Origin of the sequence: Algoriphagus vanfongensis DSM 17529, from assembly GCF_000429465.1 — a bacterium.
In the GTDB taxonomy this organism is placed as follows: Bacteria; Bacteroidota; Bacteroidia; order Cytophagales; family Cyclobacteriaceae; genus Algoriphagus; species Algoriphagus vanfongensis.
The window spans coordinates 288,356-403,212 of the sequence record NZ_AUBX01000009.1; the positions used below are offsets into that span (position 1 = coordinate 288,356).

Genomic DNA, 114,857 nt, shown 5'->3' on the forward strand with positions numbered 1-114,857 from the left:
ATCCCTACAAGCAGTTTTCTGTAGTTCAAGGTGGCGATGGAGGCATGGAGTATGCGATGTCTACTTTGATCACCGGAGGTAGAAGTTTGCCTAGTTTGGTAGGAGTGATGGTACATGAGCTGGCGCATAGCTGGTATCATGGAGTATTGGCTACTAATGAATCTTTGTATCCTTGGATGGATGAAGGATTCACGAGCTATGCATCCAGCCTGACGATGTCAAGTATTTTTCCTAGAGAAAATCAAAGCTCCAATGTACACATGGGCAGCTATAGAGGCTATTTCAGCTTGGCAAAATCAGGATTGGAAGAGCCGATGTCCACGCATTCGGATCATTACCATACCAATAGAGCTTATAGTTCTGCGGCATATTCCAAAGGAGCTGTTTTCATGGCTCAAATGGGCTATATCATAGGTGAAGACGTTCGTGATCGTGGATTGCTTCGCTACTTTGATACATGGAAGTTTAAGCATCCCAATGTGAATGATGTGGTCCGCATCATGGAAAAAGAAAGCGGGATCGAATTGGATTGGTACAAAGAGTATTGGGTGTACTCGACCAAGACGATAGATTATGCAATTGGAGAAGTCCATCCTCAGGGAGACAAAACGGCAATTTCTCTTAAGAGAATCGGTCTGATGCCGATGCCTGTAGACTTGGTGATCACTTACAATGATGGCTCTCAAGAGTCTGTATACCTTCCTCTTGTGATTATGAGAGGTGAAAAAGCTGAGGAAGCTGGAATGCCAAAAAGGATTCTGACAGAAGATTGGCCATGGGTCAATCTGGAAAAGACAATTTTGATAGATCGCAAGATGGATGATATCAAATCAATTGAAATAGATCCAAGCAAGCGTCTGGCGGATGTCAATGAGGAAAATAACATAGTGGAGTTTTAAAACTCCACTTTTCTGACTAGGCAAAAAAAAAGGTGGCTGAAAAGCCACCTTTTTTAGTTTCGTAAGATCAACCTTCGTTTTTCTTATCTTGCACTTCCTTACGGATGTCTTGTGCGAGGTTTTTAAGGTCTTGCATTCCTTTTCTTACTCTGGTTCCTGCAGCCTGATTTCCTTTATCGTAGAATTTTTCGAAATCAGCCTCTAGGCCTAAAATAAGATCTTTGACTTCACTAAATCTGCTCATAGTAAAAGTGTGTTTTTTAGGTTGATGATAAGTTTATTTTGATCCAATATAGCCCTAATACTTGCTAATTCAATCCTGAGGGCGTTTTTTTTGGAATTTTTTTTATTCTCCGAAAGCGACAGCCAGCTCAGAATTTCTGTATTGTCCGGTGGTCAACTTTTCTTTCACAGCAGCGAAAGCAGTGATGGTTTCTTTCACATCTTCCAAAGTGTGAACAGCCGTCGGGATTAATCTCAAGATAATCATGCCTTTAGGTACCACTGGGTAAATCACTACTGAACAGAAGATGTTGTAATTTTCTCTCAAGTCGTGAGAAAGTGCCGCTGCTTCACCTACAGTACCATTCAAGACTACTGGGGTCACAGGAGAATTTGCGTGACCTGTGCTGAAACCGTTTTCATGAAGTCCATTTCTCAAAGCATTGACGATTTTCCAGAGGTTATCTTTCAGTTCAGGCTGAGTTTTCAATAGCTCCAAACGCTTCAAAGCACCTTCAACCAATAGCATCGGAAGAGATTTGGCGAAGATCTGAGAACGCATGTTGAATCTTAGGTAATGAACCACTTTCTCATCACCAGCGATAAATGCACCAATAGAGGCCATTGATTTGGCAAAAGTGGAGAAGTAAAGATCCACTTCATCGATCACGCCCTGCTCTTCATGAGTACCTGCACCGGTTTGGCCCAAAGTACCGAAGCCATGCGCATCATCTACTAAAAGTCTGAATTCGAATTTCTTTTTGAGATCACAGATTTCTTTGAGTTTACCTTGATCACCTGTCATGCCAAAAACACCTTCAGTGATCACCAAAATACCGCCACCGGTTTCATTGGCTAGCTTGGTAGCTCTTTCGAGTTGCTTTTCGCAATTGTCAATATCATTGTGCGGGAAGACGTATCGCTTGCCCATGTGCATGCGTAGCGCATCGATGATACAGGCGTGACACTCGGAGTCATAGACCACTACATCTTTTCTATCCAATAGCGCATCGATCACAGACATGATGCCTTGATAGCCGTAATTCAATAGGTAAGCTTTTTCTTTGCCCACAAAATCGGCAAGATTATCTTCCAGCTTCTCATGGAGTGAGGTTTGCCCGGTCATCATTCTGGCTCCCATAGGATAAGCTGCTCCCCATTTTGCTGCTGCATCGGCATCAGTTTTTCTTACTTCTGGGTGATTGGCTAGGCCTAGGTAGTTATTTAATGACCATGTCAAAACTTCTCTTCCCTGAAACTGCATACGAGGAGAGATTTCTCCTTCCAGTTTGGGGAACATATAATATCCATCAGAATACTGGGAGTGTTTGCCCAATGGGCCTAGGTTCGTGTGGAGTTTTGCAAATAGATCCAAAGCAAAATATGTTTAAGTGATAAGATTTCCGAGGAAATTCCCCTTGGAAAATCCGCCAAAAATAAAACTAAAATGCCTACCAAGCAAAAAACAGGTCTTATGATCAGGTTCTTTAACAAAGCTCAGATTATTTTCCTTACTTAGCTGAGACTTGAAAATAATACCCAAATCAAACCTGAAGAGACATTGGAAATCAAGAAACTTTTGGTCGCCAACCGTGGCGAAATAGCCCTGCGGATCATGCGTTCTGCCAAAGAAATGGGCATAAAAACAGTGGCTATCTACTCAGAAGCAGATAGATTGTCACCGCATGTTTTATACGCAGATCAGGCTGTCTGCCTGGGGCCTCCTCCATCTAGTCAATCGTATTTATTGGCGGATAAAATCATTCAGGTCTGTCTCGAGATGGAAGTGGATGCGATTCATCCAGGCTATGGGTTTTTGTCCGAAAATGCTTCTTTCTCCAAAAAAGTAACAGAGGCAGGATTGATCTTCATAGGTCCATCTCCAGAATCCATAGAGGTGATGGGAAGCAAGCTAGCCGCCAAGCAGGCCGTTGCCCAGTACGATATTCCCTTGGTTCCTGGCACAGAAGAGGCCATTTCAGATATTGCGGCTGCAAAAACCAAAGCTGCTGAGATAGGCTATCCTATCCTGATCAAGGCCAGCGCAGGAGGAGGAGGCAAAGGAATGCGGATTGTGGAGCAGGAGGGTGACTTTGAAGAGCAGATGCAGCGAGCCGTGTCTGAAGCCCAATCTGCCTTTGGAGATGGAGCGGTTTTTATTGAAAAATACATCACTTCTCCGCGCCATATTGAGATTCAGATATTGGGGGATCAACATGGCTCTATCTTGCACCTTTTTGAGCGAGAGTGCTCGATCCAGAGACGGCATCAAAAGGTCATAGAAGAAGCCCCTTCTGCCGTAGTGAGCCCTGAGATGAGAAAAGCAATGGGGGAGGCCGCTGTGGGTGTTGCAAAAGCTTGTGACTATTATGGCGCTGGTACGGTAGAGTTTATTGTGGACGAAAAATTGAATTTTTACTTTTTAGAGATGAATACCCGGCTTCAGGTAGAGCATCCAGTGACCGAAATGATCACTGGAAAAGATCTGGTGAAGGAGCAGATTCGAATTGCTCAGGGAGAAAAATTGAGCTTTACACAGGAAGATCTTCAGATTCAAGGGCACGCCATTGAGGTCAGAGTCTATGCAGAAGATCCCAAAAACAACTTTTTGCCGGACATAGGTAAGCTGCAAACTTACCGACGGCCTCAAGGCCCCGGAGTGCGGGTAGATGATGGGTTTGAAGAAGGAATGGATATTCCGATCTATTATGACCCGATGATTGCCAAATTGATCACTTATGCGGAATCACGACAGCAGGCAATTGACCGGATGATCAGGGCCATCGATGAGTATCAGATCACAGGAATCGAGACTACTTTGGGTTTTTGTCGATTTGCACTGCAGCATGAGGCTTTTGTCAGTGGAAACTTTGATACCAAATTTGTCGACAACTACTTTAGTCCTGCTGTGCTCAGTCCTACGCTGACTGATGAAGAAGAGGAATTGCTAGCGGCTCTCGCTGTGGAGTTTTTTGATAAAAATAAGAAAGCAACACATTCTTTGGCTTCGACAGCGGCAAGTAAGAACCAAGCAGGAAACTGGAAAAATCGTCTTCGCTGATATGGCTCAATTATTACCTCTGAGAGCTTGGCGCTATGCGGATAGGTTTACAGAAAATATGGAGGACTTGATTGCTCCCTTGTTTGATGTGGTGTCTATAAATCAACGGGAAAAGCTTTATGAAAATCCACTGAATAGCATTCACCTCGCAGTTCCAAAGGGAATGGACGCTTCATTAGAAGCCAGTAAAACGGTGATGGAATGGAAATCCAAGGGAATAATTCAACAGGATGCTGTTGCTGGAATATACGTGTACTACCAATATTTCAGGCTTCCCGGAGAAAAAGAAGAGCGCTGTAGGAAAGGCTTTATCGCCCATGTTAAAGCTTATGATTGGGAAGAAAAACAAATCCTCCGGCATGAAAACACCATCGTGTCAGCTGTCAAGGATAGGGTAGATCTCCTTCGTGCTACTCAAATTCAGGCCAGCCCGACGCATGGCTTGTATGAAGATGAAAATTTTGAGTTGGAAGAATATTTGGATAAGGCCATCTCCCAGCCCATTTATGAAATAGAAGACTATCAGGGCGTGCGCGAAGTACTTGCTGTAATCCAAGATGGTCCTGTGATACGTAAAATATTGGATTTTTTGTCCCAAAAGCAGATCATTCTGGCAGATGGACATCATAGACTGGAAGGTGCGATCTCATACAAGCATGAAAAAGAAGGTAGCTCTTCGGATAAAAAGTGGAAAGGCCATGAATTCCATCTGATGTATCTGACGAATGCCTTTGCAAAGGATCTAAAAATTTTGCCGACTCATCGCTTGTTTTATGGTTTGGAGATGGGGCAGGAGACTTTTCTGGCAAAACTCGAAGAGTGGTTTGATGTAAGCCGCTTTTTGGATGCAGAGGAGCTGGGAACTTATGCTTTTCATAGTCCATTTACATTTGGATTATTGATCGGAGGGGAAGCCTATTTTCTGAAGTTGAAGGTGGAAAAGTATTGGAATCTCTTGCCAGACTTGGTTCCTGAGCTCAAAGAGCTAGACTTGGTAGCGCTTCATGAGTTGGTTTTTCATCAAATCTTGGGAATGGATCAGGAAAAACAGCGCAGTTCTGATCAGTTGGTTTATGAAAGAAATTTTTCGCGTTGTTTGCAGGAAGTGCGAAGTGGAAAGGCGACCTTTGCAGTCATCACGCGAGAGCTTCGGATGGAGGAGGTACTGAAAGTCTGCAAATCAGGCAATGTGATGCCTCAAAAATCAACATACTTTTATCCTAAAGCTGTAGGAGGACTTCTATTCGGAAGTATCGCTCAAGATGAATTTGACTATGACTACGATGCCTTTTTTGGAAAAACTGAAGAATAAGAAACTCATTTTAGCATCCAATTCGCCAAGAAGGCAGGAGTTGCTCAAAGGGTTGGAAGTAGAATTTGAAGTGCGAGTCAATCCAATCGACGAGACAGTTCCGGCAGAAATTCCAGCTGAATACGTGGCAGCATTTCTTTCCAAATTAAAAGCTGAGTCTTTCCCTGATGAGCTGTTGGAAAATGAAATTCTGATCACTTCAGATACGGTAGTGATAGAAAATGGTCATGTTTTGGGTAAGCCCAAGTCAGAGCAGGAGGCGTTTGATATGATCAAAAGTCTATCTGGGACTACCCATTCGGTGATGACTGCCGTCACGATCATGGATCGGCTCAAAAGGATCACCTTGGAAGACGAGACATTGGTGACTTTTAGATTTTTGGAAGAGGAAGAGATCTGGCACTATATCCGCAACTACAAGCCTTTTGATAAGGCTGGAGCTTATGGGATTCAAGAGTGGGTAGGATTTGTCGGAGTTTCTAAGATCGAAGGGTCTTATTACAATGTGATGGGTTTTCCTCTTCACCTTGTCTATGAACAGCTGAAAAAGTGGTAGATGCTACTTCAGCAATTGCTCTAGACTGACTCGTAATATCTGTCCCATATTTTGGCAAGACATAAATCTCTGATTTTTGTAATGTCTTGCCAGTTCTTTACGAAGCGAGTCGACGTTTTCCAGAGGCGAGATGATGTCTCCTTCCATTGCTTTCAGTATTCCTTCTATTTCATCCGGTGATGATTTGAGCCGAGTAGCGATGAGTGCCCTTTCTTCACGTTGATATTGCCGCATAGACTCTGGGGTTATGTGTTTCATTCCCAGTTGGATGAGTACATTGTTCTCTTTGAAGAATTGAGGTAAATAAATGGACCGTTTGCCTTCGTAACTCTGCTGATCAAAATCGATGGCTCGTATGCGATAATGTGTTTCTTCAAAGTCCGGAGTGACATCGATGACAAAGTTGGATGAGTGCATGTCGCCCAATAATCTGACGTAACATCTTTCGTTGAATTTGACGAATTCTTTCGCCAATCGGATGGGGTTGAGGTGAGGATCTGCCATATGCAGCCTCATAAATTTATCCCCAGGAATGCCAGCTATATGCTCTTCAATAAGGGTGTTTTGATGTACTAGGTAGCCGATCCGATTGGGGGAAAGTAAATGCTCCAACTCCAGACCATAGACACGCGAGGCATCCGCATTTTTGATGTAAAAGTAGTCAAAGTTGTCATTGATGCGATTGACTATCCGAACTCTGAAAGGCTGAGTATTTCCGTAGATACAAAGGTCAATTCGATCCACATAGAGGTGATCCATGACACTCATATCTCCGCCCGCTTTCAGAATCGCATAGATTCTCTTCACATTCAGATGGATCTCCTCCCGATCAGCTTCATCATAGAATACGGTCTCCCACAGCGTGTCCTGTTCTTTGGAATCATACAGCGCGATCGAGTTGCTATAGCGAAGTAGCTCGTGGTAATGGATGGGAATATCCACTTCACGTGAATTTTCGACCAGATAGTTTCTCAGACCTGGACTGATGGGGTAGACTTTTTTCTTTTTGCTGATCAAGGCCATGTTATAGCTCTACATGTTGGCTTTTTCTCAGATTTCTATCAAAAATAAATGGACCAAAAGGGAGAATGGATGCGATTAATGCAAAGAAAGTTCTGGAGAATTTCCATTTCAACTTGCTTGCTGTAGGAAACACCGTGTAGATGTATAGAATGAAGAGTAAGCCGTGGGCCCATCCGACGATTTTGACAGCCATAGGCATGTCCATCATGTACTTGAGAGGCATAGCTACGAATAAAAGAACCAGAAAGGAAATGCCTTCGAGCAGACTGATCCATTTGAATCGTTTTGCCCAAGTGGTTTGTTCGGGAGTCATAGAGATACTTATGCTAAATTGAATAGGCTTTTGAGAGAAGCCCAAAGTTTCCTTTTGAGATTGCCGTCTTCTGCGATCATACTTAGTGAATCGGCAAATAGATATTCTGTTTCATCCTCGGTATGAGGCTGGTATTCATGGATGGGTAGGGCATTGATGGGGTGCTTGATCCTGCCAAACTTCAGAATGACATGTGCATTGATGGCTTGAAATTCTTCTAAAGTTCTTCCTTCTAATTCTTCGGAACTCAAGAGTCCTACTTCGCTCATTGAATGATTGACGGCTGTGATCATTTTTACGAGCATGTCCATGACGGGATCTGCCAAGGAGCTTTCCTCATGAAGGATCAGAATTCCCTTTTCAAATTTCCCACGAACTTTGATTGGTTCTTGGACTTCTTCCTCTTGTGCCGGGTTCTCTGCCACAGGGCTCGGAAGAGGGCTGGAGATCGCGGTAGTCTGGGTAGGTTTGACTTGAATCTCTTGCGAGTCATTTTTAGTCAAAGATTCGAGATCCTCATCCAACAAAAAAATATCCTCCGTCAAGAATAGTTTCAATTCACCAAGACTGCTTTTTTCCATGCCTGAAAATTGCTCAAAAAATCCCCTTAAGCCAAAAAAAGGGAAGACTTTATGTCTTCCCTTTCGATTATTTGGTGATTTCTAGATTGAAAATCGATTTTAGTTCTACCGCATCCTCCGGCTTCATCCGCTTTGCCAAAACAAGTCGTAATTGTCTTCTTCGCAAAGCGCCGTCATACAGTTCTTTTTCCTCTTCTGTCTCAGGAACAGCCTCAGGGATTTCAATGGGTTTTCCGTTTTGGTCTACCGCCACAAAGGTAAAAAAGGCCCTATGTGTGATCGTTTTTTTGCTGGCAGGAATATCCTCGGAAGTTACTTCTATAAACACTTCCATAGATGAGTTGAATGCTCTGGTCACCTTGGCTTGAAGGGTAACGACATTTCCCAAGGCAATAGGCTGCTTGAAAGAAATGCTGTCAGCTGATGCAGTCACTACGATTCTGTTGGAATGTTTTTGCGCTGCGATGGCCGCTACCACATCCATCCAGTGCATCAATCGCCCTCCCATAAGGTTGTTGAGCGTGTTGGTGTCATTGGGTAGTACCATCTCAGTCATGATGGTAGCTGATTCCTTTACAAATTTCTTTTTGGCCATGATGAAGTGTTTTGACAAAAATAGAAATTAAATTTGTTTAATTGCTAATTTGATGATTTTTGTCAAAATATAATTTTGACATTTGTGAGAAAGTGACTTTTTCTATCTCCAGCCATCCTTGCCTAGAAGAGGCACAAAGGCAAAATTGTCATATTCCTCCCGGCTCAAGGTACCATCATTCTTCTTGGTGATTTTGATCATAGCTTGTTTTTTTCGGTCTCCTACAGGGATTACCAAGATTCCTCCAGGCTTGAGTTGGCTGATCAGCGCTTCAGGTATGATGGGGGCTCCTGCAGTGACCAAAATCTTGTCAAAGGGAGCATAAGCCGGTAATCCTCCTGTACCATCTCCGTAGAAGAGATTCATTTCTATCCCCAATCTTTTCAAAAATTTGGAAGTCCCTTCAAATAGTTTCCTTTGATACTCGATCGTGTATACTTCGGCTCCCAAGAGATGCAAGATACTTCCTTGATAGCCAGACCCAGTACCGATCTCCAAGACTTTGTCTCCATGATGGATATTTAATAATTCTGTTTGGAATGCAACTGTGTAAGGCTGGGAAATAGTCTGACCTTCACCTATCGGAAAAGCCTTGTCTTCATAGGCATGTGAGATCAATGCTGAGTCAAAAAAGAAATGCCGGGGGAGGGTATTGATGGCATTCAGGACTTCCTGACTTTGGATACCTTTGGATTTGAGTTCGGCTACCAAAGCCCTTCTTTTTCCTTTGTGTAGATAGGTGTCTTCGAGTTTGAGAAGTGGCATTAGAAATTCAATTTCGATCGAAGATAAATGATATTTTGGCTTAATTTGAAACTCAAACGGGCAATTTTTGCTTAACCTTTGAAAGCCAGTACAAAGCAAATTCTATGTTTACAGGAATAATTGAATCTTTTGGAACCATTCAGAAAATCACTCAGGATGGAAGTAATTTTCATTTTGATTTAGAGTCAAATCTCGCTTCTGAATTAAAAATAGACCAGTCCCTCGCTCATGACGGGGTATGTCTGACGGTGGTCGAAACCAAGCCTGATAGCTATCGGGTGACAGCGATAGATGAGACTATCCAGAAAACCAATCTTTCCGGCTGGCAAGTAGGCAAAAAAGTAAACCTAGAGCGCTGTATGGCTGCAAATGGGAGATTTGATGGGCATATAGTGCAGGGCCATGTGGATCAGGTGGGAAAAGTGAGTGCGATTAAAGACCAAGATGGTTCTTGGGTTTTTGATTTGGAATATGATCCTGCCATCGGAAATGTCACTGTGGAAAAAGGCTCAATCACAATTAACGGTACAAGTCTGACATGCTTCAATTCGAGAGCAGGAGCTTTTTCAGTGGCAATCATTCCATACACGTATGAGCATACCAACTTCCATCAGCTTAAAGTCGGAGACCAGGTCAATTTGGAATTTGATATTGTAGGGAAATATATACAGCGGATCACCAAGGGATATACTCCCTAATTCATAAAAAAAGCAGCAAGTGTCAATTGCTGCTTTTTTATATTTATTTCATTCCTAGAGTTGGATTGTCAGGATCTTTGACGAGTCTGAAGCCGACATTGGAAGTGCCCGAGTCGAAGGCTTGACCCTGTCTCGCCGAAGGTCGGTAATTGACGCAATAGTTCGTGGCACAGAGATAGGAGCCACCTTTGATCACACGCTCTTGGGCAAAAGGATTGTCAGGATTGTAGCAAGGATTCATATTTGCATCCAGCTTGGGAGCTTGTCCTGCAAGTCTGGCATATTTCAAGGCATCATACCAGTCACTGGTGAGTTCCCATACATTGCCTATCATATCATAGAGTCCAAATGTATTGGGAGCATAATTTTTCACAGGGCTAGTGCCTACAAAACCATCTTCTCCTAAGTTTTCATTTGGAAATGTTCCCTGAAAAGTATTGGCTAGATATTGTCCATTGGGAGTGAGTTCATCTCCCCAGGCAAATCGCTTTCCGTCCATTCCTCCTCTTGCGGCAAATTCCCACTCGATTTCGGTTGGGAGCCTTTTTCCTACCCAGTCTGCATAGGCGAGGGCATCTTCATAAGAGATATGCACTACAGGATGGTTTTCTCTTCCGTCCAGATTACTGTCTGGACCTTCTGGATGTCTCCAAGAGGCGCCATTTACCCAAGTCCACCAGAGAGAGATGTCCTGAAGAGGAACTTGATAGGGAGGAGGGTTGAAAACCATAGATCCTGGTACTAAAACAGAATCATCTGGCTTTGGAGTGCCTGGAGGAAGTTGTTTTTTTAGTTCTTCCCAATCTATGGGTCTTTCTGCTACAGTCACATAGTCGGTAGCTTCAACAAATTTCGCAAATTCGGCATTGGTCACTTCATGCGTATCCATCCAAAAAGCCTGGACTTGCAGATCTACCGCAGGTTTCTCTGCCTCATAAGCATCAGCTTCATTCGTCCCCATGGTGAATTCACCGCCTGGGATCCACGCCATTCCTTCTGGCTGTTTGTCAGGCTTTGGAGTAGCCGCCAAGGTCATCTTTTCTTCGTCCTTGACTTCTTCTTTGGGCTTTTCTCCGCAGGAAGCTACTAATCCTAAAAGAGCGATGCCACAACTATATGTTAGATAATTCAGATTTTTCATTGGTATTGTTTTCTGAGTTGAAATTAAAAATAAATGGTTAAAAACTCAGCTTTTATGGAATAGTCCGGAAGAATACTGGCAAAAACTAGTTGAAATGAGCGGATGACATTCTTTCAAGTTTTCACAGTTGAACTGATTTGTAAGGGGAAAATTGAGAATAGAGGAAATAAAAAAAAGCGGTTGTGGAAACCGCTTTTTTTATTGAATAACAAGGTCAAGATCAGGCTCCTGCGGAATTGGCATCCGCATGAGCTGCTGCATGTAGCTTGCCAAGCTCTTGATCGATAGTCCATAGACCGACGCCTTCTTCTCCGATGATATCAAAGAGTTCGACTGCCCTACGGGACATGGTTTCCTCTTCACGCTGCTCTGTCACATACCATTGCATAAAGCTAAATGTGGCAAAATCTTTCACATTAAAAGCATGGTCTACGATATTATTGATAGACTTGGTTACTAGGATTTCATGTTCCAAGATCAACTCAAAGACTTCTCTCAGAGAGTTGAAATGATGTCTGATTCCTGTGATCTCAGGCTGAATGGCGTGTCCGCCTGCCTCATTCACATATTGGAAAATCTTCATCATGTGCATTCTTTCCTCATCTGCATGAGTGTAGAGGTATTTGGCAGCATTTTCATAACCCATCATATGACACCATGAAGCCATGGAAAGATAATAGGCAGAAGACTTTCCTTCCATTTCGATTTGCTTGTTGAGTTGCTCCTCTGTATCGTGCAAAAGTGAACGCTGTAGTGTTACTATTTCCTTTTGTTTCATTGTTTCAATTGTTTAGTACAAAATTAACTAATAATGGCTGTGAAAGTTCCTTAAAGGCTTGATGGATAAAAATTTAGAATAGGTTTAATTAAATAGCGATAACTTATCTAGTTAGGGGTGAAGGAAATACTGCCAGACTTTCGGAGCCATTTTCTGAAACAGACTGTACGGCAAAGAAGTAGTTGTCCTTGGAGTAGGGGATCGTCAAATTAGTCTCCGTGGTATAAAATTTCTTTTCCCAAACGGGTGATGAAGTCTCACGCATCAGCACATAATAGCCTTTGACTTTGCCGACTTTTGGTGCTTCCCAGAGGAGAATAGAGTGATTGCTCAGGCCTCTGACATCGATCTGAACCTGCTGCGGCTGATCTGCAGAAGAAGCCAGAGTAGCCAAAGAAGCCAGGTTGACTGCAGCTACTTTCCTCAAATATTCGAAGTCCATAAACTCGGGTAAATCTCCATATTGAATGCCATCTTCCACTCTTACGTTTTCATGCTGATGGATAAAATGCTCGTTCATCTCAGACATACGCACAGCTGTAAAACCATTTCTGGCAAAGGAAGTCTGGTCGCCTCCTCGCAAGAATCGGTCAGGTCTATAGATCAGTTTGACCTCAAACTGATCCACATATCGCTCGCCTACTTCTTTGATGTAGCGAGCTAGTTGTCTGGATTTGCTATCATTGTCGGATCCTGAGTAGCGTCGAATGGCGGCTTCTCGCTCAGATTCAGATGCAGGGATGGTCTCTGAAAATACCCGCATTTTCAGATTATCTTTGATCAGGGTACCTGAAGACTCACTATTTCCCACTATATCATTGTTGAGGACTGCAGCAATATTCCAACCTTCCTCTTGAGCCTTGTCTGACATGTAGGTGGCTCCCTTGAGTCCTTGCTCTTCTCCTGTGAATGCTACGAATTTGATGGTAGCCGGGAAAGAATGAGAGGCCATGACTCTTGCCAGCTCTATGACTGCTGCTGTTCCGCTACCATCATCATTGGCTCCGGGTGCTGGGTTTTCTGCATCCATCACATTCTTATTTCTGGAATCCATATGTGCCGAAATGATAAATATCCTAGTATCATTTGGATCAGTTCCTTTCAGTGTGGCGACTACATTTGCTCCTGGTGAGTCTTGCTCGATCCTGCGTCCATCTCCTGGTATGGTAAACCTCTCTATTTCCGCAGTCATTCTGCCATTGGCATCAGTGGCATAGGTTTGAAATTTTGACAAAACCCAGTCCTGTGCGGCTGGCATACCATTTTGAGAATCCGTGCTAAGTGTATGTCGGGTGTTAAAGGAAGCCAATCTACGAACATGAGCCTCCAATGAGTCAGAGGATATCTCAGAGACCATCTGAGCGATCTCAGGATTTCTATGAATTATGGTTTGACTATATCCCCAATTTGCCATTGCGGCCAGGGAAAAGGTGAATAAAATTTTGCGCATAGTAGGGTTGATTAAAAGCATAAGACTAAATTTATCCTAGTCAATCTAACAAACATTCAATTTTTACATGAATACCTTTAAAATACCGAACAAAGGCGATTATCCCGCATTTTATCATACCTATCTGAAGCTGGTGGAAGACACCGACTATTGCAACTTGATTCAGGATCAGGTGAATGCGGTCAAGAAGCTCTTTGCCGAAAAGCCGGCAGATTGGGAAAATCAACCCTATGCTGAAGGTAAATGGTCACCTAAGGAAGTGCTAGGTCATGTGATTGATACCGAGAGAATTATGACTTTCAGGGCTTTGTGTTTTGCCAGGGGTGAAAAATCATCTCTTCCTGGTTTTGATCAGGATCCTTATGTGCTCAATGCCCGATTCGGTGCGGTGGATATTGAATTGCTGTTGGAAGACTTCGCAGCTCAAAGGAGAGCCTTAGTCACGTTGATTCAGACATTGCAGCAAGATGTACTTGACAATCAAGGTACTGCCAATGGCTCTACTATTACTCCTAGGGCTTTGTTTTGGATTATTCCGGGACATTTTATTCACCATCTTTCTATCCTTCAAGAACGGTATCCATGAAACTAGGAATTGGAATAATTGATGCATTTACGGATAGGGCATTTGGTGGCAATCCTGCCGCAGTATGCCTGCTGGAGCAGCCTCTATCAGAGGAGATGATGCAGCTCATCGCCATGGAAATGAATCTCAGTGAAACAGCTTTTGTTCAGAAAACTGATGAAAAGGGCAATTTTAGTTTGAGGTGGTTTACGCCGACAGTTGAGATTAGCCTATGTGGTCATGCTACGTTGGCTTCGGCTTTTTGGATGATGAGAAATGGATGGGCATTGCCGGGAGATGAAATCCGATTTCAGACTCTTAGTGGAGAGCTCAAGGTGAAAAGTGATGGAGATTGGCTGGAAATGAATTTTCCATTGATCCCGACATTCCATGATACGCATCCATACTTTGGCAGTGATTTCTTCGGGAAAAAAATCCTCGCTTCTTCTCAATTGTCTAAGAATTGGATTTTTGAACTAGAGTCAGAGCAAGCTGTCAAATCTGTTGCTCCAGATTTTCAGACTGTTTCTCAGCATAGTGAGGAAGGGATCATCGTGACTGCCGCCGGAGATGGGGAATTTGATATTATATCTAGGTTTTTTGGTCCCAATGTGGGGATCAATGAAGATCCGGTCACAGGATTTGCGCATTGTGCATTGATGGATTATTGGTTTCAGAAATCCGGAAAGTTGAGTTTGAAAGCTTTTCAGGCGAGTAAGAGGGGAGGAAAGATTGATTTGGAAAAGCACGATGATCGGGTGATATTGAGAGGTCAGGCTGTGGCAGTTTTTGCTGGAGCCATGGAAATCTAAATCAACGTGAAAGAATTTGCCAAAAGAATCAGGTTTAAAAGACTCGCCAATGACTTTACAGATTATTGGCTGACTGACGCCAGTTTTGGATTGCTGCTACTAATCCTACTCTTTACGGTTTTTGTACTTCCTATTTTGATTGACTATGGCCATATCGATATGGTTTTTGTCAATTTGGTGTTTCTGTTTTTGTTTTTCACAGGGATCTGGTCCTCCAGAAAACGACTCCTGATTTTCCTGACATCGGCACTGTTTATTTCGCAGTTGACTCTGAGGGTGCTGCGATTTTCTGATTTACCAGTGCAGTTTTATCTGACCGAAAGAATCGTCGGGATTGCGAATATGATGGTGTTTATTTTTCTGAATATCAGATTGTTGTTTCGGGATCGTGAGGTCAATTTGTATCGGGTGGTCGGTGCAATCAATGTATACCTTTGCATGGCCATTTTGGGAGCATTTGTGTTTGAGATTATCAATTTGACTGTGGGAAGTAGTATCTCAGGAGCCTTGAATCTTCAAGGTTTGGATGAGGATTTTTCGGAGTATATTTATTTTAGTTTGGTGAGTTTGACGACTGTTGGGTTTGGAGACTACTATCCCGTCAATGTCATGTCCAAGATGCTCTCAGTGTTTATGAGTACTGTCGGGATTTTATATCCGGCAGTTGTCATCGCTAAATTGGTCTCAGAAAGCAAGTCTTAATTCCATTGGTGTAAAAGCCCCTGTATTTTAGCCTCTTTCCGTTTAGTTTACCTTCAAATCACTAAACGTATGAGAAAAATCTACCTTTCAGCCATGTTTTTGCTCGGTTTTACCGTAGCCATGGCTCAGGAAACACGACAGATTCCTGTCGAGTCAAAAATCGAAAAGACTCACCAAACCACCATCAAAGGCAAATCTATTCCCTACAAATCTATCACGGGAACTCAGCCGGTTTGGAATGACAAAGGAGAGCCAATTGCTTCTTTGTTTTACACCTATTACGAACGTACGGATATCTCCGACAAGGATACAAGGCCTTTGGTGATCTCTTTCAATGGAGGTCCCGGGTCTGCGTCTATTTGGATGCACCTGGCCTATACCGGTCCGGTGATCTTGAATATCGATGATGAAGGCTACCCAGTCCAGCCTTATGGAACCAAGTCCAATCCTCACTCTATTCTGGATGTGGCTGATATAGTCTATGTAGATCCTGTCAATACTGGATATTCTAGAATTGTAGATGAAGAGACGCCTCGATCTACATTTTTTGGAATCAACTCAGATATTAAATACCTCGCGGATTGGGTGAATACTTTTGTGACAAGACAAAATAGATGGGCATCTCCCAAGTATCTGATCGGTGAAAGCTATGGTACCACCCGTGTGGCAGGCTTAGTTGCTCAGCTTCAAAATGCTCACTGGATGTATTTCAACGGAGTGATTTTGGTATCACCTACCGAATTGGGAATAGAACGGGGCGGACCTGTTCAGATGGCGAATTACCTTCCTTATTATGCGGCTACAGCTTGGTATCATGGACAACTGCCTGCGGATCTACAAAGCAAAGATCTAGATGAGATCCTTCCGGAAGTGGAAGCATATACCTTGGATAAGGTTTTGCCAGCTATGGTCAAAGGAGGTATGCTACCTGCTGCTGAACGCGATGCAGTTGCGACTCAGATGGCCCGATATTCCGGTATCAGTAAAGAAGCCATCCTTGGCCACAATTTGATGGTGCCTACCAGTTTCTTTTGGAAGGAATTGTTGAGAGAGGAAGGAATGACAGTAGGACGATTGGACAGTAGATATAAAGGATTTGATAGAATGGAAGCGGGACAACGATATGATTTCGATCCTGCGTTGACTAGCTGGAACCATGCTTTTGCGCCAGCTTTTAATATCTATGCCAAGAAAGTGTTGGGTTTTGAAACTGACTTGACCTATAATCTCTTCGGTCCTGTTCATCCTTGGGATCGCTCCAATGAGCATACTGGCGAGGATTTGGGACAGGCAATGCGCCAAAATCCATTCTTGCACGTGATGGTACAGTCGGGCTACTTTGATGGAGGTACAGACTTTTTCAATGCCAAGTACAGCATGTGGCACATCGATCCAAATGGAAAGATGAAAGATCGTCTGACTTTCAAAGGCTATCGATCTGGACACATGATGTATCTCAGAGCGGAAGATCTAGAAACTTCCAATGATGACATCCGGGATTTTATACAAAAATCAATGGTGGCACCCGATACCCCTGCCAAATACAATTAATCTTGGAAAGCCCGGCCGAAAAGTCGGGCTTTTTTATGGTATCAGTGATGTGAAATCTTCAAACGAATGAATCGGTTGACCGCACATTTCTCCGATCATCTGGTAAATCTCCGGCAATTTTTTTCCACTTTTTCTGAGATACTGAAGCGATGTAGCTCCTTCTGATTTTGAAAGCTTCTGCTTGCCTGAGCCTTTGAGGATGGGGTGGTGGAAAAAGCGAATAGACTCGAAATCATCCTCCTGGAGACTATCTGCCAAAAAGGACTGCGCAATGCTAGAGCTATAGAGGTCCTGCCCGCGAACGATCAAATCTACGCCGAAATGCAGATCATCAATCAATGAAGTTAATTGGTAAGCGGGCAAACCATCCTTTTTCCTAACTATGAAAAATGAAACGTCTTCGGGAATCACTTCCCATTTTTTTTGTCCAGAATAAGTTGAAAGAGGTATTAATTCAGCATCGAGGGTATTGATTCTCCAAGTCGCTTCTGGTCGGTCCAGTTTGATTTTTCGGTCAAGGCAGTGACCCAAGTAATACCCCGAAGAATTCATCTGTGAGATTTTTTTTCGAGAGCAGGTGCAGGCAAATAACTTCTGCTGATTTTTAAGTTGGTCCAAGGCCGCTTGGTACTGGTCCATGCGATGGACTTGGGACCATTCTGCTTCGAATTCTTTGAGATTTTGAGGTCCTTGATCGATGGGGATTTCCAAAAAATCAAGAGTTTCAAATATATCCTCGACATATTCTGAGCGGTATCGCTCTCTATCAAGGTCATCTATTCTAAGAAGTATTTTTGCCCCGGTTTTTTGAGCTATTGCTTTGGTCAGCAAAAATGAAAAAGCATTTCCCAGATGTAAATATCCGCTGGGTGTCGGGGCGATTCTTGTCAAAGTTGAATTCATTGAGACAAAAATAAGTAGATTGGAAAAAAAACTTCATGAGAAAACTTGGACTTTCTGCTTTGCTACTCGCTTTTTTTTCATGTCAATCTTCGGATAAAGCCTCTCAAACAGGACCTGAACTGATTGCGAAATCAATTGAATTTCATGATCCGCAAAATGAATGGAGCGACTTCAGAGGCACTTTGGTTTTTCAGGATAGTTTGCCGGACGGAAGGAATTCAAGATTTTACAAGGTCAGTTTAGATAATGCTAGTTCCAGCATGTCTTATTGGATCGAAGGGTTGGAGTACCGTGTACACCATGATTCGGTGGTGGTTTCCGAAGGAGCAATCGAGGATGAGCGGGCGCTTCGGATGAGAAATTATTATAGCTATTTATGGGGTTTGCCTATGAAGCTACTGGATGCCGGTACGAGCATAGATAGGGATGTGCAAGATGAAATGCTGAATGGGAAAATGTACAAGGTTGTTCGCGTGCCTTACGAGGCTGATACATGGTACTTTTATTTAGAACCGGACAGCTATGAGATGAAAGCTTATAAGTTCTATAAGGATGAGGAAAAGGGAGTCGGGGAGGTGATTTATTTGGATGGTCTGATGAATGTGGGTGAAATGAAAATCCCTAGCCATCGAACGTGGTACCGAACAGAAAAACCAGAATTTCTAGCTACCGACAAATTGCTGCGGATTGAGTGAGAAAACGACTTTAAGTTCTTTTAACCTGTAAATCAATCTCTCCTGAGATTCAATCTCTATTTTTGGATGTGAAAAAAATCCTACTTCTTTTTTTATTTCTGACCAGCAGTGGTTGTCTGATGGCACAAAGTACCTATTCTGGCAATGTCCTAGATGGAAGCGATAAGGCTTACATGGAGGGTGTGCAGGTCAGTGTGGCAGGGCAAAAGGCATCAGCTGTGACTAATCAAAGGGGGTATTTTTCTGTAGATGCGACACCGGGTGATACGCTCAAGCTTTCCTTTCCGGGGTTTATAGAGCAGGAGATTGTATTGGGCACCGAGCGGTTTTTGATGGTGCAGCTTCAGGACATGGCCCGGTTTCTACCCACTTTCGAAGTGAAAAGCCAGGCCTATTCTTACAGGCTAAAAGATGGGAGATTGGTGCTCAAAGATGAAAATGAAGCGGAACTTCCCTCCAGAAAAGGAGAGGTGACGGCAGGCACAAGGTCTGATGATCCCAATGGTGGTGTGGCTATCAGCGGTGCCATTTCCTATTTCACCAAAAAAGCGAAGCAAGCCCGAGAATATGAAAAAAAGAAGGCTTGGCACGCACGTCGACAAGGGTATTACGAAGTGATCCAATCAGATTCCGTTCAGGCGGACTTGATGGCCAAGTATGAATTGGAACAATCTGACTGGGATGCTTTGGTCATTCGATTCAATCAATTCCATCAAAGTCATGAGTTTTTGGATTGGTCAGAAGAAAAAGTGCAAAAGAGTCTGGAAGAGTTTTTTCGATTTGAGACCGCCTTCTCCAATTAAGTTTTCTTTTTGAATGACCAAGTGACATAGATCCTGGCGACCATTTCACCTGCTGGATTGGTGCCTGTCGATATCATCGTCAATTGACCAGTGTCTCCCGGCTTCATTGGGTTGAGCAAATCAAAGAGTTCTTCTCCCTGCTCACAAGTAAAGGTGATTTTCTGATCTGCTTTTTTGTGAAACTCTGCCTTGAAATCTACTACGAGCATACTGAATTTGCCTCTGCCAGCCAAGTACATCTGGCAAAGCGCTCCTGTGCTGAGCTCTCCTGCGCCAGCCATCGCAGCAAAATAGATAGACCGAAAGGGGTTTTGCGTTCGCCAAGAGTAGGGAAGTGTGACCTCACATTTCTCTTGGGTAATTGTTTTGATCCGAAACTTCCAAAAAATAGCCGAAGGCAATTTAGACAACATGGCCATCCAAAAGACGAGTGGATTGTTCATCTTTTGCTGGTACTCGAGACCTTTTGGAGTCAGTTTGGATGGAGTGATGATACTGGACATGGTTTGATATTTCTTTCAAAATAGTAATTTTTGTCGCCTCCTAAGAAGCTTGGTATTCTTTTTGGAAAATCTAAGTCAAACAATCAATCTTAATCATGAAAAAAGTCATCCTTTTATTTTTCTCAGGAATGGTGCTGTATTCCTGTGCCAAAGTGCCATTGACAGGAAGAAGTCAGTTGGCTACCGTCTCCAATGAAGAAATCATGCCTCTGGTCAATGAGGAATATCAACAAGTGAAGCAAGAGTCGAAATTAATCACCAATACGGCTGATGGACAGGCTGTCGTAAGAGTTGGAAATCGTGTTGCTGATGCTGTAGAAGCATTTTTGGTCCAAGAAGGCTACGAAGATTTGGTTGCCAGCTTTGATTGGGAATTCAATTTGATCGATTCAGAGCAGGTCAATGCTTGGTGTATGCCGGGTGGAAAAGTGGCCTTTTATACTGGGATCATGCCAGTGACGGAGGATGAGACCGGGATCGCAGTTGTCATGGGTCATGAGGTAGCGCATGCCGTAGCGTCACATGCGCGAGAAAGGATGTCCAATGGAATGCTAGCCAACTTGGGACTGAGTGTCTTGTCTGTAGCAGTCGGGCAAAATCCAAGTATGACTGAGCAAATATTTCTACAATCTGTGGGGATGGGAAGTGAACTTGGCATGTTGAGCTTTTCCAGAAAGCACGAGTTAGAAGCCGATGAACTGGGATTGATTTTCATGGCGATGGCCGGGTATGATCCCCGCGAAGCTCCTGTTTTTTGGGAAAGGATGGCTGCTGCGGGAGGTGAAACTCCTCCGGAATTTCTCTCTACTCACCCAGGACCGGATAGAAGGATCGAAAAGCTAAATGCGAATATGGATAAGGCTTTGAAATATTATAATAAATGATCGACGCTTTCAAGAAATAAACAAAAAGGAGTAGGTGATTAGCCTACTCCTTTATTATATTTATGAAATAGCCAAGTATAGAAATAATGAGTTTTTTTTTAAGATTAGTTGTTTTATTTGTGGTTCTATTTGGTATATCATCATGTAGTAGAAAATCATGGGATAATTCATATAAAGATGAAGATAACTATGAATCATTTTATGTCGTAGATACAATTTTAATAGAAAATCCTGTATATGTTTCTATTAGTAAAAGAGGGCTTTCTAGAGGTTTTTATATGAGTGAAAAGGATCTTAATATCTCTAGTAATCTTGATTTAGATGAAATGGCTAGAGACTCTAAGGTTTATTTTTCTGGAGGTAATTTGTTAGGTTTCTTTCCAGGTGAATCATTTGTTGAAATCTTGGATTCCTGTTCCAATATTTTTTCAATAAAAAAAGCAAATAAAGAAGTGATTTTATATTACTCAGATAAGCCAATAAAGAAGTTTGTTTTGGCTTTATCAACATTAAATTATTATAATCAGGTTGATTCCTCGTTAGAATCTTGGAATTTAGAGTCAGACTTGGAAAAGTCAGTATATATTAAAGTCGTTTTTCCATTATGTGAATAGAAGGACCTTCCCCCAATTAGGAGTAAAATTCAATTATTTAAATGGCGTTGACTAGGTGTAGTTTGAACCTTCACGCGGATAGTAAATATATGAGGTTTTCGTTGCAAAAGATAACATAGTTTAGATAATTTTCATATGTAGTTTGCCTTTCTTGAAAAGCTATTTTCAAAAATAAATGAGATGTAAATGAAAAAATATAGGTATATTATAATTTTAACTTTCTTATCAGTTTTGGTTCAAATGTATCTTAACTTCGATCAGCTTTCAAGGGCGTTTGGAGGTGTAGTTTTTCAGTTTATAGGATCTGGACTAATAGGTTGGGTATTTTCGCAATTTTATAATAAGTATTATAAGTCCTCACGATTAGTGTGGTGGGCTAGATTCTATGCATTAATGATTGTAGGCTCTATAGTTATGCATCTAATTGGTGTGACCAATTAATAATTGAATTTGATAGAAATGCATATTTAGGTGACGTGATAGGTTTTTCCCGCTGGGAGTAGAATATGATTGGATTAAAAAATGGCATTGACTAAGCGTAATCCACGACAATTGACGGGAGAAATTATACATTACTATTTTTAGAATTTGACAATTTCTAAATTAATAGGTTTTACGGATAAATTCCAATTAAAAATTGGCAAGGATAGGAGGGTGGAATTGCAAGTCCTACCCAGCGTTAAATGGAGTCATAAGATTTCAAAAAGCAGTAAACAAAAAGGAGTAGGTGATTAGCCTACTCCTTTTTGATGTTATTTAGATCCAAAACCTCTCAGCTTCACTTGAGTCAGTTTTCTTTTGGTATCCAATGGAAAATCGCCTCGCATCATCCAATCATAATAGCCAGGTTCTTCTTTGAGTACTTCTTCGATCGGTTTTCCCTTGTGTTTTCCAAAGTTGAAAACTTCAATACCCTCGGAATTAAATATAAATCTACCAGCCAGATCGACCATTTTTTCATTGACCAGATCGTGGATTTTCTTCATGTCATTCTCGAAAACTCCCAGTTTATTTCCCTGTAAATCTTCGGCTTCTTCTCCTAGGTATCGCTCTACCTGAGCTCTGAAAACATCCAAAGTAGCCAAAGTATCAGCTTCAGCACTATGGGCATTTTCCAGTTTTTTACCGCAGTAAAATTTGTAGGCAGCAGTCAGGTTTCTTTTTTCCATCAAGTGGAAGATTTTCTGCGCATCCAGAAGATTTCTTTTGTCCAAGTCGAAGTCAATTCCTGCTCTCAAAAACTCTTCAACTAGTAAGGGGATATCGTACTTCAACACATTGAAACCTGCCAAATCTGCTCCGCCGATGAATTGATGGATATCTTTAGCCAAGTCTTTAAAAGTAGGTTCGTTTTTGATGTCTTTGTCATAAATCCCATGGATCAGAGAGGACTCCAATGGAATGGGAATCCCAGGGTTGACCCGCTTGGTATAGATGTCCTGCCACCCGTTTGGATGAACCTTCACGATGGAGATTTCCACGATTCTGTCGGTTCCCACATTGGTTCCAGTAGCTTCAAGGTCAAAAAATGCAATTGAGTTTTTTAAGTTTAAATCCATTTTCAATCAAATTTTGCTTTGAGTCCTTCTAGGTTCATATTGTCATAGTTGCCTGAGCTCATCAAAAGCAGATTCGTGTTTGTATAATCTTGGCTCAAAAGGTACGATTTTAAAGCATGACTATCCGTAAAGAGTTTTAAATCCTTTCTTTTAAATCCATTTCTGAGAGTTTCCTCATCCATGAGTTCAAGCCGTTTCATTTCCGCAGCATGCGGATTGAGGTAGATGATGGCATCGTCTGGAGCATCCATGGTAGATGCATAGTTGGGCAGAAAATCCTTGTTGAGGGAGGAATAAGTATGTAGCTCTTGCACGGCGATCAGCCTTCGGTTTGGAAACTGAGCCTTGACAGCATTCGCAGTTGCTTTCAATTTGGAAGGAGCATGTGCAAAATCCCGATAAAGTGCGCGGTCTTCCTGAGCTTTGATGAGCTCCATCCGCTTGGCAGCACCTTTGAAGCTTTGGATAGATTCATAAAACTGGTCCTCACTGAGACCAAGTGCTTCGCAGACTTTCTTTGCACCATTTAGATTTTGCAGGTTATGCTCTCCGAAAATTCGAATAGCAATCTCTCCCGCTTTGGTAATAAGGCTTGTTTTTCCTCCTGAAATACTAGCAGGGTGAGCTAGGTAGGGATTTTTGATCCCTTTGATGGCACTTTTCTCTGCGAGTTCTTTGACCAAGAGATCTGCTTCACAATAAATCAATTCCCCTTGATCTGGAGTCAGATCTATGAGTTGCCTAAACTGATCCTTATACTCCTCAAAATCCGGAAATACATTGAAATGATCCCAGGCTATCCCCGAAAGTAAGGCAATGTCATGCTTGTAATGAAAGAACTTTGGCCTTCGATCCAAAGGAGAAGTCAAATACTCATCGCCTTCGATAATGATCACGGGAGCATCGGACAATCTGACCATCAAATCAAACCCCTCAATCTGAGCACCTACCAAATAGTCAAAGTCAATTTGTTGCTCCTTCAGCACGTGCAGGATAATGGATGTAATCGAAGTCTTACCATGAGATCCAGCGATCACGACCCGTTTTTTGTCTTTGCTTTGATTGTAGATAAATTCTGGAAAGGAGTAAACCGGGATTCCCAGTTCTTTGGCTCGCACCAATTCGGGATTGTCGATTCGGGCGTGCATTCCGAGTATGATCCCGTCCAGATTTTTCTGGATCTTTTCTGGAAACCAGCCAAATTCTTCAGGAAGAATTCCTGCTTGTGCAAGTCTGGTTTTGGAGGGTTCATAAATCTCATCATCCGATCCGGTGACATGATATCCTTTTTTCACCAGTGCCAGGGCCAAATTGTGCATGACGGCACCTCCGATGGCAATGAAATGGTAGTTTTTCATAAAAATGGTCTCGATTTCTGGGTTCAAACTTATAAATAATTACGGCTAGCTTGGGATAAAATTTGAAAAGCTCTGGGATTTTTTGAGGGCTAGGCTTTTTCCTTATTTTCGCAGTCATTATTAATTTTTAAAAGATGCTGGAAGACCGCTACGCCTATTTGATTTTGTCTCTTCTTTATTTGCTGGCCTGGGCTGTAGTTTATTGGAAAAACCCTTGGAAATCCGGCATGATCAAGGTTTGCATCATCGGCGGCTTGATGGGCATAGTCGCGGAAGTATGGTATTTTCATGACTATTGGCAGCCTCCTATGCTTTGGAAAACCGGTTGGCCAGGGATCGAGGATTTCATCATTGGCTTCGCCATGTTTGGTGTTGGGGGCTATATCCATTCTTCTTTTACCAAGAAGGAAATCAACTACGACAAGCAGACTCCGGCCAAGAACCGGGATTTTTTCTTTTTGTGGCTGATTGGCTGCTCTAGCTTGACCTTGTTTAGCTTGGTCTTAGATATTCACTCAGGCTATGTCACCTTTTTTACATTTATGGGCCTGGCTACTTATATCTGGATTCAGCGGCCTGATTTGATTGGGTTGTCTTTGATTTCAGGATTTGCCATTCTTGCGATTGTGATTGTGATCTATTACATCACCTTTGGTATTCTTTATCCTCATTTTTGGGATAGGTATGGTATGCTACATGACGAACCTATTTTGGGGTATAAAATCCTTGAGATTCCTGTATCAGAAATGCTGTGGCATTTTAGCTGGGCGATCCTGTGTAGCATGTTTCGGGGCTATCGAAATGGAGTCTATTACAAATAGTCTGAGTCTCAGTCGGATTGATTTTTGTTGATAAGTTTTGGAAAACTTGTTTAAAACTCTTGACTTAAAGGAGATACATTTGTTCCATGACCGACAAACCGAATACGCCTAGATTCAGCCGAAAGAAATCCAATTTTGACAGCCCAAACTCCATGGGGAAATTGCCTCCTCAGGCAGTGGATCTGGAGGAAGCTGTATTGGGTGCATTGATGTTGGAGAAGGATGCTTTGACCAATGTGATCGACATTTTGAAAGTGGAGTCCTTCTACAAGGATGCGCATCAGGTGATTTTTCGGGCTATTTTGGATCTTTTTACCGAGTCACAGCCGATTGACCTGCTGACAGTCACTTCCCAATTGAGAAAAAATGGGACGTTGGAAGTGGCCGGTGGAGCTTTTTATGTGACCGAACTGACCTCCAAAGTCGCTTCTGCCGCTAACATTGAATACCATGCGAGGATCATTACAGAGCAGGCGATCAAACGTGAACTGATCAGTATTTCATCGGAAATTCAAAAGGATGCTTTTGAAGATACTACCGATGTATTTGAACTGCTGGACAAGATGGAGCAATCCCTCTTTGAGATATCCGAGAAAAACATCAGAAAGAACTATTCCGACATGAAGTCCATCATGCGGGAAGCATTTGCTGAGTTGGAGTCCAAAAAGCATCAAAAGGATGGTTTAACTGGTGTCCCTTCAGGATTTACGGCCTTGGATCGTGTGACTTCGGGTTGGCAAAAAGCAGATTTGGTCATTATTGCTGCCCGTCCTGCGATGGGTAAGACAGCCTTTGTACTCTCTGTACTACGGAATGCGGCAGTAGATCATGACAAGCCTGTTGCTATTTTTTCACTGGAGATGTCCTCTGTCCAGATGGTCAATCGTCTCATCTCTTCAGAGGCTGAGCTGGACTCAGAAAAAATCAAGAAGGGAACTTTGGCAGAGCATGAATGGGCTCAATTGGTTCACAAAACTGCAAAACTTTCCAAAGCGCCTCTTTTCATCGATGACACGCCAGCGCTTTCCATTCTGGAGCTTCGTGCCAAAGCCAGAAAACTCAAGGCCCAGCACGACATTCAGATGATTGTAATTGATTACTTGCAGCTGATGTCGGGTGATTCGAAAGGTGGAAATGGCGGAAATCGGGAGCAGGAAATTGCGAGTATTTCCCGTGCCTTGAAGAAGATTGCCAAGGAACTGATGATCCCGGTAATTGCCCTTTCCCAGCTTTCCAGGGCAGTGGAGACCAGAGGTGGAGATAAGCGACCTCAGCTTTCAGATTTGAGGGAATCAGGAGCGATCGAGCAAGATGCCGATATGGTAATGTTCCTCTATCGTCCGGAATATTATGGAATTACCGAGGATGAAGAGCACAATTCAACTCAGGGTGTGGGAGAGGTGATTATAGCCAAACACAGAAATGGATCATTGGATACAGTTAAACTCCGATTCATCGGTAGATACACGAGGTTTACAGATTTGGATAATTTTGGAGGCTATGGAGCTCCCCAAAATCCTGTAGAGCCGATGTACGGAAATAAATTTGCATCGCAATCCAGCGGCGCAGGTGAGTTTGAGGGTGGCAATACCATCAAAATGCAAAGTCGCGCCAATGATGATCTGGACGATTTATTAAACAAAGAGTCAAAACCAACCGATTTTTAGAATGAAAGGGATTGTTCTCAACAGAAGTCTGCCGGGAAATTTGGAGCTAAAAGAGCTGGCTCCGCAAAGTCTACAACCAAATCAAGTCCGGATCAAAGTTCTTGCTGCCGCTCTCAATCATCGGGATGAGTGGTGCCGCAAAGGCAAATATCCCAACTTGAAAGATGGAGTTATTCTTGGTTCGGATGCCTGTGGGACGATCATTGAATTGGGATCGGAGGTTACGGGACTGAAGCTTGGACAAGACGTGATCGTCAATCCTGCACTTCATTGGGGTGAGAGCAATCTTGCTCAGTCAGAGTCTTTTCAGATCATAGGAATGCCCTCTGATGGTACTTTGGCGGAGGAGTTAGTCATCAATTCAGATCGCGTTTTTTCCAAACCGGAGCATTTGAGTGCTACTGAAGCTGCGGCATTGCCTTTGGCTGGCTTGACGGCCTTTCGTGCCCTGATGACTCAGGGAGGTCTGACATCAGGAGATTGTGTGCTGATTTCGGGGTTTGGAGGGGGTGTGGCCCAGTTTGCAGCCCAGTTTGCGCTTGCGATGGGAGTAGATGTCTACGTGACGAGTAGCAGTGCGGAGAAGATTGAAAGGGCGCTTGATTTAGGCGCCAAAGCTGGATTTGATTATAGGAAAGAAGATTGGGCTGATGCTGCAAAAAGCGAGACGGGAGGATTTGACCTGATCATTGATGGTGCGGCAGGAGATGGGCTCAATGAACTTGTCAAAGCAACCAAGCCAGGTGGACGAATAGTGATTTATGGTGCCACACAGGGTAATCCAGGATCGCTGGAAGCCCGTCGAATTTTTTGGAACCAACTGAAGATTATCGGTACGACAATGGGGTCGGATTCAGATTTTGAAGCCATGTTGAATTATGTTCAAAAGCACCAGATTAAACCCCTGGTTGATTCAGTTTATGGATTTCAAGAGGCTGCGAAAGCCTTTGATAAAATGGATCAGGGGCTCCAGTTAGGCAAAATCGTCTTGGCTCCTTAGAGTAACTGGTACGTTTCCCCAAATTCCTTTTTGGCAATCCGATAGACCTCATCCAGCTCTGGAGGAGCCACTAAAAAGTCTCCTTTTTTGATGATCATGTCTTCTCCCCATTCAGCTTCGAAACACACCTCATCCTGCTGTCCGAGCTGTTGTAGATTTTCTTCCGAAAACTCGATGGCCCACACATAGCCTTTGGAAGAGTAGCATGCCCAGCCTTTTTCCAGCGCTCCCTTCAACTCATACTTTTTCTCGAAAGACTGCTTTTTAACTAGATACTTTTCCGAAGAGCTGGTTTGGTTTTCTACCAAAAAATCTCCCGCTTTAGCTGTGTTTTTTGTCTCCACACCATCAGAGGTTTTTGTATAGATGATCTCTCCTTCGGTAGCTCTTTTGGCTTTGATCAGGGTCTTCTTTTTGTATTTCCTTCCTTGCTTTTCAAAAATCGGGGTGAAGTGCTCGAGCATTTGCTTTTGAGAGATCTGCATAAAATTTTTATTTTCACTAAGCTACTGAAATTCAATTTAGTAAATTGAAGGGAAATGATTTTTGAATCGAAAAATATGGATTTTTATGAAAACACTAGAGGAAAAATTTGACCCCGTTTCAGGGAAAAAAAGGATTTTGGCTTTGGATGGCGGTGGCATCAGAGGAGCACTTAGCCTGGGGTATCTGAAGCATCTGGAAGAACTTTTGCGCGAGCAGCACGACAAGTCAGATCTGTTGCTTTGTGACTATTTTGATATGATAGGAGGGACGAGTACCGGCTCTATCATCGCAGCAGCATTGGCCAAGGGGATGAGTGTGGATGAGATTCGCGATAAGTATTTTGAACTGGGGAAGAAAATTTTTGGGAAAAAGTACAGGTGGTACCGGATCTTCGAAATCGACGATCTACTGAAGGCCAAATATGACGATAAGGCTCTCGTCAAGGAGTTGCAGAATGTATTTGGTGACACCTTGCTCGGTGATCAAGAAGCTGTGAAAACTGCCTTGGTAATCGTAGCCAAGCGAGCAGATACCAATTCGGTTTGGTCCTTAAACAATCATCCAAAAGGCAAATTCTATGATTCTGGGCACGGGGATAATAAATCCATTCCGATTTGGAAATGCGTGAGGGCCAGTGCAGCTGCACCCACCTATTTTCTCCCTCAGTCGATCGAAGTCGGCGGCGACAATGGATTTGCCGCCTTTGTGGATGGAGGGGTGAGCATGGCCAATAATCCTGCCCTGCAATGTCTGATGGTAGCCACTTTGAAGGGATTTCCCTATCACTGGAAGATGGGAGAGGATCAGTTGATGATCGTCTCGGTTGGGACGGGAATGACAAGGTGGAAACGACTGCCTCAAAAGATCGGAAAAAGTACCTTGCTCAATTGGGCTGCAAATCTTCCTGAGATGTTTATGCAAGACGCAAGCTGGCAAAACCAACAGATCCTCCAATGGCTATCTAATTCACCCACGAGTTTTCATATTGACAGTGAGGTAGTAGCGCTCGAGGGAGATATTCTTTCGGATGATGTGGATAGAAAAAAAGGACTGATCCACTACCTGAGATACAACTTGTTTTTGGATCCAGAAGATCTCAATGAGCGCTTTAAACCCGACAAGCTTTATACCCAAAAAGACGCAGACAGTCTGGCAGCAATGGATAATGCAGCTAACTGTAGAAGACTGTACGATTTAGGCTTTCTGGCGGGAGCTCAAGAGTTAAAAACAGATCATTTTCCCCGGTCTTTTATGGTCTGATTAGTCCAGATCATGCTCAAAAAGAAAGTTCTGGTACGCATTTGCCAGTTCCTTGAGAGTTTTGTGTTCTTGGGTGCGCTTGGCTAATGCCATTCCTTTCTCATAGGTTTCCTGCGCCAGGTCCAGCTTTTCCAAAGCCTCAAAAAAATGAGCTGCATGATAATAGGTAGGGAGATAATCGGGAAAATCCTTCAGTAGTTTGCTATAGAGCCCCTGAGCCTCTTGGGTATCAGATTCTTGCAGCTCAAGTGCCAAAGCATACCAATTGAAAGGGTTTTTTGGCTCCTCGATTGTAAATTGTCTGAGAAGACTGATCCTATTCAAATTGCCCATGAATTGTTTTTTTAATTAAGGTATGACTGTTATTTTCACACGAAATAAAACTAAAATAATCAAAACTTTAACCAATGAAGATTCTTGTTTGTATCACCCATGTAGCGGACACTACTTCCAAGATTCAGTTTACTGCCGATAATACTAAATTTGATACTACTGGGGTTCAATTCATTATAGGACCTTATGACGATTATGCTTTAGCTAGAGCTGTAGAACTGAGAGATCAGACTGGAGGGAAATTGACCGTGCTGAATGTAGGAGAAGCTGAAACTGAGCCTACTTTGAGAAAAGCATTGGCAATCGGAGCTGATGAGGCTATTCGGATCAATTCATTTCCGAAGGATTCCATTTTTGTAGCCAAGCAAATAGCCAATCATGCAAAAGAAGCCGGATATGATTTGATTTTGATGGGTAGAGAGTCCATCGATTTTAATGGAGGAATGGTTCATGGAATGGTAGGTGAGCTTCTTGGAGTTCCGTCTTTTTCGCCAGTAATGAAACTGGAAGTGGATGGATCTACAGCCAAAATGGCTAGGGAAATCGAAGGAGGGAAAGAACTACTCGAAGCAGGACTACCTTTGATCGCAGGATGTCAGGAGCCAATCGCAGAATGGAAAATCCCAAATATGCGAGGGATCATGTCTGCGCGGACCAAGCCGCTTACAGTAGTGGAGCCTTCTGGCGATGAGACTCAGGCAGCAGCGGTGAAATATGAGCTTCCTCCAGCTAAAGGAGCGGTGAAGCTGATCGATAAAGACAATGTTTCGGAGCTTGTAAAGCTGCTCAAAAACGAAGCAAAAGTACTTTAATTGATTTTTATTAATTCTAACGTAATCAATAAGATATGTCCATATTAGTATATATAGAAAAAGCAGAGAGCAAAGTAAAAAAGACCAGTCTTGAAGCGGTCTCTTTTGCAAGCGAACTCGCTCAGAAGACAGGAGAAGGAGATGTAGTAGCTTTGGCTCTTGGGAGTTTAGATAGCAGTGAACTAGAAGGAATAGGAAAATCAGGAGCTTCCAAAGTTTTACATGTATCTGACAGTAGACTGGATGATGGTGTGATTCAGGCTCACGCGAGTGCAGTAGCTCAGGCTTTTGAAAAATCCGGTGCCAAGACAGTAGTGCTTGCCAAGTCATCTCTTGGTGATGCAGTAGCGGCAAGATTGGCTGTGAAAATCAATGCAGGTTTGGTATCCAATGTAATTGAGCTACCGGAAATCGGTGCCGAGTACTTGGTAAAGCGAAGTATTTTTACCGGAAAGGCGTTTGCTTACACGAGCTTGACTACGGAAAATAAAATCCTTGCGGTTAAGAAAAATGCTGTGGATTTGAAAACTGACGGTGCAAATGCTGCCGTGGAATCATTGGAAGTAGCTATACCGGATAGTGACTTTGGGTCGAAGATTACGGCTACAGAAAGAGCGACTGGTGAAGTATTATTGCCAGAAGCTGATATTGTAGTCTCAGGTGGCCGTGGGATGAAAGGTCCTGAAAACTGGGGTATGCTGGAAGACCTTGCCAAAACATTGGGTGCAGCCACAGGGTGCTCCAAGCCTGTATCTGATATGGAATGGAGGCCTCATCACGAGCACGTAGGACAAACTGGGGTAAAAGTAGCTCCAAGTTTATATGTCGCGATAGGAATTTCAGGTGCTATTCAGCATCTTGCAGGGGTCAATTCTTCCAAATGTATTCTTGTCATCAATAAAGATCCCGAAGCTCCATTCTTTAAAGCAGCGGATTATGGCATAGTCGGGGACGCATTTGAAATAGTTCCTAAGTTAAACGAAGCACTGAAAGCAGAACTTTAAATTTTTGTGGAAAAACTCATAGAACTTGAGATTTTGGGCCTTACGTCAAACCATTCCCAATCCGGGTCATTCACTCTGATACTGGGAGAGGTAGGAGGTATCAGGAGACTACCGATCATCATAGGGATGTTTGAAGCTCAGGCGATAGCCCTGGAAATCGAAAAAATTATTCCCAACAGACCGATGACCCACGATCTTTTTAAATCCATCGCGCATGGGTTTAATTTTGACATAGATCGTATAGTCATCACTGATATGAAGGAAGGGGTCTACTATGCCAAAATCCAATGTAAAAGTGAGAGGATAGATGCTGAAATAGATGCAAGGCCATCGGATGCTATAGCGATAGCGATCCGATTTGGATGCCCTATTTTCTGCGCTGAAAATGTCATGTCTGAGGCAGCAGTGGAAAACCTGGATATAGAAGGAAAAGAAACACAAACGCCGAAACCTCAGCCAAGTCAGAAATTTCCCTCCAAAAAAGAACCTTCGCTCAAGGATTATAGTCTGGACAAGCTCAATCAGATGCTTGATAAGGCCATATCCAATGAAGACTATGAGAAAGCCGCAAGGATAAGGGATGAAATAAATAAAAGAAACTAGCCTAATTTGAAGTCCTGAGTGATCAGGACTTTTTTCTTGCCTCAGTCATTCCTATTTTTAGCCCTTAACAAAATTCGCATGGATTATATTAGAGGTGTCTTTGGCCTTCTGGTCATTGTTTTAGTAGCTTATATTTTTTCAAATGACAGAAAGAAGATTGACTGGAGACTGGTGGGGATAGGTGTTGCTTTGCAACTGGTTTTTGGCTTTCTGATCACCAAGGTACCTTTAGTGGCTGCAGGTTTCTCACTCTTATCTGACGGCTTTGTGAAGTTCTTGAGCTTTTCCGAAGACGGTGCCAGATTTATATTCGGAGACCTCGCAGGAGATACCTTTGGGTTTATTTTCGCTTTTAAAGTACTCCCTACAATAGTGTTTTTTTCGACAGTTTCGGCAGGGTTGTACTACCTCGGTATTTTGCAAAAGATCGTATTCGGGATCGCTTGGGTGATGGCCCGTACTATGAGACTGTCTGGCCCCGAAAGCTTGTCTGCCGCAGGAAACATTTTCTTGGGGCAAACGGAAGCTCCTTTATTGGTTCGTCCGTTTATACCGCAGATGAGTAAGTCTGAACTCATGTGCCTCATGACAGGAGGGATGGCGACGATTGCAGGAGGGGTTTTGGCAGGATATGTTGCGTTTTTGGGTGGAGATAGCCTGGAGGAGCAAAGTAAATTTGCTGCCTATTTACTCGGAGCCAGTATCATGAATGCACCAGCGGCCATCGTTTTGTCCAAGATCTTTATCCCTGAGACTGAGAAGAAGCTTGTTCAGGACAAGCTGGAAGTCAACAAAGAAAGCATGGGGGTCAATCTGATAGATGCGATGTCTATCGGTGCATCAGAAGGTTTGAAACTTGCCCTCAACGTAGGAGCGATGCTTTTGGCTTTTATAGCTGTCATCGCTGCTGTTAACTTTTTGCTAAGCGGATTGCTTGGCGAGTATACTGGCTTGAATGCGTTTGTCATCAACTCTACCGGAGGTCAGTTTGATGGCTTTTCACTGGAATATATTTTTGGACAGATTTTTCGGGTATTTGCTTGGGTGATCGGAGTGGAGTGGGGAGATACACTTCAAGTAGGTAGTTTGTTGGGGCAAAAAACAGTGATCAACGAATTTGTGGCTTATCTCTCCTTATCTGAAATGAAAGCCGCTGGTACCCTTACTTCCAAATCAGTCGTAATTGCTACCTATGCGTTGTGCGGGTTTTCCAATTTCTCTTCTATTGCGATCCAACTAGGAGGTATCAGTATCATTGCTCCAAATCAACAGGGTAACTTGAGTCGATTAGGTCTCAAGTCCTTAATGGCAGCCTCTTTGGCATGTCTCATGACAGCAACTATCGCAGGAATGTTGTTCTAAGGAAAGATAGGGCACTAAAAAACCTTATTGATACAGTTCAATAAGGTTTGTGTCAATACTGTTCTTGAACAGAGATTGAGTTGGGTTTGATGTTAGTTAGTTGAAGTAAAGTTATTTACCCAAATTATTGGTAAGTTTTGTTATTGAGTGATTCATCATTTTTGAAAAACTCAGTCAATTTCCCGAATGAATTGTCAAAGTATCCTTCCAGCATTTTTTTGATGATGAAAGTTCTGTATTCGTCTTTGGAAACAATTGGGAAGTATTCGTGACTTTTTCCGTAGGATTTATGGCTCACAAAGCCTTTTCTTTCTAAGATTCTTACAATTGTTGATACTGTGTTGTAAGCTGGTTTTGGTTCTGGCATTGGTGTAAGAATGTCCTTCACAAACCCCCTTTCTAGTTGCCAAAGATTCTGCATGATCTCTTCTTCGGCCCTTGTTAATGGTTTCATAAGATTTTTGTTTAAGGTGCTAAGGTATAATCTTATGAAAATTATTGGTTTAGTTTCTTAAATCCAAGAAAAATCCAATTTTAAGTGGAATATTTTAGTTCTGTTTTCCAAGTGATTGAAATTCTGGGAACTAAAAAAAGGGACTATCTAGTCCCTTTATAATTATGCCGTTCTTAATTTAATTATTCCTGAAGCGTGGAGTAATTTGACGATTGGATAGGTTGGGTCAAATTCATACCATTTCACCGCAAAATTGGGTCTGTTGGGCAATTTGTGATGATTGTTTTGGAATAACTCTCCTAGCATTAAGACATCAAGTAGCAAGCTGTTTTTGGATTTATCGTTGTTGTCAAAGTTGGCATAGCCATACTTGTGACCGCTCCAATTGACGATAGCACCATGTACAGGTCCCATCAAGAAGTGAATTGGTAGCAAAAAATACATCCACCAATGGGTTCCCGGAAGTTCAAATACAGAAATGCAAAGCACATAAATAAGCACATATAGAAGTCCCCAAGCTACCCGCACGCCCATATTGTCAGCAAATCTGTCAAATTTGTTCCAGTCCGGAATGTCTTTGGAAAAACGCTCCTCTGGCTTGAGCTTGAAGCTAAAATAATCGTTGTAAATATTTTTGGTCTTCCACATCATAGTAAACAAGTTCTCTGTGTGATGCGGACTATGAGGATCTTTTGGAGTATCGCTATAGGCGTGGTGCATGCGGTGCAGGATAGCATATGCTCTTGGTGAAAGATAGGAGCTTCCCTGCCACATCCATGTGAATAAGTAGAAGAACTTTTCCCAGAATTTATTCATCACAAACATCTGGTGGGCTGCATATCGATGAAGGAAAAAGCTTTGGCAGAACAGTGAAAAATACCAGTGTAATAAGAAGAAGAGAATGATAATCACGTTGTGCTTATTTAGATTAATTTTTTGCAAATATAAAAGGTCAGGCTTCAATTTTAAAGCCAAATCCCAACTTGCTGCTCTTCAACTGCATGATTTAAATCATTTTCTTCTAAATTCATCCTACTAAAAGATTATCATGGCTCAAAAAAATCAAGCATCCTCTTTTTTGGTGAAAATTCTTCTCGGAGGTATTTCGGTATTGATTGCCGAGTTTTTTCTCGCGGGGATCAGTATCGATACCTGGGTGACAGGATTTCTACTGGCAGCCATCCTGATTTTGATCAATTTGACCATCAAGCCACTGATGATCCTATTGACGCTTCCATTGACGTTGTTGACTTTTGGTCTTTTTCTACTGGTGATCAATGCCCTCGTAATTCTTCTGGCGGACCGGATCATCCCTGGGTTTGAAGTAGATGGATTTTGGTGGGCGATGTTGTTTGCGATTGTATTGAGTATTGTCAATTCACTCTTTGGTAATAAGCTGGGATCAGATTAGTAGCCTTGTCTGATCACCTTCTCTGATGTAGATTTTCTCAGTTCCGTCTTTGCTCAGTACTCTAATGGGCTGTTCTGATTTGAGGATTGTGACTTTGAGGATTGTTTTTTCTTCAGTTTCGTATGGACTGGGATTTGGATCATGCCAGAGGATGGTTTCTATGGTATAGCTGACCTTTGGGATGCAGTATGTTTCATTGGCCGAATCCAGCATGTACATCTCCTCATTGGGGTCGATTCCTATGATCTTCTTTTGGTCAGAAATCCCCACTACCAGTATTCCACCTTGAGTATTTGCAAGGGAGGCAAGAGATTTTGCGATTTTTGATTTGGAAGTTACTTTCTGCTTGAATTCCAGTAAGTTGTTTTCTCTGGATTTTAGTAAATAATTAACAAAATCTTCATCAAACTTTTCTAAATTGTCTTTACTCATTTATATTTTGATAGTATATTCCTTGGTAATTCACCGAGTGGAGCTATATTTCCCAAGTGAAATTAATTACCCCTAATTTTTAATTCTATGTCACTACCAAATCCTGGATTTGATCCTAATGAAATTGAAAAGCTCAAGAAGGAGCTCAAAGCATCTGGAAGATCTTATCAGTTGATTCCTGATGATGAAAATTCAGACGAATTTGTGAATTTCTACTTCATTGGCATGTTTGAAGGCAAAGAGGTGGTTTATGATGCGGCTCTTTATACGTTGAGGTTGCATCATGCCAGTGAAGTATACGAATTGGCAGAGCATGAAGCTGCAAAGAAATTTCCCAATTTCAATGGGATTCAATATGAAGAAGACGAAAACGGCAATCTTTTGCCTCTATCTAGTGAAGAGGAAGAAGTGGGATGGTTCATCACTGAGATGATCATGGAGATAGAAGAGGAGGAGACGGTCAAAGTGCAAGAATTCGTAGATATCGATACCCATCATGATTATGGTATCGGTGTGGATGGCGCTTTGAATGTTGAATTTATAGATGAAAAGGTGATTCAAAAATTCATCAAGGAGTTTAATGATGATACGCTGGTCTTGGACGAGACAGCCTATTCCTTTCAGTCCGAAGAGGAAGATGTTTGATAGATAAAAACTGAAACTATATTTTAGCGAGCTTGTTAGTAATGACAAGCTTTTTTTTATGCTCAAAATTGCCTACTCACCCTCGTATTGCCACCCTCTTCCAGCAGGCCATCGATTTCCCATGGAGAAATATGAGCTTCTGCCGCTGCAGTTGCGTCATGAAGGTACAGCCGTAGATGATAATTTTTTTAGTCCTAGGCCAGCTAATGAAGCCTCAATTTTACGTGCTCATACGCCTGATTATTGGAATAAGTTGAACACTCTCAGTTTGTCGAAATCTGAAATCAGAGCAACGGGCTTCCCACTGAGCCAAGACTTGGTAGACCGGGAGGTTTTGATAGCAGGGGGATCTATTGAAGCTGCGGAGTTTGCGCTTCAGCATGGCATCGCTATGAATATTGCAGGCGGCACACATCATGCTTACTCGGATCGCGGGGAGGGCTTTTGTCTGCTCAATGATCTGGCCATCACCGCCAGATGGCTTCAAAATAATCAGTTGGCAGCACACGTACTGATCATAGATTTGGATGTGCATCAGGGAAATGGAACTGCAGAAATTTTCAGGGAAGACCCTACGGTTTTTACCTTGAGTCTTCATGGAGCCAAAAATTATCCCCATCGAAAGGAAATGTCTGATTTGGATGTGCCATTGGAGGATGGTATCACAGATGAAGCGTATCTGAAGCAACTTCAAAATGCTTTGGATCAGGTTTTCAATCAATTTGAACCTGACTTCATTCTTTATCAATCCGGTGTAGATGTATTGGCTACAGATAAGCTGGGAAGACTGGGACTGAGCTTGGCAGGCGTGCATCAACGGGATCGCATAGTTTTAAATTTGGCCAAAGAGCTTGGTGTACCTATCCAATGCAGTATGGGAGGTGGCTACAGCCAAAAAATCAGCCAGATCATAGAAGCTCACGCTCAAGTGTACCGGCTTGCGCAAGAATTGTATTTTTGAAGCTTCACTTATTTTAAGACAGGCTTTGAGCTACTTTCCTTGCAAAATCAATACTTTCTTTATATTTGCGCCCTTGACAACATTAACTATTAGAAAGTGAAAAAGGGATTTAAATTCTTAGGAGTACTGGGTTTAGCTTCAGTGCTTTTTTATGCATGTGATCAAAAAACTGCTGGAACTGAGACCGCTGCTTCTGGTGAGAGTTCTAAAGTATCAGGGGATTTCAAAATCGCCTATGTGTATACTGATAGCGTGATCAATAAATATGATTATTTCGTCAAAAAATCTGAAGAGCTAACCGACAAAGGGAAAAAATTCGAAGGTGATCTTCAAAGCCGTGCCAGAGGATTTGAGCAGGAAGTTTCCAATTTTCAGCAAACTGGTGGTAATATGACTCCCAATCAGCAAAGAGCAAAGCAAGAGGAGCTGATGAAAAAGGAGCAAAACCTTGTGACTTATAGAGACAACTTGATGCAAGAGCTTTCAGTAGATGAAGCAAATCTCTACAATGAAGTATACGAGCAAGTACAGAAATATCTGAAGACATACGCAGAGCAAAATGAGCTTGATCTGATCTTGAGCTATACCAGAGGCGGAGCTGTATGGTATGGAGTGGATGCCCTGGATGTGACTACATCAGTGATCGACGGGTTGAATCAGGAGTATGCAAAAACTCCAGCTGATTCTGCAAAATAAGAGAATCAAAATTCTAAAATTGAACCCGGCATAGTCCGGGTTTTTTTGTACTCTATTTTTGGGTATTTTTGGAGCAAATTCAAATCTAAGACATGAAAATCACGGAATTTTTAAAACATCATTATCGACATTTCAACGCCGCAGCCCTGATAGATGCTGCTGAAGGATATAAGACTCATCTAGATGAAGGAGGGAAGATGATGGTGACCTTGGCAGGTGCGATGTCCACGGCAGAGTTGGGGATTTCACTGGCTGAAATGATCAGACAGGATAAAGTCCAGATCATTACTTGTACAGGTGCCAACTTGGAGGAAGATGTGTTTAACCTCGTCGCTCATGATTATTACGAGCGGATTCCTAACTATCGAGACCTTTCTCCTGAGCAAGAGCAAGATCTTCTGGATAGACATATGAATCGGGTGACTGATACGTGTATTCCAGAGATGGAAGCCATGAGAAGGATTGAAGATGTGATTTTGGAAGAATGGGAAAAAGCGGATCAAGCTGGAGAGGCATATTTTCCGCATGAGTTTTTCTACAAAATCTTGCTTTCGGGCAAATTGGAAGCTTCCTATCAGATAGATCCGAAAAATAGCTGGTTGTTGGAAGCAGCCAAGAAAAACCTTCCGATCATCGTACCAGGATGGGAAGATTCCACCTTGGGCAATATGTTTGCCGGCCATGTGATCTCAGGTGATATCAAGAATGTGCACACTGTAAGAAGCGGCATTGAATACATGATGTTTTTGGCAGAATGGTATACTCAAAATGCTACAGATGAAAGTAAAGTTGGATTTTTCCAGATTGGCGGGGGAATTGCAGGAGATTTCCCTATCTGCGTGGTTCCGATGTTGCATCAGGATCTTCAGCGGGACAATGTACCGCTTTGGGGGTACTTCTGTCAGATTTCTGACTCTACCACTTCCTATGGTTCCTATTCTGGAGCTGTGCCCAATGAAAAAATTACTTGGGGCAAATTAGGACTGGATACACCCAAATTTATCATTGAATCAGATGCAACAATTGTGGCCCCGCTGGTATTTGCCATCGTTTTGGGTCAATAATTATGAAAAATTTCAAATCGTATTTTCAAAAAGCAGGCAGTACTTTACTGCTTGCTTTCTGTTTTTATCAACACACCAACGCGCAAGAGATTCAGGTTTTATCCGGGGCCAATAGTCCTCAGGATGATCAAAATCCTGTTTGGATTGGAGATGGAACTTTGCTTTTCACAAGAGCCTATCACCCGGGTAATCTCGGAGGCGTTACAGATCCAGGGGATATCTGGATGAGTAAAAAGAATGAAGAAGGCAAGTGGTCGGAGGCGATTCATCGTCCTGACCTGAGTACTCCAGGATACGATTTTCCAATAGGGTTGGAAGATATATTGACACTTCTGGTCTATCACCGGGATGAGGAGAAGCATGGTGTCTATCATTATTCCAAGTTTGGGACAGAGTGGAATTTCTTGAGGAAGCTGGAAGTGGAAGGGATAGAGGAGTTGCAGGGAAATGTGACCGGTAGGATATCTAAGGGAGGTGAATACATTTTTTTGTCAGCTAAAAGAGGTGATAGCCGCGGCAACGAGGATATCTATCTCGTCAAAAAAAATGCAGTTATCCAATGGGAAAGGCCCGTGCACGTAGGAAATGTGATCAATACCCCGGGACAGGAAATCAGTCCATTTTATGATCCCGAGAAGCAGTTGCTCTATTTTTCATCCAATATGCAAGAGGGAGCTAGCGGTAAGGATATTTTTATTGCAAAGGCATTGGATGAGTCCCTTTTGAACTGGAGTCAACCGGTCAAATGGGAGCAAATAAGTTCTCCGGGATCGGAGGGTACAGTGACTTTTATATCTGATAATGAAGTCGTTTGGACAAGCACACAGAACAGTGATGGTTTTGCCGATTTATTGACTTTCAAAAACCCGGAGATACTCGATATTCCAAATGATTTTGAGGCACCAAAGACAGTCGCTTTGAGTCAGGCAAAAGAGGAAAATAGCGTGAAAGTCCAAGAAATTGCGCCGATTTACCCATCTTCTAGCGTGGGGGTGCCTGAGATCACTATTCAGGAAAAGTCTATTCAAGTAGTGGAAAACCCTCTCCAATGGCTGGTTATTGACCAAAAAAATAAAACAAGAATTCTGGATTTCACCCTGCAGGGTAAGAAGGAAGACAGCTGGGTCAACTTAGTGTTGGATTCCTTGAAACTTTCGGAGGTGAAAAACGCAGGTGTCAGCGAACTGCGATTTGAGTCCGCAGGATTTTTTCCCAATAGTATTGCTGCTGGTTCTATTTTGTCCGACGAACCGAATGTGGTACTTCTCGCAAAAGCAGAGGCAGGCACAAGTCTGACTTTGGAAAAAGTGAGCTTTAAAAGAGGTACGTCCGAACTAGAAGGCCAACATACATTCGAATACTTGGATGAAATAGCCGAATTTCTCAAGAAGAATGAAGGATTTAAAATTCGGATCAATGGCCATACCGATAGTGCCGGGGATCCTGGACTGAATAAGGCACTTTCCCTTGAAAGGGCAGGAGCTGTCAGAGACTATCTTGTCGAGAACGGAATAGGTTTCGAAAGATTAAGGATTTCTGGCTGGGGAGGCACGAGGCCTGTGGCATCGAATGCGACAGAAGCCGGAAGGTCCAAAAATCGAAGAGTCGATCTGACTGTAGAAAATTGAAAAAAGTAAAGGCCCGAATTCAATCGGGCCTTTTCTGTTTATAAGGTGAAATCTCCTCGGTAGTCTCTTTTGACAAATTGGTTGGCAGGCTCAAAATTCGTGATTTTCATATTAGGGCCATCCCATACGAGTTTGATTCCTCGACCTGGATAGTCAAACTGATTCTCGCTTCCTGCTCTAGGCACTCGGTAGTCGTATGAGCGGATGGCAAGGTTGCCCATCAGCACTGATTCGGTCAGTGGACCAGCTACACTAAATGGAGAGCTGAGTTTTTCGTATTGCTCAGAGCCATAGCCTCCAATACATGCTTCCACCCAATTATTGTAGTGACCTCGATCTCCATCAGGTACACGATAAATCGTCTCTGGTACGTTGATGTCTTTGGTTTTTGAGGTAGGAAGAAGTTGTGGGTTGATTCCGTAGGTGGAGCACATCATCTTTCCTTTAGTACCTTCTATGATGACGCCATTTCCCCCATCGCCCATTTGTTCGTTGGGTTCTAGCTCCTCAGGACGAGTAGGCTGAATGCCACCGTCCATCCAATGAAACTCCAAGTCCTCTTTTCCAGGTCTATCAAATCTCAGTGTGATATGTGAGGAAGGAGGGCAGCTTTCTGGGAAATAGCCTCTATTGAATTCTCCTACATAAACCGAACCTACGGAGCATTCGGCTGATTTTGGATAGCCTAGACCCAATACACGGAATGGCGGCTCCATAATATGACAGGCCATGTCTCCTAAAGCACCAGTGCCATAGTCCCACCAGCCTCTCCAGTTAAACGGTACCAAATTGCCCACATAATCTTTGTAAGGTGCGGTACCTAGCCATAGATCCCAATCCAAATCTTCCGGTGGAGTCACAGGCGTGCTTGGCCATTGGATTCCTTGTGGCCATACAGGTCGATTGGTCCATGAGTAGACTTTGGTAGCTTCACCGATCAAGCCTGCATCATACCATTCTACCATTTTGCGTACACCATCACCTGACGAACCTTGATTTCCCATCTGGGTGACTACCTTATACTTTTCAGCAGCTTCGGTGAGCATTCTTGCTTCATAGATGTCATGTGACATCGGTTTCTGCACATAGACGTGTTTGCCCATTTTCATCGCCATCATAGCAATGACTGCATGCATGTGATCAGGAGTGGAAACGGATACCGCATCTATGTTTTTTTCCTCTTTCTCGAGCATGATTCGGAAATCCTTGTAATAATTGGCTTTGGGATGTGCTTCGCGACTTTGCTTGGCTCTCGTATCATCCACATCACAAAGTGCGATCATGTCGACTTTGCCAGAATTGTAGATACCTCGTACATCTCCGGCTCCCATTCCTCCCACACCTACGGATGCAACTCTCAGCTTATCGCTTGGAGCGATATAGCCAGGGCCACCCAGTACATGCCTTGGGACAATGTAAAAACCGGCCATTGCCAGTGAAGAGGATTTGATAAAATCCCTTCTTGAATTTTTTCCTTTCATGGTCTATTGTTTATCGGAATTCAAAAGTTTAAATATAAAATGATAAATCTTATCCTAGTTTTGATTTTTGACAAATGGAAAAGAGTTTCTACGCATGGATATGAATCCTTCTTTTGTAAATATATGTTTTTAACGATAGGAGATTTATAAAATTTTCCATTAAGTTTACTTAAATCCAAATTAGAATCATGAACAAACGCCTAGCTGTTTTAGCCTTGGGATTGAGTATATCCCTTTTTTCTTGTCAAAAGCAAGAGAGTCAATTGTCAGATACAGGTCTGATCCCTTTGCCAGTCAACCTTACGAATGGAAGTGGTCATTTTGAATTAGCGGAGACCAGCAGCATTCAATTGGTAGGCTCTGGTGAAAAACTGAGCTTTATTGGAGAATTTCTTGCCTCTAAATTGAGACCTTCTACAGGCTTTGATATTCCGGTGGGTACAGACGAAGGAACTATCGTTTTGGAACTAAAGGGTGGTGATAGTGCTTCGGAAGCTTATGATTTGGTGATTTCAGAGGATAGAATCAGTATCCAGGCCAGTAGTGCGGCAGGCTTGTTTTATGGTGTGCAGACTTTAATTCAGGCTTTTCCACCAGCTATTCTTGAAACGTCCCCAGTTGGAACAGCTTTGACTGTACCAGCTGGATCTATTTCCGACAGTCCTGATTTTGGATACAGGGGTAGTATGCTGGATGTGGCAAGGCATTTTATAGCGATGGAAGATGTCAAACATTACATTGACTTGATGGCAGAGCTCAAATATAATGTGCTCCATCTACACTTGACTGATGATCAAGGGTGGAGAATAGAAATCAAATCTTGGCCAAAACTCGCCGAAATTGGTGGGAGTACAGAGGTGGGAGGAGAAAACGGAGGTTTTTATACCCAAGAAGAATATACTGAGATCGTCAATTATGCAGCAGATCGTTTTATTACCGTCATACCTGAGATCGATATGCCTGGGCATACCAATTCTGTATTGGCATCCTATGGCGACTTGAACTCAGGAATCAATCTGCCAGATGGAGATACCAAGACAATCGTCAAATCAATAGAGAAAGCAGAGGATGCTCTGGGAGGCTCTAATATTCAGCGAGAAGCTGCTGAGTTGTACACAGGGATCGAGGTTGGCTTCAGTACACTTGATACGGATCTGGAACTTACTTATCAGTTTGTCGAAGATGTAGTCAGAGAATTGACTGCTTTGACACCTGGACCATATTTTCATATTGGAGGCGATGAGTCCCATGTGACCAAAAAAGATGATTATATCTACTTTGTGGAGCGGGTGCAGGAGATTGTCAAAAACTATGGAAAAACAAGTATTGGCTGGGACGAAATAGCTACAGCCAGTCTTTTGAAAGGGAACGTCGCTCAGTTTTGGGCGAAAGAAGAAAATGCCAAATTGGCTAAGGAGCAAGGAAATCAAATCTTGATGTCTCCAGCCAAAAGAGCCTACTTGGACATGCAGTATGACTCTACTACTAGAATAGGCTTGCATTGGGCTGCCTACATCGAGTTGGACTCAGCCTATCTATGGGATCCTGCGACATATGCAGATGGTATCGCAAAGTCAGATATTTTAGGGGTGGAAGCTCCTCTTTGGACAGAAACGGTCACCGATAGAGATGATATGGAATATTTGACTTTCCCTCGATTAGCAGCGATCGCTGAGGTAGCTTGGACGCCTTCCAGCTTGAGAACGTGGGAAGGATTCCAGAAAAGAATTCAGATTCAAGGCAAACGTTGGGATATTCAAGGAGTGAATTTTTATAAATCACCAACGGTCACCTGGTAATTGATAGTCTGTCAAAAAGCCCAAGTCAAATACAAAGACTTGGGCTTTTCTTTTGAGAAAGCGGAGAGAATCTTTGAAATTTGGTAAAATACAGACTAATATGGATGTCGATTTTACTTCACACAGACTGATCAAATCAAAAACTTAATGGGAGATATTATTGTAGCCTTTGCCAATTGGATTTGGGGCACGCCGATGTTGATATTACTGATGGGAGGAGGCTTGATCCTCTTGGTTCACTCAGGATTCATACCTTTTCGCAAAATCGGTCATTCTATCAGTTTGCTTCGAGGCAAATATGATGATGACTTGGCTCCAGGCCAGATTACGTCCTTTCAGGCCTTGTCTGCAGCCATTGCAGCTACTGTCGGTTTGGGAAATATTTCGGGAGTAGCTATAGCTATCAGCATGGGAGGTCCCGGTGCGATTTTTTGGATGTGGGTTTCAGCATTCGTCGGAATGGCGACCAAGTTTTACAGTTGTAGCTTGGCGATAATGTTTAGAGGCAAGGATTCTTCAGGAGAAATACAAGGAGGTCCTATGTATGTGATTGAGCAAGGGATGGGTAAAAAGTGGAAATTCCTTTCAGTGATATTTTGCGTTGCTGGCATTTTGGGATTGCTTTCCATTTTTCAGGCAAATCAGCTTTCTGCAGTTTTTAGGGCCGTGATGCTGGAGCCTGCCGGAGTGGAAAGTACAGAGACTGTCCGTTGGATCATTGGAGTCACGATGATGGTGATCGTTGCAGGTGTCATTTTAGGAGGGATTCAACGAATCGCTACGGTTGCTTCCAAATTGGTTCCTTTTATGGTTGCCCTTTACTTTGGTTCAGTGTTGATTATTGTTTTCAAATACATTGGTGAGGTACCGGATATGCTGGTCAAAATTGTCACAGATGCATTTACTGGAAACGCTGTAGCTGGGGGAGTGGTAGGAGCTGTCATCATTACTGGTGCCAGAAGAGCTGCTTTTTCGAATGAGGCAGGTATAGGCACAGCTCCTATGGTTCATGGGGCTTCCAAAAACAATGAGCCGATTCGTGAAGGTTTGATTGCGATGTTGGGGCCATTTATTGATACAGTGGTCGTTTGTACCTTGACTGCCTTGGTGATCATGCTCACGGGAGTTTGGCAGGACTCAGAAGTGGACGGTGTCAGAATGACTCTCAATGCATTTGAAGTAGCACTTCCATCCGTTGGAAAATACCTCCTGATGATAGCTGTATTGATCTTTGCTTTGTCTACCATGTTCACGTATTCCTACTATGGGCATAAGTGTTTCAATTACCTTTTTGGCGCAGACAAGGCCAATTATTACAATTACTTCTACCTGCTGACGATTGTAGCCGGTGCAGTGGTTTCTTTGGAAGTGGTCATTAGCTTGGTGGATGGCTTGTATGCGATCATGGCTATTCCTACGATGATTTCGACGATCTATCTAGCTCCCAAAGTCAAGGCGGCGGCAAAGGACTATTTTGAGAGGATGAAAGCTCAATGATGAAAATCCTGATTGCTCCCAATGCGCTGAAAGGCAGTTTGTCAGCTTCGCAAACAGGGGCAATCATTGCTGATTTTTTAAAAAGTAAATTTCCCGGTCATTTGCTTCAAGTGATTCCGATAGCAGATGGGGGAGATGGTACCTGTGAGTTATTGGGATATAATTTAGGATTGGAGTCACATACATGCTGGACTCTGGATGCTTTGGGGCGGAGTATGGTAGGAAGTCTCGCCTGGGATAGTGACAATCACCGTGCTTATTTGGATGTGTCCACAGCCTCTGGGATCGGTAAGTTGACAAAGGAAGAAAAGCTGCCTAAAAGCACATCGACTTTTGGGACAGGCCTGTTGATCAAAGAGGCTATTCGCATCGGAGCCAAAGAAATTGTACTTGGGCTAGGAGGAAGTGCAACCATTGATTTGGGGTTGGGAATCTTACAGGGGCTAGGTTTTCATTTTTTAAGTCAAAATGGAAGGTCGATTACTCCCTATTCTGATCAGATTTTGAATCAGCTTAGCCATATTCAAGTACCGATTCCTTTTCCCAAAATAAAATTCAAATTCCTCTGTGATGTCAGAAATCACTTGCTTGGTCCTCAAGGAGCTGTCACTGTGTTTGGCCCTCAAAAGGGCTTAAAACCATCCGAAGTCCAAAACTTTGAAGATGATTTGTATTCCGCATTACAGCGCGTATATGCTAAGGCGAATGTAGACTTTGAGGATCTAGCTGGATTCGGAGCGGCAGGAGGTATAGCTGCAGGCCTGAGCGCTTTCTTTGATACGGAGATTGAGTTTGGCTCCTCCTTCTTTTTTGACCAGGTTGGGATCACTCAAGAAGTCAAAAATGCCGATCTGGTCATTACAGCTGAGGGAAGGTATGATTCTCAGTCGATGGAGGGAAAAGCTTGCTATGAACTTCTAAAAATCTGTCGACAGTACAATAAACCCAGTGTCTTGATCTCTTCAGGAAATGAGGGAAGCAAGGCAGGTTTTACTCAATTTGTTCAGTTGCCTGATTTGAACTTTCAACATGCGGATTGGAAAAATGAGGCAAAGCAAAATCTGCTTCATTCACTCGACACTATTCGACTATAAACAAAAAAAGAGGCCATGGGCCTCTTTAAAATTCATATATTGGAAACTTAATGATCTCCTTTTTTGCCTTTGGAGAAAGTGCTTCTCACATCAATGGCTGAAATTCCTGCTCCCAATCCAATCAGGCAGCAAACGATTAATAGGAACAATTGTGCACCTGAAGCAATAGGAGAGCTGAAAATATCTAGTAGTATCATAGTAATTCGATCTGTGACTATTTTGAATGCCCGAAGATAATTTCAAAGCGTGAAAATACCAACTTTGACGCTTCGCAATTCAAATTTTAGTCGAGGTCGTCGAAATCATCCTCAAAGTCTTCTTCGAAATCCTCTTCCTCTTCGTCAAAGTCCATGATATTATCATCGACGAACTCATTTTCTTCGTCTAGATCATATTCATCTTCGAAATCGGCTTCGAAATCATCCTCTTCTTCGAAGTCTTCAAATTCATCGAAATCGTCTTCAAAATCCTCCATAGCGTTGTTTTAATGGGTTTTTTAATATTTGATACGAAATAAAATAAAATTTCAATTCACTCAATATTCCTGCTGTTAATTTTTTTTCGCCTAGTCTTTAAATAATAGTTTCTAGAAGAAATAGGGGGCAAGTTTAGAGTTGTTCAAACGCTTTTTGCTTGGAGCTTTTGGATCAAGTCATTGAAGCCCCATGCAGAATTTTATTCCCTCATAAGAGAGATACTCAGGATAAGTTACAAAGAAAGGTGATGAAAGAAATCTGCTTCTTTTAAAAATCTCTAGAATATCAATGAAAAATATTTTTGATGTATTTCTTGATGAGAGGTTTTGATAAATAATCTTTGACCATCTGATAAGTACCTGCCTTATTGATGTCCCTTTCGTCCACAGAACTACTCAATATGTAGATTTCTGCCTCATTATTGTTTGAGTCAAAATTATCCAAGAAATCCCAGCCTGTCATCTCTGGCATATTCAGATCCAAAAACAGGTAATTTGGGCGGATAGCATAGATTTCACTCAATGCAGCTCTAGCACTTTGGTATTTAAAGAACTGACAAGGCTCTTTTACGTTGCGGGTGATCAGTTTCTCGGTCACGAAAGTGCTGATCGGATCATCATCTATTAATACAATAGTTAGCATTCAAATGCAAATAAATGTGGCTAAACTGCAAATAAACTATTACAAAAGTAATATTCTTTTAGGATAACACAAATATTCTGCCAAAGAAGACGTTAAACTTAGGTCTGATAAGATGGAACTAAAGGAAAATCAGGTGAATAGATTTAATTCACAGCTTCTGAAAGATATCTTTCAAGGATTTTGTCGGTGGCCTGAATGACTTTTTTCTCCTTCGATTTGGGACTTGATACTTCCGTGACTCCAGTCAGCGTCATGAGAAATTTGTCTTCTTTCGGATCTATAAAATCCACTATGACCTGCAGCAATTCATAATTTTCAGTTCTCCGCTCGTAGCCATAAGGAGAATAGGGGCCATACATTCGTGGGTCCCAGACTCTGTAGCCCCACATGGGGTATGGGTTAGAGTAGTTGGTGCTTTCTCGCTGTCTTTGATCCTCATTGGAAGTATAGCGAATGACCAAGTCTGGCGTTGCTTTATCATAGACCATTCCTTGCGACTCAAGGGAAGCACGGATATGTTCCTGAACTTTCTCATCAAGGTATTGAGCAGAAAAACCCCGGATGTTCACTTCCTGGTTGACGATGACAAATGAACTGTAACTTCGTCTAACCGGGATTTCCGTATTCTCTTTGAATATTTCTATAGAACTGCAGGAGGAGAATCCCGAGAGAAGTATCAGAAAAAGGAAAGGGGTGAATTTTCGAAAGGGCATATTGAAGTGTTTTTACAAACTAAAACGACTGCGGTCAATTAAGGTTGATTTTTGAAAATAACGAGCAGCTTAGAAAGGATATTTTAGAAAAATTACCTCAAGCGAAATGCAAATGCTATTTTTGAACAAAATTTAAGGAATGAGTAAACCTGATTTTGACGATATTTTTATGGAATTGGCTGTGAATCTGGCCAAAAGATCCCATTGCATCAAGAAGCACGTAGGAGCAGTCCTGACCAAGGAGACTCGAATTATTTCTATTGGGTACAATGGTCCTCCTGCTGGTACGCATAATTGCGATGTGGAATTCCCTGACTCAGGTTGCGCTCGAGATAGCAAAGGAAGCTGTTCTTTGGCATTGCATGCTGAGCAAAATGCCATCTTGTATGCTGTCAAAAACAATACTTCAGTAGATGGATCTACACTTTATGTGACTTTGGCTCCCTGTCTGGCCTGTGCTCGAATCATCTTTTCAATGGGAATCACCAAAGTCGTTTATCTCTTTTCGTATGCTGAGTACAAAGGTATTGGCTCAGATGAAGGGGTGGACTTTTTGAGGAAATTTGGCGTACAGGTAGATCGCTACGTGAAAGAAATTGAAGTTAACGACACCCTTATCTAAAGGAAGTTGACTTCAGGGTGGAGTTGAATTCCAAATTTATCAAAGACCGACTTTTGGATTTTCTGAGACAGCTCCGCTATTTTTTTACCATCTCCTGATCCATGATTGACCAAAACCAAGGCTTGGTGCTGATGTACTCCGATCGGGCCATCTTGATAGCCTTTCCAGCCGCATTGCTCGATCAGCCAGCCCGCAGCAACTTTGACTCCTTCTGCTTGGGGGTAGCCAGGTATCGTGGGGTAGACAGATTGTAATTGCTCGAATTGCTGAATGGGAATAGTTGGATTTTTGAAAAAGGAGCCTGAGTTACCGATGACTGCCGGGTCAGGTAGTTTGGACTGTCGGATTTGAATCACAGCATCAGAAATGGCTTTGATAGTGAGATCAGCATTTCCCTTATCATCCAAAACAGCTTGAATCGCACCGTAGGAAGTATTGAATTTCGGCTTTTTGGACAGTCTAAAAATCACCTCAAAAATGATATATTGATCCTTTAAGGTGTTTTTGAAGACGCTTTCTCTGTATCCAAACTGACAGGCTTCTGCATCAAAAATTTGGACTTCCAGTGTTTCGCGATGCAATGCTTTTAGTTCATAAAAGACATCTTTTATTTCTACCCCATATGCCCCGATATTTTGCATCGGTGATGCGCCAACGGTGCCCGGAATCAAGGATAGATTTTCTATTCCTGCCCAATTTTGCTGAATAGCATAGAGGACCCATTCGTGCCAATTTTCACCTGCACCGACTTTGACATAGACATTTTCCTCATCCTCTTTGATCAACTCGATCCCTTTGAATTCATTTTTGATTACCAATACGTCTTGATCCTGTGTCAAGAGGATATTGCTACCTCCTCCTAAAATCAATGCAGGGATATTGTTTTGTTTCGCAAAAAGTAAGGCTTCTTTAAGCTCGTCAAGCTGACTGACTATCGTAAAAAATCTGGCATTTTTATCAATTCCAAAAGTATTGTAAGGCTTAAGTGAAATGTTTTCTTGTATCTTCATAGCGAGGTATTCGATGCGAAATAAGCAAGTTTTGTGCGAATAAGAAATTAATCCACCGCCTACTTTCATGAGAGAGATTCAAATCAACGGAGTCAAAATCCGTCCCGGTCAATCAGCCAATATTGAAATTCCGATAGCCAAACTTCCCACTCACACCTTGATCGACTTGCCGATATTTATTCGCTCTTCCAAAGAGCCCGGTCCGGTCGTGCTGGTGAGCGGGGGAGTGCATGGAGATGAGATCAATGGCATCGTGACAGCAAGGCGGGTTTTGGAAGAAATTGATGGGGGATTGGAGCTTTTGAAAGGGACTGTTATCATCATTCCTTTGGTTAATATCTATGGGTTTCTGTCCAATAGTAGAACATTTCCCGATGGTAGGGATTTGAATAGGAGTTTTCCGGGGTCCAAAAAAGGTTCTCTTGCCGGTAGAATTGCTTTTATTTTGAGTGAAGAGATCATCCCACTGATCGACTATGGGGTGGACTTTCATACCGGGGGGCGGATGCTGACCAATCAACCACAAATAAGAGTAGACTTTGAAGATAAAAAGGGACTGGAACTGGCAAAGGCTTTTGCAACGGATTTTATAGTCAATTCAAAGATGATTGATAAGTCATTTCGTAAAACTGCTTTCAAAGCGAAAAAACACATTCTGGTTTTTGAAGGTGGAGAGTCGATGAGAATAGATGAGCTGTCTACAGACGAAGGTGTAGCCGGCACCAAAAGATTGCTACATCATTTAGGGATGATCGCTGAAGGTCCTGATAAGAAATCGACTGTGACTCTCAAAAAAAGTGACTGGGTAAGGTCCAGAGCTTCAGGAATATTTAACTCTTCAGTGAAACTAGGAGATCAAGTAAAGAAAGGTCAGATATTAGCGCGCATATCTGATCCATATGGCCAAATCAAAATTCCTGTGAAAGCACCGTCTAATGGTTATATCATAGGGATCAACAATCTTCCGGTGATCAATGTGGGAGAGGCCTTGATCCATTTGGGAAAGGAATAAGGATGTTTTATATTTCTAGGGATAAATCTTTTTCCAATGAATCTTTTAGATGAGTATAAAAAAGTACGGGAGCATTCCAATTTTTTGTGTTCGCACCTGATCAAGGAAGACTATTCACTGCAAGCATCCGAGGAGGTGAGTCCGCCCAAATGGCACCTGGCACATACTACCTGGTTTTTTGAGCAATTCATCTTGGTCCAGTCTCTTCCAAATTATGTGATCAAGCATCCCCAGTTCAATTTTCTGTTCAATTCCTATTACAATGCGATGGGAAAAAGAACAGTCCGAAATCAAAGAGGTCTGATGAGTCGCCCTTCTGTGGATGAAGTGATGGAGTATAGGTCCTATGTGGACGAGGCGATGAGTCAATTGATCATCCAGGGAGATCCAAAGACTGCTGAACTTGTAGTTCTGGGTATGAACCATGAGCAGCAGCATCAAGAGTTGCTACTATCGGATCTCAAATTTAGCCTTTGGCACAATCCACTGAATCCTCAAGTCTTATCTATTCAAGAATATACACCAGAAAAAGAAAGGCAATGGATATCTATTGAGGAAGGCGTTTACCCCATAGGTTTCGAAGAAAAAGGTTTTTGCTATGACAATGAGATGGGACGGCATTCAGTTTACATTCATCCCTTTTCGATATCTTCTTCCTTGGTGACCAATGGACAATACTTGGAATTTATTCAGTCTGGTGCCTATCGAGAATCCCGCTTGTGGTTGGATGAAGGATGGTCTTGGGTGCAGCAAAACCAGATCTCTTCGCCTTTGTATTGGGAAGAAAATGAAGGGGACTGGAGCTATTATACTTTAGATGGCATGAAAAAGCTTGACCCAAAAGCGGCGGTTTCTCATGTCAGTTTCTACGAGGCTCAAGCCTATGCTACTTGGCGTGGAGAGAGACTTCCTACAGAATTTGAATGGGAGGTGTCCCAATCTCAATTTGAATGGGGGAAAAGGTGGGAATGGACTTATTCTGCCTATTTGCCTTATCCGGGATTTGAGGTGGCTCCTGGAGCGCTGGGAGAATACAATGGGAAATTCATGGTGAATCAAATGGTGCTGCGCGGTGCATCCGTGGCGACTCCAGCTGGCCATTCCCGACCTACTTATCGTAATTTTTTTCACCCGCAGTTTCGCTGGCAATTCAAAGGTATCAGACTCGCAAAATCCAATAATCTATGAGTGATTTTTCTAGCAGTAGACAGGCATTTCTTCAGGATGTAGTCTCTGGTTTGACTCAAAGCCCAAAATCTCTACCCTCTAAATATTTCTACGATGAACTGGGGGATAAGCTTTTTCAGAAAATCATGGGGCTCGAGGAATACTACCTCACACGTAAGGAATTTGAAATCTTGGAGAAACAACATGCCTCTATCATGGCTGGAGTTCTTTCTAAGACGAAGTCTTTTAATTTGGTGGAACTGGGGGCTGGTGATGGCTTGAAAACCAAGATATTATTACGATACCTAAAGCGGAAATCTGAAGTGAATTTCACTTACTTTCCCGTAGATTTTTCGGGTTCCGCTTTGGAGGAATTGCAGATAAATCTTGAGCATGAGCTTCCGGGTATTCAAGTCAAAGGGATTCAGAATACCTACAGAGGCTCACTCAAAATAAAGCCTTGGGAAAACGGCCTTCCCAATTTGATTCTCTTTTTGGGATCCAATATTGGCAATTTTACTCTTGCAGAGGCAAAGGATGTTTTGACACACTTATCTGAGAGTTGCAAAAGTGGTGATTGGGTATTGCTGGGCATCGATTTGAAGAAAGATCCTGCAATCATTCTGCGAGCTTATAACGATCAAAAGGGAGTCACCAGAGATTTTAATCTCAACTTGCTAAAGCGGATCAATAACGAATTGGGTGCAAATTTTGTCCTTGACGAATTTATCCATTGGCCTACTTATGATCCTGTGACTGGGGAGTGCAGAAGCTATTTGGTTACCAGGATTCCTCAAAAAGTCACCTTTCCTGATGCAGGAATATCGGTAAATCTGGAAGCTTTTGAACCAATCTGGACAGAAGTAAGCAGAAAATCCAGTCCTGAAGAAATTGAGAATTTGGCCGTTGAGTTTGGGTTTCGGGTCTGTGATATTTTTACCGATTCGGAGGATTACTTTGCCAATGTCCTTTGGCAGAAGGTATAAAAAAAGCAGCATTGTAGATGCTGCTTTTTGACGATCTGGTTTTGAATTAGGAGAAGTATCGTTTCAATCCTTCTAGCTTTTCGCTTAATTCCGCTTCTACTTTTCTATAGTCTGCTGTAGATGTCAATGGGGCATGCACAGAGAAATAGTATTTTATTTTCGGTTCTGTTCCCGAAGGTCGAGCGGAGATTTTACTGCCATCTTCCAAGTAAAACTGCATCACGTTGGACGAGTCTAAGTCTAATTTTTCAGTTTTTCCGGTTTTTACGTTTTTGGAAGTTCCTGCTTTGACATCAATGATTTTTTCCACCGCAGTGCCATTCATGGCTTTTGGAGGGTTTTGTCTAAAATCCATCATCAAAGCTTGGATCTGCTCTGCACCATCTTTTCCTTTTTTGGTGACAGAGATCAGAGCTTCTTTGTAAAACTCAAACTGCTGGTAAACTTCAGCCAGCACATCAAATACAGTTTTTCCCTGATTCTTGTAGTAGGCAATCGCCTCGGCCACCATGGCGCAAGCGCTGACACCGTCTTTGTCCCTCACAAAATCTCCAACCAAATAACCATAGGATTCCTCTCCGCCACCGACGAAGGTTTCTTTGCCTTCCAGTTCACGAATGATTGCAGCTATATTTTTGAAACCTGTCAATACATTGAAGCACTTGACATCAAATCCTTCAGCGATTCTATTGATCAGCTCTGTCGTCACGATCGTGTTGACCATAAACTGTTTGCCGTCTAGCTTGCCCGCCTCTTTCCATTTGTTGAGGATATAATAGGTGAGGAGCGTGCCGGTTTGGTTGCCATTCAGTAATTCAAATTCCCCTTTTTCATTTGGCACAACGGCTGCGTAGCGGTCACCATCTGGATCACAGGCTAGGATCAATTCAGCATTTACTTTTTTGCCAAGCTCCACCGATAGAGTCAATGCTTCCGCTTCTTCTGGATTAGGATATTTGACGGTAGGGAATGTACCATCCGGTTCTGCTTGCTCCTTGACCACATGGATGTTTTCAAACCCAAAGGTCTTCAAGGCAGCTGGTACCATTTTGCCAGATGCTCCATGGATCGGAGAAAAGACAATAGTCAAATCCTTTTGAGCTTGGATAGCATCTGGAGATAGACTCAGTCCTTTGACTTCTTTGAGATAGATTTGGTCAAAATCTTCATCGATATATGTCACTAAGTCCGCTTGGCTATTCCAGTTGACCATATCAAATGATGTGATCTTCTGAACTTCCTGAATAATGTTTTTATCATGGGGAGCGACCACTTGAGCTCCATCTTCCCAGTAGGCCTTGTAGCCATTGTATTCTTTGGGATTGTGGGATGCAGTGATCATGACGCCACTTTTACATCCAAAATGTCGGACGGCAAAAGAAAGCATCGGTGTAGGACGCATTTCTCTGAAATAATAGACCTGGATGCCATTGGCCGTCAATACATCCATCGTTGCCTGTGCAAAAACGGTATTGTTGATCCTACTGTCGTGTGTGATGGCTACCGATATAGTTTGGCCAGGAAAGCACTGCAACAAGTAATTGGCTAATCCCTGCGTTGCCATGCCCACCGTATAGATATTCATTCTATTGGTGCCGACTCCCATAAGACCTCGCAAACCTCCGGTCCCAAATTCCAGATCTTGATAAAAGGAATCTACCAGTTCGCTGGGATTCTCTTTCTTCAGTTTTTCAATGGCGTCTTTTGTGTCTTGGTCCACATTCCCATCTAGCCATGCTTGGGCCTTTACCAAAATGCTAGGGTCTATAGTATTCATATGTTATAAAAATTAAGCGTGATTCTAAGATATAGAAAATGTATGCAATTGCCATTCCTATCGAGAAAATCATGTTTATCAAATTTTCAGCTTTGAAAAGACCAATTTTTTAAGCCTTGATTTTTAATTGGATAGATTAAATTCAATATTAGTCGGATCAATTGCCCAAAAAACATGATTTCTCTTTTTGTTGCGTTCTTTCAGGTTTTGCTGTGGGGTTTTTCTACAGGAAATAATTTTTATGAAGCCTTTTTACCTGAAGTAAGCAATCAAATCAGTGTGAGAGAATCCACCATTGACCTGCAAATCCGAGTGGATCATAAGATTTTTGTTTTCGGAAAGGAAAGCGGAAACCTCGAAAAAGTGAAAGTCGGTATGGACGTATTGCCTTTTGTGCAAATTCCAGGTATCGAGGGCTATGAAATAGACTTCCACAGACTAAGCTGGAAAAGAACGAAAGAAGGTCAAATCCAGATAAGAGGAAAGTATGGCCCCAAAGCAATTGAAGTAATTTGGACGATCTTCCCGGACGGAAAACTCAAAATGGAAACTTCAAAACTTCCACAGGCAATGTCCGATTTATTGGGTTTTGGATTTGACTTAGACCAAAGTCAACTCCTGCAAGCTAGCTGGGAAAACGCCCATTTTGAACCTGAGTCAGTCGTTTTTGATGCTCAAACTGCCCTTCATCCAGTAGAAATAGGGAAGCTGAATTCCATGCAATTGGACTTTGCTGAAGTCAAGGTCGGTATCAAAACCGAGACCGTGGGAACAAAAGTTTTACTGAAGTTTCCCGACAGTTCAATTGAAGGTCCACTTGATCCAGACCTTAGGTTTTTATTTCCATCCAATACATCATTAATTTCATCCAATGACCACATTTCTCCTGGCCAGTCCAGTACATTAATCGGAGAGGAAGAGGCTCTAGCTTCTTCCAAAATCATCTTGTGGTTTGATTTTCACCAATAATCTATTTTATGAGAAAACTCGCTTTTAGCTTTTTGCTCTTTTTGAGCAGTTTGAGTTTTGCCCAGGAGGCCAGACTCAAAACACCTTGGACCGATCAAATGAATCCTTCTGATCCGCTTCCGGAATACCCTCGACCTCAGCTCGTGAGAGAAAGTTGGCAAAACTTAAATGGGGAATGGCATTACAATATTCTTCCGAAAGGAAGCATTCCTGAAGCAGGATTTGCAGGCACTATTACAGTTCCTTTTCCTGTCGAATCTTACCTCTCAGGGGTACAGAAGGAAGTGGGGCCAGAGATGGAATTGTGGTATGAGAGAGATTTTGAACTGGATTCAAAGCCCGGTAAAAATAGGGTAGTCTTACATTTTGGTGCGGTGGATTGGGAAGCTGAAGTCTGGGTCAATGGACAGTCACTGGGGATTCATCAGGGAGGCTTTGATGGATTTTCATATGATATCACTGATCAGTTAGTTTCTGGTAAAAAGCAAAATATCCGCGTGAGAGTCTGGGATCCAAGTGATGCTGGTCCGCAACCTAGAGGAAAGCAAATCCAGAAGCCTCATGGAATCTGGTACACGCCAGTTACGGGTATTTGGCAGACGGTATGGCTAGAGCAGGTACCGTCCAGTCATATAGCATCTGTCTACTCGGTGACAGATTGGGAAAATAAGGTGCAGGTATTTTACCCTGAAGTAAGTGGGGCAAAAGATGGACTGGAGGTAGAAGTGGATGTCTTGTTAGAAGGTAAATCTGTCGGGCAATTCAAAGGAAAAGCCAATCAGCCACTTCCGGTCAAATTGAATGAGGTACGTGCCTGGTCTCCTACAGACCCTGTTTTATATGATGTCAAGGTTCGCCTTATAGATGGAAAAAAATCCATTGAGGAAGTGTCCTCCTATGCTGCTTTCCGAGACATTCGGATGGATAAAACAGCTGATGGACATCAGCGCATGTTTTTGAATGGGAAAGCTCTATTTCAATACGGACCATTGGATCAAGGCTGGTGGCCGGATGGGCTTTATACAGCTCCTACTGATGAGGCTTTACTTTTTGATATCATCAAGACCAAAGAGATGGGATTCAATATGATCAGAAAGCATGTCAAAGTCGAGCCGGCCAGATGGTATTATCATGCGGATAGAGAAGGAATTCTGGTGTGGCAAGACATGCCAAGTGGTGATATGGGAAATAGATGGGAGATTCGTCCAGGAGTCTATCGCCATGATATGTACAAGGAGAGAAGTGCAGAATCAGAGCAAATTTTCAAAACTGAATGGTCTGAGATCATCGAAGAGTTTAAGTTTTTTCCTTCTATCGTAGTCTGGGTACCTTTCAATGAAGCTTGGGGTCAATTTAAAACAACCGAAATAGTCAATCTGACTCGCCAATTGGATGCTACTAGACTGATCAATTCAGCTTCTGGAGGCAATTTTGAAATGGAAGGAAATGACATCGTGGGTGACATCATGGATCTCCATAATTACCCAGATCCTGTCATGCCTGATCCGCAGGTTTTTGGAGAAAATACCGTTTTGGTACTGGGTGAATTTGGAGGCTTGGGACTTCCTGTAGAAGGACATACTTGGCAGCAAAAAGACAACTGGGGCTATCAGAGTTTTGGCGACAAACAAGAGCTATTCGCACGTTATAGTTTATTGATGGAAGACCTCAAAAAACTCATTCCGATGGGACTAGCTGCTGCGATCTACACTCAGACGACCGATGTAGAAGTAGAAGTCAACGGAATGATGACGTATGACAGACAGGTTTATAAATTTGATTTTGATGCGCTGCACAAGCTTCATCAGGAGCTTTATCGCTAAAAGTTAAATAGGAAGTTTGCCCTTCAAGGTGGACAAGCTTCCGATCCCCAAACTGCGACCGACCTTATTCACTTCAGATTGAGTAAGGTCGGTTTTTTTGATTTTGGACTGATCAAAAATCACCAGAGAACCATTCCAGGTTTCCGGTGCTGAGGGGACAAAGACAAGTGCTTGATTGTTTTCGAGCTCCTCCACTAAGTAGGCGAGCATCCAGCCATCAATCGGGACCAGTACCACAGGGAAGTTCTTATCACTGATCAAGCCTGCCTTTTCTTCAAAAGTGGTCTTCATCAGTTTGTAACCCGGGAATAGAATCAAGACGTGATCTTCTATCCATTCCAGCATTTTTTTGCCCATTCCTCGCTGTGCCAGCATCCCGGCTGCCAAGCAAAGAGTAATCACCAATATCACCGACAGGAGGTATGGAGTAAATAGTAAGCTTTCTTCCAATCCCAACATTTTTTGGAGAAGGAGGGAGAGCGGCTGAATCAGATGTACTGCTTTTTCGATCAGTACCAAAGCCAAGATGATGGGAATGAGAAAAAATATACCGCCTTTGATTAGCGCAGTGATGAGTTTCAAAAATTGCTTCATGGTCTGCTTTTTTTAGAAAAATAAAAAAAATAGCCGACTAAATGCCGGCTATATATCAATATTAGAGATTTCCTCGGAGCTCTTGCTCTCGCTCAATGGCTTCAAACAAGGCTTTGAAATTTCCTTTACCAAAGGAAGTCGCTCCTTTTCTCTGAATGATCTCAATGAATAATGTGGGACGATCTTGGAGAGGTTTGGTGAAGATCTGCAGCAAGTATCCCTCCTCATCACGATCTACCAGGATGTTCAAATCTTTCAGCGGCTGGATATCCTCATCAATCTGTCCTACACGATCCAGCAGATCATCATAGTAAGACTGCGGTACTTCGAGAAACTCAATTCCTCTTTTTCGGAGTTCGCTCACGGTGTGAATGATATCATCCGTAGCGATAGCCATATGCTGTACACCGGGCCCTTTGTAGAACTCAAGGTATTCTTCGATTTGTGACTTCTTTTTGCCCTGTGCAGGTTCATTGATAGGAAATTTGATGTACCCATTTCCGTTGGAGACGACCTTGGACATCAGGGCTGAATATTCTGTAGAAATATCTTTGTCGTCAAAAGTAATAAGTAGCTTGAATCCCATGACCTGCTCATAGAATTCTACCCAGCGATTCATTTCCCCCAGTTCTACATTGCCTACGCAGTGATCGATGTATTTTAGACCGATGCTCTGAGATGAATAGGTGCTTTGTCGAGGTACAAATCCCGGTAGGAAAACGCCAGAGTAGTTTTTTCTCTCTACAAATGTGTGAATAGTATCACCGTAGGTCTTGATGGAGGCAACTTTGACTTCCCCCCATTGATCCATGATAATTCGGGGTTCTTCTACAGATTCAGCTCCTCTTGAGGTAGTTTCAGACCAGGATTTTTCAGCATCATCGACCCATAGCGCGAGTACTTTGACTCCATCGCCATGTTGCCGACAGTGTTCTGCAATCTCATGATTAGCTTGGAGAGCTGAGGTCAATACCAGTCTGATTTTGCCCTGTTGCAGAAGATAGGATGCGCGGTCTTTGACGCCTGTTTCTGGTCCCAGGTAGGCTGTCAGCTCAAATCCAAAGGCGTATTGATAAAATAGGGCAGCTTGCTTGGCATTGCCGACATATAGTTCGACATAGTCCGTCCCGTTGATAGGAAGAAAATCTTCACTCATAAGCTTTAAATTTTGGGTTTATATGGTATTCCAAATTTAAGGATTCCTTCCTTTTTACCTTGTGTTTGCGCTTATTCTTGGGGTGTTTTGTTCCAAAGAACAGCTATCCATGCCATGATCAAAATTGCCAATGCCCAAGAACCAGCAGGACTTCCCAGTGCTAATAGTAATAGTATCAAATACCAAAAAGGAGCAAGGAAAAAACCGATTAAAAACTTAAATGTTGACTCGAATACCCGATCCTCAACCTTGGGACTGATCGCCAGCCAGATCCAGTAGAGAGGAAAATGAAAGATCTTCATTAGTTTGTTTTTCAGTGAAGTAGGTGTAGATACCTCATGCTTAACTTGATGTGTGTTGAGGAATTGATCCACAGCAGATTTCGATGTGACGTCTACACCTGCATCCAATAGTTGCTCTAACTGCTCCTCGTAGTTTTCATTTGGGATTTCGACGACGAGTTCTTTGAGTGTCTTTTCTACTTTCTTGGTGAGAAGGCCTGATTTGGAAGCCGGCATGTCTACGGGGATTGCTTTTCCATAGGTAATCCTCACTTGAGAACCAGATCTTTTGTGTGCACCAAATTCCAGTGCAACCGGTAAGATGACCGGCTCGCATTGCGGGTATTTTTCCTTGAGCCCAAAGGCCAAGCGGGTAAAGCCTTTGCTGAGAGGTCTTACATTCCGGATCAGGCTATGGCTGCCTTCGGCAAAAATAACCACGGCTCCATTTTCCTTCAGAACTTCAAAACTAGCTTCAAAAGTGTGTTGATTTTGCTGAATAGTCGAAAAGCCATCTCTCACACGATAAACTGGCAGCATCCGGATAAAATGCAGCACTTTGGCAATGAAAGGTTTTTTGAAAACAGAGGCCCGAGTCAGGAACCAAGGTTTTAGCCTCGTGTGGGTAGCCAAAAGCAATGGGTCAATCAGGGCATTTTGGTGGTTGGCCACTAGAATTACCGGCTGTTTTTTGGGGATGTTTTCCTTCCCTGATACGATGATTTTTCTAAAATATCCATGCAGCGCAATCTTCACAAGGATTCGCAATACGGCATTGACAAAATTTTTCATGCTTTCGATTTCCAATATCCGGCAATAGCAATTCCGGAGATGAGGTGCCAAATTCCCCACAAGGCTGTGATTACGGCCATTCCACCCAGGCCATCAAAGTACGTAAAAATCAAAACCAGCCCCAAGCCAGAATTCTGGATTCCTGTCTCGATCGATAGAGTTTTTACATCTGCCAAAGGAAGTTTGAAAGCCTTTGCTGAAAAAAATCCAGTACTCAAGGCTAGCAAATTGTGGGCTAAAACCCACAAGAAAATACGGGAGATGTATTGCAGGAAAATGTCAAAATTGCCAGCAAAAGCCAAAATGACGAAGCAAGCGAAGATTAACAAGCTTAAGGGCTGAAGAACTTTTCGGAAGCGGTCAGCCCATCTATCTGCCAAGGTTCTAGTTGCTATTCCCAAAAAAAGCGGAATGCCCAAGATCATTCCTACAGTGACAAAGACCTGCGAAATATCCAGACTGATTTCCTGCAACAAATGCGAAGTAGGTCCATAGAGCCCTGCCCAAAGTGCAAAATTCAACGGTGTACTCAGGATGGAGAACACCGTGGAAAATCCTGTAAGACTGACAGAAAGGGCCGTATTTCCTTTGGCTAGATTGCTGAGGAAATTGGAGACATTTCCGCCGGGACAGGCTGCTACCAAAAACATCCCCAATGCCACACTGGGTGGCGGCTGGATCGCCAGAATCAGGCACCAAGTGAGAAATGGCAAAAGTATAAACTGAGCCAATACGCCTACAAAGAATGGTTTGGGATGCTTGATCAGGTACTTAAAATCCTCCAATCTGAGATCTAATGCCACTCCATACATGATCAATGCCAAAGCGAGATTGAGTAGGAGGAGATCGGACTGCGAAAAATTAAGCTGGATCGAATCCAGTGGGCTGGGTGAATTCATTCAGAGGCAAATTTCTAAAAATTGTATTAATTCAAAAGTAAAAATGAGGTGAAAGCAACCGGATTTACTTCTACTTGTATCGACTTTGTCCCCGGCATCGTATTGGATTTATAGTTTACGTCTACTATCTAATTATTTAATATGCGAAAATTACTTTTACCCTTACTTGTGATTTGTCTTCTGGCAGGCTGTAAAGAAGACGAGCAGCCTGATTTAATCTGCGGGGTCCAAAACCCGGCAGAGGAAATAGCTTGGGTCAAGGAGCTTGTCCAAGATATGGAAAGCTCGGAGTTTAGTCGGGAGTATTCCTATCTCCGAAGTGGAGTCTATGATGGTGAGACCTATTTGTATGTAGGCAACTGCTGCCCAAATTGCTACTGGGTACCAGTCATTTACAACTGCGAAGGGGAAGTCGTAGAAGATCCTGATTTTGGTATCTATGACTTGGTGGATCTGCGAATGATCTATCATTCCGAAGCTAGCATCTGCGATTTTGATGAAGATTGAGGCGGTTTGACATTACCAGCTGCCGCCGCCGCCGCCGCCGCCACCGCCTCCAGAGAAGCCACCACCACCACTGCCGCCACTCCATCCACCGCTCTGCTGGGGAGGTGAGGCGGTACTGCTAAGCGAGTTGGATAAGCTGGAGTTGAGACTATGGCCAAAGTTGCCAAAGGATGCAATCGGTCTGTTGTACCATATAGGATGATAAGTGCTCGGTGCCAGCGTGGAGCTTTTGAGAAACTGCTCAAACTTTTCTCCCCAGACAGACTCCACATCCAATGCAATCGCATAGGGAAGGTACTTTTCAAATATTTCTGGAGTCATTCCAGGTGGATTGAAGTGTTGCAGTTGCCTCTCCTCAGCAGCGCCTAGATACATCTCAAAACCTTCGATTTCTGCCCGTAGTTTGAGTTTTCGCTCAGCTGGTTTTCTGATCAACCATTGATACACGAGAAAGATCAAAACATTCGCTATGCAGAACAAAATCAACAAGATGGTTTTACCTTCATAGACAAAGTAATCTTGAAAGCTGATGGCCAAGACAAAGTAGGTGATTCCTACTAAAATCGGGAAAATCCAGAATTTGAAATTCAAGCCTTGATAGATCAAAGAAGACCATTGTTGCTTGATTTCTTTTTGAAAACTATCCAATGCTTTTTTGATAGAAGAATCATATTTCCCGTCCAATTCCACTCTGTTATGGGAAGCAAAGAGTTTTTCCAGAATTACTTTTTCTTCTTTGGGTAGCTCCTCATCCATATTTTTGACCATCTCAAGTATAAATCGATGATTTTTAAACATGCCCAAAAATCCTTTGCTTGTATCATCCTTGATTAGGATGTAACCTTTGATAGCTAAGTTGACCAAAGAAGCCGTCGCAATATCCTGCCAGTAATATCCTTTTTTTACCATTGCGATAGAAGCAGGTGAAAGTCCAGCAGGAGGATCAAAAAGTGGGATCACTGTAGGTTTGGGAGGGTCAATCCCAAATTTGTACCAGGTCAATCCATAATATATAAGTAAGATCAACCCAATGAAAGCAGCTAATAGCTGTCCTCCATATCGCTGTGTCCAACTCGGAGGTGGGGGGCGTGAAATTATCCCCGGAGTGAATCCCACAGCAATGCTCAGATTGTCTCCAAGCTTTGTTTCTGTTGTCTCAAAATAGACCTCATCACCTTTGATTTCATACCTGCAATTTTGAGCGGTACTGCCGTAAGGGCCCGTGTAGCAACTAGTCTGAATAGTGCTAGCTCCCGAAGGCAATTGGATCTGTGCACTGATTTTTTCTACGATGAAATCCCAGTCCGTTCCGTTGACATTCCAGTAGAGTTCATCATAGCCTTCGAAAAAGCCGATTTGGTATGGAATCTCATAGCTGATCTCATAGTGGTAGGTGCCGGGATCCAAAAATATATCAGATTTGCCTACGTAGATGACAAGCTTTCCTCCCTCATTTTCGGTGTGAAATGGAGATTCGGCTCCATCTCTATAAACGGCTATGTTTTGCCAATCATTTTGGATAGACGTCCCTTCGCGGTCTTTTCTGCTAGTGGGCAGTCGCCTCACGATCCCTCTCTTCCCGTCCAGCTGGGTAGTGTAGGTGATTTTCTCGCTGACCTTCAGTGTACCATCCTCTTTGATCTCTATATCCGCATGAAAATTACTTATTTTCTCAGACTGAGAAAATGAAGAAATTGAAATCAGCAAAAAGCTTAAAAAAAGAACTATTCTCCTCATCAGAACTTGACTTGTGGCACGGTGCGCTCAGCTTCATTGTCTAGCTCAAAATAGCTGCTCTTGCTAAATCCAAACATGTTTGCAAATAGGTTGCTGGGGAAAGATTCAACTAGTGTGTTTTTGTCGCGAACGGTACCGTTGTAGTAGCGTCTTGATTTTTCAATATCCTGCTCGATGCCGGATAGTTCCTCCTGAAGATGGAGAAAGTTGGTATTGGCTTTCAGATCCGGGTATCGTTCGGCTACCGCAAAAAGGTTGACCAGTGCTTTACTCAATTGATTTTCTGCCTGCTGTTGTGCATCTACCGAGTTGGCTGATTGCGCCATAGACCTTGCCTTTGTTACATTCTCAAAAGTTTCCTTTTCATGACTTGCATAGCCTTTGACAGTTTCGATCAGGTTGGGGATAAGGTCATATCTTTTTTTCAGTTGCACATCGATCCCGCTCCACGCTTCTTCTACTAGGTTTTTGAGCTTGACCAAGCGATTGTAGATCCCGACTCCATAAAAAATCAATAAGATGACTACCAATCCTAAAATGTATCCTATCATAACAGTGTGTTTTTTGTTTCAAAATAGGGATTTTTCTCCAATAGCACCTCAATAATCATCCTCTGTTACGAAGGCTCATGTCGTTTTTTTTAAACATGCTGGGAGAAAAGCGAACTATCAATCCTGAAATATTCAAAACTGGATGGAGCAGGGTTGAAAAATAGCTTCAAATAAAAAATATTTTGTAATGTGGTGTATAAATGGTTTTAAAAACTATTAATAATACTTAGATTTCTGTCAAAATAAGAAAAGTAGGGTTAAAAATGACTTATGTTTTTTAAAAACCTTGCAACCTGCCCAAAATTCCCTTAGTACTTGCGTTCCGGATCCTCAATCTGGATGCAAGTCGAGTTGAGATCAAAATACCATTTTCAGAATAATCAAAACCCAACCCAATATGAATAAATCTATGAACCGTAGAGATTGGCTGAAAGCCGGTTTTCTAGCAGCCGGAGGATTGGCAAGTGCTCCAGCTCTTGCTTTCAAAGGAGCCAAATTGCATACGCATGCTCCAGGTAGTGTGATCCAGGAGATGCTGCCTATTTTTCCTTTTGATGAAAGTAGGATGATGGCACGTCTCAATGCCAACGAAAATCCTTATGGTCCCTCTCCCAAAGTAGTTAAGGCGATCGCAGAGTCTGTAAGCTTGGGAAATAGATATGGTCATGGTGATGCTGCCAAGCTAATCGAAATGATCGCTGAGAAAGAAGGTGTCAAGCCTGAAAACATCATGCTCGGGCCCGGATCTACCGATTTGCTTGAGAAAACCGCATTTGTGCAATTTCAACATGGAGGAAATATCGTAGCAGGCGATCCCTCTTACATGTCTATTATGAACACGACACAGGCATTGGGTGGCAATTGGAAAGCTGTACCGTTGACCGCTGATTATGCGCATGATTTACCAGCTATGGCCAAAGCAGTGGATGCCAATACCAATTTGGTTTATGTCTGCAATCCGAATAATCCTACCGGTTCTATCACCGATGCGGGAGCATTGAAAAAATTCTGTACAGAGGTTTCGGCCAAGGTCCCTGTTTTCGTGGATGAGGCTTACTTGGAATTTCTGGAAAAACCAGAGACTCAGACCATGGTAGGCCTAGTAGCAGAAGGCACAGATGTGATAGTCGCCAGAACCTTCAGCAAAATCCATGGAATGGCAGGTTTGCGAATCGGCTATATCGTGGCAACTGAAGAGCGTATCGAAACGATCACGGAAAAAGTCAGAAGTACCATGGGACTATGCGTCACTTCACTCAAGGGAGCTATTGCCAGCATGCAGGAGCAAAATTTCCTTAGCCAGTGCAAGTCCCAGAATACAGAATGCAGAGAATATGTGTGGGATGAAATTACAAAGTTGGGTTATGAGCCGATTCCTTCCCATACCAGTTTTATGATCTTTCCGATTGCAATGGACGGGAAAGAGTTTATGAAAAACATGTATGAGGGTGGAGTAGGTATCCGGACTTATCAGATGTACGATCAGTCTTGGTGCAGAGTAAGTATGGGAACCCATGACGAACTCGCCTACTTCTTGGAAACTTTCAAAAAAGTCACCAACGCTTAATACTACCCAATGCCGATTGCCATTCAAAAAACCCTTTCCTTGCTCTTGATGATTCTTTTGGGCTATCTGCTTAGATCCAAGCTGAATCAGGATGAACATCGAAAAGGAATGAAAGTAGTGATTTTGGACCTAGCACTCCCTGCCATGATTTTCGTGGCTTTGATGGGAGTGCAGTTAGAGAGCGACTTACTGTTGCTACCACTGATGGTTCTTTGCTGGAATGGCATCATGCTGGCTACCAGTTATTTTGTTTTGCCATGGATGGGAATAGAGCGCTTAAGTCCTCAGCATAGGACATGGATGATGCTATTCCCATCATTGGCTCCCGGTCTTTCCTGTTTTCCGTTTTTGATAGAATACTTGGGGGAGGAAGCTCTTGCATGGGGGGCATTGGCAGATGTAGGGAATAAGGTATATGTCTTATTACTAGCTTACATGATAGCGATGGCCTGGTATTATCGCGTTCAAAAAATCGGAGGTCAGTCCAGTAGTAGTAAGATCAAGGAATTGCTATTGGCTATGGTCAAAGAACCCATCAATATGGTTTTGATTGTAGCAATCGTACTGCTGAGTTTGGGCTTGAATATGGATAGTCTGCCCGGTTTTCTGGGGGAAACTATCCTTATGATGAAAAACATCATGACCCCGCTGGTGCTCTTATTTATAGGGATGTCCGTGATCCTCAAGTGGAAGCAGATCCAATCCATTTTTTCTCTCCTATTATTCAGAGCCGGTGTCAGTTTGATGATCTCAGGTTTCATTCTTTATTTCTTTGAGCTTCCCAGCAGTGCAGCCGCCTTAGTATTGGTTGTATTTCCACTCTCAAGTGCTTCTTTTTGGCCTTTTGCACATATGTCCTCTGTGCATCAGCTCGAATACCAAAAAGAAAGTACAAACCATACCTTTGATCTAGGGCTTGGTATTAATATTCTTGCTGTATCCCTTCCTTTTAGCACCCTTCTCATTTTAGGGATTTTTAGTGCAGGGGAGGTTTTTGTAGCAGCCAAGCCTGTGGTGTTATTAGGATTGGGATTATTTGTATTGCCTTTGATACCTAAAATGGTTGTTTGGGCCAAAAATCTTGATTTTGATTTTTCCCTTCCAAAAAATCCTACTTACAAGGATAGTACGTCTCAAGAAAGGGGTTAAAACTGGCCTTAAACCACTTTCTTGGACTATCGATTATTCTGAATTGTTTCTATTTGTAATAGATATACTTGGAAATAATTCGATTAAAAACCTTATTGTGTCATCCTGACGTATAAAAACAAAACAATCCATAATTAACCCATTTTCTTATGAAGAGACTTTCACTTATTCCCATTGCAGGCTTAGTAGCTGTCCTATTTTTCCAGGCAGCTCAAAAGCCAGAATTCGAGTCCCACCCTGAACTGGACGAAGCTAAAATGCCAGCAAAAGTCAAAGCGGTGGTAGAGCAAAAGTGCTACGGTTGCCACAATGCTGAGTCCAAAAGTGATAAAGCCAAAAAGAAGTTGGACTGGGATGAATTTGAGGCAGCTAAAAAGTCCAAGCAATTAGCAGCTATGGCCGAGATCAATGAGACTTTGGTAGAAGGCGAGATGCCTCCTAAGAAATTTTTGGAAAATAAGCCTGAAGGAAAGCTGACAGAAGAAGAGCTTCAGATATTGCTAGACTGGAGCAGTGGTAAGAAAAAGAAGGATGAATAAATGAAAATCCTTCGATACCTTTTATTGGGACTGGCCTTGGTGCTGATTATCATCCAGTTTGTACCCAATGAACTCCCAGCGGTAGAAATGAACAATCCATCAGATCTTTTGGCCACGGATCAAGTGGATGGAGAAGTTGCCAATCTCCTGAAAGCTGCCTGCTATGACTGTCACAGCAATTCGACCAAGTACCCTTGGTATTCCCACGTAGCACCAGTTTCCTGGTTAGTTGCCAAAGACACCCGGGAAGGTAGGGAAGAAGTAAACTTTTCCAACTGGTCAGACTATGATATGATGGATCAGTTGAAGATTTTGGATGATGTCTATTCCGAAGTGGAAGAAGAACACATGCCTCTTCCTATCTATATCACGATGCATTCTGAGGCAGATTTGACTCCTGAGCAAAGACAAAAAATCATGGCTTGGGCCGAAAGTACCATGGATATCATAGCAGAGGAGGAGTAATCCATACTATCAAATAATGCAAGACCTGTGAAAGTATTTTTTACAGGTCTTTTTTTTGAATCTTTTTCTGTCTTTTCAAACTCACGATTAAAAATATCGTTTTTATCAAAAACTCCTTCCTATGCTAAAAAGACTAGCCATCATTATTTTTCTTTTAGCCAGTAATTACATTTTTGTTCCTGTTGCTCTGGCGCAATTGACTTCCATCACCAATAGGCTGGGTGGATCCTCTACCACGTTTGACATCACTTCCAATGGCGCGGAAAGGGTTTATTTTGATCAAGTTATCCTTAAAAGAGGAAATAAAACCATGTATCTCACCAATGATAATGGGGCGGGATTAGGATATGAATCCTTCCATTTGGAATTAACAGTGGACAAGAAGTTTGAATCAATAGTATCAGAGAAAAGAGCAACTAGAAATCACTGGCAACTCATTTTCTATAAAAAAAATGGAGTGGAGCTTACCACGATTTATATCCCTGATGATCAGGTGAAATATCTGAGTAACCCTGAAAAATCAATGAACTTTTACAGCTTTGATTTGACGGATCTGCCCATGGTTGTTTTCGATAAAACCAGTAGCATTGATATAAAGTATCTTCGGAAAGAGTAATTTTTTTCTGATGACTTTGATCTAGTAGATGTGGTTTTTTAACCCTGATATTTTTGAATACGTAGGAATAACTAAACTCTGTATGATACTAAAAAAACTAACAGCGATTCTTATTTTCCTTTCCACTACTTACCTGTTTAATTCAGAGTTGCTCGCTCAGAATTTAAGCGATAAACTGGGAGCATTACAAACTGAATTTAGTTTATCTTCCTACGGACAGACCAGAGAAATCGTCGAACAGTTTATTGTCAAAAGAGCAGAGAAAATAGAAAATGTCAGTTCATCAGCTACATTCGGTTATGCCTATGGGCTTGGTTTGGGCTACGAATCATATCATCTGGAAATTGTGGTTTCTCGAAAACTAGAAGTAGTAGAATCTGAAATGAAAAAGGATCAGTGGAATTGGGAACTGAGCTTTTTTGACAAGGATGGAAAAAAGCTATACAACACCAAATTGCCCAATAAGCAAATCAAAGCTTCGAGCAATTCTGATAAGACTTTACACTATTATTCAATTGATTTACAGGGGATACCTTTAGCGCCTTTAAATCATACGCAGCATGTGGATTTGTTTTACTACGGAAAACTGGATTAGTAATGCCCGAAATCATTGATTTAAGTCAGGAGATTTTTGAAGGAATGCCTGTGTTTAAAGCTCTGCCTCAGGTGAAAATGGAAATTCATGTCAGTCACGAAGATTGGGAGGGGATTCCAAATCCGGAAAACCCAACTCCCAGTGTTCATAGATTGGAAATGGGAGAACACACCGGTACTCATGTCGATGCGCGCAATCACATGGCCAAAGAATATGTGGGCCACTCCATAGAAAAGATGCCGCTGACTCAATTTTTCACTTCTGGATTCTGTGTGGACTTTAGGAAGAAAGGACTTCAGGAACTGATCACTAAGAATGAGCTGATATCGGCTATTCAAGCTTCAGGTGAGCAATTGGAAAAAGGGGATACCTTATTGATCTGTACAGACCACTACAAGAAATACTTTCAAACTGAAAATTGGCCAAAGGGTCCCGGAATCGATGCAGCGGCAGCTGAATGGCTGGGTGAAATGCAAATCGCAGCCTTCGGTGTAGAGACGATGAACCCAGGAGTCAGTGGTGTATCCAACCGCCAAGTTCATGAGATCTGTGGGCACTACAACTACACGCACTACGAAAACCTGATCAACTTGGACCTTTTACTCGGAAGAGGAAGGTTTCGGTTCATCGGTCTCCCTCTCAAAATCCGTAGAGGAACAGGCTCTCCTGTTCGTGCAGTGGCAGTTTTTGAATAATAATTCAGATCAATCCACAAAATCAGGTGGATGCATTTCATCAAATTCCGTCAGATCCTGATAAGCTTTTGCAAAAGCGACCAAAGCGCCTTCACCATAGAGATTGCCAATGAGGGTGAAGCTGGTCGGTCTGTTATTTTCATCAAGGCCATTCGGAATAGAAATCACGGGATGCCCCGTCAGATTGGTCAGCAATAGCTGCCTACTTCGGTTGGTCGGAGCAATAATCACATCATACTCTTGGAAAAGCTTATTCACTTCTTCGATCAATTGTCTTCTTTGGCGATTGGCTTGAAGGTATTCGACGGCTGGGATAAACCGGGCTTGCCGAAGTGATACAGCCCGCGATCCTCCGTGTTGTTCTACCATTTCGTCCACTTCACCTGAGCGGACCAATACATCAAAAAAAGCGCCTGCTTCTGCCCTTAGGATGATGTCAAAAGCCGAGTAGGGGAAGTTTTCTGGCAATTCCAAGGAGTCCATTTCTACACCCATTTCCTGAAATACTTGCAGACTTTCCCAGGTGTTCTTTCCAAATTCAGAGCTGTCCGACTCAATGTCCTGTTTGAGGTAGGCAACTTTAAAATCTTTGATATCCTTCGTGGGAAATGAAAAAGGAACCTCATTGGTCGAGGGGTCCTGCCAATCTTTGCCATAAATAGCCTCCAGTACAATCGCACAGTCCTCCGCATTTCTAGCCAGTGGTCCTATCTTATCCATAGACCAGCTGAGACTCATGACTCCATAGCGGCTGACTCTACCATAGGTAGGTCTTAATCCTGTCACGCCGTTTCGCGTTGCCGGGCTGGTGATCGATCCCAAGGTCTCAGTGCCCAATGCAAAAGGAACCAATCCCGCAGAGGTAGCAGAACCTGATCCTGCTGAGGAGCCACTGGCTCCTTGAGTCAAGTCCCAAGGGTTTTTTGTTTTTCCTCCAAACCAAACATCTCCCCGGGCCAAAGAGCCAGATACCAATTTAGCGATCAGCACTGCTCCTTGCTCTTCCAGTTTTTGGACTACCGTAGCGGTATAGTCGATCATCTGATCTTTATAGGGCTCTGCTCCCCAGGTGGTGGGATAGTCCGCCACAGCCATCAAATCTTTTACCCCATAAGGTATTCCATGCAATATTCCTCTGTATTGCCCGGCAGCGATTTCCTGATCGGCTTTTTGAGCCTGCTGCATCGCCAGATCTTCTGTCAAAGTGATCACAGACTCAAGTTTACCATCATATTTTTTGATCCGGTCTATAAAAAGCTTTGTCAATTCCACGGAACTGATCTGTTTGCTTTTAAGTAGGGAAGCCAATTTGGGAATCGGGTAAAAGGCCAATTCCTGAAGGTTTTCAGGCAATTCTATACCTTCCGGAATTTCAAAACTAGGGGCAAGACCAGCTTCTGGCAGCTGGAATCCCAAAGGATGGGGATCAAAAGTTACCGCAGGAAATGTCTCATTGGAAACCTCATAAGCTCTCAGACTATCATAGCCCCTTTTGTTTCTTTCCAGATAGCCATGCATACTCTGGATGTTTTCTTTCGAAAAATCCAATCCTATCAGTTTTTCACTACTTTTGATGTCTTTTTTTCTAAAAGTATGCTCCTCCGATTTACAGGAGATAGTAAGACTGGCTAGGCTGATAAGCCCCAATAGTGGGTAGATTTTTTTCATAAAGTGAGGAAAATGATAGGTTCTTGGCGATTTGAGCCTGAATTTTAAACTCGATTTCTATAGTTCTTCAAAATATCAAATTCTTCCTCAAGGAAAAATGCTTATGATCTAATGGGGTTATTTTTTATCTGAAGTCTGCATAGCCCATACTTTCAAATCTGCTATGGAACAATTTAGAATTTTACCGCTTCCCATGCGGACAGTTTGCTTTCGTCCATGGATGATTTATCCATACCCATCAAACTGAAAAGATGCATACTGGTGAATATGCAGATCGTCAAAAATCATAAAAATGAATTCTTTCCATTAAACCTCTTTTTGCCCCATCATCCTCCTCAATTTTCCGATCAAAATGCTTTGGTTTTTACTAATGACTAGCTTTTCATAGGTTGATTATTATTCAATCAATATTTGACCCCAACCACCATGCAGAATGCCTTGAAACTGAAAGCAGGAATACTCTCTTTCTGCTTTTATCTATGTCTCTGGTCCCTTCAGGCTCAGGACAAAAAGCCGGTTCAACTCAGTGATATGACCAAGATAGTCACCGTTTCCAATCCGGAGATTAGCCCTGATGGCGCCTCCCTGATTTTTGCAAAGAATTTTATGGAAGCCAATAAAGACGGAAACTATGAGTATAAAAGTCAGCTTCTGAAGATGAACTTGAGCGATCCATCTCAGCTCAAAGTACTCAATAGCCCGACGTATGATTTGTCCAACTTCAGCCTGTCTCCAGATGGGAAGAAACTGGCCTTTACCAAAGGCTGGGAAGGCAAAGCCCAAATCTGGATTTTGCCTTTGGACGGGGGAGAAGCACAGGTCTTGACTTCCGAAAAATACGGAGCCTCCTCTCCGGTGTGGTCTCCGGATGGCAGCAAATTGCTCTTTTCCTTTTCTGTGCCTGAATGGGCAATCGACGGAGATCCTACTTGGGACAATCCAAGACCAGGTAGAACCTATGGCGATGAGCCAAATTATGCAGCGATCAAGGAAGGGCTGGAAAAAGAAAATGTGAAGCCCGATATGGATGGGGATGTGTCTGAGCTACGCGCCTGGTTGGCAAAGAATGCCTCCAAGAAGGATCCTCAGGTAGTTGATCGTCTCAATTTTCTCGGCGAGAGAGGCCTATCTACCGATATTAGCTTTAGACATTTGGGAGTTTATGATCTGACTACCGGTCATTCAGAAGTACTGACGTCTGGTTACCAGAGTTTTGGTGGAGCGGAGTGGGCTCCTGATGGATCTTATATTCTGACCGTAAGTCTTGAGTATGAGGGGCATCCTGACTACACCATGGATTTGAATTCCGGTATTTACAAAGTCATGCTTTCTGACAAATCTGTCAGTACCTTCTTGGCTTCAGATGATTATAGATATACCGGAGCTACCTTTTCTCCCGATGGAAAAAGCCTCTTGATCTATGCCCAGGATACTGAAGACAGAACATTCAATCAGAGTCTATTGGGAATTGCCAAACCCGATGGAACTTCTATCAAATGGTTTACCGAGGACATTGACAGAAGGTTGGGAGGTTCCAAATGGACTGATGATAGCAAGGCGATTTATTTCGCAGGTGCCAATGAGGGGGGAACGACTTTGTACAAAGTGCAAGCTTCCAATGGGAAAGTAAGTAAAGTGATCACTGGCCCTGTGGGTGTGGGAGATTTTGATGTTCAAGGCGAAAAACTCGTGTATTCTTTGATTCAGGTTTCCAATCCCAATGAGCTCTATCTATCCGATCTAGAAGGTAAGGGACAAAAAATGCTGACTGACTACAATGCCAAATGGCTGGCCGATCGCTGGGTTTCCATGCCTACGGCTCATGAAGTCAAAGTGGATGAGTTTGATGTGGACTTCTGGGTGATGCCTCCTTTCGGACAAAAAGAAGGGGTGAAGTATCCAACCTTATTGGAAATGCACGGTGGCCCTACTGCTATGTGGGGACCGGGCGAACTCAGCATGTGGCATGAATTCCAGGTGTTGGCAGGCCGTGGTTATGGTGTGGTCTATGCCAATCCTCGTGGTAGCGGAGGTTATGGAAAAGACTTTCAGAAAGGAAACTATCGGGACTGGGGAGATGGTCCAGCGAAGGATGTTTTGGCAGCATTGGATGAGGCTGGAGAATTCTATGAGTGGATCGATGAAGACCAATTGGTATTGACCGGTGGATCGTATGCAGGCTATTTGACAGCTTGGATCGTGGGGCATGATCACCGCTTCAAAGCAGCTTTGGCACAGCGAGGAGTCTATGAGCTCACGTTCTTTATGGGTGAGGGAAATGCCTGGAGATTGGTGCCCAATTATTTTGGCTATCCTTGGGAAGAGGGTGCCAAAGAAATATTGGATTACAACAGCCCTCAAACTTATGTTCAAGACATTCAAACACCTTTGATGATTTTCCATGGAGATAGTGACTTGCGAACAGGCGTTCGTCAATCGGAGCTTTTGTATAAAAGCTTGAAAATCCTCAACAAACCAGTAGAGTACATTCGCTATCCGGAAGAAGGACATGAACTATCCAGATCAGGGGCAGTACAAAGAAGGCTGGATCGAATCGGAAGAATCGTCGAGTTCTTTGAGCGCTATGTGACGCATCCTGAATAATTCAGAAACTAGATACGGTTTGGATCTGCTCGAATCATGAGAGCTTAAACCCTAAAAAAAGGCTATCTCAAAACCGTTTGAGATAGCCTTTTTGCTAGAAGATAAGTTTACTTTTTAATTCCATCCGCCTCCCAGTGCTTTGTAAAGCTTCACATTTGCCTGAAGTCTGGATGCTTTCAAATCAGCCAGTTCAATCGCCGATTCCAAGGTTCTGCTTTGCGCGTTGATCACCTCCAGATAGTTGGCATAGCCAACAGAGAATAGAGTGTTGGAGTGCTCAATTGCCCTTTCTAAAACAGAAACTTCATACTGTTTCATTTTCAACTGTTGATCATAGGTGTCCATTTGATTGATCAGATCCAGCACTTCCAGGTAGGCATTTAATGTCTTCTTTTCGTACTCCAATAAAGCAATCTGCTGATCAGCTTTGGCGACTTCATAGAGAGATCTGATTTCTCTTCGGTTGAATAATGGTGCAGTCAACCCAGCACCAAACTGATAGATGCCGGATCCTGGACTCAAAAACAGCTTACTGAAATCAAAGGCATTGAATCCCGCCATTCCAAATAAATTGAAAGAAGGGTAAAAGGCAGCTTTGGCGGCATGAACATCCGCCTTGCTTGCTTCCAATTGCATCTCAGCTTCTTTCAAATCTGGCCTATATTGGATCAGCTCAGCAGGAAGTCCTGTTTCCAGATCAGTTTGTGCGGTGATCGCTTGATCTAGCTTCATTCTTTCAAATGAAAAATCGAGTGTTCCTACTAGTCTTGCCAAATTGTATTCAGCACTCTTCAGTTCTCTGTTTTTAGCTTGCAATTGAGCTTTAGTGTTCAGTACCAGAGCTTCAAACTGATCGATTGCCAGCTGATTGGCTTTTCCTCCTTCTTTGAGTTCGGTGATCAATTGTAGCGCCAATTCCTGAAGACTGATGTTTTCTTTCAAAACTTCGATTTCTTGATCTATGGCCAGTAAATGATAGTAATTGGACGCTACTTCAGAGATCAACCATGTTTGTATGCTTCGGCTCATTTCCTCAGATGCCATCAATCGGGCCACTGCAGCTTTTTTCCGGCTTCTCAGCTTACCCCAAACATCAATCTCCCAGGAGAATTCAGCACCGACCACGAAATCCTTATAAGGCGACGGGATCTTTTTGTCTGCGGGAACATTGTCAGATAGATTGGTGTCTGCATTACCCACACCATCCATCGTATACTCCCCAAACTTTCTCTGAGCAGCACCAGCATTCAGAGAAATTGAAGGAAGGATACCTCTTTTAGCTCTCAGCATAGACGCTCTTGCAGCATTGATTTTCAACAAGGTCTGCTGATTGTCCTGATTATTATCCAGAGCTGCCTGAATCAGAGATTTGAGTTTTTCATCTTGGAAAAACTCCGTCCATACAATCTGAGAGCTATTGGATGCACTATCCAATACAGCTGTTTCATAGGTTTCTGGCAAACTTAAACTTGATTCAGGTAATGAATCTTGCTGTACTTTACATCCGGCCAGAAGGACGAAAGACAAGGCGATTTTTAAAGTCTTGGATCTCATAGTTCTAGTACCGGTTCTTGGTTTACTGTAGTTTGTCTCTGTGATTTTTTAGCTTTCATTTTGGTATCAATGGTTTCAAAAACCACATACAATCCAGGAATCAAGAATACTCCGATCAAAGTACCGATAAACATCCCGCCGGCTGCAGCAGTACCGATGGTTCTGTTACCAATGGCACCTGCTCCCGAAGCGATAGTCAATGGTATCAACCCACAGATAAAAGCGAAAGATGTCATCAAGATTGGTCTTAGTCGTTCGACACCACCTTTAATCGCACTTTCTAGGATTCCCAAACCTTTGTTACGGTTTTGGATGGCGATCTCGATGATCAGGATGGCATTTTTGCCCAGCAACCCAATCAACATGACCAGTGAAACCTGCGCATAGATGTCATTTTGCAAGCCAACCAAATTCAAGAAGAAGTAGGAACCGAAAATCCCTGCAGGAAGTGAAAGGATCACAGAAAGAGGTAGCATATAGCTTTCGTACTGCGCTGCCAACAGCAAATACACAAAGACCAAACAGATCAAGAATATATAGACAGCCTGATTTCCGGAAGCGATTTGCTCCCTGGTAATACCGGACCAGTCAATAGAGAATCCTCGAGGCAAGGTTTGCAGAGCAACTTCCTCTACAGCTTTGATGGCATCACCTGATGAATAGCCTTCTGCTGCTTCTCCAGACACCATTGCTGAGCTAAACATATTGTATCGGGTCAGCTGCTCTGGTCCATAGACTCTTTCCAAACTCACAAAGTTGGAATAGGGAACCATCTCCCCATCCTTGTTTTTGGCAAACATGGTCAATAGTGATTCCGGAGAGGTTCTGTATTCCGGAGATGCTTGGATCATCACCTTATACATCTGTCCGTATCGGATAAAGTTGGAAGCATAGAAACTACCGATATAGCTCTGCAGAGTGGCCATGGCATCTTGAACAGACACACCAAGCTTGGCCGCTTTATCATGATCCACACTGATCATAAACTGAGGGAAAGTCGGGTCAAAGTTGGTGAAAACAGCATCCAATTCTGGGCGGTCATTCAGAGCCTGAACAAACTCTTCCGTCACCAAGGCCATATTATCTAAATCACCTCCGGACTTATCCTGAAGTCTCATTTCAAAACCTGAAGCATTCCCAAAACCCGGAACTGGTGGAGGCGCAAAGAATTGGATATCTGCACCTTTGATGTGGGCGGTTCTTTCAGAGTAATCAAGAATCAATTCATTGACACTCATTTCTCGTTGATCCCAAGATTTCAAATTGATCATGCCCATCCCGTAGGAGGCTCCCGCTGTTTCTGTCAACAGGGAATATCCAGCTAGGGTTGAGACTGTTTCTACCTCGTCCAAAGGCAATAGAGCCGCTTGAACTTGATCCATAATCTCCGTGGTTCTATCCACCGTAGCACCTGGAGGTGTAGTGACATTCACATAGATCATCCCTTGATCTTCATTTGGGATAAAACCTGTAGGAACAATGGAAATCATCCCGTAAGTCAAGGCAAAGAAGACAAATAATGCTCCAAAGGTGACGGCTCTTCTACCTGCTGTTCCTGAAATGATATTGGTGTATTTGCCTGCCAATGCATCGTACTTCGCATTGAACCCATCAAAGAATCGCTGCATAGCACCTTTCTTCTTGTTTGGATCATGGGACATCGGCTTCAGCATCATCGCGCACAAGGCAGGAGAGAGCGTCAATGCATTAATCCCTGAAATCACAATGGCAATGGCCAGTGTCAAAGAAAACTGCCTGTAGAAAATCCCTACCGGCCCTGAAAGGAAACTTACCGGAATAAAAACTGCAGACATGACCAAAGTAATTGCCACGATTGCACCACCGATTTCTTTCATTGCTTCGATGGTTGCATCAAAGGCGTTGAGATGGAGATCATGCATTTTTACGTGCACAGCTTCCACGACAACAATGGCATTATCCACAACAATACCAATCGCCAGTACCAATGCAAATAGCGTCAATAAATTGATCGAGAAGCCAAATAGTTGCATGAAGAACAGCGTGCCGACCAAGGAAACTGGTACAGCAATCGCCGGAATCAAAGTCGATCTGAAGTCCTGTAGGAATAAGAATACGACAATAAATACGAGGATAAATGCTTCGATCAATGTCTTGATCACCTCATGAATCGATGCATCTAGGAAGCGGCTCACATCATAAGAAACATTGTAGGACATTCCCGGAGGGAAGGAGCTACCCTCCAATTCCTCCATTTTGATTTTGATGTTCTCGATTACTTCACTTGCATTGGAGCCAGGTCTTTGCTTAAGCATGATGGAGGCAGAAGGTCTTCCATCAGTCATGGACATCATGTTGTAGTCCAGTGCATCAAATTCAATGTCGGCCACATCTTTCAATTTCAAAAGAGAACCATCCGGCAGAGCTTTAAGAGTGATATTTCTGTATTCCTCTTCATCATTGAATTTACCCGTGTATTTCAATACATATTGCAAAGCTTGGGGGTCCCGGTCAGATGAAATCCCTGATTTACCCGGAGCTGCTTCCACGTTTTGGTTCTGGATGGCTTCTGTCACATCCTGAGGAGAGATATCATAGGCGGCTAGACGATCTGGCTTCAACCAAACCCGCATGGCATAATCTTTCATCCCCATGATTTCAGCAAAACCAACCCCGTCAATCCGCTTCAGTTCAGGAAGGATATTGATATCAGCAAAGTTGTAAACAAACTTCTCATCCTGTGCAGGATCGGAGGTGATCAAGTTGAGGTAAAGCAACATGCTGTTTACCTCTTTTTCAGTCATCACACCGGCACGGATTACTTCTTCGGGCAATTCATCGACTACCGTCGCTACCCGGTTTTGGACGTTGACAGCAGCTTGGTCGGGATCTGTTCCTACTTGGAAAATAATAGTGATCAAAGTGATCCCTTCATTGGTATTTACGGAATACATGTATTCCATGCCCGGCACACCATTGATGGCTCTTTCCAGAGGAGTAGCTACAGCTTTTGCCAATACCTCGGCATTTGCACCTGTGTATTTGGCAGTCACTGTCACAGAGGGCGGGACGATGTCTGGGAACTGGGTGATCGGCAATGAGGTCAATGCCAGCAGTCCCAATAGGGTAATAAAAACCGAGATGACCGTCGAAAGAATCGGTCTTCTGATAAATAATTCAAACATAATGGGTACTAATGTGGTGAGACTAAATCAGCGAACAGTTACAAAATCTTGGTACACATCCGAGGAGGCAACGGTCTTTGGCTGAACCAAACTTCCATCCTGAACCTGCTGGATTCCTTCATACACAATCTTGTCACCGGGGTTGAACCCATCGGCCAAGTAATAATTGCCATATCGCTGGATCGGCTTAAAGCTTCTCACTTTTACCACATTTTCGCTATCCACCATGTAGACATAGGTGAAGTCCTGAATTTCAAAAGTTGATTTTTGAGGAATTAAATACACATCTTCCAGCTTAGAAAGCATCTGGATTTTACCGGAAGCACCATGCTTGATCAATTGATTTGGGTTGGGGAATCTTACCCGGAAACCGATGGAACCCGTTCCGGACTCTATGTCTCCTTCAGTAGTTTCCAAGATTCCTTTATCGGGATAGATCTGACCGTCAGACAGAATCAAAGTCAATTGCTCGTTCAATTCCTCTGCTGAACCTTCCTCAATTTTGGTTCGCATAAAATTCAGATACTCATTCTCATTGACTTTGTAATATGCGAATACCGAAGAGATATCTGTAATTGAAGTCAACAGGTCATTTTCGGCTACTAGGCTACCGATTTTGTGAGGAATTCTATCCACGATTCCATCAAATGGAGCTTTTACGGTAGTGTATGAAAGCCCTGTTCTGGCTGCTTTCAGTTGGGATTCTGCTTGTGCAATTTCAGAATCGGTCACGGCCTTTTTCGATTTGGCCAATTCCAGTTCGGAAGGAGAAATGATTTTTTTATCGACCAGAATTTGAAGTCTTTCCACTTCCACCAGGGCAGCTTTTTGCTCTGCTTTGGCGCGCATTAGGTTGGCACGAGCAGAATTGACCTGCTCATTGAATTCCTCACTGGAAAGCTGGAAGAGACTTTGGCCTTTTTTCACAAATTGACCTTCGTCGACATAGATGTGATCTACAAATCCTGAGACTTTGGATCTGACATCTACAAACTGCACCGCTTGGATATCGCAGATATAGGTTTGCGGAACTTCTACATCTGTAGGCTCCAGAGCGAGTACTGGGATTTCCGGTTGCTTCTTGTTCTTTTTAGCCTTGTTGGGATTGGACTGACAGGCCAAGGCAAGTATTGTCATGGACAATAGTAGGGAGATAGATAAATAAGAATCATAGCTTTTCCTATAAGAAAAGCCAAGGGGCTTACTAGTTTTCATGTGAGGGTTTTTAAGGATAGGTTTTGATTTGCTACAGGGCGGGAGCGGCCTGTATCAAGGAGCATTGGCTCGAATGCCCGTCTGTATCCTTCTATGAATCGAACAGAGCTCTACAACCGGTGAGTAGCTGCTGCTGATTTTGCATTGGAAAAAAGTAAGTCCCCAATCCATAGAAGGATGGCTAGGGCTGTGAGTTCGCTCACTTGAATAATTCTTTTGGACCACCCTGAAAAACTCAGCTAGGGTAGGGATAGTCTCGGAAGCTTCGTGTATGATCTCTACTGCTATATCAGGCAGACAGGGTACTACCTGATATTCCGCCTCCAATTCATTGGCAGATAATGGGGTGATCCCTGCTGTCAGTAATAATACCAGAAAGAAAAACCTCATGCTGTTACTCTGATTTTTATCTTTTAATCTGAACTCTTAAGAAGAGGGTTTAGTGTGATTGACTGCTTTAAATTAATACCAGATGTTTAAATTCTTTTTATAAAATTTCAAAAAAGTGTTCTATTTTTTGTTGAGTGGTAGGCAAACAATGCTTTCTCTTAGGAATTAGGTAATGAAAGTGGCTGTTTATTGTATTTTTTCATTTTGAGAAAATAGAGCGGAATCGAAGCCTATAAATAAGCAGCTTCGATCCTTTCAGCTATTCCAAAATCTCTACCGAAAAGCTCTTTTCTTCTACTTGGCCTGCCTTCAAGGCTCGGATTCCATCTTTATCTGTGAATAAACCAGAGTGATCCTCGGCATCTCCGATCCCCAACCAAGGTTCCAGACAGACATAAGGTGCTCCTGGCTTTGCCCAAATCCCCAAATAATCGAAATCATTGAATTCCAAACTGACTAGGGGACCTCTTGTTTGATGATGTAGACTGACTTCTCGGGATTTCAAGTGTTTGAAAACCAAAGCATCACCATCAAAAATGTGATCTGTAAGTTGGATTGTTTGACTGTCGTTCAGCACCTTGTCACCCATCCCTCCAATCAATCCGCCGGGCATAATATTCCAAGTATGATCATTTTCCAGTTCCGGAAACTCAATGGAATAATCCTCCAATTTTCCTCCATTTCCGATTGGGCAATTAAAAGCTGGATGTCCGCCTAAGGAATAGAACATTTCCTCATTTCCGGTATTTTCTATTCGATGAGATACTCTTAGCTTTTTACCGATCAGTTCAAAACTCAAGTCAAATACAAAGTCAAAAGGATAGATAGCTTTGGTATCCTCATTGGATTCCAGTCTAAAAACAATCAAGTTCTGCTCTTGTCGAATAACTTTGGCCTGATCGCTGGTCCTCACAAATCCATGCTTGGGAAGGGAATATTCTTGACCTTTAAAGCTGTAGGTTCCGCCCTTTAGAGCTCCGATGATGGGGAAAAGAACTGGGGCTTGTCCAGACCAGATCTGGGGATCTCCCTGCCAGAGGTATTCAGTATGAGTTTCTTTGGAAAGGATAGAGCTAAGCTCCATGCCTTGTTGCTTGATTTGTACTTGAAGAGAATCTGATTCGATAGTATAGGTCATAGGTATTTTTAATAAAGCCCCGAAAATAGGGGAGAATTGCGAAATACGAAATCAGAAATGCGATAAGTGAAATGAGAATTTGGACAGTAAACAATCCCGATGAATATCGTGGATCAATTTTCAAGTATGAAGAAACTCTGTGAAGCCTCAGAGTTCTATCACGAGACAATTCCCCTCCCGATTGCTATCGAGGAAAGAGGCAAGGGGGGACCTAAACTAGTACGGGAATTCTTTTTTAGAGGAGATCCGTGAAGAGAAGGATCTGGTTGGGAAAAATTTGCTTCAGGAAGGAATGCAATTGATATTAGCTCAGCAATTGAATTATTAATCCATGAACCCAACTTTTACTGTAAAGTCTTTCTCTGAATTAACCAATGTAGAGCTCTATGAAATTCTACGCTTGAGGTCAGAGGTATTTGTTGTAGAGCAAAACTGTGCTTTTCTAGATCAGGACAACAAGGATCAAAAATGTTATCATCTGATGCTCTGGGAAGGAGAGAAATTGGTGGGCTATACCCGGTTGGTTCCGGTAGGCTTATCCTATGTAGAGATGGCAATCGGTAGAGTGGTGACATCTCCAGCAGCGAGAGGAAAAGGCTATGGAAGGATTCTGATGGAAAGATCGATAATGGAGTGCCAGGCCATCTTTGGGATAGGTCCTATCCGAATCGGTGCCCAAACCTATGCGCTAGGTTTTTATGCTTCACTTGGTTTTGTTGCTGAGGGAGATACTTATGATGAAGATGGCATCGAGCATATTGAGATGGTTTGGAAGCCATAGGATTCAGTTGAACTAGTTAGAAATGATCCGTTAGGACACGGATCTGGGCGAGAAAATAAGTTCCGTGATGACACGGATCTGGCCGAGTAATTTAGCATTTACTACTGATCACTGCTACTGAAAACTTATCACTAATCACGTTGCTATACTCCGGCAACTGAATAGGTTCCTTCCATTGAATTTCTCCGCCGGAGTCAATGGAACTTATATTTTCTTTACCGTGGGTTCCGTCCTCGATTTCATCGGGACTACACCCACGGCTAATATCATTTCGCCCCCTTGGGGGCTCTTTATTGATCTACTTATTGTAATTCTCTTTTTTATATGTTCCGTGAGGACACGGATCTGCAAAATACAGCGAGACAATTCCCCCTTCGAAGGGGGCAAGGGGGATGCAAACCTATTCTAGTACGAGAATTCTCTTTTAGGAACGATTCGTGAAGACACGGATCAGAGCGGGAAAATAAGATCTGTGAAGACACGGATCAGGGCGGGAAAGAATTAAGACTTCAAATCTGATCACTGCTACTGATCACTGACCACTAATCGCGTTGCTATACTCCGGCAATTGATCTGTTTCTTCCCATTGAATTTCTCGGCCGGAGTCAATGGATTTCTATTTTCCTTTTTTACCGAGGGTTTTGCTTCGCTCACCCTCGGCTAAAACATTTTCGCCCCCTTGGGGCTACTTTCAGCCTTCATAATTGAGCTTTCTGATTTTCCTACTGATCACTGCGACTGAACACTGATCACTAATTTTAGCTTTCTCAATTCACCTTTCAGACTTCAAATCTGATCACTGCGACTGATCCCGATACGTATAAGGACTGACCACTAATTTCAGCCTTCATAATTTAGCTTTCTGATTTCCCTACTGATCACTGAATACTTCAAAAACTCCCTTTATTTTATTTATCGTATATTCTAGCCAAGAATCAATAAACCTAAGACCATGGATAAACTGGAAAAAGTAGAAATGATGGATAAAATCCTGAGGGAATTTGAGGATTTGAGAAATAGCCAAACTTCCGTTTTGAAGAAGATCTCCAAGATAGAGGCGGACAATATCAATCTGGGTGTAAAGCTGCTCGAAGAGAAATTGACCGAGATTTACTTTGCCGTGGATACCAACCTCAACTTGGTGACCAGCCTTGAGGAGGAGTTCCAGAAGCATAGAGATAAATTCTACAAAGACAATAAGATCGCGGCGCTGAAGGAGGAGTAGGGGAGCTTAAAGTCAATAGACCATAGCACCTAGGATTAACCTGGGAGGAAAATATCTTCTGAGATTTAACCTATTCGTTTTATGAGATGATTTGAATTCCCTTTCTACAAATCAGGACGGTGGACCCAAGGGAAATCGCTTTTAACAATCCAAAGTGAATGAACCCTTCGAGGGTTGATCTTTTCGAAGGACAAAGGTGTCTTATGACTAAATAACCTTCCTTCTATCTTAAACCCTCGAAGGGTTTTACCTAAAAGCGACTTTCCTGCTGTGGCCCCTCTTCTGTGGACTATTGGAACAAAGATCTATTGTTCAAGATTAGGGATAGCGAGTTTTGAATTTTCTCAGTATATACTAATCAATCAGGCTTTTCCCTATTTTTATAATTTGATTGTCCGCAATCTTACCAGTATAATCAGGAATCGGCTAAAAAGTAGCTTTGAAGTACCAGACTAGCAAACTTCGGTCATCCGTCATCGGTCTTCTGGCCCTGATTAACAAAGGAAATTTGAATTGTAGTGCAATAGCGGATATACATATTTTAAATAATGAAATCACCCCGTTTTCTTTTCGGATTGCTTCTGCTGATCTCTTGCCAGACCGTGGAGCAGCAAGCTCCTGTCTTTACTTCTATTCCATTTCCGGGCAAAGGAGACGCTTCCTTGCCTGTCTTATCTTCCAATGGCGAAAACCTGCTTTTTACTTACGTAGAAAAGGTCAATGATAGCACTGCAGCACTTTTCTATTCCCGATTGGAGGGAGACGTTTTTTCCCAAGCATCCCAGATTCATCAGGGAACAGATTGGTTTGTGAATTGGGCGGATTTTCCTGCCATCGTGGAGAACAAAGGAAACCTCTTGGCTCATATTCTTCGAAAGTCCTCCGCGGAGACTTTTTCCTATGATGTCAACTTGCAAGTGCTGCCCAAGGGACAGGATACTTGGCAGACAAACCTTCCCCTGCACAGCGATTCGACTTTTACAGAGCATGGCTTTGTGAGTATGCTGGCTGCCACGGATAGTACTTATTTTATTTCTTGGCTGGATGGGAGAAATACCGGAGGAGGACATGATCATTCGGGAGGGGGAGGAGCTATGTCCATCCGTGCGGCGGAACTCGATCTTCAGGGAAATGTGCGCTGGGAGGAACTGCTGGATGCCAAAACCTGTGACTGCTGTCAGACTTCCGTAGCGATGAGTTCGCAGGGTCCGGTGGTCGTCTATAGAAATCGATCAGATCGGGAGATCCGGGATATTGCCATCACGAGATTGGTAGATGGAAAATGGACCGAACCTCGAATCATCCATGCAGATGGATGGGAAATCAGGGGCTGTCCCGTCAATGGTCCCAAAGTGGCTGCGAAAGAGGAAACAGTAGTCGTGGCCTGGTTTACCGATGTCAATCTGGAATCTCAGGTGAAACTGGCTTTTTCCACAGATGCAGGAGCTATCTTTGATGCTCCGCAAAAAATTGGGCTTTCCGGTGATTTGGGAAGGGTTGATGTAGCTCTACTGGATCAGGAAAATGCTTTAGTATCCTGGATGGGCATGGAAAATGATTCCACCTTTCTGATGCTCCGTCGTGTCAATAAGCAAGGAGATGAATTTCAAAGTCATCGGGTAGCGCTGATGGATCCTTCCCGCAAAAGTGGATTTCCCCAGATGGAAGTGCATCAGGACAAGGTCTATTTTTCCTGGACCAAAATTGAGGAACAAGGCGAAAGCATAGGAATGGCTGTGGCGAATGTCGCCGATTTGTAAGGTGTTTTAATTGGGCTAAAGCCCATTCAAATCGCGTTTCATTTTTGGGATTGGGTTGAAACCCATTCCGATTCAAATTCCATTTCATCATTTCGGAATGGGCAATAGCCACATTCCTATTCAAATTGCCACTTGAATAGAATTGACTTCTCCTATGAATTGCCTCCTGTTTCAACAGGAGACAAAAAAATCAACCCTACTTCAAATGCTTAGGCACATCACCGTCTGCTTTTTTCCACTGTTTGGTAAAATATTTCCGCACTAGAATCTTCACAGAAAGCCCAACCACGGCAGTGATTGCGGTGTAAGCGATCACCGCTCCCAGTGAATCTTCTTCTGATTCTGGATTTTTGGGAGCTGGTTTTCCAGTAAAAGCCTCATATCGGTTGTCTACGGCTGCTTTTACCAATGCAGCAGCTCCCAGAGCAAAGAGAGCAGAGGTAATCTGAAATTTGGTTTCGGTCAGTTTCATAGTCTTTTTCCTTTTCTGGTTGCAAAGTCCATGCACAAAGGAATTCCACATGAACAGGCATCAGCTTTTTGAATTACCTTCTGAAATGAATTGCTTTTGATTGCAACATGAGGCAATTTTTTGTAGCCTATTGTTTTTATCTAAACATCTGATTAACTTTTACTTACAGTTTTTATATTACTGTTTTAATCAATGTTTCATTTTTAATTTTTATGATTATGGATAATAAAATATCTATCGTAATCCCTCCAGCAGATCTGACAGCTATCCAAGATGCCGTCAAAGTTCTACAAGAAAAGCTGGGCCCCTTGTTGATTGCACTGACCAGTGAACAAAGAAGGGAGAAAACCAAGATGGGGGAGGCCTCCAAACCTTTTGTAGAAAAGATCATGGAGTATGCGGGGAGCAATCCCCAGTTTTTACCGGCATTTGCCAGTTTAGAGGAGATGGAAAAGGATAAGAAAGCCTATGGAGAACTCAATCCGATCTTTAACAATCTTAACCAGATCACCAGTAATCTGAGTGATACACTCTTAGAGTTGGGGTCGGATCTGATGGGACCATCCAATGTCTATTATACATCTGTCAAACTGGGAGTGAAAATGGATGTACCCAATGCAAAGCCGATCTACAATGATCTCAAGGTCCGTTATGCACGGAAGAGCAAATCCAAACCTGAGGAGGAAGAGGATTTGTAAGCAAAAATTAGCTTTTAAACTTTTGAACTACTCCGGAGCAATCTGGAGTAGTTTTTTTATTCCCCTGTTTGATGCTCTATGCTTCTCCGATTGATCTATCAACTGAAAGAAATCAGCTTGGAACTGCAACACTGGAGCTAAAAACCGAAAAATAGCAGTTCCAAGCTCTAACAGATCAGCAAAAAGCTGAACCACTTCAGCTCAGTGGTGAAAAACAGCAGTTAAAAGCTGAAGCATAGCGGCTCAAAGGTGAAAACTTGCAGTAAATAGCTGCAAACTATCAACTCAAAGCCGAAACATTGCAGTTAATAGCCGCAAATTATCAGCTACAGGCAGAAATTTTTAAGGTCAAATCAGAAAAATCAATAGATTGTTTGGAAAGGAAGGAGGAAGGTGGCAGGAAGGGGCGATTAATATTCTTTATTCTAAATCTCTCTTTTGTAAAATTTCGAGATTCCTAAAATTGTAATAAATGGATTTGTGTTTATAAAATGTTTCCTCTTGAATTAAAAATCTCATGGAATCATTCTTGGATTCTAAAACAACTTTTAAAGCTTTTTTAAAACTACAGTAGAATATTTCCTTTGCCATTGAAAGTTTTCCAGCATGGGAATACTGAATTTTAGTTATGTGATTCACAAGTTTGCAAGAACATAAATATTCTAATAAACCCACATTTTTTGTATATAAAAAATAAATTATTTCCCAATCATTTTGATTTGCATATGAAGTCTTTTTTAGAGTGTACTTTCGTTTTTCAATATTATTTGTAATTCCTATTTTTATTAACTTTCCTTCCATGCTTCCTGCTATATATAAATAACCAGATTCATGATACCTTTTTTGAAAGGCAATATTTGCCGTACGACATATTAAACAATGGTTATTTCTGTCTCTTATTGTATGATTTCCTTTTTTGCAGGGAGTTGTGTTATAAGCAAATATTGCATCTACATAATGCATTTCTCCAAATATTTCACTTATTTTTTTTCCAGAGGCATTGTAAAATAATTTCTGATCTAGTTTATGATGTTTAATGAATTCTAGGACTTTTTTATCTGTTATAGGTGATTTATATTTATTGACAATTTCGTTTCTTTTTTTATTTATAAGAAAATTTAAGTCCTTTTTCATTCCCTATAACTATTTAAAGATTAGATTTATGGTATTCCAAATATTTTTTATTTCCTTCAGATAAGTTCCTTATCCTTTCTTTTCCATCAATCCCAATTTTCTTATAATCTTCAAATGAAATTTGATCTGAAAGAATAATCTTTCCTGAATTGTCAAAACTGATTATATGCCGATCAAATAGGGCATCATAGGTTGGGGAAAGAAGAATTCCATTGTCTAAATCTAATCTTTCTTGGTCGGATGCATCTTTCCATGGTACAATATGGGAAGCAATCAGGATTCTTTGATCGTTAAATTGGGTTACAGCACATTGGTAATTCCATCGGTGAATAATTCCTTTTCTATATGCACCTTGACCCACTCTAGAAGTTACTAAACCTTCTCTCTCAGTAGAATTTGGAAGAATTATTTCATAATTTTTTCTCTCGGTATCAGCTGCAAAATCTAGTTGTAATTGGTCGGGTCTGATTAATGGTTTTGCGCCTATTCTATTAAAAAAGAATTTAATGCCAATTCGTAAATCTCCATTCCGGTCTGGGGTTTCGAAATAATCTGCATCATAAAGTTCTAATTCGGATTCAAATCGGACCCATCCTGTTTGAATGTATTGAAATAGAAATATTCGCATTCCGAGGTTCTGATGGTTATATAGCTTAAAGTTTCCTCGAGTAAACTGCATATCACCAACTTGCCCTTCTCCTGTATAGGAATAAACCTTCTCATTTATCCATTGGTCCTTATACCCATGCTGGTGACCTTGGGAACCAGAAAAAATAAAAATGTAGGGTCCTTGGGATGAAGGACAAATTCCGCTTTGCCGATTTCCACCGAAATTATCGTGAATCCAAGAACGTTGATATTTTTGGCCTACAATGAACATTAAAAATTTCGAATAATTTGAAGCTATTTTTGTAATCTGATTTTATTCTCTTTTAAGATCATGCATTATCTCAATCCTACTGATAAAATAATCTAAACTTATTTTATCTCCTTTGTTGACTTCCTCATTATTTTTTTTGACAAAATAAGCAAATTCTTTATCATAGCTTGATTTTTTTGAGTAGAGTCTGGGTGTTACTATTAACTTCTCCTCAATCCCTTCGTCATTCTCAATGGTCTCCCATATATTAAGTTCTTTATTTGCTATATTATTATTGTATAAAACCAATAATAGAGATTCAATATCTCCAAAATTAACATCTTTTCCCTTTTTTATTTTTGGACTAATAAAATCATATAGTTGATCAAGAAATTCCTGATAATTGAGTTGACTGTTTTTAATCAGCCTGTAAAAATTCGGCTCTATGAATTTGATAAATAAAATAATAAAAAGGGCTTTAGGTATTGTGTAATGTCTAATTGAATAGGTTTTTAATATAATTGAACAATGGAAAAGAATTTTTTCGATCTGACGAAGATTAACCTCGGAATCGTTGAAAAATGCATATGCCAGATTATAGAAAGTGTCATTTTCTTTACTAAGATTTTGATCTAATCTCCGGTTTTCCGCTTTTAAAAAATCATTAATTCCTGATTTTTGAAACATATAATGAATGTAATCATCCAATATAGGTGTTGGTAAAGAATATTCTAAGTCTATGAACCTTCTCAGGTATTCATTTCCATCCATTTCAGAACTTCCAAAATATCCTTTGACTGAGTTAATTAAATTGCTTTTATCTATAGAAAGTACAAAGACAATTCCTGGTACAGAAAAGAAATGTTTTACGATTTCTAACAATTCTACTGCATATTTTGGGTTACAGCGATCCAATTCATCTATAAAAAAGATAAGCGGTTTCTTTTCTATTTTAGAAACATAGGTTTCTAATTCTTTCTTAAAATCTTCTAGTCCCTTTTTCTTATTAGCATATTCATTAACTTCTTCTTCAAAGATTGAAGCAGCTTCTTCAGATAGTTTTTGAAATGCATCCTTTAAAATTTTTGTGTCTACATATTTTTCAGCAACAGCATTTAAAAAAACTGGTATAAGTGATCGGGTTAATTTTGCTCCTTTCTTTATTAATGGAGCAAATTCTTGTTTATCATATATCTTTAGTGATTTTAATTCTGAAAGTATTGCTGATAGTGGATCATGGTTAAAGTCATGCTCCCAAGCATTAAAATATAGCGTTTGAAATGCTCTTTCTGATTGACCAAGATATAATCTCCACATTTCTATGAAAGTTGTTTTCCCCTCTCCCCATTTATTATTTAAGGCAAGGACAAAACCATCTGAATACGTTTCAATTATACTTGTTAGAATCTCGGCATATCTTTTCCGACCTAATTCACAAAATTCAAATGGATCTCCTGCAGATGTCCTTATTTTTTGAGTTCTTAGGGATTTGGCCACCGTTTAAGATTTTAGATAAAATATTTATTTAAATTTTAACTTTCTTGAATAATATTGACCCTAAGCCAACTCCCTTAAATCCACCGGTACTACTCTAGAAACACCTGCTTCGATCATGGTAATGCCGTAGATAATATCCGTGCTCGCCATGGTGCGTTTATTATGGGTCACGATAATAAACTGGGACTCGCCGCTAAAGCGCTGGATAATCGTATTGAACTTATCAATATTGGCATCATCCAGTGGCGCATCCACCTCATCAAAAATACAGAATGGCGCAGGCTTCAACAGATAGATGGAGAAGAGTAGGGAAGTGGCTGTGAGGGTCTTCTCTCCACCGCTGAGCTGATTGATCGTCAAAGGTCTTTTACCCTTAGGCTTGGCCATAATCTCAATCGTGGACTCAAGCGGATTATCCGGATCGGTGAGCTTCAGATCACAATCATCCTGCTCGGTAAAGAGGGAGCGGAATACCTTCACAAAATTCTCCTTGATCTGATCAAATGCCGTCAGGAAGGTTTCTTTGGCCACATTATCGATCTCCTGAATCGTAGTCAAGAGCGATTCCTTGGCCTTTTCCAGATCTTCTTTTTGCCCCTTGATAAAGTCATGGCGCTCCTTAATCTCATCGTAGGCTTCCATCGCCATGGGATTGATCGGGCCGATCTTTTCCAGTTTTTCCTTTTGCTTGCTGACCAGGTGGCGGAGCTCTTCTTCGGAGAATTCCAAAAATGCCTCATCCAAACCGGGATTTTCCTCCATCAGCTGATCCAGATCCAATTCAAACTCCACACTCAGTCGCTCTTTCATGGAAGTCATCTTGAGCTTGACCTCATTGATGGAGTTTTGGAGCTCCTGTAGCAGCATGTCATGTCCTTCCTTGGATTTTTGGAGGGAACGGATTTTTTGATCTGTCTCATCGATCAGTCCTCGGCTGCCATAATAGTCCTTTTCAGCCTCGTTGACACCGCCTTCTATGCCTTCTTTTTCGGAGTAAAGCTCGATCAGTTCATCGTCTTTGATCTCGTTATTGTCCAGCAAGGACTTGATTTCCTCGTCCAAGGAAGCCAATTCTGCTTGGGACTTTTCGATCCGCTCCTTGGAGCCTTCGTACGCATTTTGCTTAAACTCAATCTCCTGCTCCAGGCTAGTGACTCGGTTGACTTGCTGATGATAGACGATATTTTCTTGGTTGAAAGCCTGAGATTTCTCCGTCAGCAAACCTGATTCTGTTTCCAAATCCTCAGTCAAAACTTCCAGATCCTGAGCAGCGGCTTCGTATTCCCCGCGGTTGTCCAGGAGTTCGGGTTGGATATAAGCCAGACTTTCCTCCAGCTCCGCGATTCGGTCCAGAATATCTTCCCGCTTATTGGCATTGGAAGAAAGCAATTCCGCCAATTGTTCCTTTTTTGTGCGGATGGAGACGTATTGCTGATTGATTTCAGAAATCTGCGCCTGCTTTTCCTCCAGCGATTTTTTGTAGGAAATCTCCTTGAGCTTCATCAAGTCGGAGAGCTTTTGATCCAGATTGGAGCGGGTCGCAGAAACCTTCTTATTCAGGTCTTTGATCTCCTTGTCCAGCTTTTCCAAGTTCTTGGCTCTACCGATTCTTTTCCCTTCGAAAAGTCCCACAGAACCTCCGGAAAGAGAGAATTTGCGCTTGGTATATTTTCCGCTTTCGGAGATAAATACCGCATCGGTATCCTCTGGAAAATCCCGAAACTCTCCCTGCACGATATAGACATTGTCCAGGATATGATTGATTAGTCGGGAGTATTTTACATCAAATTCGATGATTTCCGTCGCGGCAATGGCATTAGGGAACAACTTGCTTTGACTTGGTTTGAACCGCTCAAAATGCTCCAGAATAAAGAAATTGGCTTTGCCTCGGGAAGCATCCGAAAGCAGGGAAATCGCTGCTATGGCCTGCGCTTCTGTCTCGACGACGTAGTAGTTCATGTAGCCCTCCAGATAGTTCTCGATCGTCACCCGGTATTTTTCATCCGTGGTCAGGAGATCAGAAAGGAGCGGGGTATCCTTGCCCCAAGAGTTGTTCTTTTTAAGGAATTTGATGGCCTCCGGAAAACCTTCCAGATTCTCCACCAAAGACTTGGTCAGGTTGTATTCGTTTTGCTTGGAATCCAGTTTTCTGGAAGATTGGGTCAGTTCCTCCCGGATCATTTCGATCACGCGATTGGAATCTTCAATCTTGTGATCCAGATCTTCCTGCTTCTTTTTGAGGCTTTCATATTCCGCCGTGGCGTCGTCGAGTTCTGTTTTGAAATCGACAATTTTCGCTTCGAAGTCCACCAATGAAGCCTCCTGATGGGAATCATCCGAGGAAGTTCTCTCCAGTTCCTGCTTCAAGGTAGAAAGCTGAATCTGCTTCACTTCCAGATCCTTAGTGAGCTGATAGACTTTTTCTTTCAGGGATTCAAAAGCCTGTTGCTGGCTTTTTTGCTTGGTTTGCTTCTCGGATTGAACCTGCTTTTGAGACTCATAGGCCTCCCGTAGTTCGGTGACGATGTGTTCTTTTTCTGCCAAAATCTTGGCTGCAGATTCCATTTCCTGCTGCAGAGAACGAATAGAAAAACCCGCTCTATCATTGGACTTGCGGTCTGCATCGATTTGCTCCCGCAGTTTCTGGGAGCGGTCTTCCAAAAAGCGGAGACGCTCGTTTTTTATCTTTTTCTCCGACTCAAACGATCGGATCTTATTTACATGTTCGTTGAGGGTTTTCTGACGGGAAGCCAGCAATTTTTCCTTGGCGATCAAATCCATCTTCAGTTGGGACAAGAGTGCCTCCTGATCGGTGATTTGAGTTTGGAAAGAAAGCTTGCGATCCGATTCCTCCTGGATTTTTTTGTTGGTTTCCAGCAGGGAATTGGTGTACTTCTCGATGCTTTTTTTGGCCAGATTTATGGAAGCGGCTTTGTATTCCTTTTTGATTTCGAAGTACTTGGCGGCTTGCTTGGCTTGTTTTTCCAGAGACTTGAGGTTTTTCTCGATCTCATAGAGCAGATCTTCCACCCGGTCCAGATCCGCATCGGTATCTTCCAGCTTTCGGAGGGTTTCTTTTTTGCGGGTTTTGAACTTGGAAATCCCAGCCGCTTCCTCGAATAGATCCCTTCTGGAGTTGTTTTTATCATTGAGCAGCTCGTCGATCATCTTCAGCTCAATGATGGCGTAGGAATTGGAATTGATCCCCGTGTCCATAAAGAGGTTGGTGATGTCCTTGAGTCGGCAAGTGACGCCATTGATCTGGTATTCACTTTCCCCGGAGCGATAGTAGCGGCGGGTGATCGTGACATGGGTGTATTCGGTAGGAAGGAGGTTTTTGGTGTTTTCGAAGGTCAGAGAAACTTCCGCGAGATTGGAGGCTTTTCTGTTTTTGGTGCCATTGAAGATGACATTTTCCATCTTGTCGGAGCGGAGCATCCGGGTTTTTTGTTCCCCCAGTACCCATCGGATGGCATCGACTACATTGGATTTACCACAACCATTAGGTCCGACCACTCCGGTGATTCCCTTGTCAAAGTTGATCACCATTCTATCTCCAAAACTCTTAAAGCCCTTGATCTCCAGTTTACTAAGCAGCATGCGTTTTTGTCTCCTTCTAAAAGGAAACAAAATAGTACCATTATTGGAAAATTGAAAGGTTTGGAAGAGTGAAAAGTTGGTAGAATTAAATAGTAAATCCCTCCCGAAATTTTTCGGGACAAGCTCTTACCCCTTTGAGAAAGGGGGATTTGTTGTTTCAAATTGGAAAGACTCAAAGTCTCAACTTAAAATTCTGATATTTTGAAATCACTATTTTGTGAGAGCGACAAAAGGATTACCTGCGTCAATTTCCCCTTGGTCCTCGATAGCTATCGGGAGGGGGCTAGGGGAATTGATTTAATATTAAAGGAGTTTTTTAGGTGAAAAATACTAAATTCATCAATGTACTTTTTACCATACAATCGTAACCTCAAGGATTTTTCGAGAGAATTGAGATCTCATTCTACTTTATCTGAAGTTTTGCTGTGGAAATATCTTCGAGCGAGTAGTTTCAGAGGGTATGGGTTCAATAGACAAAAGCCTTTGGATAATTACATTGTGGATTTCTATTGTAAGAAATTAGACTTAGTCATTGAGGTAGATGGAGATTCTCATTTTTCAGAGGAAGCTTTCGTTGAAGATTCTGAAAGGCAGAAAATTCTTGAGGGTTTTGGCTTGAAATTCTTAAGGATTCAGGACGTGGAGATCAAAAGGAACATCTATCAAGTTCTGGAAGATTTGAATGAAATGATTGATCAAATTGAGGATGAAAAGGGGCTGGAGAGGACATATTTTAAGTGAATCCCCCTAACCCCCTTTGAGAAAGGGGGATTTGCTGTTTCGAATTGGAAAGGCTCATAATCTCAGCTAAAACTCTGATAAAGGAAAACAATAATATTAGGCAGAGGCTAAAGGAATACCAGATCCAATTCCCCCTTGGCAAGGGGGCTAGGGGGATTGTTTTAGACTCAAAGTCTCAACTTAAAATTCTGATATTTTGAAATCACTATTTTGTAGGAGAGACTAAAGGATTACCTGCGTCAATTCCCCCTTAGCAAGGGGGATAGGGGGATTGAAATATTCACCGCCAAATAGCTCATTAATCTTTTTTCCCTTACCTTGAAGTCATGGATTTCGGTAATATCATTTATATCGTTTTTGTCATTGGATATTTTATCTATCAGATCACCCGTAAAAAGGGAAGATCAGATGAAAATCCAGATTCGCAGCCAAATCAGGATCAGCCTGAAAAGGGTGTGAGTTTCGAAGATTTATTGCGAGAAATCCGTGATGCCCAGCAAGGCAAGAAAAGCACGCCAACCCCCGCTCCTGCACCTACTCCAGCTGTTCAGGAAACAAGAAGGGAGGACCGTTTTGAACCGATCAAGTCGGAACCGGTGAGAAGGTCTCGCTATAAGAGTTTGGAAGAGCAGGACGATGAAATCAGCTATTACGAAGGAGCTTTTGAGAAGACCCAATCCGAACTGCTGAAAACTTCCAAAGGAATGCCAGCTATCCCTTCTGTGGTGGAAAAAGAAGAAGAGCTAAAGCCTCAGTTTAAAAGTCGTTATGCCAACCTTCTGAAAGATCCCCAATCTATCAAAGATGCAGTGGTACTGAAGGAGGTGTTAGATAGGAAGTATTTTTAGGAAATACGAAGTGGGAAATACGAAAAGTGCCTATGTCGAAATTCTTTTTTGAAGAATAGTTTCAAGAAATCTGTGTTGATCTGCGAATTTTCTGCTTTGATCTGTGGGGACTTTTTGAAGAAATACGTTTTGCGAAATAAGCCCATAAGGATGTTTTCCAATCCAATTCTCCTTATTTCCTCCTAAACTCCCTTATCTCCACCAATCCTTCTTCTCGTTCATTTTCCAATTCATAATGCTCTTTCAATAAGGCTTCCAGAGTTTCCACATCTTCGGATTCTTGGGGATAGGCGTGTTGGTAATAATTATAAATCAAAACCCGGATTTGATCGGGTTGGGTAGCCAAAATGGAATCGGCTTTTTCGATGGGAATCAATAAGTTTTTATCATTCTGAACCTGGTTCAAAAGGACTTCTTTGCTGAAAAAAACAAAGTTGTTGACTAGGATAGGAGAGCCTTGAGTTTCTTCGATTTCGGTTTCTAGGCTTTTGGTAAATGAGCGATATCTCTTGGTTTCAAATTGGAATACAGCAGAGGCAATTGCAGGAATGAACAACAGAATTGCGAAGTTTTTCCACTGGTGGTTTCTCTGAAAATTAGACCATATCAAATAGATAAATGCCACTGAAAAAGTAATCATCTTTCTATCCTCGATAACCATGGAATATATGGCTCCAAAGCCTAAAAGAATACTAAATACCCATTTCCAATTTTTGGATTCATTCCAGATATTCCAGCCTTTGGCTATCAAAAAAGCCATGATCGGAACCAAGATGATCAAATGTCTTGGGTTTAGATAAATCGGATTGTAAAACTCTAGTGTGGATGTCATGAACCAGAATCCAAGCAATAAAAGCATGAATATCAAGCTAAACTCAAATGTGCCGGTTTCTTTCTTTTTGAAGCCTAAATAAATTCCAGGCAAGGCAAATACCAACCAAGGCCAATATGCACGCTCTACCAAGGTGAAAATAGGAGTGACGGTGAGTCTTTTGAGAATGCTGGTCCAGCCCTTGTCGGCATAGGTGAATTCGGAAATATAATGTCCTGCATTGATGCTGGAAATGCGATAGAGTGGATCTCCAAATTTTGCCCAAAAATAACCGAGGTATAAGGTAGCCGCTAGAATACTGAAGGAGAAAAAGGTGATGTAAAAGGAGTTTTTCAGCTGCTTTCCTTTCCAGTCTATGTAGAGCAAAATCAAAGGCAGGGGAAAGAGAAATACGATGGTTTCTTTGCTGAGAAAGCCCAATGTCAATGCTACCATCATCAATTTGCCACCGACGATTGGATTTCTCATTCGTACCGAAGCCCCATAAGCGGCCAATGAGCAACAGAATACCAAGACGCTGTCTGGATAGACTTTTGTCAGAAAATGCAGGAAATAAACCTGAGTCAAAAACCAGATGCTGAAGATGATTTTTTCTCTCTTGCTCTGAAGCAAATGGATCAAAAGCAGGTAAGATCCCAGGTAGGCAAGCAAAGAGATAAATGATATGCTATGGGGATCAAATCCAAAGATCAAGCTCATCAATCCGGCTGGAATATAAGCGCCCCAACGCGTAGAAAAATGGTAGGAATTGACTTCCATCGTTCCATTCCAAAAATCTCTTCCAGCTAAGATGTAATATACATCATCACTAAAGGTGATCCCATCATAGGCTATGAGCCAAAAAAGGAACAAAAAGAAAGAGCCAAGCAGGGGAATAATCGCTGGACTACTGGTGGTGATTTTTTTCATGAAGCAAGTAAAAATAGTCAAATATACCGAAGGACATAAAGGGTCTTTCATTTAGCTTCATTGTGCTCACAATTTTTGAAAAAGAGTGAATAGAGATTGGAGCAAATTGAATGATTTAGGGGCTTATGAAATCAAAAGCCTAAAAAGTCTTTGTGACAAATACTGTCATCAATATATCCAAGCCTGACAATTTGAACTATTTTTACAAACCTTTTAATCGCAAAACTATGGCTCAGGCAGGTAAAGTAGAACAGCAAAAAATCCTTCGTGTATTCAAATTGATTAACCTTCTGCAGGGGACAATCGGTAAGCCTGTGCATCGTTTGGCTGAATTGCTGGAAACAGACGAGCGAACCATCTACCGCTATTTCAAATTGCTGGAAGCTTTGGGCTTTGAAGTAATCAAGGAGTTTAGCAAATACAAGCTCAAAGAGCCGGTAGGGCAGGATCCTGCCATGCATTATGGGGCTTTCTCTGCGGAGGAGAGTCAGTGGCTTCAAAGCCTGATTGAGTCTCAGGGCAAAAAGAACTTGTTGAAGGATTCTATTCTACAAAAGTTGCAGTTGAGATCAGAACTCAAGCAAGGAACGGCGGAGCTGTTCAAGGCCAATTTGGGAAGATTGGTGGATGAAATCGGAAAGGCTATACAAGGTCAAAAACAGATACTTTTGAGGGAGTATTATTCTCTCAATTCTGATTCGGTCAGTGATAGATTGGTAGAGCCGGTGGCTTTTTCCAGTAATTATGAATCCATTCATGCTTTTGAAGTGGAAAGTAAATCCATGAAGATTTTTAAAATCGAGCGAATCGGAGAGGTACTGATCTGTTCGGATTCTTGGAAGTTTGCGGCGAAACATGAGTTGCCTGAGGAAAGCCTATTTGGCTTTACGGGCAAGAAGCGTTTCAAGGTGAAACTGAAGCTGAGTAAAAAAGCCTATCAATTGATGCTGGAAGAGCATGCCAATGCCAAGCCTTTCTTGTTTATTAAAAATAGAAATCAGTACTTTTTTGAAGGAGAAGTACCGCATTTACCAGGAATCGGGAGGTTTGTCATGGGGCTTCCGGGTGAGATCAAGGTAGAAGAGGGAGAAGAACTTAAGGCTTATTTGAAGGAGCAGTTGGAGAAAGTGGAGTTTTGATTTTCTCTTTTGCAATACAATAGAAAAACACTTCCTCCGGTCGTGAAATATTTAGAGTACTAACTCATGTATTTCGCCGAAGGCGTATTTCTACATTTTTTCGCGAAGCCTATTTCTCTGAATATTCTCCCACAGATCATCGAAGAAAAATTCGCAGATCAACACAGAGTTTTTGTGACTTCACTAGCAAAATGTATTTCTTCAGATGCCTATTTCTATCCTATTTCTCCGAAGACGAATTCCCGGTATTTCTTTATATGATTGTACACAATCTTGCCAGTTTAATCAGCGACCGGCTAGAAAGTAATTTTGAAGTACAATTCTAGCAAACTTCGGTCATCCGTCATCGGTCATCCAGCCATGATAAGCAAAGGAAATTAGGATTGTGGTGCAAATGCGGATATATACGTTTCTTTAATTCTATTTCTACCGGAGTTTTTATCAATTGTTATTTTTTAGGAAATCTTGTAAATTCCTGAATATCATTTATATAAACCCATTTTTACAATGAAAAATTATAGTAAAATTCTTTCATTGCTGTTTTTTTTAGCAATGATTTTCCAGGCATGTAAGGAAGAAGAAATGCCATTGGTCTCCGAAGTGGAGCTACTTGAGCGTCAGGAATCTATTGTTCCTAAGTCGGATATTGATCAACTGATTTTGAAATCACTCAATGAAACGGGGGATTTCGTCTGGGCCGATCAAAGCGATCTTTTGGTTTGGTCAGCACTGATGCACTCAGACTCTACATTGACGATCGGCTATCAACCTTCGGGTGAGTCTCTGGCAAATTCTAGAATTGGAATAGAAGAAGTATCAGATCCTAGATGGCAATCTGCTGCAAGTAAAGTAGTGCAGGTGGTGGAGCAGAGTCAAGCCAAACCTCACAATCCAAGCCTGCGTCTGGGGGCCGAGTCTGCAAGGATTCATGCTGATCTTCCTTATCTAGAAGTGAAAGTGACAGACATAGACGTGTTGAGCAATCTTCGGGAGCTAGGAGAGGTGCGCTATTTGGAACCGAGAGGCTATGAGTTTGACTATGCACTTTTGGATGCAAGCAGCCCAGATGCTCGCTATTTAAGTGATTCTGGTTGTGAAAATGAACCTCAAAATGTAGCTTCATCTGATTATGTAGTGATCAGTCCCTCAGCCAAGTCTTCTTGGAATTATGACGATATGGGGATTGCAGCTGCATGGGGACAAAGTACGGGTGCTGGTATTACCGTGGGTGTGATCGATACGGGGCTTTCTCCCGATCAGCCTCTGTTGAATGCTTCTTTTAATTCAGGATTTTCCACAGGTAGAACTGTCTCAAAGTTTGGCACTTATCAAACGGGCATGTGGTGGTGGAAAAAATACGACGGTCCCGATGATCAATGTGGCCATGGTACAGCCATGGCAGGAGTAATCGCCTCACCGAGGAATTCGGTAGGAAATGCTGTAGGAGTAGCCTATAGTTCCAATTTGATCTCGGTAAGAGGTACTAGTGATGTGATCGTAAACAGTGGTAATGAAAAAGATGGAGTAGCTGAGGCTTTGGTGCTGTTGGGAAAAAGATCAGATGTGAAGATCATTTCCATGTCAATCGGCGATGTGTTTTCCAATTCCAAAGTGGCAGATGCTGTCCGATATGCTTACAATCGTGGTAAATTGATTTTTGCTGCCGCTGGGACTTCCACCACGTTCACCAACTGGTTTGGGGTGATCTTTCCGGCAACTATGGCTGAAACCGTCGCTGTGACCGGAGTAAAAGAAGGGGCTGGTTATCAAAGATGTGATACTTGTCATTCAGGTTCCAAAGTGGAGTTTACAGTAGTGATGGAGCGATCTGGAAGCAATACCAAACCCTTGACTACCGCTCTGTATAGTGATACTCCTTCGACAGTGGGTGGTTCGTCAGTGGCCACATCGACAGCCTCTGGTATAGCGGCTTTAGTTTGGGCCAAGTATCCGGGATGGAGTAGGGCTCAGGTCTTGCGAAAGATGCGGGAGACTTCCGATTTATATCCTTCTAAAAATTCTGAATACGGTTATGGTAATTTGAATGCAGCTGCGGCAGTGAATTGAACCGTTTCTACCATAAATAAATGAGGTCCAGTTCTACATAGAACTGGACCTCATTTTCTATTTCTTCTAGCCCTCGTTTGTGTCATCACGAACGAAATATTCCTTGTATTAATCCATGAGTGAAGACACTCCTGCGGCTACTTTCTCTTTCGAATTTGTACATGTCTCCAAATGAATTATTTAAGCTATTTCCCTCAACGGTTTTTCAGCAAATTTCCAAAAAAGACGATGACTATTACCCCTATAATTGATGCAAAAGTCCCTAACAGGAGCAATGTTCGATTGTCAAACCAAATAGCCGCAAAGTAGCCAATAATGGATAGTATCCCCATCACGAATAAGGCTATGGATACAAATGTAGGCAAGCCATTTTTGAGGGCGTTTTCTTTTTCACTCTGTGACATTTGATTGAACCCCGCCAAAAGACCTGGGAAATATCTCATCGCTATTCCCAGTGAGATGAAAAGTATTCCGATGATAAGTGGAGCCATATGATTTCTGTTTACAAACCCGTAACTGTTTGGAATATAAGTCCTTTTGGTGGAATAAACAAGATGTTTAGTTGGGCTTTCTCAGCCCCGTTCGTGTCTTCACGAACGGAATAAATCATCCAAAAATGAAGGCACTCATAGCATAACTTTCTCTTGGCCCTTGTTCGTGTCATCACGAACAAAACATTCCTCATATTAATCCATGAATGGAGACACTCATGGGGCTCACCTGCAAAAATCTATTATCTAAAATTTAAGGATACCCAAATTTTTCCCTTTAATAGAAATATGTGTTTTTTAATTGAAGCCAAGATTTTTATTAGGCTTGGTACTTTTGAAAGACCAAAAGTACCCAAAAGTCTTTTGCCTGAATTGGCTTGAAAATGCCTTCGGACATTTTCTGCCGGTTTGGGTCAAACGCTAAAAATCGCCGGATTTCCGAACAAGTTCGGAACTAGCCGATTTTCTTTACGCTTTTTGACTCCAATCCGTCACCAACCACTTCAAAGCATATGGTCCAATTTAATTTTGAGTATAATTTCGTAAAAATGGACAGCGGTGGTCCCGTACAGCTTTCGGGATAGGTCCTTTTTCACCTATAGGAAAAAGGACAGAAAAGAAAATTACTGAATCCCATTTTTATAAAAAGGATTGATGAATTTAAAAGAATCAACTCTTTTAGGAATTATTGTAAACTTGTGTTTATTCAAGTGGAGAACTTTTTTTCCCTGAGTGGAGTCACTCAGGGGGCGCCTGACAACAATCCAACAAAAAAGCCCAACCGAATTAATCAGCTGGGCTTTCGTTGGAATTCTTACGTTATAGGCTTCGACACCGCTCAGCCTGACTCTAAAAGAATTATCTTAAAGTTGCTTCGTGATCTGATCGATCTTTTTAGCCAAAGAAGAGATCGCTTTTGCATATCTGCCATCCCATTCTTCCAATTTCTCTGTTCGATTGATTGCAACCTCGTATTGGATACCCGGTAAAATCCAGGATGCGTAGCCAGAGAAGGGGTCATTGCAGACGTACAGTGATTTGTACCACTCTCCATAATACATTCCTTTAGGATCAATCCAACTTTTCTCCAAACCTATCAGTTCCTGATTGATTTTCGCCAATTGCTTTTCAGAAACAGAACCTGCAGCCATTGCTGCATCTAGGGCAGTTTGATAGGCTTTAGAGCTAGCTTCCAATTGTGCCAAAGCAGCACTTGCCTGATCAAATTCTGTAAAATCAGGAGCAATTGTCTGTACATTTTTAAGTGCATTGGCAAAGTGTCCTTTCAGATCCTGCGCATAGCGAGGCACGTCAAAGGGGATCACATCCCCATTAGCCAATCTCAAGGCTACCAAGCCAAATACCTGTGCGACTGCGCCACCCATTTTGAAGCTAGGATCTACGAATTTGCTGTAATAGTGGAAGTTGTCATAGTTGGAATGATAAGGAGTCAAACCTCCTGTACCGCCACCCAAACTAGGCACACCTACGTGCATGTAGAAAGCGATGTGATCAGATCCTCCGCCAAGATTGCCCATTCTAGGTTCTTCATTTTTACCTGCCCATACTTGATAGACGGACTTCGCAGAGTCTGGATAGGATACATCCTTGGCTGCGTCCATGATGATCTTTTTCAAAGTAGGAGCGGCTGAGGCACCGAAGTTTCTACCATTTACCCCACCGTCAAAGTTCATATAGGCGATGGCATTTGCCTTCAATTGATCTCTCATTTCTTCCACCCACTCGGTGGAGCCGATTACTCCTTGTTCTTCAGCATCCCAGTGACCGATCATGATGGATCTTTCTGGGGCTTTTCCGTCTTTCACCAATTCTCCAATGGCTTCTGCCAAAGTCAATAGCATCGCTGTCCCGGAGTTGGGATCTGTCGCTCCAAAGCTCCAGGCATCAAAGTGAGCTCCCAAAATAATCCACTCATCAGGATATTTCGAGCCTTTGAAAGTACCCACGACATTGTTTGCCCGAATGAAATCGACGGGTTGATCGACCATCACGCGAACTTTCAATTCTGAACCACCTTCGATTTTATAGTCAAATGGAAGGCCTCCTTGCCAAGCTTCGGGAACAGCCTGTCCGGTCATTCTGGAAAGGATCTCCTTTGCTGCTCCATATCCGATAGGAGTCACAGGAATGGTATGAAAGTCCACATCCTTTGGATCCAATCTTTTCACCTTTTTATCACCATCTAGTGGCAAAGCAGGTTCGTTTGGAGTCAATGGGTCACCTGTCCAGTCCAAGGTCAGCATAGAGCCTCTTTGGATGGTGGTTTCATTGTAGTAGGGTCCATCAGGATAGACATCACCTCGGACGAATCCATTGTCTTTTGGATCGGTATATACCACTAGACCAATTGCTCCGGCTTGCTCCGCATATTTTGCCTTGTAGCCTCGGAAATTACCACCATAGCGGGCGATGACGACTTTGCCAGTCAGATCTACACCCATTTCTTTGAGCTTTGCAAAATCTTCCCTTGTACCGTAGTTGACATAGACTACTTCAGCAGTCACATCTCCAGAACCGGAAAAGGCATTGAAGCCCAAATACAATCTATCGTCTGCTGTAAATGGATCTTCCTCTAAGATCGCTTCCTGTTGAGAAAGCGTCATTTTCACAGGTGAAACGATCTCCAAGTGAGACTCTCCGGGATGATTGGGAAGATAGACATCGTAGGGATACAATTTGACATCCATACCTGCCTCTCTCATGACCTTGGCCATGTATTGCTGAACCAGCTCATTTTCCGGGGTGCCAGCGATATGTGGGTTTTTGGTGATTTCTTGCAAGTGCACTTTGAAACTCCCAAAATCCACCGCTTCCAGGTATTCCTTTTCTATGGCTTTTTGTTTTTCCTGATGGCTTTGGAAAAAACCATCCTGCGCCTGTGCCGTGAGTGACAGGGCCAGCGTCCCAAGTAGTAGGGACTTTTTAGGGTTGAAGGTTAGTCTATTCATTGGATAAAAGTTCGGAGACGGAAATGACTCCGTCGGATTGTTTGTTGATGATTCGTTTGGTTCTCAAATATCGATTGAGTTCGTACTCATCGAAATTGGGGCTATTTGGGTCAAAACTTGAAATTCTTACTCTTCCTCTGGAATGGATAAATTCATTGTTTCCGATCCACATCCCGACGTGTACCACACGCTCTTTTTTCTCCGGCGTTCCTTTCACTCCGAAAAACAAAAGGTCTCCGACTTGGAGATTATCCCAGTTCTTTTCAGTATCTACTTCTTCGCCTTCGTTAATCTGCTGAGAAGCATCCCGAGGAATCACTTTTCCATTCAGATAATAAATAGTCTTGGTAAAACCGCTGCAATCGACTCCTTTGATGGAAGTGCCTCCCCAGAGATAGGGAACTCCCATCATGGATTTGGCAGTAGTGATCAGCTTGTCAGCACTGGTTTCGCGGGTAGCGATCCATTGCTCCCAAGGCATCAAAGCTTCACTTTTGACCCAGCCAGATCTTCCGTCCGGTAAACTTACCTTGATCCAGTTTCCGCTCGTTTCTTCAGCTACCAGGATATTTCCTGCTACCAAATCAGAGACCATCATCTCTTCTTGTGGACTTTCCCAAATATGACCGGAAAGGGGAGTGAAGACTACTTTGGGTTTGGTAAACCAAGTTGCCAATTCTTCATCAGTCATCAATTGGATGCCGGCAGCATCGACCCAAGACAGGTATCCATCAGGAGTCTGCACCAGGTACCAGGAATCGTCTTTTTTCAGCACTTTCAAGGGAGTGCCCAGAAGTGCTTGGGTGGCCAGTTCTGCAGAGTGTCTGGCATTGCTACGGATATTGGCGACGGAGATGGTGACCAAAGCCCGGGTTTTGTCTCCCAATTCGGCTTGAGGAAGTTCCTCTACGGCATTGACATAGGAAATGCCTTCTGCATCGAGGCTTTTAAGCAGTGAATTGAAAGCTTCCGGTTGATCTGTTTCGCCTTTTAGGGAGTCGTTTTCAAAGGAAATGTCCCAGAGTGCTACTCGCTTGTCTGGAGCAACTTCCATTCTCAATTCCTCGATTTTTTGGGAGACTCTTGGATCCTCACTTTTGGTACAGGCAAAAATCAAGGATAGAAGTAGAAGGGGATAGTAAGTTGGGTTGAGTTTCATTGGCTCAATATACAAGACAAAAACCACAAGAAACCCCTCAAAGAAGAAGGGTTTGCTTGTGGTTTAATTTTGGGTAAAGTATTACTTCGTTTTTTCCAGTCCAAGAGATCTTTCTAGAAACTCCTGATACAAACGGATATGTCTATTGCTCAATGGAATTCTGTAGCCATTGATAAATACATGCATGATCTGCGCTTTGGTCTCGAATGGATCTTCAGTGGACACGATCAAGTTGGCAATTTTGCCTTCCTCAATAGAACCCAATTGATCCTCCAATCCCCAGATTTCTGCAGGATTGATGGTGACAGCTTTCCAAGCTTCTTCCTTGCCCAAGCCAAATGCTGCTGCAAATGCAGCGTGGAAAGGAAGGTTTCTGACATTTTCCGTGTCATCTGTTCTCAAAGCTACTTTGACACCAGCTTTAGCCATTTTACCGGCATTGGTATAGGCTGCGTCGTATCGATCTGACTCTCGAGTAGGAAGTGCCTGAACAGGACCAGTGATCACTGGAATTCCTGATTTGGCGATTTCATCCGCTACTCTCCAGCCTTCGGCTACTCCACTGAAGATGACTTTGGTATCTTTTCCTTCTACCCATTTGATGGCACTCTGGATGTCTGCAGCTGCATTCACCTGAATCAATAGCGGTAGCTCTCCGGATACCACCTTGGCCAATTGGGCCATTTCAGGATAATAGTCCAACGTAGCTCCCTTTTCAGTCATCTGATGGTATTGAAGGGCATTGTCCCAAAATTCATTGGCTTCTTTCAATGCTTTTTCGTTGTCCTTCTTGATGTCCTCATCAGAGCGTCTATCCCATCTTCCTCTTCTTCCAGAGCTAGGGAAATTCATCACCACAGCTTTGGCACCAGCATACATCTGATCCGGCGTATAGCCCACTAGATTGATCAAAGCAGCTGTACCTGGGAAAAGACCTCCTGATGGGACGGTCAATACCGTAGTCACGCCGGACACTCTCGTCACTGGAATGGCTTCAGAATTAGGATTGACTGTAGTCAAAGCCTGCATATTCGGAGTGAAATTTCCGATTTCTTGATTGTCAACTGTCTCGGCCACGGAGCTCACCTCGATCAAACCGAGAGAAGTACCGCTATCTATCATTCCCGGATAGATCACCAATCCTGCACAATCGATGACTTCTGCATCACCTGCACTGATTCCAGAACCTACCTGAGCGATTTTGCCATCTTCTACCAAGATAGAAGTGTTCTGTAAGACACCATTGGTGATGGTATGAACGGTGGCGTTTTGCAAAAGGAATTTTCCAGATCGGGGCTTTACAAATTCGCCATCAATCTGCGCCATGGCCAGTACTGGAATCAGGGCAAAGAGGAAAGCGAAAAAGGTTTTAGTATATCTTTTCATGTGATTTTTTTTCGGAGTGATTAATGTTGGTGCATTTGGAACAAAGCCTCAGCTGTCTCAAACAAATGCTCCGTATCCTGCATGCATCTGTGAGCAGTCTCCTGAGAGATCATGATCGGTTCTACCATTTCGGTAGGACTGACCCTTTGTCTTTGATCGTTTTCGTCCGAATTGATATCAAAGTATTTGACACCATCTACAAAGGTCATTTGTGGAATAGTGTAAGAAGAAAGTGGATGGCCTTCGAAAATGGCAATATCCGCTTGTTTTCCTACTTCCAAAGAACCCACTTTATCGCTTACTCCGAGTTGCTTTGCAGGGTTGATTGTGATCATTGCCAAAGCTTCATCATCAGTCAATCCACCATAGCGTTGCGTTTTGGCCGCTTCATGATACAGGTGGCGAATCAGCTCCGCGTCATCTGAGTTGATAGAAGTGATCACCCCATTTTTCTGCAAAATCGCTGCGTTGAAAGCTGTGGAATAATACACCTCAAACTTATAGGCCCACCAGTCGGCAAATACGGAAGCTCCCATGGTGTATTCGGCAATTTCCGGAGCGACTTTGAAGCCTTCGTTGGTATGCTGGAACACCAGTTTGCTGATTCCAAAATCCTTTGCCACGTTGATCAACATGTAGATTTCATCAGCTCTATAGGAGTGGCAGTGAATGATGATCTTTCCGTCCAAGATATCAGCCAATGTCTGCAATCTTTCATTGTAAGCTGGAGCTACATCTGTATTTCCTTTTTGTGATTTGGCTTTCGTATAGTCTTCCCAAGCTTTTTTGTATTGGAGCGCTTCGTTGAAACCGTTTCTTAAAACAGCTTCGACACCCATTCGGCTTCTAGGCTGGATTCCTCTTCCACGACCGTGAACTCTTGTCGGGTTTTCTCCCAAAGCAAATTTGATAGTACGCGGTGCATCCTGCATGATGATATCAGCAGGATCTGACATGCCCCATCTATGTTTTAAAGTTGCATTTTGACCACCCACTACATTGGCAGAGCCGTGCATCGCATGCGACATGGTGACACCCCCAGCCAGTGATCGGTAAATGCCGATTTCGTAAGGATTGACGACATCTTTCATACGCACTTCAGCGACAATAGGAGAGGTGGCTTCATTGACTACATCCAGCGCAATGTGAGAGTGGGCATCTATGATACCCGGCATCACATACTTTCCAGAAGCGTCGATGGATTCCACTCCATTGGGGGCTTTGATTCCTTGTCCGATTTCTTTGATGATCCCATCCTGAACCAATACATCGGTATTTTCATGGGTTCCATTGGTGACCGTCAATACAGTCGCATTTTTTATCAATACACTGCCCTTTGGTGTTTGGGCGATGGCATAGTTCATACTCATCCCCACCAGTGCAGCAAGAAAATAGCTTAATTTTTTCATGGCTTACTTATTTGCGATTAGGGTTGGATTGAGAGTAGCTGAGATAGGAAAAGATCCAAACTCGCCGATGTTCATGTTTCCTTCCATGCTTGTCCCGGATATTTCTGCAGATACATCCACAGTAAGGCCCATTCCACCTGCATTGACATCAAATGAAAAGGTCAAAGTAGAACCTGTGTAAGAGATATCTCTCAGATCTGCGGTAGCTTCGCCATTTCCGGAAGGATTGGCATAAGTAATGCTGCCGGTATATCCATTTCCTTCTTTTTTGAAGATGATCTTGCCACCTGAAGAGCCTGCAGGAGTTTCTGATTCATAGTCCCAAGTACCTTCAATTTTACCTCCTGAGGTACCAGAGTCCGCATTTTTCTTTTTGCTTTTGGTCTCATAATCAAAGAAGTGACCATCCACCACTACGTGTTTGATCTGGGTGTCTTCCTCGAAGATAGGTCCTGTACCCAATACCAAATTGGCCAACTTACCGGTCTCGATGCTACCTGCAAATTTTTCAACTCCGAGGATACTGGCAGCGTTGGTTGTCAAGGCAGCTAGAGCAGCTTCTTCTGACAATCCAGCTTCAATCATGGCTCTCAAAGCCTTAGGCGCATCGGATGCTTTGGTGCCGATGGTGGTGAAAGCGAAAGGAATTCCTGCTTCCTCCAATTTGCCAGCTTGAGCGATGGCTGCATCATAGGCGGCTTTGACTTTCTCATACTGAGCTTTTACTTCTTCAGTAGCATCGTCTTTTTGAGCTTTGATAGCTTTGTCATCTGGAATGGCCAATTGGATCAAAACTTTGGCTCCGCTAGACTTGATCAAGTCGATGACAGCTTCATACTCTTCCAGACCAGTGAGGATCAATTGGAAACCCAATTCCTTTTGAAGGCTGATGGCCCGTCTCACTTCCAGGTCGTTTTCTACAGTGAAAAGCACCGGAACCTGGCCGCTGATGACATCCATCATCGCTTGATAGGTGGGAGTCAATTCAGGTCTGACTACTCCGGAATTGGAAGTGAATGTACCAATTCGTCCTTTGGTGAGTTCAGTGTTTTTGTAGACATCTCTAAACTTGGCCATGACGCCCACCTGAGTACCTGGATACATACCACGGGCTCCATTCAGGTTGGCTGCCAATGCAGTGTTTTCTTTGATAACATTGGTGGAGTTTTCATCACCTAAAATAACCAAAGCAGCTTTTCCAGGAATCATACCACCGTCTGGCACGATCTGTACCAAGGTAAAACCAGCCTTGCGGAGGTCAGCGACTTGGGAAGAACTGATATCGTATTGGTCCACAGCGGATCTCCATGGTGTGATGCCTGCGATCTCATCAGATGGTCTTGATGAATCAAAATCATCCGGACGTTTTGGATCTTCGGGTTTGGAGATACCGGACTGGCTACCGCCATCGATAAATCCAGGATAAATGAATAGAGAGTCTCCAGGGATTACCTTGGCTTCGACAGGCAGAGACAGATTACTTCCGACGCCTTTGATCACTCCATCTTTGATCAAAATTGTCGCCTTGCTCCCTTCGCTACCTGGCTTGGTGAATACTGTGGCATTGGTGATCGCGTAAGTAGAGGTAATGGACTTTTTGCCGGTAGGATCACTCTGCGCCAAAGCGAGATTGCTACCTAAGATACCTCCCAACATACAGCTAAGAACACTTGCCTTCAGAAGTGTTTTTCTCATAGGGATTGATGGTTTGTTATGATTAAGCAAGCTAATAAAAGGTCCATCGGAATCCAGATAGAATTATTTTTTGGATGTTTATTTTTGATCAGTGGCAAAGATTCGCTTCTGAAATGCGAATAAGGGTGGTCATAAGGAATGAATTGGTGGAGTTTTTTGGTTGAATGGTCAACTATGATCATTTTTTTCAATCAAGCTGTTATATTTATCACTGGAATCGCCCCACAGTATGAAAAAAATCCTGATTATCGAGGATGATTTATTAATCTCAAGTTTGGTCCAATTTAGACTAAAAAAAGACGGGTACGAGACGGTCTTGGTCAAAGATGGCAATGAGGGAATAGAAGCTATAGATGCAGAAAATCCGGATTTGATCATCACTGATGTTATGATGCCGTTTCGGTCTGGAATCGAGATAATTCATCATGCCAAAAAAGTACTTCCTGATGTCCCAATCATCGTTCTGAGCTCGCTGGGTGAAGAAGAAGAAGTGGTGCTGGAAGCTTTTAATCTTGGTGTTGTCGACTTTATCCCGAAACCCTTTAACCCTAATGAATTGGCGATTCGAGTCAAGAGAGTGCTCCGCTGATTTATATGCTGAAAAGATCGTTTATACTCTTCCTATTTTTTTGTTCATCCTTGGACCTTTATTCCCAAGGTGTGAGAGATATTTTGCCTGATTCAGTTTCTCTTGTAGAAGAACTGAAAAACCATGCCTACATACCCAATCTAAGCTACAGAATCCAAGTGTTGGGGGAGGAGCTGCCAGAGAGTCAGCAGGTTATTGATTCTACTTTTCTTTGGACCAGAAATGAAAGGGGATATTTGTCCCCAGACTTCGAAAATGGGGCTCAACTGGAATCCTTGGTTTCAGAAATACCTGAGAACTCGGTCGAGTTGCAATTCTATGTTTTTGGTGAAAAATCATCTATTGATGGAGTCTATCGTTTTCTGGAAACACTGGTTGACACGGGAGATTTTGTCTATGCCCAAAATCAAAAATCTACAGATCGGGATCTTGTTCTGATAGCCAACCGCTATCACTATCAACCCATTGAGGCCTACAAAAACCTACTACTCTCAGACAATCAGCTGTTTGGAGTGACTCTGATCAATGTGTTTTTTGTCTTGGCGGCTGTTTCTATGATTATTTTTATGCTGATTTTCAAAAAGAGGCGAAATCAAAGAGAGGAGCAAATCAAAGATTTTGAAAATGAAATCATAGGGCCTTTGACGAGTCTGTTATTTGAGAAGTCAGTGGATCAAATCAATGAAATGTCGAAGGCAGAGGCTGATGCAATTTTCCAAGATGGGATTATCCAAAGGAAACTTTTCAAAATCGTATTGATCGATAAAATCATCGGTCTCAACAAAAAAATGAAAGGTGACTTCAAGGACAAGCTCAAATTGCTGTATCAGAAGTTTGGATTGATTGAGATCACGCGACAAAATCTCGAACATAGAAAATGGGAGAAAATCGCCCGAGGTCTGGTACAAGTAAATGAAATGGACCTGAAGATGCTCTTGCCATTGGTCAAAGAGCATGTCAATTCCAGCAATTTCCATGTAAGATCTCTGGCAGGTGCTACGCTATTGAACATTGCCGAAAAAGTAGATCTCAACTTTCTGCGGGATCAGAATTATCCGCTTTCCGACTGGCAGCAGATGCACTACCTACGCATTATCAAATACATAGCTCCAAGCAAATCACTTCAGATATCAAAATTATTTGGATCTACTAATCAAAGTGTTAGAGAGTTTGGGTTCAAGCTGGTTCGAATGCTTGGGAGAGTGGATCTGATTCAGGAACTGCATGAAATCAATGAAAAGGTCAGTCTAGAAGAACGAGTGGAACTGATCAAGACATATGATTCACTTGGAGCCCATATGGAGGTAGATTTTATCAATAGCTGTATGAAATCCAATCATCCGGAACTCAAAAAAGAAGCGATCAAATGTGCCGGTAACTTGGGGAATGAAGAATCTGAGGATATTATTATCCTATTGATTACTGAAAATCCAGAATTTAAAATCCGGAAAATACTATTGAATAGTCTACTGAAGCTTAATCCAGCAAGGTTTGAGCAGTTTGTGAGTGATTTTCCTATGGAGGAAAATTTGAAAATAAAGGCCCATCTCTTTGACCCTGTATTGAGCCATGTATAATTTTCTTTTTTACTTTTTGATAGAAGTATTCGGGATCTTTTTCATGATCCTGAGTTTCTCTGTGATCATTGTCTATCTCTTGATCATGATCCTGAGTGCACTGGAAATGAGGGATTTTCTCAAGAAAAATAAATTCGCTGACTACCAGGACATCATCACTTCCCCGATAGCACCAGGGGTTTCTATTTTGGCACCAGCTTTCAATGAAGCTTCCAATATCGTCCAAAATGCCAAAAGCTTAATGTCCTTGCATTACGGCAGGTTTGAGGTCATCATTATCAATGACGGCTCCAAGGATGAAACTCTCCAAAAGCTGATAGATGCCTTTGAATTGAAAAAGACGGATTATGCCTTTGAGCCAGAGATTGAGACGCAGGCAATCAGAGGAATCTATAAATCTCCCAATAAAAGCTACAGAAGACTGATCGTCGTCGATAAAGAAAACGGAGGGAAGGCAGATGCACTGAATGCCGGGATCAATATCTCCCAAATGGAGCTTTTGGCCTGTATCGATGTGGATTGTATTCTGTCCAGTGACTCGATCACCCGGATGGTGAGGCCATTCATGGAGGAAACCAATAAAAAAGTGATCGCAGTAGGTGGGGCTATTGGTATCGCTAATAACTGTGATGTCAAGGATGGCACTGTGACAAAATATCGCGCTCCAGAGAGTTCCTTGGGTAGATTTCAAGTAGTGGAATATTGCCGTGCCTTTTTGATGGGAAGGATGGCTTGGAGCCGAATCAACGGTTTGATGTTGATTTCCGGTGCTTTTGGCTTTTTCAAAAGAGACTTGGTCATGGCTGTCGGAGGATATTTCCCAAAAACAGTGGGAGAGGATATGGAGTTGGTCGTACGAATGAGGCGATACATGGAAGAGAAAAAGATTCCCTACAAGGTGAGCTTTATCCCAGATCCACTATGCTGGACGGAGGTGCCTGAAGATGAGGACATCCTGTCCCGTCAAAGAAACCGATGGATGAGGGGAACTATTGAAACACTACAGCTTCATCGGAAAATCGGTTTCAATACTCGATTTGGCATACTCGGTACAATCTCTTATCCATTTTGGTCCATATTTGAGAAGTTTGCTCCGATTTTGGAATTGGTAGGGCTACTGTATACACTGGTTTTGGTGTTGATAGGGGATTTTTCTGCGCTGTATTTTATGGCTCTGCTATTGATGGTTTTCCTGCTTTCCATGTTGGTATCCTCATTTAGTGTGCTGTATGAGCAGATCGCTTTCAATAACTACAAGGACAAAAAAGATCTGAAAAGACTTATTTGGCTGATTCTTCTGGAGCCATTTATTATCCATCCCAAGGTGGTACTTTGGGGACTGAGAGGTCATATCGACTTTATCATCGGCAAAGGTGGCTGGGGAAAAATGATCCGTACTGGCTTTAAAACCGCTGAGGATAGAAAAAATATCAATTCGCAATCCAATACAGTATGAAAAATAGTATCCTGATTTTATTCTTTTGTTTGGGACTGACAGGGATAGTCAGGGCCCAAGATAGCTTTGATCCGGATGAACTTTATTTTGAAGCACGCGGATTGATTCTGGATGGCAAATATCAAGAAGGCAGGAAGATAGCTTTTAGAGCCTTGGATCAATACCCTACTTATGCAGATATTCTGATTCTGGTAGGGAGAAGCTACGCGTGGGAAGGAAAAAACGATTCGGCGAGAATCTATCTCGACCGGGCTATCGTAGCTGACCCAGACTATGCAGATGCTTATGCTGCCAACCTAGACAATCTTCTCTGGGATGATGAATATGAAAGAGCCGATGAGGTCCTAGAGATCGCCAGACAAAACTTTCAGGGACAGTTGCCTCAAGAAATCCGATACAGAGAATCCCGCTTATATTACTATCGGGAAGAGTATGATACAGCTTATGAAATGGCGGAAAAGCTCTTTGATGAGGGATACAATCAAGAAGGATTGCTTGGCTATATCCAAAATCTGCAACGTCTGAGAAGAAACCTCGCTGTGGGTGCCACTTATGATTACGATACCTATTTTGGAGATATTACCCCGTGGCATACGTGGTCTGTCTATGGTCGAGCCAGAACCAAACTGACTGGAACGATCATCGGAAGAGTTACACAAAGTGTGAGGTTTGATGATTTTGGGACTTTGGTCGAGCTAGATGCCTATCCTTCTTTGGGGGAAAACTCTTACGCCTATATCAATGTCGGAGGATCCGGTGCTGGCTTTTTTCCAAAACTTAGAGTTGGGACATCTATTTACTTCAATCTTCCTAAAGCTTGGGAAATAGAGGGCGGATACCGGTATTTGGGATTTACGGAAGCTACACATATTGCGACGGCTTCATTGGGTAAATATGTTGGCAATTGGTGGTTTAACCTCCGCTTGAATGTCATTCCATCCGAAGATGACGGTACCAGCACATCGGGCAATCTACAGGGAAGGTATTATTTCAAGACAGCCGAAGATTACTTCTCCTTCCAAGTCAGTACAGGAGTATCTCCTGATGAAGAAACGAGGGATCAGACGCAGTTGCTCAATTCCTACCGCATCCGCTTGGGCTATCAGCAGTTGTTGACAGAGCGCTTTATGATTTATGGTTTCACGGGGTTTACTCGTGATGAGCTTTCTCCTACAGTCACTCGGGACAATTTGAATTTCTCTTTGGGTACAGAATATAGATTCTAGATGGGAAATGAGTTAAAAGTATTTTTAGGACGGCTTTGGCCAGTATTGGTGGTTTTGGTGATCATTCCGGTTGCCAGCTATGTAGTATGGTGGCTTTTTCCGACCCAAGAACTGAATATTTTGGTAGTAGATAAGACTGTGCCTAACCAGCGCTTTGGAGAGCATCATGGTCTTTTTTGGGCGCTGGAGTATGATAAGATCGTCAAGGAAGACAATAGTTTTTACGAAGAATCCCGAGACTATTTTGGCTATTTCCCGAATGTGCAGGAACGAAAGAAAGGGACAGTTCAAGACCTGTCAAAGCATAGCGAAGGGGAGCTGATTGAGTTGGCCAAAGAGGCAGATGTGCTATATCTGACGGATACCTACGGGGTATATGAAAATGACTTTGACGAGGTGATGGATCCGGATG

Annotated in this window: 108 protein-coding genes (2 of these 108 running past the window's edge); 58 read left to right on the forward strand and 50 right to left on the reverse strand. The window is 42.5% G+C overall.

Translation table 11 applies throughout. The annotated features are described in order from the left end of the window. On the forward strand, positions 1-899 hold the 3' end of the coding sequence (locus G460_RS0102420; RefSeq protein WP_035463893.1) for a M1 family metallopeptidase. The gene continues 952 nt to the left of window position 1, outside the view; 899 of the gene's 1,851 nt are visible here — the last part of the coding sequence; its start codon lies off the left edge, out of view; it ends in the stop codon at positions 897-899. Positions 900-966: 67 nt separating this feature from the next. Here the strand turns inward: G460_RS0102420 and G460_RS21275 are convergent, their stop codons facing one another. Both G460_RS21275 and G460_RS0102430 read right to left on the reverse strand, forming a co-directional pair. Beyond that, on the reverse strand, positions 967-1,143 hold the full coding sequence (locus G460_RS21275; RefSeq protein WP_035463761.1) for a histone H1: 177 nt from the start codon (positions 1,141-1,143) through the stop codon (positions 967-969). Between the two features lie 102 nt (positions 1,144-1,245). Then, complete coding sequence (locus G460_RS0102430; RefSeq protein ID WP_026953879.1) at positions 1,246-2,496, reverse strand: aminotransferase class I/II-fold pyridoxal phosphate-dependent enzyme; 1,251 nt, start codon at positions 2,494-2,496, stop codon at positions 1,246-1,248. A gap of 240 nt (positions 2,497-2,736) precedes the next feature. Between G460_RS0102430 and G460_RS0102435 the strand changes: the two genes are divergently transcribed. From G460_RS0102435 to G460_RS0102445, 3 genes are read left to right on the forward strand one after another with little or no spacing between them, the layout of a single operon-like run. After that, entirely contained in the window at positions 2,737-4,182 is a 1,446-nt protein-coding gene (locus G460_RS0102435; protein ID WP_051315883.1) for an acetyl-CoA carboxylase biotin carboxylase subunit, read from the forward strand. A 1-nt stretch (position 4,183) separates the two neighbouring features. Then, positions 4,184-5,494: a DUF1015 domain-containing protein gene (locus G460_RS0102440; protein WP_026953881.1), complete on the forward strand. Its 1,311-nt coding sequence runs from the start codon at positions 4,184-4,186 to the stop codon at positions 5,492-5,494. Further along, on the forward strand, positions 5,457-6,050 hold the full coding sequence (locus G460_RS0102445) for a Maf family nucleotide pyrophosphatase (RefSeq protein ID WP_026953882.1): 594 nt from the start codon (positions 5,457-5,459) through the stop codon (positions 6,048-6,050). The genes G460_RS0102440 and G460_RS0102445 overlap by 38 nt, the downstream gene beginning before the upstream one ends. Positions 6,051-6,053: 3 nt before the next feature. Here G460_RS0102445 and G460_RS0102450 read toward each other — a convergent pair whose 3' ends face one another. The 5 genes from G460_RS0102450 to G460_RS0102470 all read right to left on the reverse strand — a co-directional run bounded on the left by G460_RS0102450 (position 6,054) and on the right by G460_RS0102470 (position 9,327). Then, complete coding sequence (locus G460_RS0102450; protein ID WP_026953883.1) at positions 6,054-7,073, reverse strand: hypothetical protein; 1,020 nt, start codon at positions 7,071-7,073, stop codon at positions 6,054-6,056. Position 7,074: 1 nt separating this feature from the next. Continuing rightward, positions 7,075-7,386, reverse strand: a complete 312-nt coding sequence (locus tag G460_RS0102455; protein WP_035463767.1) for a DUF3817 domain-containing protein — start codon at positions 7,384-7,386, stop codon at positions 7,075-7,077. An 8-nt stretch (positions 7,387-7,394) separates the two neighbouring features. Beyond that, positions 7,395-7,967 (reverse strand): hypothetical protein, encoded by a 573-nt coding sequence (locus tag G460_RS0102460; protein ID WP_026953885.1) that lies wholly within the window; start codon positions 7,965-7,967, stop codon positions 7,395-7,397. Between the two features lie 67 nt (positions 7,968-8,034). Next, on the reverse strand, positions 8,035-8,562 hold the full coding sequence (locus G460_RS0102465) for an acyl-CoA thioesterase (protein ID WP_026953886.1): 528 nt from the start codon (positions 8,560-8,562) through the stop codon (positions 8,035-8,037). Between the two features lie 102 nt (positions 8,563-8,664). Then, entirely contained in the window at positions 8,665-9,327 is a 663-nt protein-coding gene (locus G460_RS0102470; RefSeq protein ID WP_035463769.1) for a protein-L-isoaspartate(D-aspartate) O-methyltransferase, read from the reverse strand. A gap of 104 nt (positions 9,328-9,431) precedes the next feature. Between G460_RS0102470 and G460_RS0102475 the strand changes: the two genes are divergently transcribed. Beyond that, positions 9,432-10,025, forward strand: a complete 594-nt coding sequence (locus tag G460_RS0102475; RefSeq protein WP_026953888.1) for a riboflavin synthase — start codon at positions 9,432-9,434, stop codon at positions 10,023-10,025. Positions 10,026-10,068: 43 nt separating this feature from the next. Here the strand turns inward: G460_RS0102475 and G460_RS0102480 are convergent, their stop codons facing one another. From G460_RS0102480 to G460_RS0102490, 3 genes are all read right to left on the reverse strand, one after another. Continuing rightward, positions 10,069-11,166 carry a formylglycine-generating enzyme family protein gene (locus G460_RS0102480; RefSeq protein ID WP_035463771.1) on the reverse strand — a complete coding sequence of 366 codons (1,098 nt, stop codon included), beginning with the start codon at positions 11,164-11,166 and terminating at the stop codon, positions 10,069-10,071. A gap of 220 nt (positions 11,167-11,386) precedes the next feature. Continuing rightward, complete coding sequence (locus G460_RS0102485; RefSeq protein ID WP_035463773.1) at positions 11,387-11,944, reverse strand: ferritin; 558 nt, start codon at positions 11,942-11,944, stop codon at positions 11,387-11,389. 103 nt (positions 11,945-12,047) lie between these two features. Continuing rightward, positions 12,048-13,394 carry a M28 family metallopeptidase gene (locus G460_RS0102490; RefSeq protein WP_035463775.1) on the reverse strand — a complete coding sequence of 449 codons (1,347 nt, stop codon included), beginning with the start codon at positions 13,392-13,394 and terminating at the stop codon, positions 12,048-12,050. A gap of 67 nt (positions 13,395-13,461) precedes the next feature. On the opposite strand from G460_RS0102490, the gene G460_RS0102495 reads away from it, so the two are divergent. The 4 genes from G460_RS0102495 (at position 13,462) to G460_RS0102510 (ending at position 17,024) form a co-directional block, all read left to right on the forward strand. Continuing rightward, positions 13,462-13,980 (forward strand): DinB family protein, encoded by a 519-nt coding sequence (locus G460_RS0102495; protein WP_026953892.1) that lies wholly within the window; start codon positions 13,462-13,464, stop codon positions 13,978-13,980. Further along, positions 13,977-14,771, forward strand: coding sequence for a PhzF family phenazine biosynthesis protein (locus tag G460_RS0102500; protein ID WP_026953893.1), 795 nt, complete (start codon positions 13,977-13,979; stop codon positions 14,769-14,771). Before G460_RS0102495 ends, G460_RS0102500 begins: the two co-directional genes overlap by 4 nt. A 6-nt stretch (positions 14,772-14,777) precedes the next feature. After that, positions 14,778-15,473, forward strand: a complete 696-nt coding sequence (locus tag G460_RS0102505) for a potassium channel family protein (RefSeq protein ID WP_169817491.1) — start codon at positions 14,778-14,780, stop codon at positions 15,471-15,473. A gap of 69 nt (positions 15,474-15,542) precedes the next feature. After that, positions 15,543-17,024, forward strand: a complete 1,482-nt coding sequence (locus tag G460_RS0102510) for a S10 family peptidase (RefSeq protein ID WP_026953895.1) — start codon at positions 15,543-15,545, stop codon at positions 17,022-17,024. A 33-nt stretch (positions 17,025-17,057) separates the two neighbouring features. Here the strand turns inward: G460_RS0102510 and G460_RS0102515 are convergent, their stop codons facing one another. Continuing rightward, a complete protein-coding gene (locus G460_RS0102515; RefSeq protein WP_026953896.1) occupies positions 17,058-17,927 on the reverse strand; it encodes a glutamate--tRNA ligase family protein in 870 nt (289 codons plus the stop codon). A gap of 35 nt (positions 17,928-17,962) precedes the next feature. Between G460_RS0102515 and G460_RS22530 the strand changes: the two genes are divergently transcribed. Next, positions 17,963-18,622 (forward strand): DUF6503 family protein, encoded by a 660-nt coding sequence (locus tag G460_RS22530; protein WP_051315885.1) that lies wholly within the window; start codon positions 17,963-17,965, stop codon positions 18,620-18,622. A gap of 68 nt (positions 18,623-18,690) precedes the next feature. Then, entirely contained in the window at positions 18,691-19,425 is a 735-nt protein-coding gene (locus G460_RS0102525) for a carboxypeptidase-like regulatory domain-containing protein (protein WP_026953897.1), read from the forward strand. On the opposite strand, the gene G460_RS0102530 is transcribed toward G460_RS0102525, so the two are convergent. Further along, on the reverse strand, positions 19,422-19,928 hold the full coding sequence (locus G460_RS0102530; protein WP_035463777.1) for a PaaI family thioesterase: 507 nt from the start codon (positions 19,926-19,928) through the stop codon (positions 19,422-19,424). The genes G460_RS0102525 and G460_RS0102530 overlap by 4 nt on opposite strands. A gap of 95 nt (positions 19,929-20,023) precedes the next feature. Between G460_RS0102530 and G460_RS0102535 the strand changes: the two genes are divergently transcribed. Both G460_RS0102535 and G460_RS0102540 read left to right on the forward strand, forming a co-directional pair. Further along, the gene (locus G460_RS0102535) at positions 20,024-20,812 is read left to right on the forward strand and encodes a M48 family metallopeptidase (protein ID WP_084421135.1); all 789 of its coding nucleotides are present in this window, start codon (positions 20,024-20,026) and stop codon (positions 20,810-20,812) included. Positions 20,813-20,898: 86 nt separating this feature from the next. Continuing rightward, complete coding sequence (locus G460_RS0102540) at positions 20,899-21,426, forward strand: hypothetical protein (RefSeq protein WP_026953900.1); 528 nt, start codon at positions 20,899-20,901, stop codon at positions 21,424-21,426. A 752-nt stretch (positions 21,427-22,178) separates the two neighbouring features. Here the strand turns inward: G460_RS0102540 and G460_RS0102550 are convergent. Beyond that, complete coding sequence (locus tag G460_RS0102550; protein WP_026953902.1) at positions 22,179-22,985, reverse strand: 3'-5' exonuclease; 807 nt, start codon at positions 22,983-22,985, stop codon at positions 22,179-22,181. A gap of 2 nt (positions 22,986-22,987) precedes the next feature. Continuing rightward, positions 22,988-24,343 (reverse strand): UDP-N-acetylmuramate--L-alanine ligase, encoded by a 1,356-nt coding sequence (locus tag G460_RS0102555; RefSeq protein ID WP_026953903.1) that lies wholly within the window; start codon positions 24,341-24,343, stop codon positions 22,988-22,990. Positions 24,344-24,477: 134 nt separating this feature from the next. Here G460_RS0102555 and G460_RS0102560 point away from each other — a divergent pair, with 134 nt between their 5' ends. From G460_RS0102560 to G460_RS0102570, 3 genes are all read left to right on the forward strand, one after another. Next, positions 24,478-25,164 (forward strand): lycopene cyclase domain-containing protein, encoded by a 687-nt coding sequence (locus G460_RS0102560; protein ID WP_026953904.1) that lies wholly within the window; start codon positions 24,478-24,480, stop codon positions 25,162-25,164. 86 nt (positions 25,165-25,250) lie between these two features. Beyond that, positions 25,251-26,831, forward strand: a complete 1,581-nt coding sequence (dnaB, locus tag G460_RS0102565) for a replicative DNA helicase (RefSeq protein ID WP_026953905.1) — start codon at positions 25,251-25,253, stop codon at positions 26,829-26,831. Position 26,832: 1 nt separating this feature from the next. After that, positions 26,833-27,831, forward strand: a complete 999-nt coding sequence (locus G460_RS0102570; protein WP_026953906.1) for a zinc-binding dehydrogenase — start codon at positions 26,833-26,835, stop codon at positions 27,829-27,831. Here G460_RS0102570 and G460_RS21285 read toward each other — a convergent pair. Then, positions 27,828-28,316 (reverse strand): hypothetical protein, encoded by a 489-nt coding sequence (locus G460_RS21285; RefSeq protein ID WP_051315886.1) that lies wholly within the window; start codon positions 28,314-28,316, stop codon positions 27,828-27,830. The two genes, G460_RS0102570 and G460_RS21285, sit on opposite strands and share 4 nt — an antisense overlap. Before the next feature lie 85 nt (positions 28,317-28,401). On the opposite strand from G460_RS21285, the gene G460_RS0102580 reads away from it, so the two are divergent. Further along, positions 28,402-29,577, forward strand: coding sequence for a patatin-like phospholipase family protein (locus tag G460_RS0102580; protein WP_035463780.1), 1,176 nt, complete (start codon positions 28,402-28,404; stop codon positions 29,575-29,577). Here G460_RS0102580 and G460_RS0102585 read toward each other — a convergent pair whose 3' ends face one another. Further along, the gene (locus G460_RS0102585) at positions 29,578-29,910 is read right to left on the reverse strand and encodes a hypothetical protein (RefSeq protein WP_026953908.1); all 333 of its coding nucleotides are present in this window, start codon (positions 29,908-29,910) and stop codon (positions 29,578-29,580) included. It abuts the gene before it with no gap. Between the two features lie 74 nt (positions 29,911-29,984). Between G460_RS0102585 and G460_RS0102590 the strand changes: the two genes are divergently transcribed. The 4 genes from G460_RS0102590 (at position 29,985) to G460_RS0102605 (ending at position 33,691) form a co-directional block, all read left to right on the forward strand. Next, a complete protein-coding gene (locus tag G460_RS0102590; RefSeq protein ID WP_026953909.1) occupies positions 29,985-30,722 on the forward strand; it encodes an electron transfer flavoprotein subunit beta/FixA family protein in 738 nt (245 codons plus the stop codon). A gap of 35 nt (positions 30,723-30,757) precedes the next feature. Further along, on the forward strand, positions 30,758-31,726 hold the full coding sequence (locus G460_RS0102595) for an electron transfer flavoprotein subunit alpha/FixB family protein (RefSeq protein ID WP_026953910.1): 969 nt from the start codon (positions 30,758-30,760) through the stop codon (positions 31,724-31,726). Between the two features lie 6 nt (positions 31,727-31,732). Beyond that, positions 31,733-32,329, forward strand: coding sequence for a bifunctional nuclease family protein (locus G460_RS0102600; RefSeq protein WP_026953911.1), 597 nt, complete (start codon positions 31,733-31,735; stop codon positions 32,327-32,329). 78 nt (positions 32,330-32,407) lie between these two features. Continuing rightward, a complete protein-coding gene (locus G460_RS0102605; RefSeq protein ID WP_026953912.1) occupies positions 32,408-33,691 on the forward strand; it encodes a NupC/NupG family nucleoside CNT transporter in 1,284 nt (427 codons plus the stop codon). A 124-nt stretch (positions 33,692-33,815) separates the two neighbouring features. Here the strand turns inward: G460_RS0102605 and G460_RS0102610 are convergent, their stop codons facing one another. Further along, positions 33,816-34,145, reverse strand: coding sequence for a BlaI/MecI/CopY family transcriptional regulator (locus G460_RS0102610; protein WP_026953913.1), 330 nt, complete (start codon positions 34,143-34,145; stop codon positions 33,816-33,818). A gap of 162 nt (positions 34,146-34,307) precedes the next feature. After that, on the reverse strand, positions 34,308-35,057 hold the full coding sequence (locus G460_RS0102615) for an acyl-CoA desaturase (protein ID WP_026953914.1): 750 nt from the start codon (positions 35,055-35,057) through the stop codon (positions 34,308-34,310). 136 nt (positions 35,058-35,193) lie between these two features. Here G460_RS0102615 and G460_RS0102620 point away from each other — a divergent pair, with 136 nt between their 5' ends. Next, positions 35,194-35,556 (forward strand): phage holin family protein, encoded by a 363-nt coding sequence (locus tag G460_RS0102620; RefSeq protein ID WP_026953915.1) that lies wholly within the window; start codon positions 35,194-35,196, stop codon positions 35,554-35,556. Here the strand turns inward: G460_RS0102620 and G460_RS0102625 are convergent. Continuing rightward, positions 35,548-35,988 (reverse strand): AlbA family DNA-binding domain-containing protein, encoded by a 441-nt coding sequence (locus G460_RS0102625; RefSeq protein ID WP_026953916.1) that lies wholly within the window; start codon positions 35,986-35,988, stop codon positions 35,548-35,550. The genes G460_RS0102620 and G460_RS0102625 overlap by 9 nt on opposite strands. Positions 35,989-36,075: 87 nt before the next feature. Here G460_RS0102625 and G460_RS0102630 point away from each other — a divergent pair, with 87 nt between their 5' ends. The 5 genes from G460_RS0102630 to G460_RS0102650 all read left to right on the forward strand — a co-directional run bounded on the left by G460_RS0102630 (position 36,076) and on the right by G460_RS0102650 (position 40,982). Continuing rightward, a complete protein-coding gene (locus G460_RS0102630) occupies positions 36,076-36,633 on the forward strand; it encodes a hypothetical protein (protein WP_026953917.1) in 558 nt (185 codons plus the stop codon). 58 nt (positions 36,634-36,691) lie between these two features. Continuing rightward, positions 36,692-37,594 carry a histone deacetylase family protein gene (locus G460_RS0102635; RefSeq protein WP_026953918.1) on the forward strand — a complete coding sequence of 301 codons (903 nt, stop codon included), beginning with the start codon at positions 36,692-36,694 and terminating at the stop codon, positions 37,592-37,594. Between the two features lie 96 nt (positions 37,595-37,690). Then, positions 37,691-38,290, forward strand: coding sequence for an OmpH/Skp family outer membrane protein (locus G460_RS0102640; protein WP_026953919.1), 600 nt, complete (start codon positions 37,691-37,693; stop codon positions 38,288-38,290). 92 nt (positions 38,291-38,382) lie between these two features. Next, a complete protein-coding gene (locus G460_RS0102645; protein ID WP_026953920.1) occupies positions 38,383-39,354 on the forward strand; it encodes a deoxyhypusine synthase family protein in 972 nt (323 codons plus the stop codon). Positions 39,355-39,356: 2 nt separating this feature from the next. Next, entirely contained in the window at positions 39,357-40,982 is a 1,626-nt protein-coding gene (locus tag G460_RS0102650) for an OmpA family protein (protein ID WP_026953921.1), read from the forward strand. A gap of 38 nt (positions 40,983-41,020) precedes the next feature. On the opposite strand, the gene G460_RS0102655 is transcribed toward G460_RS0102650, so the two are convergent. Continuing rightward, positions 41,021-42,463 (reverse strand): Gfo/Idh/MocA family protein, encoded by a 1,443-nt coding sequence (locus tag G460_RS0102655; RefSeq protein WP_026953922.1) that lies wholly within the window; start codon positions 42,461-42,463, stop codon positions 41,021-41,023. Positions 42,464-42,651: 188 nt separating this feature from the next. Here G460_RS0102655 and G460_RS0102660 point away from each other — a divergent pair, with 188 nt between their 5' ends. From G460_RS0102660 to G460_RS0102675, 3 genes are all read left to right on the forward strand, one after another. Continuing rightward, positions 42,652-44,262 carry a beta-N-acetylhexosaminidase gene (locus G460_RS0102660; RefSeq protein ID WP_026953923.1) on the forward strand — a complete coding sequence of 537 codons (1,611 nt, stop codon included), beginning with the start codon at positions 42,652-42,654 and terminating at the stop codon, positions 44,260-44,262. A gap of 147 nt (positions 44,263-44,409) precedes the next feature. Next, positions 44,410-45,759, forward strand: coding sequence for an alanine/glycine:cation symporter family protein (locus G460_RS0102670; RefSeq protein ID WP_026953924.1), 1,350 nt, complete (start codon positions 44,410-44,412; stop codon positions 45,757-45,759). Next, positions 45,756-46,853 carry a glycerate kinase family protein gene (locus tag G460_RS0102675; RefSeq protein ID WP_245578687.1) on the forward strand — a complete coding sequence of 366 codons (1,098 nt, stop codon included), beginning with the start codon at positions 45,756-45,758 and terminating at the stop codon, positions 46,851-46,853. The genes G460_RS0102670 and G460_RS0102675 overlap by 4 nt, the downstream gene beginning before the upstream one ends. 47 nt (positions 46,854-46,900) lie before the next feature. Here the strand turns inward: G460_RS0102675 and G460_RS23150 are convergent, their stop codons facing one another. The 4 genes from G460_RS23150 to G460_RS0102695 all read right to left on the reverse strand — a co-directional run bounded on the left by G460_RS23150 (position 46,901) and on the right by G460_RS0102695 (position 48,684). Then, a complete protein-coding gene (locus G460_RS23150; protein ID WP_157366851.1) occupies positions 46,901-47,050 on the reverse strand; it encodes a hypothetical protein in 150 nt (49 codons plus the stop codon). An 86-nt stretch (positions 47,051-47,136) separates the two neighbouring features. After that, complete coding sequence (locus tag G460_RS0102685) at positions 47,137-47,328, reverse strand: hypothetical protein (RefSeq protein ID WP_026953926.1); 192 nt, start codon at positions 47,326-47,328, stop codon at positions 47,137-47,139. A 286-nt stretch (positions 47,329-47,614) separates the two neighbouring features. Continuing rightward, on the reverse strand, positions 47,615-47,971 hold the full coding sequence (locus G460_RS0102690; protein WP_026953927.1) for a response regulator: 357 nt from the start codon (positions 47,969-47,971) through the stop codon (positions 47,615-47,617). A 143-nt stretch (positions 47,972-48,114) separates the two neighbouring features. Continuing rightward, positions 48,115-48,684 carry a DUF4136 domain-containing protein gene (locus G460_RS0102695; protein WP_035463783.1) on the reverse strand — a complete coding sequence of 190 codons (570 nt, stop codon included), beginning with the start codon at positions 48,682-48,684 and terminating at the stop codon, positions 48,115-48,117. A gap of 139 nt (positions 48,685-48,823) precedes the next feature. Between G460_RS0102695 and G460_RS0102700 the strand changes: the two genes are divergently transcribed. Then, positions 48,824-49,306 carry a deoxycytidylate deaminase gene (locus G460_RS0102700; RefSeq protein ID WP_026953929.1) on the forward strand — a complete coding sequence of 161 codons (483 nt, stop codon included), beginning with the start codon at positions 48,824-48,826 and terminating at the stop codon, positions 49,304-49,306. Here the strand turns inward: G460_RS0102700 and murB are convergent. Beyond that, positions 49,303-50,316, reverse strand: coding sequence for a UDP-N-acetylmuramate dehydrogenase (gene murB / locus G460_RS0102705; RefSeq protein WP_026953930.1), 1,014 nt, complete (start codon positions 50,314-50,316; stop codon positions 49,303-49,305). The genes G460_RS0102700 and murB overlap by 4 nt on opposite strands. Positions 50,317-50,383: 67 nt before the next feature. Between murB and G460_RS0102710 the strand changes: the two genes are divergently transcribed. The 3 genes from G460_RS0102710 to G460_RS0102720 are packed head-to-tail and all read left to right on the forward strand — an operon-like array spanning position 50,384 to position 53,481. Further along, positions 50,384-51,328, forward strand: coding sequence for a succinylglutamate desuccinylase/aspartoacylase family protein (locus tag G460_RS0102710; RefSeq protein WP_026953931.1), 945 nt, complete (start codon positions 50,384-50,386; stop codon positions 51,326-51,328). 36 nt (positions 51,329-51,364) lie between these two features. Beyond that, positions 51,365-52,516 carry an ergothioneine biosynthesis protein EgtB gene (gene egtB / locus G460_RS0102715; protein ID WP_026953932.1) on the forward strand — a complete coding sequence of 384 codons (1,152 nt, stop codon included), beginning with the start codon at positions 51,365-51,367 and terminating at the stop codon, positions 52,514-52,516. Next, the gene (locus tag G460_RS0102720) at positions 52,513-53,481 is read left to right on the forward strand and encodes an L-histidine N(alpha)-methyltransferase (RefSeq protein WP_026953933.1); all 969 of its coding nucleotides are present in this window, start codon (positions 52,513-52,515) and stop codon (positions 53,479-53,481) included. Before egtB ends, G460_RS0102720 begins: the two co-directional genes overlap by 4 nt. A gap of 46 nt (positions 53,482-53,527) precedes the next feature. On the opposite strand, the gene G460_RS0102725 is transcribed toward G460_RS0102720, so the two are convergent. Continuing rightward, positions 53,528-55,258 carry a phospho-sugar mutase gene (locus tag G460_RS0102725; protein WP_026953934.1) on the reverse strand — a complete coding sequence of 577 codons (1,731 nt, stop codon included), beginning with the start codon at positions 55,256-55,258 and terminating at the stop codon, positions 53,528-53,530. A gap of 174 nt (positions 55,259-55,432) precedes the next feature. Here G460_RS0102725 and G460_RS0102730 point away from each other — a divergent pair, with 174 nt between their 5' ends. Both G460_RS0102730 and G460_RS0102735 read left to right on the forward strand, forming a co-directional pair. Continuing rightward, a complete protein-coding gene (locus tag G460_RS0102730; RefSeq protein WP_026953935.1) occupies positions 55,433-56,227 on the forward strand; it encodes a hypothetical protein in 795 nt (264 codons plus the stop codon). An 8-nt stretch (positions 56,228-56,235) separates the two neighbouring features. After that, the gene (locus G460_RS0102735; RefSeq protein ID WP_026953936.1) at positions 56,236-58,050 is read left to right on the forward strand and encodes a glycoside hydrolase family 2 protein; all 1,815 of its coding nucleotides are present in this window, start codon (positions 56,236-56,238) and stop codon (positions 58,048-58,050) included. A gap of 3 nt (positions 58,051-58,053) precedes the next feature. On the opposite strand, the gene G460_RS21290 is transcribed toward G460_RS0102735, so the two are convergent. From G460_RS21290 to G460_RS0102755, 4 genes are all read right to left on the reverse strand, one after another. Next, positions 58,054-58,644, reverse strand: a complete 591-nt coding sequence (locus G460_RS21290) for a DUF502 domain-containing protein (protein WP_051315887.1) — start codon at positions 58,642-58,644, stop codon at positions 58,054-58,056. A gap of 61 nt (positions 58,645-58,705) precedes the next feature. Continuing rightward, a complete protein-coding gene (gene hppD, locus G460_RS0102745) occupies positions 58,706-59,800 on the reverse strand; it encodes a 4-hydroxyphenylpyruvate dioxygenase (protein ID WP_026953937.1) in 1,095 nt (364 codons plus the stop codon). A gap of 71 nt (positions 59,801-59,871) precedes the next feature. Continuing rightward, the gene (locus G460_RS0102750) at positions 59,872-60,873 is read right to left on the reverse strand and encodes a 1-acyl-sn-glycerol-3-phosphate acyltransferase (RefSeq protein ID WP_026953938.1); all 1,002 of its coding nucleotides are present in this window, start codon (positions 60,871-60,873) and stop codon (positions 59,872-59,874) included. Beyond that, positions 60,870-61,772 (reverse strand): bile acid:sodium symporter family protein, encoded by a 903-nt coding sequence (locus tag G460_RS0102755; RefSeq protein WP_026953939.1) that lies wholly within the window; start codon positions 61,770-61,772, stop codon positions 60,870-60,872. Before G460_RS0102755 ends, G460_RS0102750 begins: the two co-directional genes overlap by 4 nt. 141 nt (positions 61,773-61,913) lie before the next feature. Here G460_RS0102755 and G460_RS0102760 point away from each other — a divergent pair, with 141 nt between their 5' ends. Further along, positions 61,914-62,279, forward strand: coding sequence for a hypothetical protein (locus G460_RS0102760; protein WP_026953940.1), 366 nt, complete (start codon positions 61,914-61,916; stop codon positions 62,277-62,279). Between the two features lie 12 nt (positions 62,280-62,291). Here G460_RS0102760 and G460_RS0102765 read toward each other — a convergent pair whose 3' ends face one another. Both G460_RS0102765 and G460_RS0102770 read right to left on the reverse strand, forming a co-directional pair. Next, complete coding sequence (locus G460_RS0102765) at positions 62,292-64,016, reverse strand: DUF2207 domain-containing protein (RefSeq protein ID WP_035463785.1); 1,725 nt, start codon at positions 64,014-64,016, stop codon at positions 62,292-62,294. After that, on the reverse strand, positions 64,016-64,567 hold the full coding sequence (locus G460_RS0102770) for a LemA family protein (protein WP_026953942.1): 552 nt from the start codon (positions 64,565-64,567) through the stop codon (positions 64,016-64,018). The genes G460_RS0102765 and G460_RS0102770 overlap by 1 nt, the downstream gene beginning before the upstream one ends. Before the next feature lie 397 nt (positions 64,568-64,964). Here G460_RS0102770 and G460_RS0102775 point away from each other — a divergent pair, with 397 nt between their 5' ends. The 7 genes from G460_RS0102775 to G460_RS0102805 all read left to right on the forward strand — a co-directional run bounded on the left by G460_RS0102775 (position 64,965) and on the right by G460_RS0102805 (position 70,193). Continuing rightward, positions 64,965-66,134 (forward strand): pyridoxal phosphate-dependent aminotransferase, encoded by a 1,170-nt coding sequence (locus G460_RS0102775; protein ID WP_026953943.1) that lies wholly within the window; start codon positions 64,965-64,967, stop codon positions 66,132-66,134. 9 nt (positions 66,135-66,143) lie between these two features. Continuing rightward, a complete protein-coding gene (locus G460_RS0102780; protein ID WP_026953944.1) occupies positions 66,144-67,283 on the forward strand; it encodes an AEC family transporter in 1,140 nt (379 codons plus the stop codon). A gap of 149 nt (positions 67,284-67,432) precedes the next feature. Further along, the gene (locus G460_RS0102785) at positions 67,433-67,822 is read left to right on the forward strand and encodes a heme-binding domain-containing protein (RefSeq protein WP_026953945.1); all 390 of its coding nucleotides are present in this window, start codon (positions 67,433-67,435) and stop codon (positions 67,820-67,822) included. After that, positions 67,823-68,287, forward strand: coding sequence for a heme-binding domain-containing protein (locus G460_RS0102790; protein WP_026953946.1), 465 nt, complete (start codon positions 67,823-67,825; stop codon positions 68,285-68,287). A gap of 121 nt (positions 68,288-68,408) precedes the next feature. Then, a complete protein-coding gene (locus tag G460_RS0102795) occupies positions 68,409-68,903 on the forward strand; it encodes a hypothetical protein (RefSeq protein WP_026953947.1) in 495 nt (164 codons plus the stop codon). Positions 68,904-68,985: 82 nt separating this feature from the next. Next, the gene (locus G460_RS0102800) at positions 68,986-69,498 is read left to right on the forward strand and encodes a hypothetical protein (protein WP_026953948.1); all 513 of its coding nucleotides are present in this window, start codon (positions 68,986-68,988) and stop codon (positions 69,496-69,498) included. Between the two features lie 2 nt (positions 69,499-69,500). Further along, on the forward strand, positions 69,501-70,193 hold the full coding sequence (locus tag G460_RS0102805) for a cyclase family protein (protein WP_026953949.1): 693 nt from the start codon (positions 69,501-69,503) through the stop codon (positions 70,191-70,193). A gap of 9 nt (positions 70,194-70,202) precedes the next feature. On the opposite strand, the gene G460_RS0102810 is transcribed toward G460_RS0102805, so the two are convergent. Further along, positions 70,203-71,861 carry an amidase gene (locus tag G460_RS0102810; RefSeq protein WP_026953950.1) on the reverse strand — a complete coding sequence of 553 codons (1,659 nt, stop codon included), beginning with the start codon at positions 71,859-71,861 and terminating at the stop codon, positions 70,203-70,205. Between the two features lie 426 nt (positions 71,862-72,287). Here G460_RS0102810 and G460_RS0102820 point away from each other — a divergent pair, with 426 nt between their 5' ends. After that, positions 72,288-74,465 (forward strand): S9 family peptidase, encoded by a 2,178-nt coding sequence (locus G460_RS0102820; RefSeq protein ID WP_026953951.1) that lies wholly within the window; start codon positions 72,288-72,290, stop codon positions 74,463-74,465. Between the two features lie 114 nt (positions 74,466-74,579). On the opposite strand, the gene G460_RS0102825 is transcribed toward G460_RS0102820, so the two are convergent. The 5 genes from G460_RS0102825 to G460_RS0102845 all read right to left on the reverse strand — a co-directional run bounded on the left by G460_RS0102825 (position 74,580) and on the right by G460_RS0102845 (position 81,926). Then, positions 74,580-76,019: an efflux transporter outer membrane subunit gene (locus tag G460_RS0102825; RefSeq protein WP_026953952.1), complete on the reverse strand. Its 1,440-nt coding sequence runs from the start codon at positions 76,017-76,019 to the stop codon at positions 74,580-74,582. Further along, positions 76,016-79,183 carry an efflux RND transporter permease subunit gene (locus G460_RS0102830; protein ID WP_026953953.1) on the reverse strand — a complete coding sequence of 1,056 codons (3,168 nt, stop codon included), beginning with the start codon at positions 79,181-79,183 and terminating at the stop codon, positions 76,016-76,018. The genes G460_RS0102825 and G460_RS0102830 overlap by 4 nt, the downstream gene beginning before the upstream one ends. 27 nt (positions 79,184-79,210) lie before the next feature. Then, positions 79,211-80,398: an efflux RND transporter periplasmic adaptor subunit gene (locus tag G460_RS0102835; RefSeq protein ID WP_026953954.1), complete on the reverse strand. Its 1,188-nt coding sequence runs from the start codon at positions 80,396-80,398 to the stop codon at positions 79,211-79,213. A gap of 54 nt (positions 80,399-80,452) precedes the next feature. After that, positions 80,453-80,788 (reverse strand): hypothetical protein, encoded by a 336-nt coding sequence (locus tag G460_RS0102840; protein ID WP_026953955.1) that lies wholly within the window; start codon positions 80,786-80,788, stop codon positions 80,453-80,455. A 259-nt stretch (positions 80,789-81,047) separates the two neighbouring features. Further along, positions 81,048-81,926, reverse strand: coding sequence for an aldose 1-epimerase family protein (locus tag G460_RS0102845; RefSeq protein WP_026953956.1), 879 nt, complete (start codon positions 81,924-81,926; stop codon positions 81,048-81,050). A 331-nt stretch (positions 81,927-82,257) separates the two neighbouring features. On the opposite strand from G460_RS0102845, the gene G460_RS0102855 reads away from it, so the two are divergent. The 3 genes from G460_RS0102855 (at position 82,258) to G460_RS0102865 (ending at position 85,692) form a co-directional block, all read left to right on the forward strand. Further along, positions 82,258-82,707, forward strand: a complete 450-nt coding sequence (locus G460_RS0102855; protein ID WP_026953957.1) for a GNAT family N-acetyltransferase — start codon at positions 82,258-82,260, stop codon at positions 82,705-82,707. Positions 82,708-83,659: 952 nt separating this feature from the next. Then, complete coding sequence (locus tag G460_RS0102860; protein ID WP_026953958.1) at positions 83,660-83,932, forward strand: hypothetical protein; 273 nt, start codon at positions 83,660-83,662, stop codon at positions 83,930-83,932. 548 nt (positions 83,933-84,480) lie between these two features. Then, on the forward strand, positions 84,481-85,692 hold the full coding sequence (locus tag G460_RS0102865) for a hypothetical protein (RefSeq protein WP_026953959.1): 1,212 nt from the start codon (positions 84,481-84,483) through the stop codon (positions 85,690-85,692). Positions 85,693-85,888: 196 nt separating this feature from the next. Here G460_RS0102865 and G460_RS0102870 read toward each other — a convergent pair whose 3' ends face one another. Then, positions 85,889-86,164, reverse strand: coding sequence for a DUF4235 domain-containing protein (locus G460_RS0102870; RefSeq protein ID WP_169817492.1), 276 nt, complete (start codon positions 86,162-86,164; stop codon positions 85,889-85,891). Positions 86,165-86,382: 218 nt separating this feature from the next. Between G460_RS0102870 and G460_RS0102875 the strand changes: the two genes are divergently transcribed. Then, the gene (locus G460_RS0102875) at positions 86,383-86,862 is read left to right on the forward strand and encodes a hypothetical protein (RefSeq protein WP_051315889.1); all 480 of its coding nucleotides are present in this window, start codon (positions 86,383-86,385) and stop codon (positions 86,860-86,862) included. A gap of 420 nt (positions 86,863-87,282) precedes the next feature. Here G460_RS0102875 and G460_RS0102885 read toward each other — a convergent pair whose 3' ends face one another. Genes G460_RS0102885 through smc form a run of 4 tightly spaced genes read right to left on the reverse strand, consistent with a single transcriptional unit; the run spans position 87,283 to position 93,952 of the window. Continuing rightward, positions 87,283-87,996, reverse strand: a complete 714-nt coding sequence (locus G460_RS0102885) for a GIY-YIG nuclease family protein (protein WP_026953962.1) — start codon at positions 87,994-87,996, stop codon at positions 87,283-87,285. Positions 87,997-88,009: 13 nt separating this feature from the next. Next, positions 88,010-88,876 (reverse strand): HNH endonuclease, encoded by an 867-nt coding sequence (locus G460_RS22535; RefSeq protein WP_051315890.1) that lies wholly within the window; start codon positions 88,874-88,876, stop codon positions 88,010-88,012. A 42-nt stretch (positions 88,877-88,918) separates the two neighbouring features. Continuing rightward, a complete protein-coding gene (locus G460_RS21305; protein WP_026953963.1) occupies positions 88,919-90,352 on the reverse strand; it encodes a KAP family P-loop NTPase fold protein in 1,434 nt (477 codons plus the stop codon). 60 nt (positions 90,353-90,412) lie between these two features. Then, positions 90,413-93,952 (reverse strand): chromosome segregation protein SMC, encoded by a 3,540-nt coding sequence (gene smc, locus G460_RS0102905; RefSeq protein WP_026953964.1) that lies wholly within the window; start codon positions 93,950-93,952, stop codon positions 90,413-90,415. A gap of 342 nt (positions 93,953-94,294) precedes the next feature. Between smc and G460_RS0102910 the strand changes: the two genes are divergently transcribed. Then, positions 94,295-94,693, forward strand: coding sequence for an endonuclease domain-containing protein (locus G460_RS0102910; protein WP_026953965.1), 399 nt, complete (start codon positions 94,295-94,297; stop codon positions 94,691-94,693). A 326-nt stretch (positions 94,694-95,019) separates the two neighbouring features. Continuing rightward, positions 95,020-95,541 (forward strand): hypothetical protein, encoded by a 522-nt coding sequence (locus G460_RS0102920; RefSeq protein WP_026953966.1) that lies wholly within the window; start codon positions 95,020-95,022, stop codon positions 95,539-95,541. A gap of 172 nt (positions 95,542-95,713) precedes the next feature. On the opposite strand, the gene G460_RS0102930 is transcribed toward G460_RS0102920, so the two are convergent. Continuing rightward, entirely contained in the window at positions 95,714-97,282 is a 1,569-nt protein-coding gene (locus tag G460_RS0102930) for a glycosyltransferase family 39 protein (protein WP_026953967.1), read from the reverse strand. Positions 97,283-97,509: 227 nt separating this feature from the next. Between G460_RS0102930 and G460_RS0102935 the strand changes: the two genes are divergently transcribed. Both G460_RS0102935 and G460_RS0102945 read left to right on the forward strand, forming a co-directional pair. Next, entirely contained in the window at positions 97,510-98,421 is a 912-nt protein-coding gene (locus G460_RS0102935; protein ID WP_026953968.1) for a helix-turn-helix transcriptional regulator, read from the forward strand. Between the two features lie 507 nt (positions 98,422-98,928). Next, positions 98,929-100,488 carry a S8 family peptidase gene (locus tag G460_RS0102945; protein WP_026953970.1) on the forward strand — a complete coding sequence of 520 codons (1,560 nt, stop codon included), beginning with the start codon at positions 98,929-98,931 and terminating at the stop codon, positions 100,486-100,488. 194 nt (positions 100,489-100,682) lie between these two features. Here the strand turns inward: G460_RS0102945 and G460_RS0102950 are convergent, their stop codons facing one another. From G460_RS0102950 to G460_RS0102975, 6 genes are all read right to left on the reverse strand, one after another. Then, entirely contained in the window at positions 100,683-100,979 is a 297-nt protein-coding gene (locus tag G460_RS0102950) for a DUF3784 domain-containing protein (RefSeq protein ID WP_026953971.1), read from the reverse strand. A gap of 863 nt (positions 100,980-101,842) precedes the next feature. Further along, positions 101,843-103,948 carry a M28 family peptidase gene (locus G460_RS0102955; RefSeq protein WP_026953972.1) on the reverse strand — a complete coding sequence of 702 codons (2,106 nt, stop codon included), beginning with the start codon at positions 103,946-103,948 and terminating at the stop codon, positions 101,843-101,845. After that, positions 103,941-105,107 (reverse strand): C40 family peptidase, encoded by a 1,167-nt coding sequence (locus G460_RS0102960; RefSeq protein ID WP_026953973.1) that lies wholly within the window; start codon positions 105,105-105,107, stop codon positions 103,941-103,943. Before G460_RS0102960 ends, G460_RS0102955 begins: the two co-directional genes overlap by 8 nt. An 81-nt stretch (positions 105,108-105,188) precedes the next feature. After that, positions 105,189-106,493 carry an amidohydrolase family protein gene (locus G460_RS0102965; protein ID WP_026953974.1) on the reverse strand — a complete coding sequence of 435 codons (1,305 nt, stop codon included), beginning with the start codon at positions 106,491-106,493 and terminating at the stop codon, positions 105,189-105,191. A gap of 20 nt (positions 106,494-106,513) precedes the next feature. Beyond that, positions 106,514-107,902, reverse strand: coding sequence for an amidohydrolase family protein (locus G460_RS0102970; protein ID WP_026953975.1), 1,389 nt, complete (start codon positions 107,900-107,902; stop codon positions 106,514-106,516). A 3-nt stretch (positions 107,903-107,905) separates the two neighbouring features. Beyond that, positions 107,906-109,597: an amidohydrolase family protein gene (locus G460_RS0102975; RefSeq protein ID WP_245578688.1), complete on the reverse strand. Its 1,692-nt coding sequence runs from the start codon at positions 109,595-109,597 to the stop codon at positions 107,906-107,908. 229 nt (positions 109,598-109,826) lie between these two features. On the opposite strand from G460_RS0102975, the gene G460_RS0102980 reads away from it, so the two are divergent. The 5 genes in view from G460_RS0102980 to G460_RS0103000 are tightly spaced (at most 50 nt apart) and all read left to right on the forward strand, a layout consistent with a single transcriptional unit that may run on beyond the window. Continuing rightward, positions 109,827-110,186: a response regulator transcription factor gene (locus G460_RS0102980; RefSeq protein WP_026953977.1), complete on the forward strand. Its 360-nt coding sequence runs from the start codon at positions 109,827-109,829 to the stop codon at positions 110,184-110,186. Between the two features lie 50 nt (positions 110,187-110,236). Then, positions 110,237-111,763: a hypothetical protein gene (locus G460_RS0102985; protein WP_026953978.1), complete on the forward strand. Its 1,527-nt coding sequence runs from the start codon at positions 110,237-110,239 to the stop codon at positions 111,761-111,763. Beyond that, positions 111,756-113,219, forward strand: coding sequence for a glycosyltransferase family 2 protein (locus tag G460_RS0102990; RefSeq protein WP_026953979.1), 1,464 nt, complete (start codon positions 111,756-111,758; stop codon positions 113,217-113,219). Before G460_RS0102985 ends, G460_RS0102990 begins: the two co-directional genes overlap by 8 nt. Further along, a complete protein-coding gene (locus tag G460_RS0102995) occupies positions 113,216-114,445 on the forward strand; it encodes a YaiO family outer membrane beta-barrel protein (protein WP_026953980.1) in 1,230 nt (409 codons plus the stop codon). The genes G460_RS0102990 and G460_RS0102995 overlap by 4 nt, the downstream gene beginning before the upstream one ends. Next, on the forward strand, positions 114,446-114,857 hold the start of the coding sequence (locus G460_RS0103000) for a hypothetical protein (RefSeq protein WP_026953981.1). It continues 758 nt past the right edge of the window; 412 of the gene's 1,170 nt are visible here — the first part of the coding sequence; its start codon is at positions 114,446-114,448; its stop codon lies off the right edge, out of view.

What these genes read in the sequence shown, in the direction of transcription:
- G460_RS0102840 (WP_026953955.1), bottom strand. Translation starts at nt 80,788, where the DNA reads ATGAGGTTTTTCTTTCTGGTATTATTACTGACAGCAGGGATCACCCCA.
- G460_RS0102720 (WP_026953933.1), top strand. Translation starts at nt 52,513, where the DNA reads ATGAGTGATTTTTCTAGCAGTAGACAGGCATTTCTTCAGGATGTAGTC.
- G460_RS0102790 (WP_026953946.1), top strand. Translation starts at nt 67,823, where the DNA reads ATGAAAATCCTTCGATACCTTTTATTGGGACTGGCCTTGGTGCTGATT.
- G460_RS0102690 (WP_026953927.1), bottom strand. Translation starts at nt 47,971, where the DNA reads ATGCTAACTATTGTATTAATAGATGATGATCCGATCAGCACTTTCGTG.
- G460_RS0102785 (WP_026953945.1), top strand. Translation starts at nt 67,433, where the DNA reads ATGAAGAGACTTTCACTTATTCCCATTGCAGGCTTAGTAGCTGTCCTA.
- G460_RS0102795 (WP_026953947.1), top strand. Translation starts at nt 68,409, where the DNA reads ATGCTAAAAAGACTAGCCATCATTATTTTTCTTTTAGCCAGTAATTAC.
- G460_RS0102845 (WP_026953956.1), bottom strand. Translation starts at nt 81,926, where the DNA reads ATGACCTATACTATCGAATCAGATTCTCTTCAAGTACAAATCAAGCAA.
- G460_RS0102435 (WP_051315883.1), top strand. Translation starts at nt 2,737, where the DNA reads ATGCGTTCTGCCAAAGAAATGGGCATAAAAACAGTGGCTATCTACTCA.
- G460_RS0102870 (WP_169817492.1), bottom strand. Translation starts at nt 86,164, where the DNA reads ATGAAACTGACCGAAACCAAATTTCAGATTACCTCTGCTCTCTTTGCT.
- G460_RS0102670 (WP_026953924.1), top strand. Translation starts at nt 44,410, where the DNA reads ATGGGAGATATTATTGTAGCCTTTGCCAATTGGATTTGGGGCACGCCG.
- G460_RS0102955 (WP_026953972.1), bottom strand. Translation starts at nt 103,948, where the DNA reads ATGAATAGACTAACCTTCAACCCTAAAAAGTCCCTACTACTTGGGACG.
- G460_RS0102695 (WP_035463783.1), bottom strand. Translation starts at nt 48,684, where the DNA reads ATGCCCTTTCGAAAATTCACCCCTTTCCTTTTTCTGATACTTCTCTCG.
- G460_RS0102965 (WP_026953974.1), bottom strand. Translation starts at nt 106,493, where the DNA reads ATGAAAAGATATACTAAAACCTTTTTCGCTTTCCTCTTTGCCCTGATT.
- G460_RS22535 (WP_051315890.1), bottom strand. Translation starts at nt 88,876, where the DNA reads ATGTTCATTGTAGGCCAAAAATATCAACGTTCTTGGATTCACGATAAT.
- G460_RS0102825 (WP_026953952.1), bottom strand. Translation starts at nt 76,019, where the DNA reads ATGAGATCCAAGACTTTAAAAATCGCCTTGTCTTTCGTCCTTCTGGCC.
- G460_RS0102555 (WP_026953903.1), bottom strand. Translation starts at nt 24,343, where the DNA reads ATGAAAAACTACCATTTCATTGCCATCGGAGGTGCCGTCATGCACAAT.
- G460_RS0102970 (WP_026953975.1), bottom strand. Translation starts at nt 107,902, where the DNA reads ATGAAAAAATTAAGCTATTTTCTTGCTGCACTGGTGGGGATGAGTATG.
- G460_RS0102465 (WP_026953886.1), bottom strand. Translation starts at nt 8,562, where the DNA reads ATGGCCAAAAAGAAATTTGTAAAGGAATCAGCTACCATCATGACTGAG.
- G460_RS0102805 (WP_026953949.1), top strand. Translation starts at nt 69,501, where the DNA reads ATGCCCGAAATCATTGATTTAAGTCAGGAGATTTTTGAAGGAATGCCT.
- G460_RS0102460 (WP_026953885.1), bottom strand. Translation starts at nt 7,967, where the DNA reads ATGGAAAAAAGCAGTCTTGGTGAATTGAAACTATTCTTGACGGAGGAT.
- G460_RS22530 (WP_051315885.1), top strand. Translation starts at nt 17,963, where the DNA reads ATGAGAAAACTTGGACTTTCTGCTTTGCTACTCGCTTTTTTTTCATGT.
- G460_RS0102980 (WP_026953977.1), top strand. Translation starts at nt 109,827, where the DNA reads ATGAAAAAAATCCTGATTATCGAGGATGATTTATTAATCTCAAGTTTG.
- G460_RS0102550 (WP_026953902.1), bottom strand. Translation starts at nt 22,985, where the DNA reads ATGGATTTAAACTTAAAAAACTCAATTGCATTTTTTGACCTTGAAGCT.
- G460_RS0102560 (WP_026953904.1), top strand. Translation starts at nt 24,478, where the DNA reads ATGCTGGAAGACCGCTACGCCTATTTGATTTTGTCTCTTCTTTATTTG.
- G460_RS0102490 (WP_035463775.1), bottom strand. Translation starts at nt 13,394, where the DNA reads ATGCGCAAAATTTTATTCACCTTTTCCCTGGCCGCAATGGCAAATTGG.
- G460_RS0102440 (WP_026953881.1), top strand. Translation starts at nt 4,184, where the DNA reads ATGGCTCAATTATTACCTCTGAGAGCTTGGCGCTATGCGGATAGGTTT.
- G460_RS0102920 (WP_026953966.1), top strand. Translation starts at nt 95,020, where the DNA reads ATGGATTTCGGTAATATCATTTATATCGTTTTTGTCATTGGATATTTT.
- G460_RS0102865 (WP_026953959.1), top strand. Translation starts at nt 84,481, where the DNA reads ATGAAATCACCCCGTTTTCTTTTCGGATTGCTTCTGCTGATCTCTTGC.
- G460_RS0102590 (WP_026953909.1), top strand. Translation starts at nt 29,985, where the DNA reads ATGAAGATTCTTGTTTGTATCACCCATGTAGCGGACACTACTTCCAAG.
- G460_RS0102800 (WP_026953948.1), top strand. Translation starts at nt 68,986, where the DNA reads ATGATACTAAAAAAACTAACAGCGATTCTTATTTTCCTTTCCACTACT.
- G460_RS0102935 (WP_026953968.1), top strand. Translation starts at nt 97,510, where the DNA reads ATGGCTCAGGCAGGTAAAGTAGAACAGCAAAAAATCCTTCGTGTATTC.
- G460_RS0102730 (WP_026953935.1), top strand. Translation starts at nt 55,433, where the DNA reads ATGATTTCTCTTTTTGTTGCGTTCTTTCAGGTTTTGCTGTGGGGTTTT.
- G460_RS0102580 (WP_035463780.1), top strand. Translation starts at nt 28,402, where the DNA reads ATGAAAACACTAGAGGAAAAATTTGACCCCGTTTCAGGGAAAAAAAGG.
- G460_RS0102960 (WP_026953973.1), bottom strand. Translation starts at nt 105,107, where the DNA reads ATGAAACTCAACCCAACTTACTATCCCCTTCTACTTCTATCCTTGATT.
- G460_RS21285 (WP_051315886.1), bottom strand. Translation starts at nt 28,316, where the DNA reads ATGCAGATCTCTCAAAAGCAAATGCTCGAGCACTTCACCCCGATTTTT.
- G460_RS0102610 (WP_026953913.1), bottom strand. Translation starts at nt 34,145, where the DNA reads ATGAAACCATTAACAAGGGCCGAAGAAGAGATCATGCAGAATCTTTGG.
- G460_RS0102945 (WP_026953970.1), top strand. Translation starts at nt 98,929, where the DNA reads ATGAAAAATTATAGTAAAATTCTTTCATTGCTGTTTTTTTTAGCAATG.
- G460_RS0102500 (WP_026953893.1), top strand. Translation starts at nt 13,977, where the DNA reads ATGAAACTAGGAATTGGAATAATTGATGCATTTACGGATAGGGCATTT.
- G460_RS0102655 (WP_026953922.1), bottom strand. Translation starts at nt 42,463, where the DNA reads ATGAAAGGAAAAAATTCAAGAAGGGATTTTATCAAATCCTCTTCACTG.
- G460_RS21290 (WP_051315887.1), bottom strand. Translation starts at nt 58,644, where the DNA reads ATGAAGCAATTTTTGAAACTCATCACTGCGCTAATCAAAGGCGGTATA.
- G460_RS0102675 (WP_245578687.1), top strand. Translation starts at nt 45,756, where the DNA reads ATGATGAAAATCCTGATTGCTCCCAATGCGCTGAAAGGCAGTTTGTCA.
- G460_RS0102570 (WP_026953906.1), top strand. Translation starts at nt 26,833, where the DNA reads ATGAAAGGGATTGTTCTCAACAGAAGTCTGCCGGGAAATTTGGAGCTA.
- G460_RS0102455 (WP_035463767.1), bottom strand. Translation starts at nt 7,386, where the DNA reads ATGACTCCCGAACAAACCACTTGGGCAAAACGATTCAAATGGATCAGT.
- G460_RS0102765 (WP_035463785.1), bottom strand. Translation starts at nt 64,016, where the DNA reads ATGAGGAGAATAGTTCTTTTTTTAAGCTTTTTGCTGATTTCAATTTCT.
- G460_RS0102685 (WP_026953926.1), bottom strand. Translation starts at nt 47,328, where the DNA reads ATGGAGGATTTTGAAGACGATTTCGATGAATTTGAAGACTTCGAAGAA.
- G460_RS0102760 (WP_026953940.1), top strand. Translation starts at nt 61,914, where the DNA reads ATGCGAAAATTACTTTTACCCTTACTTGTGATTTGTCTTCTGGCAGGC.
- G460_RS0102750 (WP_026953938.1), bottom strand. Translation starts at nt 60,873, where the DNA reads ATGAAAAATTTTGTCAATGCCGTATTGCGAATCCTTGTGAAGATTGCG.
- G460_RS0102725 (WP_026953934.1), bottom strand. Translation starts at nt 55,258, where the DNA reads ATGAATACTATAGACCCTAGCATTTTGGTAAAGGCCCAAGCATGGCTA.
- G460_RS0102835 (WP_026953954.1), bottom strand. Translation starts at nt 80,398, where the DNA reads ATGAAAACTAGTAAGCCCCTTGGCTTTTCTTATAGGAAAAGCTATGAT.
- G460_RS0102700 (WP_026953929.1), top strand. Translation starts at nt 48,824, where the DNA reads ATGAGTAAACCTGATTTTGACGATATTTTTATGGAATTGGCTGTGAAT.
- G460_RS0102660 (WP_026953923.1), top strand. Translation starts at nt 42,652, where the DNA reads ATGAACAAACGCCTAGCTGTTTTAGCCTTGGGATTGAGTATATCCCTT.
- G460_RS0102855 (WP_026953957.1), top strand. Translation starts at nt 82,258, where the DNA reads ATGAACCCAACTTTTACTGTAAAGTCTTTCTCTGAATTAACCAATGTA.
- G460_RS0102770 (WP_026953942.1), bottom strand. Translation starts at nt 64,567, where the DNA reads ATGATAGGATACATTTTAGGATTGGTAGTCATCTTATTGATTTTTTAT.
- egtB (WP_026953932.1), top strand. Translation starts at nt 51,365, where the DNA reads ATGAATCTTTTAGATGAGTATAAAAAAGTACGGGAGCATTCCAATTTT.
- G460_RS0102820 (WP_026953951.1), top strand. Translation starts at nt 72,288, where the DNA reads ATGCAGAATGCCTTGAAACTGAAAGCAGGAATACTCTCTTTCTGCTTT.
- G460_RS0102495 (WP_026953892.1), top strand. Translation starts at nt 13,462, where the DNA reads ATGAATACCTTTAAAATACCGAACAAAGGCGATTATCCCGCATTTTAT.
- G460_RS0102445 (WP_026953882.1), top strand. Translation starts at nt 5,457, where the DNA reads ATGACTACGATGCCTTTTTTGGAAAAACTGAAGAATAAGAAACTCATT.
- G460_RS0102860 (WP_026953958.1), top strand. Translation starts at nt 83,660, where the DNA reads ATGGATAAACTGGAAAAAGTAGAAATGATGGATAAAATCCTGAGGGAA.
- G460_RS0102470 (WP_035463769.1), bottom strand. Translation starts at nt 9,327, where the DNA reads ATGCCACTTCTCAAACTCGAAGACACCTATCTACACAAAGGAAAAAGA.
- G460_RS0102995 (WP_026953980.1), top strand. Translation starts at nt 113,216, where the DNA reads ATGAAAAATAGTATCCTGATTTTATTCTTTTGTTTGGGACTGACAGGG.
- G460_RS23150 (WP_157366851.1), bottom strand. Translation starts at nt 47,050, where the DNA reads ATGATACTACTAGATATTTTCAGCTCTCCTATTGCTTCAGGTGCACAA.
- G460_RS0102755 (WP_026953939.1), bottom strand. Translation starts at nt 61,772, where the DNA reads ATGAATTCACCCAGCCCACTGGATTCGATCCAGCTTAATTTTTCGCAG.
- G460_RS0102885 (WP_026953962.1), bottom strand. Translation starts at nt 87,996, where the DNA reads ATGAAAAAGGACTTAAATTTTCTTATAAATAAAAAAAGAAACGAAATT.
- G460_RS0102635 (WP_026953918.1), top strand. Translation starts at nt 36,692, where the DNA reads ATGCTCAAAATTGCCTACTCACCCTCGTATTGCCACCCTCTTCCAGCA.
- G460_RS0102735 (WP_026953936.1), top strand. Translation starts at nt 56,236, where the DNA reads ATGAGAAAACTCGCTTTTAGCTTTTTGCTCTTTTTGAGCAGTTTGAGT.
- G460_RS0102990 (WP_026953979.1), top strand. Translation starts at nt 111,756, where the DNA reads ATGTATAATTTTCTTTTTTACTTTTTGATAGAAGTATTCGGGATCTTT.
- G460_RS0102620 (WP_026953915.1), top strand. Translation starts at nt 35,194, where the DNA reads ATGGCTCAAAAAAATCAAGCATCCTCTTTTTTGGTGAAAATTCTTCTC.
- G460_RS0102585 (WP_026953908.1), bottom strand. Translation starts at nt 29,910, where the DNA reads ATGGGCAATTTGAATAGGATCAGTCTTCTCAGACAATTTACAATCGAG.
- dnaB (WP_026953905.1), top strand. Translation starts at nt 25,251, where the DNA reads ATGACCGACAAACCGAATACGCCTAGATTCAGCCGAAAGAAATCCAAT.
- smc (WP_026953964.1), bottom strand. Translation starts at nt 93,952, where the DNA reads ATGCTGCTTAGTAAACTGGAGATCAAGGGCTTTAAGAGTTTTGGAGAT.
- G460_RS0102530 (WP_035463777.1), bottom strand. Translation starts at nt 19,928, where the DNA reads ATGTCCAGTATCATCACTCCATCCAAACTGACTCCAAAAGGTCTCGAG.
- G460_RS0102595 (WP_026953910.1), top strand. Translation starts at nt 30,758, where the DNA reads ATGTCCATATTAGTATATATAGAAAAAGCAGAGAGCAAAGTAAAAAAG.
- G460_RS0102605 (WP_026953912.1), top strand. Translation starts at nt 32,408, where the DNA reads ATGGATTATATTAGAGGTGTCTTTGGCCTTCTGGTCATTGTTTTAGTA.
- G460_RS0102650 (WP_026953921.1), top strand. Translation starts at nt 39,357, where the DNA reads ATGAAAAATTTCAAATCGTATTTTCAAAAAGCAGGCAGTACTTTACTG.
- G460_RS0102535 (WP_084421135.1), top strand. Translation starts at nt 20,024, where the DNA reads ATGAAAAAAGTCATCCTTTTATTTTTCTCAGGAATGGTGCTGTATTCC.
- G460_RS0102950 (WP_026953971.1), bottom strand. Translation starts at nt 100,979, where the DNA reads ATGGCTCCACTTATCATCGGAATACTTTTCATCTCACTGGGAATAGCG.
- G460_RS0102475 (WP_026953888.1), top strand. Translation starts at nt 9,432, where the DNA reads ATGTTTACAGGAATAATTGAATCTTTTGGAACCATTCAGAAAATCACT.
- G460_RS0102510 (WP_026953895.1), top strand. Translation starts at nt 15,543, where the DNA reads ATGAGAAAAATCTACCTTTCAGCCATGTTTTTGCTCGGTTTTACCGTA.
- G460_RS0102710 (WP_026953931.1), top strand. Translation starts at nt 50,384, where the DNA reads ATGAGAGAGATTCAAATCAACGGAGTCAAAATCCGTCCCGGTCAATCA.
- G460_RS0102910 (WP_026953965.1), top strand. Translation starts at nt 94,295, where the DNA reads ATGTACTTTTTACCATACAATCGTAACCTCAAGGATTTTTCGAGAGAA.
- G460_RS0102645 (WP_026953920.1), top strand. Translation starts at nt 38,383, where the DNA reads ATGAAAATCACGGAATTTTTAAAACATCATTATCGACATTTCAACGCC.
- G460_RS0102830 (WP_026953953.1), bottom strand. Translation starts at nt 79,183, where the DNA reads ATGTTTGAATTATTTATCAGAAGACCGATTCTTTCGACGGTCATCTCG.
- G460_RS0102780 (WP_026953944.1), top strand. Translation starts at nt 66,144, where the DNA reads ATGCCGATTGCCATTCAAAAAACCCTTTCCTTGCTCTTGATGATTCTT.
- G460_RS0102810 (WP_026953950.1), bottom strand. Translation starts at nt 71,861, where the DNA reads ATGAAAAAAATCTACCCACTATTGGGGCTTATCAGCCTAGCCAGTCTT.
- G460_RS0102485 (WP_035463773.1), bottom strand. Translation starts at nt 11,944, where the DNA reads ATGAAACAAAAGGAAATAGTAACACTACAGCGTTCACTTTTGCACGAT.
- G460_RS0102875 (WP_051315889.1), top strand. Translation starts at nt 86,383, where the DNA reads ATGGATAATAAAATATCTATCGTAATCCCTCCAGCAGATCTGACAGCT.
- G460_RS0102450 (WP_026953883.1), bottom strand. Translation starts at nt 7,073, where the DNA reads ATGGCCTTGATCAGCAAAAAGAAAAAAGTCTACCCCATCAGTCCAGGT.
- G460_RS0102975 (WP_245578688.1), bottom strand. Translation starts at nt 109,597, where the DNA reads ATGAGAAAAACACTTCTGAAGGCAAGTGTTCTTAGCTGTATGTTGGGA.
- murB (WP_026953930.1), bottom strand. Translation starts at nt 50,316, where the DNA reads ATGAAGATACAAGAAAACATTTCACTTAAGCCTTACAATACTTTTGGA.
- G460_RS0102540 (WP_026953900.1), top strand. Translation starts at nt 20,899, where the DNA reads ATGAGTTTTTTTTTAAGATTAGTTGTTTTATTTGTGGTTCTATTTGGT.
- G460_RS0102625 (WP_026953916.1), bottom strand. Translation starts at nt 35,988, where the DNA reads ATGAGTAAAGACAATTTAGAAAAGTTTGATGAAGATTTTGTTAATTAT.
- G460_RS0102930 (WP_026953967.1), bottom strand. Translation starts at nt 97,282, where the DNA reads ATGAAAAAAATCACCACCAGTAGTCCAGCGATTATTCCCCTGCTTGGC.
- hppD (WP_026953937.1), bottom strand. Translation starts at nt 59,800, where the DNA reads ATGAGTGAAGATTTTCTTCCTATCAACGGGACGGACTATGTCGAACTA.
- G460_RS0102630 (WP_026953917.1), top strand. Translation starts at nt 36,076, where the DNA reads ATGTCACTACCAAATCCTGGATTTGATCCTAATGAAATTGAAAAGCTC.
- G460_RS0102515 (WP_026953896.1), bottom strand. Translation starts at nt 17,927, where the DNA reads ATGAATTCAACTTTGACAAGAATCGCCCCGACACCCAGCGGATATTTA.
- G460_RS0102480 (WP_035463771.1), bottom strand. Translation starts at nt 11,166, where the DNA reads ATGAAAAATCTGAATTATCTAACATATAGTTGTGGCATCGCTCTTTTA.
- G460_RS21275 (WP_035463761.1), bottom strand. Translation starts at nt 1,143, where the DNA reads ATGAGCAGATTTAGTGAAGTCAAAGATCTTATTTTAGGCCTAGAGGCT.
- G460_RS0102775 (WP_026953943.1), top strand. Translation starts at nt 64,965, where the DNA reads ATGAATAAATCTATGAACCGTAGAGATTGGCTGAAAGCCGGTTTTCTA.